This window comes from Methylobacillus arboreus, assembly GCF_020532725.1.
Taxonomy (GTDB): Bacteria; Pseudomonadota; Gammaproteobacteria; order Burkholderiales; family Methylophilaceae; genus Methylobacillus; species Methylobacillus arboreus.
This window is the reverse complement of record NZ_JAJAVC010000004.1, coordinates 57,672-171,922: the sequence shown is the minus strand read 5'-3', so window position 1 is coordinate 171,922 and position 114,251 is coordinate 57,672. Positions and strand designations below refer to the sequence as shown.

At 54.5% G+C, this 114,251-nt stretch carries 115 protein-coding genes, 1 other RNA gene, 2 pseudogenes and 4 riboswitches (2 of these 122 cut by a window edge); of the genes and pseudogenes, 49 read left to right on the top strand and 69 right to left on the bottom strand.

The genetic code is table 11. The annotated features are described in order from the left end of the window. Positions 1–693, bottom strand: partial view of a M48 family metalloprotease gene (locus LG198_RS05715; protein WP_230342220.1) — the beginning only. It extends 732 nt beyond the left edge of the window; the window shows 693 of its 1,425 coding nt (coding positions 1–693); its start codon is at positions 691–693; its stop codon lies beyond the left edge, outside the window. Positions 694–770: 77 nt separating this feature from the next. Here LG198_RS05715 and moaC point away from each other — a divergent pair, with 77 nt between their 5' ends. Then, entirely contained in the window at positions 771–1,250 is a 480-nt protein-coding gene (gene moaC / locus LG198_RS05710; RefSeq protein WP_230342219.1) for a cyclic pyranopterin monophosphate synthase MoaC, read from the top strand. On the opposite strand, the gene xerC is transcribed toward moaC, so the two are convergent. The 4 genes from xerC to LG198_RS05690 form a co-directional block, all read right to left on the bottom strand. Next, positions 1,251–2,126, bottom strand: coding sequence for a tyrosine recombinase XerC (gene xerC / locus LG198_RS05705; RefSeq protein WP_230342218.1), 876 nt, complete (start codon positions 2,124–2,126; stop codon positions 1,251–1,253). Between the two features lie 5 nt (positions 2,127–2,131). Next, a complete protein-coding gene (locus tag LG198_RS05700) occupies positions 2,132–2,821 on the bottom strand; it encodes a DUF484 family protein (RefSeq protein WP_230342217.1) in 690 nt (229 codons plus the stop codon). A 29-nt stretch (positions 2,822–2,850) separates the two neighbouring features. Then, positions 2,851–3,681: a diaminopimelate epimerase gene (gene dapF / locus LG198_RS05695; protein WP_230342216.1), complete on the bottom strand. Its 831-nt coding sequence runs from the start codon at positions 3,679–3,681 to the stop codon at positions 2,851–2,853. 65 nt (positions 3,682–3,746) lie between these two features. Further along, positions 3,747–4,595, bottom strand: coding sequence for a lysophospholipid acyltransferase family protein (locus tag LG198_RS05690; protein WP_230342215.1), 849 nt, complete (start codon positions 4,593–4,595; stop codon positions 3,747–3,749). A gap of 71 nt (positions 4,596–4,666) precedes the next feature. On the opposite strand from LG198_RS05690, the gene metK reads away from it, so the two are divergent. The 5 genes from metK to metF all read left to right on the top strand — a co-directional run bounded on the left by metK (position 4,667) and on the right by metF (position 10,050). Next, positions 4,667–5,830 (top strand): methionine adenosyltransferase, encoded by a 1,164-nt coding sequence (gene metK / locus LG198_RS05685; RefSeq protein ID WP_230342214.1) that lies wholly within the window; start codon positions 4,667–4,669, stop codon positions 5,828–5,830. 37 nt (positions 5,831–5,867) lie between these two features. Further along, a complete protein-coding gene (locus tag LG198_RS05680; RefSeq protein ID WP_230342213.1) occupies positions 5,868–7,073 on the top strand; it encodes an HD-GYP domain-containing protein in 1,206 nt (401 codons plus the stop codon). Positions 7,074–7,137: 64 nt separating this feature from the next. Then, a riboswitch (S-adenosyl-L-homocysteine riboswitch) is annotated at positions 7,138–7,221 on the top strand. A 118-nt stretch (positions 7,222–7,339) separates the two neighbouring features. Continuing rightward, positions 7,340–8,749 (top strand): adenosylhomocysteinase, encoded by a 1,410-nt coding sequence (ahcY, locus tag LG198_RS05675; RefSeq protein WP_230342212.1) that lies wholly within the window; start codon positions 7,340–7,342, stop codon positions 8,747–8,749. 86 nt (positions 8,750–8,835) lie between these two features. Then, positions 8,836–9,183 (top strand): phage holin family protein, encoded by a 348-nt coding sequence (locus LG198_RS05670; RefSeq protein WP_230342211.1) that lies wholly within the window; start codon positions 8,836–8,838, stop codon positions 9,181–9,183. 24 nt (positions 9,184–9,207) lie between these two features. Next, entirely contained in the window at positions 9,208–10,050 is an 843-nt protein-coding gene (gene metF, locus LG198_RS05665; protein ID WP_230342210.1) for a methylenetetrahydrofolate reductase [NAD(P)H], read from the top strand. Between the two features lie 52 nt (positions 10,051–10,102). Here the strand turns inward: metF and LG198_RS05660 are convergent, their stop codons facing one another. The 3 genes from LG198_RS05660 to LG198_RS05650 all read right to left on the bottom strand — a co-directional run bounded on the left by LG198_RS05660 (position 10,103) and on the right by LG198_RS05650 (position 12,812). Beyond that, positions 10,103–10,558, bottom strand: a complete 456-nt coding sequence (locus LG198_RS05660; RefSeq protein ID WP_230342209.1) for a DUF494 family protein — start codon at positions 10,556–10,558, stop codon at positions 10,103–10,105. Positions 10,559–10,656: 98 nt separating this feature from the next. Next, positions 10,657–11,754, bottom strand: a complete 1,098-nt coding sequence (gene dprA, locus LG198_RS05655; RefSeq protein WP_407659152.1) for a DNA-processing protein DprA — start codon at positions 11,752–11,754, stop codon at positions 10,657–10,659. Continuing rightward, positions 11,751–12,812, bottom strand: a complete 1,062-nt coding sequence (locus tag LG198_RS05650) for a LysM peptidoglycan-binding domain-containing protein (RefSeq protein ID WP_230342208.1) — start codon at positions 12,810–12,812, stop codon at positions 11,751–11,753. The genes dprA and LG198_RS05650 overlap by 4 nt, the downstream gene beginning before the upstream one ends. A 91-nt stretch (positions 12,813–12,903) precedes the next feature. Here LG198_RS05650 and def point away from each other — a divergent pair, with 91 nt between their 5' ends. The 7 genes from def (at position 12,904) to LG198_RS05615 (ending at position 20,548) form a co-directional block, all read left to right on the top strand. After that, complete coding sequence (gene def, locus LG198_RS05645; RefSeq protein WP_230342207.1) at positions 12,904–13,407, top strand: peptide deformylase; 504 nt, start codon at positions 12,904–12,906, stop codon at positions 13,405–13,407. A gap of 10 nt (positions 13,408–13,417) precedes the next feature. Then, positions 13,418–14,344 (top strand): methionyl-tRNA formyltransferase, encoded by a 927-nt coding sequence (fmt, locus tag LG198_RS05640; protein ID WP_230342206.1) that lies wholly within the window; start codon positions 13,418–13,420, stop codon positions 14,342–14,344. A gap of 138 nt (positions 14,345–14,482) precedes the next feature. Further along, entirely contained in the window at positions 14,483–15,322 is an 840-nt protein-coding gene (gene htpX / locus LG198_RS05635; RefSeq protein ID WP_230342205.1) for a zinc metalloprotease HtpX, read from the top strand. 3 nt (positions 15,323–15,325) lie between these two features. Next, the gene (gene rsmB / locus LG198_RS05630; RefSeq protein WP_230342204.1) at positions 15,326–16,603 is read left to right on the top strand and encodes a 16S rRNA (cytosine(967)-C(5))-methyltransferase RsmB; all 1,278 of its coding nucleotides are present in this window, start codon (positions 15,326–15,328) and stop codon (positions 16,601–16,603) included. Between the two features lie 13 nt (positions 16,604–16,616). Beyond that, positions 16,617–17,147 (top strand): DUF4390 domain-containing protein, encoded by a 531-nt coding sequence (locus tag LG198_RS05625; RefSeq protein ID WP_230342203.1) that lies wholly within the window; start codon positions 16,617–16,619, stop codon positions 17,145–17,147. Positions 17,148–17,153: 6 nt separating this feature from the next. Continuing rightward, positions 17,154–19,280, top strand: coding sequence for a sensor histidine kinase (locus tag LG198_RS05620; protein ID WP_230342202.1), 2,127 nt, complete (start codon positions 17,154–17,156; stop codon positions 19,278–19,280). After that, on the top strand, positions 19,277–20,548 hold the full coding sequence (locus LG198_RS05615; protein ID WP_230342201.1) for a sigma-54-dependent transcriptional regulator: 1,272 nt from the start codon (positions 19,277–19,279) through the stop codon (positions 20,546–20,548). Before LG198_RS05620 ends, LG198_RS05615 begins: the two co-directional genes overlap by 4 nt. Positions 20,549–20,563: 15 nt before the next feature. Here LG198_RS05615 and LG198_RS05610 read toward each other — a convergent pair whose 3' ends face one another. The 12 genes from LG198_RS05610 to LG198_RS05555 all read right to left on the bottom strand — a co-directional run bounded on the left by LG198_RS05610 (position 20,564) and on the right by LG198_RS05555 (position 31,983). Beyond that, positions 20,564–21,250, bottom strand: coding sequence for a YoaK family protein (locus tag LG198_RS05610; protein ID WP_230342200.1), 687 nt, complete (start codon positions 21,248–21,250; stop codon positions 20,564–20,566). A 138-nt stretch (positions 21,251–21,388) separates the two neighbouring features. Beyond that, positions 21,389–22,078, bottom strand: coding sequence for an aquaporin Z (gene aqpZ, locus LG198_RS05605; protein WP_230342199.1), 690 nt, complete (start codon positions 22,076–22,078; stop codon positions 21,389–21,391). Positions 22,079–22,212: 134 nt separating this feature from the next. Beyond that, complete coding sequence (locus LG198_RS05600) at positions 22,213–22,485, bottom strand: MliC family protein (RefSeq protein WP_268866808.1); 273 nt, start codon at positions 22,483–22,485, stop codon at positions 22,213–22,215. A 47-nt stretch (positions 22,486–22,532) separates the two neighbouring features. Continuing rightward, positions 22,533–23,969 carry an anti-phage deoxyguanosine triphosphatase gene (locus tag LG198_RS05595; protein ID WP_230342197.1) on the bottom strand — a complete coding sequence of 479 codons (1,437 nt, stop codon included), beginning with the start codon at positions 23,967–23,969 and terminating at the stop codon, positions 22,533–22,535. After that, on the bottom strand, positions 23,930–25,549 hold the full coding sequence (locus LG198_RS05590) for an AAA family ATPase (RefSeq protein ID WP_230342196.1): 1,620 nt from the start codon (positions 25,547–25,549) through the stop codon (positions 23,930–23,932). Before LG198_RS05590 ends, LG198_RS05595 begins: the two co-directional genes overlap by 40 nt. Positions 25,550–25,627: 78 nt before the next feature. Beyond that, complete coding sequence (locus tag LG198_RS05585) at positions 25,628–26,317, bottom strand: MgtC/SapB family protein (RefSeq protein ID WP_230342195.1); 690 nt, start codon at positions 26,315–26,317, stop codon at positions 25,628–25,630. A 111-nt stretch (positions 26,318–26,428) separates the two neighbouring features. Next, entirely contained in the window at positions 26,429–26,839 is a 411-nt protein-coding gene (locus tag LG198_RS05580; protein WP_230342194.1) for a hypothetical protein, read from the bottom strand. A 120-nt stretch (positions 26,840–26,959) separates the two neighbouring features. Then, the gene (locus LG198_RS05575; protein WP_230342193.1) at positions 26,960–27,541 is read right to left on the bottom strand and encodes a nitroreductase family protein; all 582 of its coding nucleotides are present in this window, start codon (positions 27,539–27,541) and stop codon (positions 26,960–26,962) included. Positions 27,542–27,570: 29 nt separating this feature from the next. Continuing rightward, a complete protein-coding gene (xth, locus tag LG198_RS05570) occupies positions 27,571–28,335 on the bottom strand; it encodes an exodeoxyribonuclease III (protein WP_230342192.1) in 765 nt (254 codons plus the stop codon). Positions 28,336–28,360: 25 nt separating this feature from the next. Continuing rightward, positions 28,361–30,307 carry an esterase/lipase family protein gene (locus LG198_RS05565; RefSeq protein ID WP_230342191.1) on the bottom strand — a complete coding sequence of 649 codons (1,947 nt, stop codon included), beginning with the start codon at positions 30,305–30,307 and terminating at the stop codon, positions 28,361–28,363. Next, entirely contained in the window at positions 30,307–31,311 is a 1,005-nt protein-coding gene (locus LG198_RS05560; RefSeq protein ID WP_230342190.1) for an Lnb N-terminal periplasmic domain-containing protein, read from the bottom strand. The genes LG198_RS05565 and LG198_RS05560 overlap by 1 nt, the downstream gene beginning before the upstream one ends. A gap of 9 nt (positions 31,312–31,320) precedes the next feature. Beyond that, positions 31,321–31,983, bottom strand: coding sequence for a CerR family C-terminal domain-containing protein (locus tag LG198_RS05555; RefSeq protein WP_230342189.1), 663 nt, complete (start codon positions 31,981–31,983; stop codon positions 31,321–31,323). 192 nt (positions 31,984–32,175) lie between these two features. Here LG198_RS05555 and LG198_RS05550 point away from each other — a divergent pair, with 192 nt between their 5' ends. Genes LG198_RS05550 through LG198_RS05535 form a run of 4 tightly spaced genes read left to right on the top strand, consistent with a single transcriptional unit; the run spans position 32,176 to position 38,677 of the window. Further along, complete coding sequence (locus LG198_RS05550) at positions 32,176–33,648, top strand: efflux transporter outer membrane subunit (RefSeq protein WP_230342188.1); 1,473 nt, start codon at positions 32,176–32,178, stop codon at positions 33,646–33,648. Between the two features lie 14 nt (positions 33,649–33,662). Beyond that, positions 33,663–34,733, top strand: a complete 1,071-nt coding sequence (locus LG198_RS05545; protein WP_230342187.1) for an HlyD family secretion protein — start codon at positions 33,663–33,665, stop codon at positions 34,731–34,733. Beyond that, positions 34,730–37,504, top strand: coding sequence for a ribosome-associated ATPase/putative transporter RbbA (gene rbbA, locus LG198_RS05540; protein ID WP_230342186.1), 2,775 nt, complete (start codon positions 34,730–34,732; stop codon positions 37,502–37,504). Before LG198_RS05545 ends, rbbA begins: the two co-directional genes overlap by 4 nt. A gap of 48 nt (positions 37,505–37,552) precedes the next feature. After that, positions 37,553–38,677, top strand: coding sequence for an ABC transporter permease (locus LG198_RS05535; RefSeq protein ID WP_230342185.1), 1,125 nt, complete (start codon positions 37,553–37,555; stop codon positions 38,675–38,677). 115 nt (positions 38,678–38,792) lie between these two features. On the opposite strand, the gene rlmF is transcribed toward LG198_RS05535, so the two are convergent. From rlmF to LG198_RS05515, 4 genes are read right to left on the bottom strand one after another with little or no spacing between them, the layout of a single operon-like run. Then, entirely contained in the window at positions 38,793–39,785 is a 993-nt protein-coding gene (gene rlmF / locus LG198_RS05530) for a 23S rRNA (adenine(1618)-N(6))-methyltransferase RlmF (RefSeq protein ID WP_230342184.1), read from the bottom strand. Between the two features lie 19 nt (positions 39,786–39,804). After that, positions 39,805–40,095: a putative quinol monooxygenase gene (locus LG198_RS05525; protein ID WP_230342183.1), complete on the bottom strand. Its 291-nt coding sequence runs from the start codon at positions 40,093–40,095 to the stop codon at positions 39,805–39,807. A gap of 14 nt (positions 40,096–40,109) precedes the next feature. Next, the gene (locus LG198_RS05520) at positions 40,110–40,706 is read right to left on the bottom strand and encodes a class I SAM-dependent methyltransferase (protein ID WP_230342182.1); all 597 of its coding nucleotides are present in this window, start codon (positions 40,704–40,706) and stop codon (positions 40,110–40,112) included. A gap of 23 nt (positions 40,707–40,729) precedes the next feature. Then, positions 40,730–41,695, bottom strand: coding sequence for an alpha/beta hydrolase (locus tag LG198_RS05515; RefSeq protein ID WP_230342181.1), 966 nt, complete (start codon positions 41,693–41,695; stop codon positions 40,730–40,732). A gap of 162 nt (positions 41,696–41,857) precedes the next feature. On the opposite strand from LG198_RS05515, the gene LG198_RS05510 reads away from it, so the two are divergent. Then, complete coding sequence (locus LG198_RS05510) at positions 41,858–42,349, top strand: aminoacyl-tRNA deacylase (protein WP_230342180.1); 492 nt, start codon at positions 41,858–41,860, stop codon at positions 42,347–42,349. 30 nt (positions 42,350–42,379) lie between these two features. On the opposite strand, the gene LG198_RS05505 is transcribed toward LG198_RS05510, so the two are convergent. From LG198_RS05505 to LG198_RS05485, 5 genes and pseudogenes are all read right to left on the bottom strand, one after another. After that, the gene (locus LG198_RS05505) at positions 42,380–42,916 is read right to left on the bottom strand and encodes a YaeQ family protein (protein ID WP_230342179.1); all 537 of its coding nucleotides are present in this window, start codon (positions 42,914–42,916) and stop codon (positions 42,380–42,382) included. Between the two features lie 154 nt (positions 42,917–43,070). Then, the gene (locus LG198_RS05500) at positions 43,071–43,334 is read right to left on the bottom strand and encodes a putative hemolysin (RefSeq protein WP_230342178.1); all 264 of its coding nucleotides are present in this window, start codon (positions 43,332–43,334) and stop codon (positions 43,071–43,073) included. Positions 43,335–43,406: 72 nt separating this feature from the next. Next, a pseudogene (gene ddlA, locus LG198_RS05495) lies at positions 43,407–44,497 on the bottom strand (D-alanine--D-alanine ligase). Next, a complete protein-coding gene (locus LG198_RS05490; RefSeq protein ID WP_230342177.1) occupies positions 44,494–44,970 on the bottom strand; it encodes a hypothetical protein in 477 nt (158 codons plus the stop codon). Before LG198_RS05490 ends, ddlA begins: the two are co-directional and overlap by 4 nt. A gap of 127 nt (positions 44,971–45,097) precedes the next feature. Then, positions 45,098–45,559, bottom strand: coding sequence for a GNAT family N-acetyltransferase (locus LG198_RS05485; RefSeq protein WP_230342176.1), 462 nt, complete (start codon positions 45,557–45,559; stop codon positions 45,098–45,100). A 59-nt stretch (positions 45,560–45,618) separates the two neighbouring features. On the opposite strand from LG198_RS05485, the pseudogene LG198_RS05480 reads away from it, so the two are divergent. Continuing rightward, positions 45,619–46,326: pseudogene (locus LG198_RS05480) on the top strand (IS1595 family transposase). Here the strand turns inward: LG198_RS05480 and LG198_RS05475 are convergent. From LG198_RS05475 to LG198_RS05390, 18 genes are all read right to left on the bottom strand, one after another. Continuing rightward, on the bottom strand, positions 46,312–46,590 hold the full coding sequence (locus LG198_RS05475; protein ID WP_328484960.1) for an HAD family hydrolase: 279 nt from the start codon (positions 46,588–46,590) through the stop codon (positions 46,312–46,314). The pseudogene LG198_RS05480 and the gene LG198_RS05475 sit on opposite strands and share 15 nt — an antisense overlap. Before the next feature lie 4 nt (positions 46,591–46,594). Further along, complete coding sequence (locus LG198_RS05470) at positions 46,595–46,990, bottom strand: HAD family hydrolase (protein ID WP_230342175.1); 396 nt, start codon at positions 46,988–46,990, stop codon at positions 46,595–46,597. Between the two features lie 16 nt (positions 46,991–47,006). Further along, positions 47,007–47,885, bottom strand: a complete 879-nt coding sequence (locus LG198_RS05465) for a transporter substrate-binding domain-containing protein (RefSeq protein WP_230342174.1) — start codon at positions 47,883–47,885, stop codon at positions 47,007–47,009. Positions 47,886–48,175: 290 nt separating this feature from the next. Beyond that, positions 48,176–48,883, bottom strand: coding sequence for an SDR family NAD(P)-dependent oxidoreductase (locus LG198_RS05460; RefSeq protein WP_230342173.1), 708 nt, complete (start codon positions 48,881–48,883; stop codon positions 48,176–48,178). Between the two features lie 161 nt (positions 48,884–49,044). Further along, positions 49,045–51,084: a M3 family metallopeptidase gene (locus LG198_RS05455; RefSeq protein WP_230342172.1), complete on the bottom strand. Its 2,040-nt coding sequence runs from the start codon at positions 51,082–51,084 to the stop codon at positions 49,045–49,047. A 9-nt stretch (positions 51,085–51,093) separates the two neighbouring features. Further along, positions 51,094–51,435: a DUF4870 domain-containing protein gene (locus LG198_RS05450; RefSeq protein ID WP_230342171.1), complete on the bottom strand. Its 342-nt coding sequence runs from the start codon at positions 51,433–51,435 to the stop codon at positions 51,094–51,096. A 45-nt stretch (positions 51,436–51,480) separates the two neighbouring features. Then, complete coding sequence (gene ptsP / locus LG198_RS05445) at positions 51,481–53,220, bottom strand: phosphoenolpyruvate--protein phosphotransferase (RefSeq protein ID WP_230342170.1); 1,740 nt, start codon at positions 53,218–53,220, stop codon at positions 51,481–51,483. Positions 53,221–53,263: 43 nt separating this feature from the next. Continuing rightward, positions 53,264–53,533 (bottom strand): HPr family phosphocarrier protein, encoded by a 270-nt coding sequence (locus tag LG198_RS05440; protein ID WP_230342169.1) that lies wholly within the window; start codon positions 53,531–53,533, stop codon positions 53,264–53,266. After that, on the bottom strand, positions 53,526–53,936 hold the full coding sequence (locus LG198_RS05435; protein WP_230342168.1) for a PTS sugar transporter subunit IIA: 411 nt from the start codon (positions 53,934–53,936) through the stop codon (positions 53,526–53,528). Before LG198_RS05435 ends, LG198_RS05440 begins: the two co-directional genes overlap by 8 nt. A gap of 39 nt (positions 53,937–53,975) precedes the next feature. After that, positions 53,976–54,818 (bottom strand): RNase adapter RapZ, encoded by an 843-nt coding sequence (gene rapZ, locus LG198_RS05430; protein WP_230342167.1) that lies wholly within the window; start codon positions 54,816–54,818, stop codon positions 53,976–53,978. Position 54,819: 1 nt separating this feature from the next. After that, positions 54,820–55,779: an HPr(Ser) kinase/phosphatase gene (gene hprK, locus LG198_RS05425; protein ID WP_230342166.1), complete on the bottom strand. Its 960-nt coding sequence runs from the start codon at positions 55,777–55,779 to the stop codon at positions 54,820–54,822. A gap of 104 nt (positions 55,780–55,883) precedes the next feature. Then, positions 55,884–56,210 (bottom strand): ribosome hibernation-promoting factor, HPF/YfiA family, encoded by a 327-nt coding sequence (hpf, locus tag LG198_RS05420; protein WP_230342165.1) that lies wholly within the window; start codon positions 56,208–56,210, stop codon positions 55,884–55,886. A gap of 30 nt (positions 56,211–56,240) precedes the next feature. Continuing rightward, entirely contained in the window at positions 56,241–57,704 is a 1,464-nt protein-coding gene (locus LG198_RS05415; RefSeq protein WP_230342164.1) for an RNA polymerase factor sigma-54, read from the bottom strand. 23 nt (positions 57,705–57,727) lie between these two features. Then, the gene (gene lptB, locus LG198_RS05410; RefSeq protein ID WP_230342163.1) at positions 57,728–58,450 is read right to left on the bottom strand and encodes an LPS export ABC transporter ATP-binding protein; all 723 of its coding nucleotides are present in this window, start codon (positions 58,448–58,450) and stop codon (positions 57,728–57,730) included. Between the two features lie 70 nt (positions 58,451–58,520). After that, positions 58,521–59,060, bottom strand: a complete 540-nt coding sequence (lptA, locus tag LG198_RS05405; protein WP_230342162.1) for a lipopolysaccharide transport periplasmic protein LptA — start codon at positions 59,058–59,060, stop codon at positions 58,521–58,523. Between the two features lie 25 nt (positions 59,061–59,085). After that, positions 59,086–59,790, bottom strand: coding sequence for an LPS export ABC transporter periplasmic protein LptC (gene lptC, locus LG198_RS05400; RefSeq protein WP_230342161.1), 705 nt, complete (start codon positions 59,788–59,790; stop codon positions 59,086–59,088). Positions 59,791–59,799: 9 nt separating this feature from the next. Next, positions 59,800–60,324: a KdsC family phosphatase gene (locus LG198_RS05395; RefSeq protein ID WP_230342160.1), complete on the bottom strand. Its 525-nt coding sequence runs from the start codon at positions 60,322–60,324 to the stop codon at positions 59,800–59,802. 3 nt (positions 60,325–60,327) lie between these two features. Next, on the bottom strand, positions 60,328–61,326 hold the full coding sequence (locus tag LG198_RS05390; RefSeq protein WP_230342159.1) for a KpsF/GutQ family sugar-phosphate isomerase: 999 nt from the start codon (positions 61,324–61,326) through the stop codon (positions 60,328–60,330). Between the two features lie 128 nt (positions 61,327–61,454). Between LG198_RS05390 and LG198_RS05385 the strand changes: the two genes are divergently transcribed. The 5 genes from LG198_RS05385 (at position 61,455) to ppk1 (ending at position 67,715) form a co-directional block, all read left to right on the top strand. Further along, entirely contained in the window at positions 61,455–62,540 is a 1,086-nt protein-coding gene (locus LG198_RS05385) for an NAD(P)/FAD-dependent oxidoreductase (protein WP_230342158.1), read from the top strand. 188 nt (positions 62,541–62,728) lie between these two features. After that, positions 62,729–63,037 carry a hypothetical protein gene (locus LG198_RS05380; RefSeq protein ID WP_230342157.1) on the top strand — a complete coding sequence of 103 codons (309 nt, stop codon included), beginning with the start codon at positions 62,729–62,731 and terminating at the stop codon, positions 63,035–63,037. A gap of 124 nt (positions 63,038–63,161) precedes the next feature. Beyond that, the gene (locus LG198_RS05375; protein WP_230342156.1) at positions 63,162–65,216 is read left to right on the top strand and encodes a TonB-dependent receptor; all 2,055 of its coding nucleotides are present in this window, start codon (positions 63,162–63,164) and stop codon (positions 65,214–65,216) included. Positions 65,217–65,309: 93 nt separating this feature from the next. Next, positions 65,310–65,582 (top strand): oxidative damage protection protein, encoded by a 273-nt coding sequence (locus tag LG198_RS05370; protein ID WP_230342155.1) that lies wholly within the window; start codon positions 65,310–65,312, stop codon positions 65,580–65,582. A gap of 51 nt (positions 65,583–65,633) precedes the next feature. Continuing rightward, positions 65,634–67,715, top strand: coding sequence for a polyphosphate kinase 1 (ppk1, locus tag LG198_RS05365; RefSeq protein WP_230342154.1), 2,082 nt, complete (start codon positions 65,634–65,636; stop codon positions 67,713–67,715). Positions 67,716–67,774: 59 nt separating this feature from the next. Here the strand turns inward: ppk1 and ppx are convergent, their stop codons facing one another. From ppx to rpiA, 3 genes are all read right to left on the bottom strand, one after another. Next, positions 67,775–69,274, bottom strand: coding sequence for an exopolyphosphatase (gene ppx, locus LG198_RS05360; protein WP_230342153.1), 1,500 nt, complete (start codon positions 69,272–69,274; stop codon positions 67,775–67,777). A gap of 48 nt (positions 69,275–69,322) precedes the next feature. Continuing rightward, entirely contained in the window at positions 69,323–70,030 is a 708-nt protein-coding gene (gene phoU / locus LG198_RS05355; RefSeq protein ID WP_230342152.1) for a phosphate signaling complex protein PhoU, read from the bottom strand. 119 nt (positions 70,031–70,149) lie between these two features. Then, complete coding sequence (gene rpiA, locus LG198_RS05350) at positions 70,150–70,809, bottom strand: ribose-5-phosphate isomerase RpiA (RefSeq protein WP_230342151.1); 660 nt, start codon at positions 70,807–70,809, stop codon at positions 70,150–70,152. A 172-nt stretch (positions 70,810–70,981) separates the two neighbouring features. On the opposite strand from rpiA, the gene ilvA reads away from it, so the two are divergent. Then, complete coding sequence (gene ilvA / locus LG198_RS05345; protein ID WP_230342150.1) at positions 70,982–72,493, top strand: threonine ammonia-lyase, biosynthetic; 1,512 nt, start codon at positions 70,982–70,984, stop codon at positions 72,491–72,493. 59 nt (positions 72,494–72,552) lie between these two features. Here the strand turns inward: ilvA and LG198_RS05340 are convergent, their stop codons facing one another. Beyond that, the gene (locus tag LG198_RS05340) at positions 72,553–72,996 is read right to left on the bottom strand and encodes a transcriptional repressor (protein ID WP_230342149.1); all 444 of its coding nucleotides are present in this window, start codon (positions 72,994–72,996) and stop codon (positions 72,553–72,555) included. 73 nt (positions 72,997–73,069) lie between these two features. Further along, positions 73,070–73,528, bottom strand: coding sequence for an EVE domain-containing protein (locus LG198_RS05335; RefSeq protein WP_230342148.1), 459 nt, complete (start codon positions 73,526–73,528; stop codon positions 73,070–73,072). A gap of 68 nt (positions 73,529–73,596) precedes the next feature. Here LG198_RS05335 and LG198_RS05330 point away from each other — a divergent pair, with 68 nt between their 5' ends. Then, positions 73,597–73,956: a DUF2237 family protein gene (locus LG198_RS05330; protein WP_230342147.1), complete on the top strand. Its 360-nt coding sequence runs from the start codon at positions 73,597–73,599 to the stop codon at positions 73,954–73,956. Positions 73,957–74,029: 73 nt separating this feature from the next. Here LG198_RS05330 and ssrS read toward each other — a convergent pair. The 3 genes from ssrS to LG198_RS05320 form a co-directional block, all read right to left on the bottom strand. Continuing rightward, positions 74,030–74,210: non-coding RNA, 6S RNA (ssrS, locus tag LG198_RS14445), on the bottom strand. A 53-nt stretch (positions 74,211–74,263) separates the two neighbouring features. Then, a complete protein-coding gene (locus LG198_RS05325) occupies positions 74,264–74,569 on the bottom strand; it encodes a cell division protein ZapA (protein WP_230342146.1) in 306 nt (101 codons plus the stop codon). Continuing rightward, positions 74,566–74,766: a hypothetical protein gene (locus LG198_RS05320; RefSeq protein ID WP_230342145.1), complete on the bottom strand. Its 201-nt coding sequence runs from the start codon at positions 74,764–74,766 to the stop codon at positions 74,566–74,568. Before LG198_RS05320 ends, LG198_RS05325 begins: the two co-directional genes overlap by 4 nt. 117 nt (positions 74,767–74,883) lie before the next feature. Next, positions 74,884–75,113: riboswitch (cobalamin riboswitch) on the top strand. Positions 75,114–75,240: 127 nt separating this feature from the next. Here LG198_RS05320 and LG198_RS05315 point away from each other — a divergent pair. From LG198_RS05315 to LG198_RS05285, 7 genes are all read left to right on the top strand, one after another. After that, positions 75,241–77,088: a TonB-dependent receptor domain-containing protein gene (locus LG198_RS05315; RefSeq protein ID WP_230342144.1), complete on the top strand. Its 1,848-nt coding sequence runs from the start codon at positions 75,241–75,243 to the stop codon at positions 77,086–77,088. A gap of 98 nt (positions 77,089–77,186) precedes the next feature. After that, positions 77,187–77,756 carry a hypothetical protein gene (locus LG198_RS05310; RefSeq protein ID WP_230342143.1) on the top strand — a complete coding sequence of 190 codons (570 nt, stop codon included), beginning with the start codon at positions 77,187–77,189 and terminating at the stop codon, positions 77,754–77,756. Then, positions 77,753–78,367, top strand: coding sequence for a cob(I)yrinic acid a,c-diamide adenosyltransferase (gene cobO / locus LG198_RS05305; protein ID WP_230342142.1), 615 nt, complete (start codon positions 77,753–77,755; stop codon positions 78,365–78,367). The genes LG198_RS05310 and cobO overlap by 4 nt, the downstream gene beginning before the upstream one ends. Further along, positions 78,321–79,646: a cobyrinate a,c-diamide synthase gene (locus tag LG198_RS05300; protein ID WP_230342141.1), complete on the top strand. Its 1,326-nt coding sequence runs from the start codon at positions 78,321–78,323 to the stop codon at positions 79,644–79,646. The genes cobO and LG198_RS05300 overlap by 47 nt, the downstream gene beginning before the upstream one ends. Beyond that, positions 79,643–83,959, top strand: coding sequence for a cobaltochelatase subunit CobN (locus LG198_RS05295; protein ID WP_230342140.1), 4,317 nt, complete (start codon positions 79,643–79,645; stop codon positions 83,957–83,959). The genes LG198_RS05300 and LG198_RS05295 overlap by 4 nt, the downstream gene beginning before the upstream one ends. Positions 83,960–83,985: 26 nt before the next feature. After that, positions 83,986–84,423, top strand: coding sequence for a MotA/TolQ/ExbB proton channel family protein (locus tag LG198_RS05290; RefSeq protein ID WP_230342139.1), 438 nt, complete (start codon positions 83,986–83,988; stop codon positions 84,421–84,423). Continuing rightward, positions 84,420–84,722: a DUF2149 domain-containing protein gene (locus LG198_RS05285; protein WP_230342138.1), complete on the top strand. Its 303-nt coding sequence runs from the start codon at positions 84,420–84,422 to the stop codon at positions 84,720–84,722. Before LG198_RS05290 ends, LG198_RS05285 begins: the two co-directional genes overlap by 4 nt. Here LG198_RS05285 and LG198_RS05280 read toward each other — a convergent pair. The 3 genes from LG198_RS05280 to LG198_RS05270 all read right to left on the bottom strand — a co-directional run bounded on the left by LG198_RS05280 (position 84,719) and on the right by LG198_RS05270 (position 88,499). Next, positions 84,719–86,779, bottom strand: coding sequence for a TonB-dependent receptor (locus LG198_RS05280; RefSeq protein WP_230342137.1), 2,061 nt, complete (start codon positions 86,777–86,779; stop codon positions 84,719–84,721). The two genes, LG198_RS05285 and LG198_RS05280, sit on opposite strands and share 4 nt — an antisense overlap. A gap of 69 nt (positions 86,780–86,848) precedes the next feature. Continuing rightward, positions 86,849–87,646, bottom strand: coding sequence for a DUF4465 domain-containing protein (locus tag LG198_RS05275; RefSeq protein ID WP_230342136.1), 798 nt, complete (start codon positions 87,644–87,646; stop codon positions 86,849–86,851). A gap of 22 nt (positions 87,647–87,668) precedes the next feature. Further along, the gene (locus LG198_RS05270) at positions 87,669–88,499 is read right to left on the bottom strand and encodes a PEP-CTERM sorting domain-containing protein (RefSeq protein ID WP_230342135.1); all 831 of its coding nucleotides are present in this window, start codon (positions 88,497–88,499) and stop codon (positions 87,669–87,671) included. 135 nt (positions 88,500–88,634) lie between these two features. Next, positions 88,635–88,856, bottom strand: a riboswitch (cobalamin riboswitch). Positions 88,857–89,043: 187 nt separating this feature from the next. Between LG198_RS05270 and LG198_RS05265 the strand changes: the two genes are divergently transcribed. From LG198_RS05265 to cobU, 4 genes are read left to right on the top strand one after another with little or no spacing between them, the layout of a single operon-like run. Beyond that, a complete protein-coding gene (locus LG198_RS05265; protein WP_230342134.1) occupies positions 89,044–89,616 on the top strand; it encodes a hypothetical protein in 573 nt (190 codons plus the stop codon). Between the two features lie 10 nt (positions 89,617–89,626). Beyond that, complete coding sequence (gene bluB / locus LG198_RS05260; protein ID WP_230342133.1) at positions 89,627–90,280, top strand: 5,6-dimethylbenzimidazole synthase; 654 nt, start codon at positions 89,627–89,629, stop codon at positions 90,278–90,280. Beyond that, on the top strand, positions 90,277–91,092 hold the full coding sequence (locus LG198_RS05255) for a cobalamin-binding protein (protein ID WP_230342132.1): 816 nt from the start codon (positions 90,277–90,279) through the stop codon (positions 91,090–91,092). The genes bluB and LG198_RS05255 overlap by 4 nt, the downstream gene beginning before the upstream one ends. Before the next feature lies 1 nt (position 91,093). After that, positions 91,094–91,630: a bifunctional adenosylcobinamide kinase/adenosylcobinamide-phosphate guanylyltransferase gene (cobU, locus tag LG198_RS05250; RefSeq protein WP_230342131.1), complete on the top strand. Its 537-nt coding sequence runs from the start codon at positions 91,094–91,096 to the stop codon at positions 91,628–91,630. On the opposite strand, the gene LG198_RS05245 is transcribed toward cobU, so the two are convergent. Further along, positions 91,627–91,911 carry a hypothetical protein gene (locus tag LG198_RS05245; protein ID WP_230342130.1) on the bottom strand — a complete coding sequence of 95 codons (285 nt, stop codon included), beginning with the start codon at positions 91,909–91,911 and terminating at the stop codon, positions 91,627–91,629. The two genes, cobU and LG198_RS05245, sit on opposite strands and share 4 nt — an antisense overlap. Further along, entirely contained in the window at positions 91,908–92,534 is a 627-nt protein-coding gene (locus tag LG198_RS05240; protein ID WP_230342129.1) for a DUF4202 domain-containing protein, read from the bottom strand. Before LG198_RS05240 ends, LG198_RS05245 begins: the two co-directional genes overlap by 4 nt. A 114-nt stretch (positions 92,535–92,648) precedes the next feature. Here LG198_RS05240 and LG198_RS05235 point away from each other — a divergent pair, with 114 nt between their 5' ends. Further along, positions 92,649–92,873 (top strand): RNA-binding S4 domain-containing protein, encoded by a 225-nt coding sequence (locus tag LG198_RS05235; RefSeq protein WP_230342128.1) that lies wholly within the window; start codon positions 92,649–92,651, stop codon positions 92,871–92,873. Between the two features lie 59 nt (positions 92,874–92,932). Here LG198_RS05235 and LG198_RS05230 read toward each other — a convergent pair whose 3' ends face one another. The 5 genes from LG198_RS05230 to LG198_RS05210 all read right to left on the bottom strand — a co-directional run bounded on the left by LG198_RS05230 (position 92,933) and on the right by LG198_RS05210 (position 98,118). Further along, positions 92,933–93,553 (bottom strand): redoxin domain-containing protein, encoded by a 621-nt coding sequence (locus LG198_RS05230; protein WP_230342127.1) that lies wholly within the window; start codon positions 93,551–93,553, stop codon positions 92,933–92,935. A 41-nt stretch (positions 93,554–93,594) separates the two neighbouring features. Further along, a complete protein-coding gene (locus tag LG198_RS05225) occupies positions 93,595–95,763 on the bottom strand; it encodes a protein-disulfide reductase DsbD family protein (RefSeq protein ID WP_230342126.1) in 2,169 nt (722 codons plus the stop codon). A 14-nt stretch (positions 95,764–95,777) separates the two neighbouring features. Then, positions 95,778–96,323, bottom strand: coding sequence for a GlcG/HbpS family heme-binding protein (locus tag LG198_RS05220; protein WP_230342125.1), 546 nt, complete (start codon positions 96,321–96,323; stop codon positions 95,778–95,780). Further along, positions 96,320–97,210, bottom strand: coding sequence for a dienelactone hydrolase family protein (locus tag LG198_RS05215; RefSeq protein ID WP_230342124.1), 891 nt, complete (start codon positions 97,208–97,210; stop codon positions 96,320–96,322). Before LG198_RS05215 ends, LG198_RS05220 begins: the two co-directional genes overlap by 4 nt. Positions 97,211–97,677: 467 nt before the next feature. Further along, entirely contained in the window at positions 97,678–98,118 is a 441-nt protein-coding gene (locus tag LG198_RS05210; RefSeq protein ID WP_230342123.1) for a rhodanese-like domain-containing protein, read from the bottom strand. 426 nt (positions 98,119–98,544) lie between these two features. On the opposite strand from LG198_RS05210, the gene LG198_RS05205 reads away from it, so the two are divergent. The 10 genes from LG198_RS05205 (at position 98,545) to LG198_RS05160 (ending at position 111,690) form a co-directional block, all read left to right on the top strand. Beyond that, positions 98,545–101,208 carry a TonB-dependent receptor gene (locus LG198_RS05205; RefSeq protein ID WP_230342122.1) on the top strand — a complete coding sequence of 888 codons (2,664 nt, stop codon included), beginning with the start codon at positions 98,545–98,547 and terminating at the stop codon, positions 101,206–101,208. Positions 101,209–101,465: 257 nt separating this feature from the next. Then, positions 101,466–101,996, top strand: coding sequence for a DUF6152 family protein (locus LG198_RS05200; protein ID WP_230342121.1), 531 nt, complete (start codon positions 101,466–101,468; stop codon positions 101,994–101,996). Positions 101,997–102,038: 42 nt separating this feature from the next. Then, positions 102,039–102,827 (top strand): hypothetical protein, encoded by a 789-nt coding sequence (locus tag LG198_RS05195; protein WP_230342120.1) that lies wholly within the window; start codon positions 102,039–102,041, stop codon positions 102,825–102,827. Between the two features lie 29 nt (positions 102,828–102,856). Then, positions 102,857–103,819 (top strand): hypothetical protein, encoded by a 963-nt coding sequence (locus tag LG198_RS05190; protein ID WP_230342119.1) that lies wholly within the window; start codon positions 102,857–102,859, stop codon positions 103,817–103,819. Between the two features lie 104 nt (positions 103,820–103,923). After that, entirely contained in the window at positions 103,924–104,418 is a 495-nt protein-coding gene (locus LG198_RS05185) for a DUF6644 family protein (protein ID WP_230342118.1), read from the top strand. A gap of 23 nt (positions 104,419–104,441) precedes the next feature. Next, positions 104,442–104,915, top strand: a complete 474-nt coding sequence (locus LG198_RS05180; RefSeq protein ID WP_230342117.1) for a DUF6644 family protein — start codon at positions 104,442–104,444, stop codon at positions 104,913–104,915. 2 nt (positions 104,916–104,917) lie between these two features. Continuing rightward, complete coding sequence (locus LG198_RS05175; RefSeq protein WP_230342116.1) at positions 104,918–105,499, top strand: hypothetical protein; 582 nt, start codon at positions 104,918–104,920, stop codon at positions 105,497–105,499. Positions 105,500–105,534: 35 nt separating this feature from the next. Further along, positions 105,535–105,746: riboswitch (cobalamin riboswitch) on the top strand. Between the two features lie 221 nt (positions 105,747–105,967). After that, positions 105,968–108,061, top strand: coding sequence for a TonB-dependent receptor (locus LG198_RS05170; RefSeq protein ID WP_230342115.1), 2,094 nt, complete (start codon positions 105,968–105,970; stop codon positions 108,059–108,061). Between the two features lie 78 nt (positions 108,062–108,139). Beyond that, positions 108,140–110,239, top strand: a complete 2,100-nt coding sequence (locus tag LG198_RS05165) for a TonB-dependent receptor (RefSeq protein ID WP_230342114.1) — start codon at positions 108,140–108,142, stop codon at positions 110,237–110,239. 29 nt (positions 110,240–110,268) lie between these two features. Next, positions 110,269–111,690 carry a PepSY domain-containing protein gene (locus LG198_RS05160; protein WP_230342113.1) on the top strand — a complete coding sequence of 474 codons (1,422 nt, stop codon included), beginning with the start codon at positions 110,269–110,271 and terminating at the stop codon, positions 111,688–111,690. Here LG198_RS05160 and LG198_RS05155 read toward each other — a convergent pair. Next, entirely contained in the window at positions 111,677–112,303 is a 627-nt protein-coding gene (locus LG198_RS05155; protein WP_230342112.1) for a hypothetical protein, read from the bottom strand. The genes LG198_RS05160 and LG198_RS05155 overlap by 14 nt on opposite strands. Positions 112,304–112,482: 179 nt before the next feature. Between LG198_RS05155 and LG198_RS05150 the strand changes: the two genes are divergently transcribed. After that, positions 112,483–112,881: a pyridoxamine 5'-phosphate oxidase family protein gene (locus LG198_RS05150; protein WP_230342111.1), complete on the top strand. Its 399-nt coding sequence runs from the start codon at positions 112,483–112,485 to the stop codon at positions 112,879–112,881. Between the two features lie 17 nt (positions 112,882–112,898). Here the strand turns inward: LG198_RS05150 and LG198_RS05145 are convergent, their stop codons facing one another. The 3 genes in view from LG198_RS05145 to LG198_RS05135 are tightly spaced (each overlapping or abutting the next) and all read right to left on the bottom strand, a layout consistent with a single transcriptional unit that may run on beyond the window. Beyond that, a complete protein-coding gene (locus tag LG198_RS05145) occupies positions 112,899–113,345 on the bottom strand; it encodes a hypothetical protein (protein ID WP_230342110.1) in 447 nt (148 codons plus the stop codon). Beyond that, entirely contained in the window at positions 113,335–114,132 is a 798-nt protein-coding gene (gene map, locus LG198_RS05140; protein WP_230342286.1) for a type I methionyl aminopeptidase, read from the bottom strand. Before map ends, LG198_RS05145 begins: the two co-directional genes overlap by 11 nt. After that, positions 114,132–114,251, bottom strand: the 3' portion of a protein-coding gene (locus tag LG198_RS05135; protein WP_230342109.1) for a ParD-like family protein. It continues 138 nt past the right edge of the window; the window shows 120 of its 258 coding nt (coding positions 139–258); its start codon lies off the right edge, out of view; the stop codon is at positions 114,132–114,134. Before LG198_RS05135 ends, map begins: the two co-directional genes overlap by 1 nt.

The following is a 114,251-nucleotide window of genomic DNA, read 5'->3' as shown; positions in this document are numbered from 1 at the left end:
AGCAGGCGCACTGCCCTCCGAGAAGCGCGAACCCTTTTGCAGCGTTTCAAAGAAGGAAGGCATGGCGCGCGTGTCGAATCCGGCATTCTCCAGTATCTGCAAGCCTACGCGGTCAGCTTCACGCTCGTGTTCGCGGGTATAGTCGATCTGCTTCTGTATCGAATTGGCAGTGGCAGCGGTGAGCGCACCGCCTGTCAGTTGCGGGTTGCTGCGCGCCGCCAGCAAAGCCAGCGCCATGGTTGCCATGCTGATGACGGAATCGTTCTTCTGCCTTGCCAGCATGCGCGCAAGGTGGCGCTGCACCACGTGGCCGATTTCATGGCCAAGCACCCCGGCAACCTCGGATTCATTCTTGGCTGCAAGCAACAGGCCGGTATGCACCCCGATCACGCCACCCGGCATGGCAAATGCATTGATGCTGTTATCCTTGACCACAAAGAAATTGAAGCGCTGGTATTTGTCCGGGCTGTTGGCGGCCAGCCGGTGCCCCAGATCATCGATATAATCATTGATTTCAGGGTCTTCAAGCACCTGGCTGCTGGCATAGACGTCGCGCATGATCTCGTCGGCAATGCGCTGTTCATCCAGCGGCGACATGACGGTGGCGGAATAGTCGCCAAGCTCAGGCAGGCCATCTGCGAGCGCAAACGGTGCAAAGCTGATCAGGAATACGATTGGATAAAGCGCTTTCATCGTTGCTATGATAGCAACCTCAAGCATCAAGTTCACCAGGGTCTGTGATGTATCCTGGCAATCACTCAGGAATCCGCATGAGCAAGCTCACCCATTTCGATGCCAGCGGCCAGGCCCACATGGTCGATGTTGGCGGGAAATCTGAAACCAGACGTGTGGCAGTCGCCAGCGGCAGCATCCGCATGCAGCCAGAAACCCTGTCCACCATAGCAACAGGCAACGCCAAGAAAGGCGATGTGCTGGGCATTGCCCGTATTGCCGCCATACAAGGCTCCAAGCGCACTTCCGACCTCATTCCGCTTTGCCACCCCATCCCGCTCACTAAAGTCGGCGTCGAATTCAGCATCGACCACTCCCAGAATACCGTGCATTGCCAGGTGACCGCGGAAACCGTGGGCCGCACCGGGATGGAGATGGAAGCCCTCACTGCCGCCAGCGTGGCATTATTAACGATTTACGACATGTGCAAGGCCATGGATCGCGGCATGGTCATCAGTGAAATCCGCTTGCTGGAAAAGCTCGGCGGCAAGTCAGGACATTGGCAGGCAGGGGAATAACTATTTCTTGCGCGCGCGTGGATGCGCAGCATCATACACCTTCGCCAAATGCTGGAAATCCAGGTGCGTGTACACCTGGGTAGTGCTGATATTGGCATGGCCCAGCATCTCCTGCACCGCACGCAGGTCGCCGCTAGATTGCAGCACATGGCTGGCAAAACTGTGGCGCAGCATGTGCGGATGCACGTTGCTGCTGATTCCCTGCTTGAGCGCCCATTGCTTGATGCGATACTGGATGGAACGGCCGCTGATCCGGGTGCCCGCCCGGTTAAGGAAAACCACTTGCTGATCCCCAGAGGATGCTGGCTGGCGCACTGCCAGCCAGTTCTGCATGGCCTTGATGGCATGGCTGCCCATGGGCACGATACGGGTCTTGTTCCCTTTGCCGGTCACCGTTACCGTACCCTCAGGCAGGTTCAGGTCAGCAAGGTTGAGCCCGGTCACCTCGGACAGGCGCAAGCCTGAGGAATAAAACAATTCAAGTATCGCCTTATCCCGTATTGAGAGTGTGTCCTCGCCTTCCATTTCCACCAACTGCACCGCCTGGTCTACAGCCAGCGCCTTGGGCAGGGACTTGGGAGATTTGGGCGCGCGCATATCGTGGCAAGGATTGCTGGTCGCCCCATGGCGCTTGACCAGGAAGTCGAAAAAACCGCGCCAGCCTGAAAGGTGACGCGCAATCGTCTTGCCGCTCAGGCCGCGGCCATGCAGCGCGGCAATAAAACGCCGGATATGGGCAGGCTGCAACTCAGCCAGCGCAAGCTCCGCCTTCAGGCTGAGCAGCAATTCCAGGTCCCGCCGGTAGTTTTGTACGGTAAGCCGGCTCAAGCCGCGCTCGAATTGCAGATGCTCAAGGTACAGCTGCAAGTGATCCATGCTGGCTAAACGGTGATATGACGCAGCAAGGCAGCGCTCACCAGCTCGCCGATGCGCTTGAGGTAGAGCGTGCCCATGTCGGGGTAGAAACGCTTTTCATCATCACTAGCCAGCGCGAGTAAACCAAATACCTGTTCGCCCTTCAATGCAATGATGGCAAAAGAGGCAGGCCGCGCCTCTGCGCCAAACCAGCCCTGCAATGGCATGCCTGGCCGATTGCCACAATAGGGGGCGCCCAGGCCGCCAGCCCAGCGCTGTAGCTCCTGGTCCACATCAGAAAAGGCAGGCAACTCGCGGTTCCCGGCATTACGCGGCTGCGCCCACAGGCGCAGGCCCACATGCGGCACCTGGAAATCTTCGCGCAAGCCATGCTCCAACAGGGTCAAGAGTACTCCCAGGTCCTCGGTAGCCAGCAAACCCAGGCTGAGCCGGTGCACTTTTTCGCTGATCGCGTCGTTTTCTTCTCCATACTTGATCAACTGCGCCAACTTGGCATCCTGCACGCGGATGCGGTCGCGCTGCGCCAGCTGCTGGCGTTCCGCCAAGGAAATCGTGCCCTGTCCGTGCGGGCTGGGCAGGTACAGCTCGGTCAGCAGCGTCGTATGATGTTCGAAAAACTGCGGGTGCGCCCGCAGGTAACTTGTCACCTGGTATTCATTCGCCTGCGCTTCGTTATTCTGGTCTTGTGGTTCCATGCTGATTCCTTGCAATAGCCATTTGGCTGTTAAATATCAATGCTGCCTTCAAATACCGTTTCTGCAGGGCCGGTCATCAAAACCGGTTGCTGCCCGCCATCCCAGGCAATCGTCAGTTCGCCGCCACGTGTCGTGACCCTGACGGGGGATTGCAGCAAGCCGCGCCTGATGCCGCTTACTACAGCAGCACACGCGCCAGTGCCACAGGCCAGGGTTTCACCACTGCCACGCTCGAATACGCGCAAGCGGATATGGTGTGCGTCCACCACCTGCATGAAACCGGCATTGACCCGCTGGGGGAAACGCGCATGATGTTCGACCAAAGGCCCAAGGCTCGCCACGGGTGCTGTTTCCACATCGCTCACCACAGTCACCGCATGCGGGTTGCCCATGGAAACAGTGGAAATTTCCAGCATCTGGTTTTCCAATGACAGGGGGTAAGTGACACTCTCCCCATCAGCGACAAAAGGAATCTCGGCAGGCTGAAAACGCGGCTCGCCCATATTGACCGTGACCAGCCCGTTGTCCTCAAGTTTGGGCAGAATGATGCCGCGCGCCGTTTCCACGCGAATTTCCTGCTTGCCGGTCAACGCCTTGTCGTGAACAAAACGGACAAAGCAACGCGCGCCATTGCCACATTGTTCCACTTCGCCGCCATCGGCATTGAAGATACGGTAGCGAAAATCGGCACCTGCCACAGTGGGCCGCTCCACCAGCAGCAATTGGTCGAACCCGACGCCGAAGTGACGGTCTGCCAGGCGACGGATGGCGGCCGCATCAAGATTGACTGGCGTGCTATAGCCGTCAACCACAACAAAATCGTTGCCTATGCCCTGCATCTTGGTAAAAGTGAGTTTCATATATTTTCTTGAACTGGGGCCATCGACCTATTCTAGGCGATCGCTATTAATCTATGAAGTATTGATCAAGGATTGTTTGCCTTGCCGTGCGGCTTGGGCTGTTTGAACCTGCGGTAGCTCCAGAGATACTGCTCCGGGCATAGCCTGACCAATTGCTCAATTCCCTGATTAATATTGGCTGGCGTCGGCTCCAGCTCCAACGGTCGGATATGAATCACATAGCCACGGCCCCATGCCAAACGCTCGCCAAACGCCAGCAATACCCTTGCGCCGGAAGTGTCTGCCAGTTTGCCCACCAGTGTCATGGTATAAGCCGGTGAGCCGAAAAAATCCGCCCAAGCGCCCTCGCCAAACTCGGGCACCTGGTCCGGCAGAATGCCAATCGCCTCCCCCTGCTTCAAGGCCTTGAGCAAACTGCGCACCCCACTCAAGTTGGTAGGCGCCTGCTTGATCTGGCTGCGATTGCGGCCTTCGTCAATCAAGGGCGCAAGCCATTGCTGGCGGGCCGGACGATACAACACCGTAATCGGGTGCCGGGCAGCGTAATACAAGGCCGTGATTTCGTAGCACCCCAGGTGCGGTGTCAGGAAAATGATGCCTTGCCCTTGCGCCTGAGCCGCTTCCACATGTTCCCAGCCATGGCACTCTTTCACCCAAGGCAGCACGCGCGCTTGCGGGCGGAACCAGATGGCGAATGTCTCGATCAGCCCCTTGCCTGTTTCTATGACGCTTTGGCGCACCAACGCGCGATAATCGGCAGGCGTCTGTGCAAGACCGACAATATTGAGGTTTTTACGGGTGCGCCGTAGTATTTTCTGGGAAAAAAAATAAAATCCCCAGCCAGCCAGCACGCCAATGCCATTGATCAATGGCAAAGGCAGCACTGCCAGGATGCGTAATAATGCTTTAAGCATGTACTTCTTTTTGAAACATCATGATTTTGCTATTCTAACAACCTTTTGCATAATTGATTTGGCAGGAGCTCATGAGCGAATACCTATTTACATCCGAATCCGTATCCGAAGGCCATCCCGACAAGGTCGCCGACCAGGTCTCGGACAGCATTCTGGATGCCATCCTCGAACAAGATCCTACTGCGCGCGTGGCAGCGGAAACTTTGACCAATACAGGCTTGGTCGTGCTGGCAGGCGAAATCACGACTACTGCCAATGTCGATTACATCAAGGTTGCGCGCGACACCATCAAGCGCATCGGCTACGACAATGCCGACTACGGCATAGACCACAAAAGTTGCGCTGTGCTGGTTGCCTATGACAAGCAATCGCCGGATATCGCACAAGGCGTTGACAATGCCAATGACGATCCGCTGGATCAGGGCGCAGGCGACCAGGGCCTGATGTTTGGCTATGCCTGCGATGAGACCGCGCAGTTGATGCCTTTGCCAATCTGGCTGTCGCACCGCCTGGTGGAGCGTCAATCCCAGTTGCGCAAGGATAGCCGCCTCCCTTGGCTGCGTCCGGATGCAAAAAGCCAGGTCACTGTCCAGTATGTAGATGGCAAGCCGTACAAGATTGATACCGTACTGATTTCTACCCAGCACTCGCCTGACATCACGCTGGAACAAGTGCGCGAGGGGGTGATTGAGGAAATCATCAAGCCGTCGCTGCCGCAGGAACTGATCAAGGGCGACATCAAGTTCTTGGTCAACCCGACTGGCCGTTTTGTCATCGGCGGCCCGCAAGGCGATTGCGGCCTCACCGGGCGCAAGATCATTGTCGACACCTACGGCGGCGCGGCGCCACATGGCGGCGGCGCATTCTCCGGCAAGGACCCTTCCAAAGTGGACCGTTCCGCTGCCTATGCCGGCCGTTATGTTGCCAAGAACATCGTGGCAGCAGGCCTCGCCTCCCGCTGCCTGGTACAGGTTTCCTACGCCATCGGCGTAGCAAAACCAACCAGCGTCATGGTGGAAACCTATGGCACAGGCAAGGTACCCAACGAAGTCCTGACGCAATTGGTGCTAGACCACTTTGACCTGCGCCCCAAGGGCATCGTGAAAATGCTGGACTTGCTGCGCCCGATCTACTCCAAGACTGCGGCCTACGGCCACTTTGGCCGTGACGAACCGGAATTTACCTGGGAAGCTGCCGACAAGGCGGCAGAGCTACGCGCAGCCGCAGGCATTTAACTGCAAACCCCTGCCAATGTGAAAGCTGGTATCAGAAATGCTGAAGAAAATATCTGTCAGCCAGCTTCGCATTGGCATGTTCCTGCACAAACTGGATGTATCCTGGATTCATCATCCATTCTGGCGCAACGCCTTTCTTATTTCCGACCAGTCTGAAATAGACAACCTCATCCATAGCGGTGTGAGCGAAGTCATCATCGACACCAGCAAAGGGGTTGATGTCGCACCGGCAGCAAAAGTAAAGACAACCCACACGCCATCCACCACACCGTCACGCGCACCGTGCAAGGTAGACATCGCTGAAGAACTGGAACAGGCCGCGCGCATCTGTGCCAATGCCAACCGCGAAGTAAAGCATATGTTCCAGGAGGCACGACTGAGTCGTGCCGTGGATAGCAACCAAGCCATGTCACTGGTCAATGAAATTTCCTCCTCCGTCAGCCGCAACCCTGGCGCGCTCATCAGCCTGGCCCGGCTCAAAAGCTACGACGACTATACCTACATGCACTCAGTCGCGGTATGCGGGCTCATGATCGCGTTGGCAATACAAATGGACATGGATGAAGAAGAAATACGCCTCTGTGGTCTTGCCGGCCTGCTCCATGATATCGGCAAGATGGAAATCCCGATGGACATCATCAACAAGCCGGGCAAATTGACAGACGCAGAGTTTGCAATAGTCAGGGATCACCCGGAAGCAGGGCATACCCTGCTATCCGCTTCTGCCAATATTCATCCCATCGTGCTCGATGTGTGCCTGCATCACCACGAAAAGATTAATGGCACTGGCTATCCATACCAGCTGGCCGGCGACAAAATCAGCACTTATGCACGCATGGGGACAATTTGTGATGTCTATGACGCCGTTACTTCGGACCGGATCTATCGCAAAGGCTGGCATCCGGCTGATGCCTTGCGCAGGATGGCAGAATGGACAGACGACCACATTGACACCCAGATTTTCCAGGCATTTGTAAAAAGCCTCGGCATCTACCCGATTGGCTCTCTGGTACGCCTTGAGTCTGGGCGCATAGGTGTCGTTGTGGACAACAATCCGGCGTTCCTGCTCAAACCAAAGGTCAAGGTATTTTTTTCCACCAAGTCCGGCACCCACATAATGCCGGAAATCATCAACCTTGCCCAACCAGGCAGCAAGGAACATATCGTGGCAATCGAGAACCCGGAAGACTGGAACTTCCCCAGCCTCAACCAACTCTGGACAGGTGGCGCACTCCCTTCCTGATCGCTGCCGCACCAGCAGACACCAGGTAGTGACATACCCACGGCAACAACACTATAATACCGCCTCTACCGAGGAACGTTGCAAGGACGGAAACCATCCCTAGGCTCGGTTGACGCAGCACACGCTGCGTAAACGGCGTTCACCAGATTGACACGTACCGGTCATGAAGATGGTGAAACGTCGCGAACTCAAGTCTCGCCCTCTTCCCACTGGTCGCACATTCCACGCGGACATTCAAGCGCCCGCGTCGTTTAACGTTTTAAAGGATGAATACTGTGGCTGACACCCAAGACTATATCGTTGCCGACATCAACCTGGCTGAATGGGGCCGCAAGGAAATCGCAATTGCCGAAACCGAAATGCCGGGCCTCATGGCAATCCGTGAAGAATTCGCGACCACCAAGCCCCTGCGCGGTGCGCGCATTACCGGCTCCCTGCACATGACCATCCAGACTGCCGTGCTGATTGAAACCCTGCGCGACTTGGGTGCGGAAGTACGCTGGGCCTCCTGCAACATCTATTCGACCCAGGACCATGCCGCCGCCGCAATCGCAGCACAGGAGATTCCTGTATTTGCAGTCAAGGGCGAAACCCTGGATGAATACTGGGAATACACCCATCGCATCTTCGAGTGGCCGGATGGCGGCTACAGCAACATGATCCTCGACGATGGCGGCGATGCCACACTGCTGCTGCACCTGGGTAGCCGCGCGGAAGCCGATGCCACCATCCTCAACCACCCGGCCAGCGAGGAAGAAACCAGCCTGTTCAAGGCTATCAAGGCCAAGCTCGAGCAAGACGACAAGTGGTATTCCACACGCCTGTCCAAGATCCTGGGTGTGACCGAAGAAACCACGACCGGCGTGCACCGTCTCTACCAGATGCACAAGGAAGGCAGGCTGGCATTCCCTGCCATCAACGTCAACGACTCCGTCACCAAGTCCAAGTTCGACAACCTTTACGGCTGCCGTGAATCCTTGGTAGACGGCATCAAGCGCGCAACTGACGTGATGGTGGCCGGCAAGATCGCCGTTGTCGCCGGTTATGGCGATGTGGGCAAGGGTTCGGCACAGGCGTTGCGTGCGCTATCTGCCCAGGTATGGGTCACCGAAATCGACCCGATCTGCGCATTGCAAGCAGCAATGGAAGGCTACCGCGTCGTCACCATGGATTATGCTGCCGAGCATGGCGATATCTTTGTGACCGCTACCGGCAACTACCATGTCATCAACCATGAGCATATGCTCAAGATGAAGAATCAGGCCATCGTCTGCAATATCGGCCACTTTGACAATGAAATCGATGTCGCCTCGATCGAGAAATACCAGTGGGAAGAAATCAAGCCGCAGGTCGACCATGTGATCTTCCCAGACGGAAAACGCATCATCCTGCTGGCCAAGGGCAGGCTGGTCAACCTCGGCTGCGGCACCGGCCACCCCAGCTATGTCATGAGCTCCTCGTTTGCCAACCAGACGATTGCCCAGATCGAGTTGTTTGCCAATACTGCCAAGTATCCTGTCGGGGTTTATACTCTACCCAAGCATCTGGACGAAAAAGTGGCCCTGTTGCAACTGAAAAAACTCAACGCGCAACTAACCACGCTGACCGATGAGCAGGCAGCTTACATCGGCGTGGACAAGTACGGCCCGTTTAAGCCAGAGCACTATCGCTACTAAGCATGATGCCCGGCTCACCGCCGGGCATTTATGTAGATAACCTAACCAGCCCGGCAAGACCGGGCATATTCAAGGAGAATAGCAAGATGAAGCTCTTGATTGTGTGGTTGCTCAATGCCCTGGCCCTGCTTGCAGTGGCTTATGTCGTTCCTTCCATCCATGTATCCGGGTTGGGAAGCGCCCTGCTTGCCGCGGCAGTGATCGGCCTGGTCAACATGCTGATCCGCCCAGTGCTGGTCATCCTGACATTGCCAGTCACCGTGCTGACTTTAGGTCTGTTTCTATTGGTCATCAATGGCCTGCTGTTCTTCTTCGTTGGCCATATCCTGCATGGTTTTGAAGTGCAAAGCCTGCTTGCCGGCATTCTAGGCGCCATTCTCTACAGCCTGATTTCCTGGGCACTGATTGCCCTGATATTGGGCACCAAAGATTAACACCGCATTTGCAATGGGTTTTAAATGAACGCTGCTCCTGTTATCAGTTTTGAATTTTTCCCGCCCAAGACGGTAGAAGGCATGGCAAAGCTGCGTAGCGCACGCGACCAGCTTGCCGGGTTTTCGCCAAAATTCTTTTCAGTTACCTTTGGTGCAGGCGGTTCCACCCGCGACCGCACGCTTGAAACCGTGCTTGATATCCAGCAGGCAGGTTATGAAGGTGCACCCCATCTTTCTTGCATCTCATCGGACAAAGCAGAAATTCGCACACTGCTGGCACAGTACAAGCAACAAGGCATTAGGCGCCTGGTGGCACTGCGCGGCGATATACCTTCCGGCGAGGTCAGCAGCGGTGATTTCCGTTATGCCAGCGAGCTGGTAGCCTTCATCCGCGAAGAGACAGGGGACTTGTTCCAGATTGAAGTGGCGGCCTATCCGGAGTTTCATCCGGAATCATCGTCGCCAGGCGCTGACCTCAAGCATTTCAAGCAGAAAGTAGACGCGGGCGCCAATGCCGCCATCACGCAATATTTCTATAATGCTGACGCCTATTTCCACTTTTTGGATCAATGCGAAAAACTGGGCATTACCATTCCCATCGTGCCCGGCATCATGCCGATCTACAACTTCACCCAGCTCGCGCGTTTTTCCAGTGTGTGCGGGGCGGAAATCCCCCGCTGGTTGAGATTGAGGCTGCAGGACTATGGCGACGACCTTGCCTCCCTGCGCGCGTTCGGCGCGGAAGTGGTGGAAGACTTATGTGAGCAATTGCTCGCTGGCGGCGCCCCCGGCCTGCATTTCTACACATTGAACCAGGCTGGCACTATCAGTTCCATTCTGGAGCAATTGGGCGCGGGACAGGAATAATCCTGTTCCCGGCAAGCCGGACGACCCGCCGGGGCAAACATTCGTCTCGCGCTTAGTGCAAGGTCGAACGGTTGTCGTTGAACATTGCGTCCTCGACAAAGAGATAGTCACTCGCCTTGTCCTGGTTCCACAAGGCCATCAGCACAATCCAGCGTATTTCTTCAAGGCCGATTTCAGTCTGTGGCAAGGCCATCGCCCGGTCTATCACCAGCTCACGCTGAGCTGAGTTCAACACCTTGGCCTGCTCAAGGAATATCATGAAACTCAGGCTGTCACTGGTGATCTTTTTGGTTTCGGCTTCGTTGTAAACACGGAGCCCCAGACTGCTGCCTATCTGGGGCTCATCACCTCCAGACATGGCTTCCAGAGCACTGTACCAATCGAAAGCGCCCTTAATATCTTCTTGGTCGAAACCAGCTGCGAATAATTCTTTAGAAAGTGTATCGTGGTCGGGATGGATATCTGACTCAAAGTAGTTTTCAAACATATACACCAGGACTTCGAACATACATTCCCCAATCAAAATGACCCGGGCGATCCTGTAATATATCCACTCACTTGGCAGTTAAGAATCGCCATTGTGTTGTGTTGATATTGTTCACAGAATTAGGCGATGCGCTGGAAACGCCCTCCCGGTAGAGAGGTTATCTTACCTTCCAACTCCAGCACCAACAGCATGGCGGAAAGGCGTTCGGTCGTCAAGCCGCTTCTTGCTGCCAGCGTATCCAGGCTTACCGGGTCATAACCCAGGGCCTCAATAAGCGGATTTTGCTCACTTACGGCCCCCTCGTCCACTGGCACTTCAACAGCAGGAACTGGCATTAGAGGAATTTTCATCTCGTCCAGAATATCCTGCATGCTTTCCACCAGCTTGGCGCCTTGCTTGATGAGTTGATGGCATCCCTTCGCCAGCGGGGAGTGGATGGAACCGGGAATCGCAAACACCTCCCTCCCCTGTTCCGCAGCCAGGCGCGCGGTAATCAGAGAGCCGCTCTGCAAGTTGGCCTCTATTACCAGGCAGCCTTGGCTCAGGCCACTGATAATGCGATTCCTGCGCGGGAAATTCTGCGCACGCGAAGGCGTACCCAGCGCAAACTCGGACACAATCAGGCCATGCTCGGCAATCTGGTGGGCCAGCGCACGATGCCGTGCGGGGTAGACTATATCCAGGCCAGTGCCAACCACGGCAATCGTGCGCCCGCCCGCCTGCAAGGCGCCACGATGCGCTGCCCCATCTATGCCCAATGCCATTCCGCTGACAATGCATAAGCCATGCAGGCTCAAGGCCGCGGAAAATTCCTCGGCGTTTTTCTCGCCCTGCGGGCTGGCATTGCGGCTGCCGACAACCGCAATCGATGGCATATTCAACAAATCCGGATTGCCCTTGGCATACAGCAAGGGTGGTGGATTAGGAATATCCAGCAGGGATTGGGGATAACTTGCATCAGCAAGGGTGACTAGATGATTGCCCACTTGTTGCAACCAGGCTGAAGCTGAAGCTTGCAACTCCAGGTCAGGCCCCGCCGCAATCGCGCTTGCCACGGCGTCTGGGACAATATCGCGCAGGCGTTGCCTGCTGGCGCTGTAAACCTGCTCAGGGGAACCAAATGCAGCCAGCAATTGGCACAGGCCCTGCCCGCCCAGGCCGGGAACCAGGCTCAGGCTAACCCACAGCCCGGCCTCATCATGGCTGGTGCCGCCTATGGCGTCTCCACCACATCCAGCACATTGACTGGTTCGGTGGCCTGCACGATCAAGGCATAGGAGATTTTGTCAAAAGTGCGGAAGACCATCGCCAGCCCAATGCGCTCATTAGGCAGCTTGATATTTTCCGGCTCTGCCGACTTGTCCTTGTTTTTCTTGTCATACTTCGGGTTCTTGATTACCCGGCCATTGCGATTGATGGCCAGCACGTGGCCTTGCTCCAATCCGTCATTCTCGCCACGGCTGATGGCAATAATCGTGTTACGCCCTGCCTCAGCCACACCGCCATAAATGGACAGGATGCGCCCCTTGGTTGCGGTTTCCGGCGCCCTAGGGATAAAGTTGGTTTGCAGGTTTTCTGGTGCGGCCACCAGCTTGTCGTTGGCAAAGATTTCCTCCTTGGCGCTCACGATCTCTCCGCTGGCAGGCTCGCCATACTTGGTGATCCGGGCATCCCCCAGGTAAATCGCTTCCGTACCAAGCACAGCCTTGTTTTCGGGGTCAATATAAGTCTTGCCGGCACGGTAGATGTTCCACAATGTCCCTTCGCCCTCGGCGATCTTGTCAACATAGACACGGGAGCCTGGGCTCAATACCACGCGGTTTTCCGGCCCGGCTACAATGCTGGGGGCATCCTTCAATCCATCGTTTTCGATGATGAGCGGCTGGCTCAGGAACGGCGCAATGACACTGGGTGAAATGGCGGGAATCGCCTCGGCCTCAAGTTTTTCTGTACGGATGCCAGGGGAGAGCGCAACCTCGGGATTGGCGACCGTCTCACGTAGCAGGCGCAGTTCCGGCGAACCGCTGCTGGTATCCAGCACCACGACATCTCCAGGATAGATCAGATGCGGGTTCTTGATCTGTTCGCGGTTCATCTTCCATACCTGCGGCCACTGCCAGGGATCCTTGAGGAAGCGTCCGGAGATCCCCCACAGCGTGTCTCCCTTGACGACGACATAACGGTCAGGATGATTGGCTTGCAGCTTTACCTCATCCGCCAAGGCAGGCAAAATGGGGCAACAAAGCATGAGCAGCGTTATAATGTGTTTATACATAATATGTAATTACGGCAGGAGCAGAGATTCATTTAATATTCTGTAACTTGCACTGGATTCTGCATTCACTCTATTAAACAAGCAAGCTTTTATGGCAATTTTAGACATACTAATCTACCCCGATCCGCGCCTGCACAAAGTGGCCGCACCTGTCAAAGAAGTCAATGACGAAATCAGGCAACTGGTGCGCGACATGGCAGAAACCATGTACGATGCCCCGGGCATTGGCCTCGCTGCCACCCAGGTCGACGTGCACAAGCAGATCATCGTCATGGACCTTTCCGAGGACAAGAACGAACTGAGGGTGTTCATCAACCCGAAGATCCTCAGCAAGTGCGGCACCCAGCAATACGAGGAAGGCTGCCTCTCGGTGCCTGGCGTCTACGACACCGTCACACGTGCCGCAACCGTCACAGTAGAAGCGCTCGACGAGCACGGCACGCCCTTCACGCTTGAGGCTGAAGGCTTGCTCGCGGTCTGCATCCAGCATGAAATAGACCACCTGCTGGGCAAGGTATTTGTCGAATATCTTTCCAGCCTCAAGCAGAACCGCATCAAGAATAAATTCAAGAAGCGCCAACGCGAGCGCGCCTGATCGATCCCACATGAAAATCATCTATGCCGGAACCCCGGAGTTTGCGGTGCCAGCACTGGCCGCACTGATCCAATCATCGCATGAAGTCAGCCTGGTGCTGACGCAACCAGACCGGCCGGCCGGGCGCGGCATGAAGCTCAAGCCCAGCCCGGTGAAAAGCCTGGCACTGGAACACGGCATCCCGGTACTGCAACCGGAAACCCTCAAGGACCAAGCCGTGCAGGCAAGGATTGCAGCGGAAAACGCGGATGCCCTCGTCGTCGCGGCCTATGGCCTCATCATTCCCACTGCTGTGCTCGATATGCCGCGTCATGGCTGCTTCAACATTCATGCCTCGCTTTTGCCTCGCTGGCGTGGTGCAGCGCCAATACAGCGCGCCCTGTTAACAGGCGACAAGGAAACCGGCGTCACCATCATGGAAGTAGTGCCTGCGCTGGATGCGGGCGCCATGATATTGCGCGGCGTCTTGCCTATTAGCGAACGGGATACGGCGCAGAGCCTGCATGACGGCCTGGCGAAAATCGGGGCAGACCTGATGCTGCAAGCCATGAATCAACTGCAGCGCGAAGGCAGGCTGGAGGCAGAACCGCAAGACGAGGCCCTGGTCACCTATGCAGAAAAACTGCAAAAATCAGAAGCCGCCATCGACTGGCACGAAAGCGCAGAGGAACTATCGCGCCAGGTACGTGCTTTCAATCCGTTCCCTGTTGCGCAAAGTGCGCTCAAGGGTGAAACCTGCCGTATCTGGATGGCGCATGCCCTGCCCGGCACAGCCAGCGCTGGAACCATTGTAGCTGTGGGCGACGGCATCACCGTCGGGTGCGGCAGCGGCCTCCTTAACATCGAAGAGCTGCAAATGCCGGGCGGCAAACGCCTGAAAGCCAGGGATTTCCTGGCCGGACATCCCCTGGCACTCGGCGATAAATTTGGCGAATAGATATACGCTGGAACAACTTTATCCCATCCTTGCAACAAGCCGTGCCAGCGCTTGAATTTTTCCCTTTGACCACTATCTAAGTGGAGAATCGCGGCGGTTCTGCCGCATGTAATGAATTTCAGATTGGAGTGATGGACAATGGTAGGTAACTGGCTGAAGACTTCTATCCTCATGGCGGGGATAGTCGTGCTGTTTGGCTCGGTAGGCGCTGCACTGGGCGGCGCAGGCGGCATGATGATTGCCCTGCTGCTGGCAGGAGCAATGAATATTTATGCCTACTGGTTCTCCGACAAGGCCGTGCTCAAGATGTACAACGCGCGCGAAGTCGATGCAAGCACGGCGCCCGAGTTCTACAACATGGTGCGGGAACTGGCGCAAAATGCCAATCTGCCCATGCCCAAGGTCTACATCATCGACGAGAATCAGCCAAACGCCTTTGCCACTGGCCGAAATCCCGAGAATGCCGCAGTAGCCGCGACCACCGGCATCATGCGTATCCTTACCCAGCGTGAATTGCATGGGGTGATGGCGCACGAACTTGCCCACGTCAAACACCGCGACACCCTGATCTCGACCATTTCCGCCACCATTGCCGGAGCAATCTCCTCGATTGCGCAGTTCGGCATGCTGTTCGCCCATGGCCGTGACCGTGGCGTTCATCCCGCTGTCGCCCTGCTGATCATGATTTTGGCACCGATAGCCGCCATGCTGATCCAGATGGCCATCTCGCGTGCGCGTGAATTCGAGGCAGACCGTGCGGGTGCCCAAATCTGTAACGACCCGACCGCGCTCGCCGCCGCGCTGCAAAAGATACACAATTATGCGCGCAAGATTCCGCTGGAAACGACCGAACAGCATCCCGAAACCGCGCAGATGATGATCATCAACCCACTCTCCACGGACGGTATCAAGGGCCTGTTCAGCACGCACCCCCAAACTGAAGAACGCATCGCGCGCCTCATGGCGATGGCAGTCTAGCCCGTGCAGGTTTCTCAGCAGCTTGCCGCACAAGCGGTTGGGCAAGTGCTTGTTGGCCGCAACCTGTCCGTGGTGCTGGAAGAGTTATTCCAGCAGCATCGCGACATTACACCGCAACAACGTGCCGCAAGTCAGGATCTGGCTTACGGCACCTTGCGTTTCTACGCCCGGCTTGAAGCTTTCCTCAAGCAATTGCTGCAAAAGCCGTTGAGTGATGCCTTTATTCATCATTTACTGCTGGTAAGCCTTTACCAACTCAGTTACGACAAGGCAGGCTCGCATACCGTCGTCAACCAGGCCGTGCTTGCCGCTGCAAAAACCAGGAAGACCTGGGCCAAAGGCCTGGTCAATGCCGTCCTGCGCAACTTCCTGCGCCAGAAGGATGTATTGGAACAGCGGCTCGCCAGCAATGAAGCAGCACAATATTCATATCCGCAATGGTGGATCAACAAACTCAAGCAGCAATACCCAGAACACTGGCAATCCATACTAGACGCCGGCAACCAGCACCCGCCGATGACATTGCGCGTGAACCGCCGCCATGGCAGTTCGGAGGACTACCTGCACGCCCTGCAAGCAGAAGACCTCAATGCCCATGCGCTGGATGTGCAAGCGATTATGCTGGAACGTCCCGTCCCCGTGAGCCGCCTGCCTGGCTTTGAACAGGGACACGCCTCGGTGCAGGACTGGGGAGCACAATTTGCTGCGTTGGCGCTGGATGTGGCTGACGGTATGCGCGTGCTGGACGCCTGCTGCGCCCCGGGCGGCAAGACCGGGCATGTGCTGGAGCTTGCCGATGTACAGATGACCGCCATGGATAATGACGCCAGCCGCCTGCAGCGCGTCCAGCAGAACCTTGACCGTCTTGGCCTGCAGGCCGCACTAGTACAAGGCGATGCCAGCGCGCCGGATGCCTGGTGGGATGGCATATCGTATGACCGCATCCTCGCGGACGTGCCCTGTACCGCGTCCGGTATCGTGCGCCGTCATGTGGATATCAAGTGGCTGCGGCGCGAACAGGATGTCATGACATTTGCCAAACAGCAGCAGGTGATATTGCAGGGCTTGTGGCGACTGTTGGCAAAGGGTGGTAAATTGCTTTACGTGACATGCTCGGTATTCCATGAAGAAAACCGGCAGCAGATAGAGCAGTTCCTGCATGTCCAATCCGATGCGCGCCTGCTGCCTTTGAAGCATACCGCACTACAATCAAACCAAGGACAACTACTCCCCGGTACAGAACATGACGGCTTCTTTTACGCTTTGCTGCAAAAAGTTTAGGCTGTTCCTATTATTGTTAGCTTTTTTTAGCTGGCAAGCCATTGCCAGCCAGAGCAGCCTGGAAATCAATTCTGCAGAGCTTGTTGCAACCGAGGAAGGCGCTTACCTGCTTGATGCCGATTTTGGGATAACCCTCAGCCCGGCTCTGGAAGAAGCCATCAACAAGGGCATGCCGCTGAATTTCCTCGTGGAGTTCCAGCTGGTATTACCGCGTCGCTACTGGTTTGATGATGAGATCACCAGCCTCACCAGCAAAGTATCCCTGAGCTACCATGCCTTGTCCCGGCAGTACCTGGTCAACCGTGACGGCCATCAGCTCTCCTTCACCAGCATCCAGGAAGCCAAGGACGAGTTGTCACACCTGAGAAACTGGCAGGTACTGGATGACAGCTTGCTGAAGAAAGGTGAAAACTATCAGGCCGGACTGCGCATGCGCCTCGATCAATCCAAACTGCCCAAGGCATTGCAGGTGGACACCTTGAGTTCGGAGGATTGGAACATGGTATCCGAGCGCTTCCGCTGGACACCGGCACTCAATCAGTAGACCAATATGAAGTATATCGTCTTTATCAGCGCGGCCTTGGGGGCGGTTCTGCTTTACCTGCTTTCCCATGCCAGCACCCGGACCGCATCGGCAGGCAATTACTACAACCTGCTGCTGATACTCAACTTGTCCCTTGCCGTCTCGCTCATCGTGCTGATTGGCATCCAGCTCTGGCGCCTGTACCGCCAGATGCGCAACAGCATCATGGGCAGCCGCCTGACGTTGCGCCTGCTCGGCAGTTTCGCCCTCATGGCGATTATCCCGGGCGTGGTCGTGTATGCGGTATCAGTGAATTTTCTTACGCGCTCCATCGAGTCTTGGTTCAACGTCAAGGTTGAGGCCGCGCTCGAGGGCGGCCTGCGGCTCGGTCAGAGTGCGCTCGACATCATGCTCTCCGACCTGGAGGACAAGGCTGAGACCATGGCCCTGTCGCTGGCATTCCAGCCCAGCAACCTGCATTTGAGCGTATTGAATGACCTGCGCGAGAAAAGCAGTGTCCGCGATGCGGTGCTGTTGACCGTACAGGGGCGCATCCTGGCGTTTTCCAGCAGTGACCCATCCAGCTTTCTGCCAGATCTGCCGAGCGTCCCGCAGCTCCGGCAGGGCCGTCAGCACATTTATGGCGTCATTGAACCCATTCTCGGCAAAGGCCTTTACCTGCGTGTGCTGGCGCCCGTCACCATGAATGACATGGCAGGCGAAACGCGTGTCCTGCAATTGCTGCAACCTGTGCCCAAATCCCTGTCGGAAACCGCGGAAGCCGTGCAGGACGTCTATGAGGATTACCAGGAGCTTTCCTTCAGCCGCGAATCGCTCAAGGAAGTGTTTGCCCTGACCCTGACCCTGGTATTGATGCTTGCAATGCTTTCCTCCATCGCATTCGCGTTTTTGTTGAGCCGCAGGCTCTCTGCCCCGCTCGGCATTCTCGCCGAAGGCACGCGTGCCATTGCCCGCGGCGATTACAGCACCGTATTGCCCGCCCACGGCAAGGACGAGCTCGGCATTCTGGTGCAGTCATTCAACAGCATGACACGGCAGCTCAATGACGCCACGCAGGCGGCCGACCGCAACCGCGCGCGGGTGGAAGCGGCGCGTGGCTATCTTGAAACCATACTCGCCCACTTGTCTTCCGGCGTGCTGGTGCTGGGCGAACACGGGCAATTACGCACCTTCAACTATGCAGCATCCCACATTCTTGGCGTGCGGTTGGGCGATGACACAATCAACCAGCCATTAGACATGCTCGCCCACCAGCAGGAAACACTGGCCAGCTTCGTCAACCGCATACAGGTATACTTCAAGGCTGACTCCGCCACGGAATGGCAGGAGCAAATGGAGATCAGCACCAGCCAGGGCAAACAGGTATTGCTGGTACGCGGCACCCGCCTTCCAGATGGCCCTGACGGCGGTTTTGTCGTCGTGTTCGACGACATTACGCAGATGGCGCAAGCCCAGCGTGATGCTGCCTGGGCCGAGGTAGCCCGCAGGCTGGCACATGAAATCAAGAACCCGCTGACGCCCATCCAGCTATCCGCCGAGCGGCTGGAACACAAGCTGGCTGCCAAGCTGGATGCCAGCGATGCCGAGATGCTGAGCCGGGCGACAGCCACCATCGTCAGCCAGGTTAATGCCATGAAAACTATGGTCAACGAATTCAGCGAATATGCGCGCCTGCCTGCATTAAGCCTTGATACGGTAGACCTCAGGCAATTGATCCAGGATGTGCTTGCATTGTATGAGGCCGGGAATGCCCACATTACCGTGGATATCCCGGCAGAGCTGCCCAAGGTGCATGGCGATGCCACCATGCTGCGCCAGGTGCTGCATAACCTGCTGCAAAACGCGCAGGATGCGCTGGAAGGCCATCCGCAGCCGGAGATCGTGATTAGCTGCAAGCTGATAGATGACCGGGTCAAACTTTGCGTCAAGGACAATGGCACAGGCTTCCCGCTGGAAATCCTCTCTCACGCATTTGAACCCTATATGACCACCAAGCGGCACGGCACGGGCCTGGGGCTCGCCATCGTCAAGAAAATCATTGAAGAACACAAAGGCAGTATCAAGGTGGAAAACCTGGAACATGACGGTGCCATTGTCACCGTCACCATACCATTAGTGGAGCGCAAGCAATGACAGCAAGGCAAGTGCTAGTCGTGGATGACGAAATTGGCATTCGCGAATTGTTAAGGGATATTTTGCAGGATGAAGGCTACCAGGTGCGCCTGGCCGAAAATGCGGCAGAAGCACGTACCTGGCGCCAGCAGACGCGTCCGGACCTGGTGCTTCTGGATATCTGGATGCCGGACTGCGACGGTATCAGCCTGCTCAAGGAATGGGGCAATGGCGGACTACTGACCATGCCCGTGGTCATGATGTCCGGGCACGGCACCATTGATACCGCCGTCGAGGCTACCCGCATCGGCGCGTTCGATTTTCTGGAAAAGCCCATCGCCCTGCAAAAACTACTCAAGACTGTCAATGCCGCACTCAAGCATGGCGAACAGTTGCCCCGCTCTGACATGAACCTGGTCAACCTGGGCAAGAGCGCTGTAATTACGGAACTGCGCCAACGCCTGGAACAGGTAGCCAGCCTTAAATCCGCCCTGCTCCTGATTGGCGCCAAGGGCAGCGGCCTGGAACTCTGTGCCCGCTTCCTGCATCAGCCGGGCTCCACCTGGCTGGAGCTTGGGGAAACCGAACGCCTGGCCTCCGCCCCGCTGGAGTTGCTGGAACAAGCCAGCGACGGCCTGCTCTTCATCCCCGAAGTGGCAGACCTGAACAAGACCGAGCAGAAAGGCCTGCTGCTCATGCTCGCCAAGGCCGAGAAGTATGATGTTCGCGTAGTGTGCGGTACCGCCCGAGCCTTGCCGCAACTGGTCGCGGAAGGTCTGTTTGACAGCAACCTGCTGCAGGCCCTGTCGGTCACTACGGTCAGTGTGCCTGCGCTGGAAGATCATCGCGAAGACATCCCCGACCTTGCGCGCTCCATGGTCACTCTGATGGTAGAAACCGGCGAGGCAGCCTATCGCGAATTTGACATAGCAGCGCTCAATGCCCTACGCAACGCCGACTGGCCCGGCAACCTCGCCCAGCTGGACAGTGTCATCCGTAACTTGGTGCAGACCTCGCTGGGCGAGAAAATTACGCTTGCTGACGTCAACCGTGTGACTGGGCAGTTTGCGCAGATGCATCAGGAAAATGCCGGCAGCGTAGCCGCAATCTCCCTGGCAATTGATCTGGAAAGGCCACTAAGGGAAGCGCGAGACGATTTCGAGCGCCTCTACTTTGAGCATCACATCGTCAAGGCCGGAGGCAACATGAGCAAGGTCGCGGAAAACGTGCAGCTGGAGCGCACCCACCTTTACCGCAAACTCAAGCAACTCGGGGTCAAACCCAAGTAAGAGCCTGTTCAAAGTCTATCGGCGTAGCGTTCTCGCATCGTAAAGGCAGATGCCGAAGGCGAGCACTAACATCAGCGTAGGCACGACAAGGGCGAGGTTATGCAGGCTCAATGTGCAAAAGCCGCCCAACACAGCCCCGGCAAGAAAGCACAGGCAGATCAGGCCAAATACGCGCGCCTCATGCCATGCAGCCGTGTCCAGTCCATTCGTTACGCCCTTGAACAAGCCTTCTATGCTGCGCCGCAAGTTGCCAGTCGTCATCACCGAGTTATAGGGCGAACTGCCAACATGGGTAAAACTGGAATTCTGCATGGCAGCCACCAGTGCAATGCCTGGCACCAGCCAAGCATCGGGGAATCCCCGCGGAAGCTGGCTGCCTATACCCAGCATCACAATCTCTAGCCCCAAACAAACCAATGCCGGACTGGCAAGCTTCTGCCTGACCCTGGACAAGCGCAAGCAGTTGGCGAGAAACACCCCCACCACAAAAGCCAGCAAGGGAGGCACATGGCGCAACGCCTGGGACCAGTCCTGTGCCGCTGCCGCAACGCCCATGAGGACGATATTGCCGGTCATGGCATTGGCAAACACATGGCCATGCCCGACATAGGTAAATGCATCAAGGAAACCGCCAGAAAGCGTGAGCAAGGCGGCAACCCGCAAGGAGTTGTCAGCCGGAAAAGAAGTGGAAACAGATGACATTCCACAAGGAGAACATAAAACTTGCATCGCCTGCAATGGCTGCGTAGCAGCCATGCAAGCAACAGCAACACTACGATTTCGTCTTCAAGCGTGGAACAAGCGATCCAACGAGGTGATACGTTTGAAGACGAAATCCTATCAAGCCTTATTGCCCGCTACAGCACGATAGAGCAATGCACCGATAATGCCACCAACGATGGGGGCAACCCAGAACAGCCATAGCTGGTCCACAGCCCATCCGCCGGCATACACTGCCACGCCGGTGCTGCGCGCAGGATTGACGGACGTATTGGTCACCGGGATGCTGATCAGGTGAATCAAGGTAAGCGTGAGGCCAATCGCAATCGGCGCCAGGATTGCCGGTGCCCGCTGGTCGGTCGAGCCCATGATGATGAAAAGGAAGAAAGCCGTCAGCACCACTTCAGCGACCAAGGCAGCCGTCAGGGCATAACCACCTGGCGAATGCTCGCCATAACCATTCGAGGCAAAGCCCGCCGTAACGTCAAATCCGGCCTGGCCGCTGGCGATGAGGTAGAGCACGCCGCCCGCGGCAATCGCTCCCAACACCTGAGACAGGATATAAGGCAGCAACTGCCCGCCAGAAAAACGCCCGCCCGCCCATAGGCCAATCGAAACCGCAGGATTGAGATGGCAGCCGGAAATATGCCCGATTGCAAAAGCCATGGTCAGTACCGTCAGGCCAAATGCCAGCGAAACGCCATGCAAACCTATCCCCACTTCAGGAAACGCAGCTGCCAGCACGGCACTGCCGCAGCCCCCCAATACCAGCCAGAATGTACCCAGGAACTCAGCACTATATTTATTCATATTGATCCTCCTTTGATGAACTATCATGGCTACACCCTTTGGGTGCAGCCCAGCGCAAGTATAGGAGGTTTATTGCCGGGGAAGCGGCATGAGAATGTCAACAATTGTCAACGTATTGAATTACTTAGCTGATGTTACGGGGCGGTATGGCATTGATCGAGGGCATCGCCGGCATTGCCATGATCATCGGTAAACAAGGTGGCCTCACTCCCTTTGCTCCACCACTCCAGTGACTGGTTGCGATACCTCGCCCCACTAGCGGAAATGACCTGTTCCAGCACATGGGTATCTCCCTGGTATTGCAGCACGGCCTTATCGTTCTCATAGCTGACCCGTGCCACGGCACCGCTCCCACATCGGTAATGCCATACTTCTGGTTGAATGCCGGAATCGCAGGCATTCAACATTAGGCAAGAGCATAGCAGCAAGCAAGTACGTGTCATTTGAACACTCCTCACAATCGATCGAACACCGAGCCTATATCCGGGCTGAACAAGCGATGATACAAACGGGTGGCATAGACATCGGTCATGCTGGCGATATAGTCGCAGATCACGCGCCTGGGCTCTGCATTGTCACGGAACAAGGCGAGATTGGCTGCGGGCAAAAGCCGCTCCGGGTTTTCCAATAGCGTGGAAAACAGCCGCATGATCATCTGTTGCCCCTTGAATTCCAGTGCCTGGATCTGTGGCCGGCGGATGACTTCATCGAAGACGAACTTCTTGAGGATATTGAGTAGGGCGCGGGCCTCAGGCTGCATTTCCGCCTGCAGCCGCAACAACGGGGAAACGAAGCCCTCCTGCTCGCTGATCGTGATGTTGCCGATAAAATAGCCAACCAGCTTGCTGATCGCATGCTTGCGGTCGCGGTCGCTGCCGGAGAACAGCTTGCTGTTGTAGAAATCAGCCTGAGCATGTAAAGGGCAGCCGGGCAAGGCTTGCGCTTGCGCCATCACCAGCGCCTTCCATTGCCTTTCGGTGACCAGTTCCAGCGCCAGCGCATCTTCCAGATCGTGCACGCCATAGGCAATGTCGTCCGCGAGCTCCATGATCGAAGTATCGAAGCCCTTATACAACGACTTGGCATGCTTGCCCGCGACTGGCCTAGTTTCGCGGAACCGCACGAGGTCGGCCTCGGGCAGCGGCGCGAGTATCCAGTCCAGGATATCTGCCTCGTCATCGTGGATGCACTTGGGCGGCCTGGCGTATTCAATGTTGGAAGAAGCTCCCTGCGCCGTCGCGCCGTAATTCGCCGCTTCGCTATGCAGCACCGGGTATTTCAACAAGCCCAGCATGGTACGGCGCGTCAGATCCAAGCCATGCTCAGGGGAGTACTCCCCCAGCCTGCCGATAATGCGCAGGGTCTGTCCATTGCCCTCGAATCCGCCATGCGCATGCATGAAGGCATTCAAAGCCACCTCACCACCATGGCCGAACGGCGGATGTCCCAGGTCATGGCCCAGGCAAATGGCCTCAATCAGGCTGAGTGAAGGAATCCAGGTGCTGTATTCCGCGTTGTCTTGGTATTGCTGGCGCAATTGCTCGCAGATGCCGGAACCGATCTGCGCAACCTCTAGCGAATGGGTGAGCCTCGTGCGGTAGAAATCGCTGTCGCCTATGCTGAAAATCTGCGTCTTGGATTGCAGCCGGCGGAATGAAGCCGAATGAATGATACGCGCTCGGTCACGCTGGTATTCTCCGTCCACCGCATCTGAATTGAAAGGCTGGCCGCTATAGCCTGCGGCGTAACGCCGCCGGTCTATCCAGGCGATCATGGTCTTGTCTGGTTGATTCTGCATAGCCGAGATATTGCCATGAAAGTAGCCCGGTATGACCTCCGGCATGGAGTTTTTCAGTTGCTGGCGGCCGTGACTGCGCGGAACATGGCGCATTGCCAGAATATCTCCATGCTGAGCGGCATACCGCGCTTTTTTGCCACCCTCAGCGCCAGGCGCAGCAGCATCTTGATATCGCGCGGCGCAATGCCGGGGAAACTGCGCACCAGTTCCGCGATCAACGCATCGTCCAGCCCCGCCTGGTACTGGGCAGCCATGACACGCCAGATGGCAACGCTGGCTTCCGGCCCGGGAATGGGATAGTCGATGATCGCGGCACAGCGCGAAATGATGGCATCGTCTATGTCATCCGGCCGGTTGGTGGTCATGAACAATAGGCCGTCGAAATATTCCAGCGTGCGCAGGAACTCGGCCACGATGGCATTCTGTTCGATATTGGCCGCGCGCTGCATGACGAAGATATCCGCCTCGTCCAGCAACAATACGCAATTCCAGCGCTTGGCCTGCATGAATATCTTTTGCAGGTTCTTGTTGATCTGTTCCGGCACCGTGCCAAGGTTGCCGGAGTGGATGGCGTACAAGGGGCGCTCGGTCAGCTCGGCATAGACTTCCGCAGTCAACGTCTTGCCGACACCCGCCCGGCCCTTGCAAAGGATGACGTTACCTGCGCTCTTTCCTTCGATGAGATCGTCCACCAGCACGTCGATATCCGTAGTCAGCACATCAAGCAACTCACGGTGCGTTTCCGGCAAGACCAGCTTGTGCCGCAGGCTCTGATCATAGCGATAAGGCGTCAGGCCATCGCTATGCACCCAGAGAAACTCGTGGGTCTTGAGGTCGAAGACGCGGGTGAGAGGATGCTCGGGGATGGCAGCATTGCCATGCGGTTCTCCTGCTTCGGCAGTGATTTCGGATTCGGCATGATGCGTAAAGGCGGCATAATCTGCAGGTTCAAGGTCGTGAATCACCTTGCGCCCGTCGAGCGGCAGACCGCGGCGGCGGTAATTGTTTTCTTCGTAACAGTAGGTGGCACCATGCAGGCGGAATTGCTGGCTGAAGGCATGCTGGACGACTTCACGGTGCCGGGCCAGGGAGGCCATATGCGCCGCTTTCAATGCGGGCGTTTCGTGGTACAGGCCTCGCGCGGCAAGCACATCACCGATACGGTGCCCCAGGACATCCTGGGGCAGGAAGGCATGCGCCAGCACCTGTGGGCCGTACTTGGCCTTGTAGCTGTCCTCGTTGGAGTAGCCATAGGCCTGCGTATGCAGCATGGCGGAGGGGCTAGACCTGCCCGGAATGCCTGGTGTAGCGCTGATGCGGGTAACCAGCTCCGGATAAAAGCGCCCATCATCCCCGGTGGCATATATCCAACCGTCAATCAAGGCCTGGCGGAAGAATGCAAGCAACTGGGCGGGGAAGGCATCGAAATCCTCAACCAGCTCCGCTGCCGGCCCGTCCCTTACTACCAACAGGGATCCGGCAATCAGCGCGGTAGCGGTTTCACCGAGCGTATGCGCTGCCTTGACCAGGTTCTGCAAAGCAGGCTGGTCCAGCATGGCAGTGTTGATATGGTAATGGCGTACCTCATCGGCATTGGCAGCCTGGGCGCGGTATTCGCGCAAGCCTTCACTCGTCGTGGCATGCAACAGCTGGGTGCTTATGGTCAATGGCATCGCTCAGGTCTTGTACCGAAGATATACAGGGCAAACAGCATATTGCCATGAAATGGCAGGCAACCACAGGGTTCAGGCCTAATCCCGTGTTGGCGCGATACGGAAAGTGCGCACGATCTCCATGTGCTGCAACGCCTGCGCCAGAGTAGAAATATCATTCTGGTCGGAGGTGCGCAGAATCATGCTGTATTCCAGCAATTTGCCGTCATGCGAGATGGCATAGCTCATATTGGCGATGGTGAAGCCCTTGTCCGTAATGAACTGCCTCAACTCGCTTTCCGGCATCGGGTTGTAACGGTCGAACGATATCTGGTAATGCGCATAATAATGCGACGGCAAGCGTACCTCTATCCAGCGGAACAGAGACAGCGTTCCCAGCGTCATCAGGGTTGCCAGCACTGCGGGGAAGTAAAAGCCGATGCCGAACATGATGCCGATAGCCGCCGTGATCCAGATAGAAGCAGCGGTGGTAAGCCCACGCACGGTAAAACCTTCCTTGAAGATCACGCCTGCGCCAAGAAAACCTATCCCCGTCATGATCCCTTGCGCCATACGGGATGGGTCTGCCTTGATAGTGTCCTCGGGCACGCCTGGCAACAATTGCCATTGGTAAAGCGTCAACAGCATCAACAGGCTGGAAGACAGGCAAACCAGCGTATGCGTACGGAACCCGGCAGGCCGGCCATGAAAACTGCGCTCAAGGCCAATGATGCCCCCTGCAGTAATGGCACTCACAAGATGGATAGTAATGAGCAAGTAATCATGCATGCGCAATCTTTCGGGGAAAAGTTGGAAGCAATAAAATCATTCATGCTGCTGTAACCTGCACGAACACAGGCAAGATACCCTCTCGCCAATCAAATTGCACTTGCAGATAAACTAGACTGCCACCTGGTCCAGACACCAGTGACCACGCGCATAAACATCCATCAGCATCTGGCCGGCATGGGTGTAGTGAATTTCAGTGCCGGAAGGAACGGCGAGCATTTCCAGCGCAGCATGCAAAGTGGTGCGCGTGGTTTCAATATCGGCTGTCGTAATGTCAATACGCTGGTGCAGGAGGTGCTGGGAACCGTCCTGTTCTGCATCGCTCAATGACTGGCCCCAACCGATCACATTGCCGGCTTTTGCCTCTTGCAGCAACCGCGCCAGTTCATTCTCGCGCTGGTGAAACGGGTCGGGCCTGGCATGCAGCTTAACCGGTATCTTGACGTAAACAAACAAAACCTGGGGCTTGCGATCAAACAGCGTGCCCTGGTTTGCTTCATCAGTGATATAGCTTGTGCTCATGTTGCCAGCCTCGTTGCCGTATGGTGCATTAACGCCTGGCGGGCTATGAGCGTTGACATCACACTGTCACACGCCTTTGTTTAGCACCAGACCTAACAAGACTGGACCAATGCTTGTCCCTCAAGTCTCAGGCTGCCATACCTGCGCATAAGTCTGCCATGCTGGCCGCGAAGCGGTAGCTTTTGGCGCATTAGCAGGAACGCCGAGATTCAACAAACCAATGATCTTGTCCTGTTGCTCAAATGCCATGATCTTGTGTAACAAGACATCCAAGGGATCAGGCGTGCTACTCCAGAAACCGCTATAGCCAAGCAGGTGCGCAGCATTGAGCATATTCATGACGGCGGCCCCTGCCGCCAGCAACTGTTCGAACTCCGGGGCCTTGGGATGGTGGGTAATCCGTGCTGCCAGCACGATCACCACCGGTGCTGTGGTGAGCTTGAGGGCGTATTTTCCATGCAGCGCGCGCACTCGCTCAGTCTGGGCATCGGGATGCTGCAATACCTGCTGCAACAAGGCATGGCGGTTGTCGCCCCGCACCACCTTGAAATGCCAGGGCCGCAAACCCGCATGGTCCGGGGCCACTGCCGCCGCCTGGAGAATGGTTTCCAGCTCCCCTGCTGTTGGCGCGGGCTCAGTCAGTGGCCAGGCAGAACGCCGGGCCAGGGTGTTTTCTAAATCTTGGGGATGTTTTGGATGCATACTATCTTTCAAAATACATCAAGCGCGCGTCAATTCAGCTCAAGTACCACCGGCGTGTGGTCTGAAGGCCGCTCCAGCTTTCTTGGCCCTTTGTCTATCCAGCATCGCTGGCAATGCTGTTTCAGGGCATCGCTTACCAGAATATGGTCTATGCGCAGGCCAAGGTTGCGGCGGAAGCCGGCCATGCGGTAATCCCACCAGCTGAAGCTGCCTTCCTCCTGCTCGAACAGGCGGAAGCTGTCATGTAATCCGAGGGCGGACAATACGCGGAATGCCTCACGCTCAGGCTCGCTCACCAGCACCTGGCCCACCCATGCTGCCGGGTCGTGCACATCGCGGTCTTCCGGTGCAATGTTGTAATCGCCCAGTAACGCCAGTTGGGGGTGTTGTGCCAGTTCAGTGCGCAGATAAACCGTCAGTGCTTCCAGCCAACCGAGTTTGTATTGATATTTGTCTGAATCCAGGCTCTGGCCATTCGGAATGTAGGCACACACTATCCTGATACCGTTGATAGTAGCGGCAATCAGCCTTTTTTGCTCATCATTGAGTCCGGGAATGCCCAACTGCGGGCTTTCTATGGCGTACGGGCTGAGGATCGCCACCCCGTTATAAGTTTTCTGCCCGCTATGGATGGCGTTGTAGCCGGCTTCTTTCAGCGCTTCATAAGGGAATTTGCTGTCCTCCTGCTTGGTTTCCTGCAAGCAGAGCGCGTCGGGTTTCTCCGCCGCAATCCAGTCCAGCACATGCGGCAGGCGGACGTTGAGCGAATTGACGTTCCAGGTGGCGAGTTTCATAAAGGCAAGCAATCGGGGAATCTGATTAATCCACGAGTTTATCATTGCTGATAAAGGCGTTGTATTCCGGCAAAGAGGTTTCAATGTCCAGGCGCAAGATACGGCGGATCTCAAGGATGGCCTGCGGTGTCTCCTGCACGCTATGCCACGAGGGAATGACAAGCTCCGATTGTGCGCCTGCCAGATGCGCGCTGACATAGGGAACAACGCCGTCATCGGAATGCACCAGGTCAAGCTTGGGCGTATAGTTGCCTATGATCGAATGGTACGGAGTGACAGCCGACACCGGCATGTTGGATGCCAGCCGGACAAACGTGTCGCGGTCGCTCAAGTTATTGATGCTATTAGGGATACGCACAGACTTGCCTGTATTGTAACCAGCCTCATTTGCTGGGTTGACGACCAGCACATCGTTAAAACGCTTCGCCAGATTGACCGGCAGGGAAATCAGGTTGGAAACCCAGCGGGCGATATTGTTTTCCGCAAAGGGCGTGCCATGGTGCGGAGCGGCAACAAAGATGGCGCGTCTGATCTGCGGCACCGGCTCAAACCTGAGGTAAGGTCCCAGCTTTTCCTGCGCCCGCGCCAGCTTTTCACCTTCCAGCGGATGTTCTTCAAGAAAAGATTGCCACAGATCTTCACCTGAAGATGAAATCATCAGGCGTGACAGCACACCTCCCATGGAGTGACCAATGACAACAATATGATTGGATGCGACGGAAGAGCCTGCGGGATCCAATGTCTTCAATGCCGTCCCCAGCGCATTACGTATATGGTAGTTGTTATACGCCAGCGGCGCATTGGTCGGGTAGTAGACCTGCCATATCTGGTAATGCTGGCGTAGCGCCTCATCGCCCAGGACTTCGTTGGCGACATTAATCCAGGCTTCGGGGCTGCTCGCCAGGCCGTGTAGCATGAGGATAATGCGGCGATCGGGGTCAAACGGCTGCATCAGGTAGATATGGGGGTCATTGATACCCGCCGCCCGGCCGAACAGGGTATTGATCGCCTGTGCGGCAAAGCCGGATCGCGCCAGCCACAATCCGTAGCCAGACGTGAAGTTAGCAGCCAGCGGTACCTTGGTGTTGCCCACCTGTATGCTGGATTGTCGGTAAGGGTCATAACCCACGATCTCGACACTGGAAGTATCGAGAATTTCATCAATGGCGTCTCCCTTGAACAGGAGCACGGTAGAAATGGCAGGATAGGAAGTCTCGCTGAATGGCGCACTGCCTTCCCTGCCAATCGTCATGGGCTTGGTCACGGCCACCAGTTCAGCGCCCAGACCATCCCGCCTGTACATATTGCGCAGGCCCGTAAAGGTCAAGGAAGAAGCGGGAATCACATCTTCCGGCACTGCTTGGTCCTCAGCGAACCTGACATTCTCCAGCCGTGTCCGTAGCTGCCATGTTCCTATCGATTGCAGCGGCTGAATATCATTGTTGCCATGCTTGTGCATCCTGAACAGCAGAGTGACAACCTGCTGAGTAGCGAAATTGTAATAGTCGCGCACCTGGGTCTGCCTGTCCTCGAAAGCCCGTTCACGAGGCTGGCGGCTGGTGTAGAACAGATAGGCGTAAGCATAGCGTGCGCTTTGCAGATAGGCATCCAGCACGGCAATATCATTGCCTGATGCACTGCCGACTTTCTCATTATCGAGTGCCGTCTTCAGCCATAGTTCGGATAGTGTGGACAGGCGCCGCTCATCGCGCAGGCCTTGCGAACTGGCAATTGCCAGCTTGCACTCGGCATCCCTTGCCAGGCAACTGGTCGCATCCAGCCCGACCACGCGCAGATTCTCATCAGAGGCATAGCTCAACTGGCCGGTGGTCAGCACATCACCCCGGCGCTGGTTGAGGTAATCCTTGACTTGCAGCGAGGAAACCTTGACACCAGCACATCCCGACAATACAAAAGTGGCCAACAGCAGGACGCACGCTGGCAGAAAGGGATGACAAGGACGTTGCGCCATTACGATAAGCCTGAACTAGGTGGGTTTCGGCGGATGGCACTTGAGAAATCAGGGTCCCGGTCTGCGGCTTTTGCCTTGTCGGTAATCCGCCCGTGCTGGCGCAAAGCCTCCAGGGGCAATGCGGTATCGAGGCCGCCAATGCTGTAGAGGTATTCGGGCAAATAGCCCGACAATAGCAGGCGGTAGTCCATCGGCAGGCCGGGAATGATCTGCCGCACCATGTGGTAGACGATGGTAGTGCAGTTGGCGGTAACCGTATGGTAAAAGCGTGGCTTCTGCGCCAGCCGGTTGGCTTCAGTCGCATAGGCCAGGAACAGTTCGCGCATGGCCTCTTGCGGCATGTGGACGCGGTAGCGGTAAACATCTTCGCCGCGGATGTTGGTGCGCACGCGGATAATGTCGCGTTCATCGGCGGCGATGATGCTGGTCTCAAACTCTTTGAAGAAGCCGCCAACCTCAGAAAAGCTTTCATGGCGCTCCTTGCGGATTTCTACCGAGAACACCAGATAGCGGCCATCGCCGAAACCGAAAGATACCAAGGTATGGGCAATGGCGGGCCCAGTCCAGTAGGAAAGCAGCATGTCCACGCTCTGGAGCTGGTCTAGGTCGTAGCGGCGTTGCTCCCAGCGCGGAGTATAGTCGGTTTCGCTGCGCCAATCGAAATTCCGCACGTGACTGAATGTGACTACGCTTCCATTCTGAATTGCAGTCGTGGTCTCGGCAACATCGTCGGCCCATTCCCGCTCATTGGATGGCGCCAGGCTTTGCCACCAGCCCAGCAAGCAGGCCAGCGCAGCAATATAAACCAAACTCCCGCGCTTTGTGCCATAACGGCGCACTGTAAGGCTGGCTCCGGCAATGCCTAGCCACCCCGCAATCGCCAGGAATTTTAGCGGCTGGGTGGACGGGAACTGGTAATAGAGCGCAAAAGTGCCCCAAACCACGCTGAGTAGAAACACCAGGCCAAGTAGGAAACTGATGGCTAAACGAAAAAATCTGCCCATGAGCACCAGTTACCGGGCAACAGTATGAGCTTCCAGCCCGGCCAGGATGAAACACTTGATATGCCGGTGCAATGTAGCCGCCTCGCACGATGCAGGAGCGACGCAGTTCGCCAGCGCCTTGGCGTCTGCCATGTACGGAAACGAACACAAGGAAAACATGCTCAGGAGGCATTGGTCCACAATTACGGAATCAGCGGGCGACCCCACTATCTCGCTCAATATCTGCTTGATAATGGTGACCTTTGGAGAGGCATCCTGGTTAAGATAATCCACAAATTCGACCGAGGGAGAAGTCAGCTCCCTGAAAAATAAGCGAATTTGCCAATCCTGAGAGGCCTGTGCCGCCAGGACCGTATCCAGTATTTCCTCCAGCTTTTCCTTGGCCGGGCGCGGGCTTGCCGCAATTGCTTCCAGCATTTCCAGGCGCAGGATACGTTGTGTCACCTCCGTCAATATTTCACGATACAGCCCGGCCTTGCTGCCAAAGTAGTAATTCACCGACCCCACCGTCGCGTTGGCGCGCTCGCAGATTTCCTTGCTCGTAGTGTCGCTATAGCCACACTCGGCAAAAATCTCCCCCGCGCATTGTAGCAGCAGTTTGCGCGTGATCAATCCATCGGAACGGATTTCGCGGCTGGCAACCTGGTGAATCTGTTGAGAAGAAGCGTTCATGCGGGCCTGTTTTGAGTGTTGATGGTTAGGGTGAGCTAACGCCTGGTATGCAGGCTCGGCAAGAAAGAGTTTCAATTGTAATTGAAACTGGAGTAGAGTAATAGCTATGAGTTTGAAATTTGCTTGTATCAGGGCATGCAAAAAGTTCTTCATCACAGTCTGAAGCGTCTAGGCTAGCGAGTTACGACAACAATGAAAAAAACCATCCCCTTGCCTCAAGCACGGAGCAAGTATCAGCACTGGCAGGCAGCTATCGCGGCCTTATACCTGTCGCTGGCAGGCTGTCAGTCCATGGCGCCCGATTATGAGAGGCCGGCCGCGCCGGTGGCGGAACATTTTCCTCAGGCAGAAACCACCCTAGGCACCGATGCCGCCAGCCTTGCCTGGCAAGATTATTTTGCCGATACAACCTTGCAAGGCCTGATCGGCGACGCCCTGGCAAACAACCGCGACCTGCGCAGCGCCATCCAGCGCGTTGAAGGCGCCCGGGCGCTGTATGGCGTGCAACGGGCAGACCTGTTCCCCGGCCTCAACGCCCAAGGCAGCTTCGCTCGCTCGCGCACGCCTGAAGACCTAAGCCTGATCGGTCGTCCCATGGTCTTGAGCGAATACCGCGCCGGATTCGGCATCAGCAACTGGGAGCTGGATTTCTGGGGACGCATCCGCAGCCTGAGGGATTCCGCCCTGGAAACCTTCCTGGCTGCAGAATCATCACAGCGCGCTTCCGCCATCTCGCTGGTAGCGCAAGTGGCGAATAGCTACCTCAACCTGCGCGAGCTGGACCAGCGCATCCAGATTGCAGAAAAAACCATAGAAAGCCGCAAGGAGTCAGTCCGGATTTTCCAGCGCAGGTTCGATGTCGGCTCCACCTCCAAGCTCGACCTGAAGCAGGTGCAGGCACTGCTGGCACAGGCGCAGACATTGCTCTACCAATTGCAGCAATCCCGCGCCACCGAGCTCAACGCGCTCACGGTGCTGGTGGGCAAGCCTGTCGAGCTTGCGCCGGCCGGCCATGCCTTCTCCGAGACGAAGATGCTGCACCAGCTCAAGCCGGGACTGCCTTCCGAAGTGCTGACGCAACGGCCGGACATCATCGCGGCGGAACATATCCTGAAATCGGCCAATGCCAATATAGGCGCGGCGCGCGCGGCATTCTTCCCGCGCGTCACGCTGACCACTTCGCTAGGCACTGCCAGCCGCGAACTTAATGGATTGTTCGATGCAGGCAGCCATGCCTGGAGCTTTGCCCCCAGCATTTCACTGCCGATTTTCGATGGCTGGCGCAACCGCTCCAACCTGGAATTCGCCGAAGTCAGGCGCGACCTTGCCGTCACCAGCTACGAGCAAACCATCCAGACCGCCTTCCGCGAGGTGGCGGATGCCTTGGCTGCCCAGCATGGCATCCGGCAGCAGCTGGTCAGCCAGCAGGAGATGCGGGATGCCCAGGCGGAACGCGCCCGTCTCGCCAAGCTGAGGTACGACCATGGCGCCACTTCGTATTTCGAAGTGCTGGACGCGGAACGCAGCCTGCTGGATGTCGAACAGCAGCTGGTGCAAATGCAACGCGCCCTTTTCTCCAGCCAGGTCAGCCTGTATGCCGCGCTGGGCGGCGGGTCGCAATCCATTGCTACCACTGCACCCATTGTCCGGCAGCCCTCCAATTGAACGGATCACGTCATATGAACCCTAAAATCAAGAAATTCACCCCGCTTGTGATCATTGCCGCACTGGCTGCCGCTGGTTTTTATACCTGGCAGGCCATGAATGGCAACAGCAATACCGAAGGTTTCGCCAGCGGCAACGGACGGATAGAAGCCATAGAAATCGATGTCGCCACCAAGCTGGCAGGCCGCGTCGACGAGATACTGGTCAACGAGGGCGATTTCGTTGAGAAAGGACAACCGCTTGCCAGGATGCAGGTACAGGTGCTGGACGCACAACGCGACGAAGCGCGCGCGCAACACCAGCAGGCGCTCAACAGCGTGATTGTTGCCCAGACACAGGTGGTGCTGCGGGAGAGTGACAAGCGCGCCACGCAAGCGCTGGTGACGCAGCGCGAGAGCGAACTTGATGCCGCCCAGCGCCGCCTGGCGCGTTCCGAGACGCTCTCGGCAGAAGGCGCATCCTCCATCCAGGAGCTGGATGACGACCGCGCAAGAGTGCGCAGCGCGCAGGCCGCCGTCGAGGCCGCCAAGGCGCAAGTCGCCGCATCGCAGGCCGCCATCGATGCGGCCAAGGCGCAGGTGATAGGCGCCGGCTCGACCGTGGCGGCGGCGGAAGCCACCATCGCCCGCATCGAGGCCGACATCAACGACAGCCAGCTCACCTCGCCACGTGATGGCCGCGTGCAGTATCGCGTGGCGCAGCCGGGCGAAGTGCTCGCCGGCGGCGGCAAGCTGCTCAACCTGGTGGACCTGTCGGATGTCTACATGACCTTCTTCCTGCCTGAAGCCGCGGCAGGCAAGCTGGCGATGGGCGCGGAGGCGCGCATCATTCTCGATGCCGCGCCGCAATATGTCATCCCCGCCACGATTTCCTTTGTTGCCAGCACCGCGCAATTCACGCCCAAAACCGTGGAAACCGAGAGCGAGCGGCAGAAGCTGATGTTCCGCGTCAAGGCGCAGATAGACCGCGAGCTGTTGCAGAAGCACCTGAAACTGGTCAAGACCGGCCTGCCCGGCGTGGCCTGGGTCAGGGTGGACAACCAGGCGGAATGGCCTGTTGAACTGGCGGTGAAAGTACCGGAGTGAGCGACACCCGGCAGCAGCCAGCGCCTGTCGTCCAATTGCAGGACGTCAGCCTGCATTACGGCAAGGTCAGGGCGCTGGATGGCATCAGCCTGGATATCCCGGCAGGATGCATGGTGGGCATGATAGGACCGGACGGCGTCGGCAAGTCCAGCCTGCTGTCGCTGGTGGCGGGCGCCAGGGCGGTGCAGGCAGGTAAGGTGGAAGCGCTGGGCGGGGATATGTCCAGCAAACAGCACCGCGACGATGTCTGCCCGCGCATCGCCTATATGCCGCAAGGCCTGGGCAAGAACCTCTACCCGACATTGTCAGTGGAAGAAAACCTGCAGTTCTTCGGCCGCCTGTTCGGCCATGATGCGCAGGAACGCAGGCGGCGCATTGACGACCTCACGCGCAGCACCGGCCTGCACAAGTTTCTCGACCGTCCCGCAGGCAAGCTCTCCGGCGGCATGAAGCAGAAGCTGGGTCTGTGTTGCGCGCTGATTCACGACCCCGACCTGCTGATCCTCGACGAACCCACCACCGGCGTCGACCCGCTTGCCCGCGCCCAGTTCTGGGACCTGATCGACCGCATCCGCCAGGAAAGAAGCAGCATGAGCGTCATCGTCGCCACGGCCTATATGGACGAGGCGCAGCGCTTTGACTGGCTGGTGGCCATGGACGACGGTCAGGTCTTGGCGACGGGCACGCCGCAGGAACTGCTTGAGCGTACAGGCTCCACCTCCCTCGAAACCGCGTTCATCGCACTGCTGCCCGAGGAAAAGAAACAGGGCCACCAGGAAGTCACGATTCCGCCATTGCCCGAAGGCGACGGCAGCGACGCGGATATCGCCATCGAAGCCAAGGACCTCACCATGCGCTTCGGCGATTTCGTCGCCGTCGACCACGTCAGCTTCCGCATCCGCCGCGGGGAGATTTTCGGCTTTCTCGGCTCCAACGGCTGCGGCAAATCCACCACCATGAAGATGCTGACCGGCCTGCTCCCTGCCAGCGAAGGGCAGGCCTGGCTGTTCGGGCGTGAGATCGACTCCAAGGATATCGACACCCGGCGCCGGGTCGGCTACATGTCGCAGGCGTTTTCGCTCTACACCGAACTGACCGTGCGGCAGAACCTGGTGCTGCATGCCCGCCTGTTCCACGTGCCGGCAGCCGACATCCCCGCCCGCGTGGATGAAATGGTGCAGCGTTTTGACCTGGAAGAATCGCTCGACAGCCTGCCAGACAGCTTGCCGCTCGGCATCCGCCAGCGCCTGTCGCTGGCCGTCGCCATGGTGCACAAGCCCGAGCTGCTGATCCTCGACGAGCCGACCTCCGGCGTCGATCCGGTCGCCCGCGACAATTTCTGGCGCCTGTTGATCGAGCTGTCCCGCCGCGACCGGGTCACCATCTTCATCTCCACCCACTTCATGAACGAGGCCGAGCGCTGTGACCGCATGTCCTTGATGCATGCGGGCAAGGTGCTGGTCAGCGACACGCCTGCGAACATCGTCGCGCGGCGTAACGCCGATACGCTGGAGCAAGCCTTCATCGACTACCTGGTGGAAGCAGGCGGCGGCGGTACAGGTGTCAGCACCAGCACCGGCCCCGCCCAGCAAACCAATCATGCGACACCGGATATTCCGCAAAGCAGCCACCAGCCCCCGCACCGATTTTTCAGCTTCAACCGCATGTTCAGCTACCTCTGGCGCGAAATGCTGGAGCTGCAGCGCGACCCGGTACGCGGCGGCCTCGCCTTGGCAGGTTCAATATTGCTCATGTTCGTCATGGGGTTTGGCATCAGCATGGATGTCGAGGACCTGACCTATGCGGTGCTGGACCGCGACCAGACCACGCTGAGCCAGAACTACGCACTCAACCTTTCCGGATCGCGCTACTTCATCGAGCAACCGCCTATCCAGGATTACCAGGAGCTGGACAAGCGCATGCGCAGCGGCGAGCTTTCCCTCGCCATTGAGATACCGTCAGGGTTCGCCCGCGACGTACAGCGCGGCAGTAAGGCCGAAATCGGCGCCTGGGTAAATGGCGCCATGCCGCAGCGCGCCGAGACGGTGCAGGGCTATGTGCAAGGCATGCACCAGCAATGGCTGCAGCAGCAGGCGCAGGAACGCCTGGGCGTGACAGTCGCAAGCGCAGCCACCATCGAGACGCGCTACCGTTACAACCCCGACGTGCTCAGCCTGCCCGCCATGGTGCCCGCTGTGATTCCTCTGCTGCTGCTCATGCTGCCCGCCATGCTTTCCGCGCTATCCGTGGTGCGCGAGAAGGAGCTGGGCTCCATCATCAATCTCTATGTGACCCCTGTGACCCGCACCGAATTCCTGCTCGGCAAGCAATTGCCCTATGTCGCGCTCGCCATGTTGAATTTCCTGCTGATGGTATTGCTGGCCGTGACCGTGTTCGACGTGCCGGTCAAGGGCAGCTTCGCCACGCTAGCGCTGGCGGCCTTTCTCTATTGCATCGTGGCGACCGGCATTGGCCTGCTCGCCTCCACTTTTACCCGCAGCCAGATTGCAGCGCTGTTTTTCACGATGATTGCCTCCATTGTCCCGGCAGTGCAATTTGCCGGGATGCTCAACCCGGTCTCCTCACTGGAAGGTGCTGGCCGCATTGTCGGCGAGATTTACCCAACGACCTATATGCTGATCATCACCCGTGGCGTATTCAGCAAGGCCCTGGATTTCTCAGACCTCTATGCCTCATTCTGGCCGCTCCTGGTCGCTATTCCGGTCATCCTGGTGATGACCATACTCCTGCTGAAGAAACAGGATAAATGACATGAGACGCCACCTGATGCCTTGCCAGCATATTGAGAAAATTGCTCCATGCGCCATCTAGCCAACATCTACCGGCTGGGCGTCAAGGAACTCTGGAGCCTGATCCGCGACCCGATCATGCTGATCCTGATCGGGTACACCTTCACGCTCATGATCTACAGCTCGGCCACCGCAGTGCCAGAAACCCTGCACAATGCCCCTATCGCCATCGTCGACGAGGATGCCTCGCCCTTGTCCGCGCGCATCATTTCCGCTTTCTACCCGCCGCACTTTTCCACGCCGCCGCTGATCACGCAAAGCCAGATCGACCCGGGCATGGATGCCGGCGAGTACACGTTTGCCCTGCATATCCCGCCCGATTTCCAGCGCGACGTGCTGGCGGGAAAATCGCCCGCGTTGCAGCTTAACGTGGACGCCACCCGCATGTCGCAGGCCTTTTCCGGCAACCGCTACATCCAGGAAATCGTGCTCACCGAGGTGAATGAATTCGTGCAGCGCTATCGCAGCGCAACCGAGCTCCCGGTGGAATTGTCACTGCGCATGCGCTTCAACCCCAGCCTGATCCAGGCATGGTTTGGCGCCATGAACGAAATCATCAACAACATCACCATGCTCTCCATCATCCTCACCGGCGCGGCGCTGATCCGCGAGCGCGAACATGGCACCATCGAGCACCTGTTGGTCATGCCGGTCACGCCGACCGAAATCATGCTGGCAAAGGTCTGGTCCATGGCGCTGGTGGTACTGGTGGCCTCGACCTGCTCACTGGTGTTCGTCGTCGAAGGCTTGCTGAAAGTGCCCATCCAGGGCTCGATCGGCCTGTTCCTGCTGGGCACCACCTTGCACCTGTTCGCCACCACCTCGATGGGCATCTTCATGGCGACGCTGGCGCGCAATATGCCGCAGTTCGGCATGCTGATGATCCTGACCCTGCTGCCACTGCAAATGCTTTCCGGCGGCCTCACGCCGCGCGAAAGCATGCCGGAATTCGTGCAGAACATCATGCTGCTGGCGCCGACCACCCACTTCGTGGAACTGGGCCAGGCGATATTGTTCCGCGGCGCCGGGCTGGATGTAGTCTGGGGTTCCTTCCTGGCGTTGCTGCTGATCGGGACCGTGCTGTTCATCGTCTCGCTGACCCGATTCCGCAATACGATCAGCCGCATGGCTTAGAACGGCTAACAAAAACTCTCCTGGCATTGTTGCTCTGCCTTGTCGTATTAATGCCGCCTAACCAAGAGCGCTTCACTGATACTTTGTTAGATGTCCTGGTAGATGATGTTGAGACCTACTGCCAGCGCTGGCGGCTCCATACGCGCTGGCTGGCTTTATCGTGGAAAGTCCAGGCAACGAAACGGCTTTTCTTCTGACCTTGCGCCATCGCTATCGTCTTCACCGTGTACGCATCCACCGCTCTCAAGCTGCGGTATACCGCTGGCAAGGTAACAGCCTTGGACACCAGCGTGGTAAACCAAAGGCATTCCGCGCCAACCGTTGCACTTTCCTTGACCATGCGGCCGATAAACACCTCTTCACCGCCTTCGCAATACAGCTCGGCAGCCTGTCCGCCAAAATTGAGCTTATTGCCTGCCCTGGCTGGTTTCATGCCTTTGCCCGAGGGCTTGCCGCGGCTGCGCTCCAGGTTCTGCCACTTACGCTGCGTCCCCGCCATGGCCGCAGCCTGGGATGCATGGAACGGCGGGTTGCACATGGTCAGGTCAAAACGCTCATATTCTTGCATCATCCCCGAGAAAATCACCCCTGCATTGCGCTGCAAGCGCAATTCGACCGCCTCGGCAAGGCCGGGATTGGCTGCCACAATCCCTTGCGCATTTTCCAGCGCCTCGGCATTGATGTCGGTGCCGACGAAGTGCCAGCCATATTCGCGCTGCCCGATGATGGGATATACCAGGTTGGCGCCTGTGCCGATATCCAGCACCCTGACGTTGCCGCCATATGGAATTTTCCCGTCATTGCCTGCGGCCAGCAGGTCTGCCAGGCAATGCACATAATCCGCCCGACCGGGAATCGGCGGACAGAGGAATTGCGGCGGGATGTCCCATTCCGCGATGCCGTAATACTGCTTGAGCAAGGCCTGGTTCAGGGTCTTGACGGCCTGCGGATCGGCAAAGTCGATGCTGGCATCCTGGTAATGATTGAGCCTAACAAACGCCGCCAGGGCAGGATGGACCTTGACCAGCAATGCAAAATCGTAGCGCTGCCGGTGCCGGTTGCGCGGATGCAGGCCGGATTTCTCATCCGGGGAGGAACGCTGGGTCATGGGGTAATTAATGGGCGCACTATTTTGAGAACGCATCCATCAGCAGGAATATCCCTTCCCGCCGCTGGTACTGATTGATGGCCGGCACCAGCCGCCGGAAATGCTCGGTCTGGCAATGGATGTCCAACGCCGCCCGGTCAGGCCACTCTTCGATAAAGATGAAATGTCCGGGGTCTTTCTGGTCGATGAACAGGTCGTACGCAATGCATAACGGTTCCTGCCGGGTCTTCTCGACCAGCTCCGCGTAAAGCGGCACTACAAGGTCAATATATTCCGGCTTGATAAAATCCTCGGCGATCACCTTCAACATGGCAACTTGTTCTTTCAGATATTGTTTGGCTTGGCTGCTATCGCCTGCACCACCGAGGCCAGCCCGGTGTGGTAAGCGCCTTCCACTACCTCGCGCTCTACTTCTTGCAGCCGATGAAAATTGAATCCATGCAATGCGCGGCTCAGTATGGCTTTCGTCATCATGGCGTCCGTGTCCTTGCCGCCGCCGGTGCCATATTCCAACTGCTCCGGCGTGTAAGCCTCCAGCAGGAACATCCCGCAGGGCTTCAGCCCCTTGATGATCTTGGGAAAGACAACGGCCTTCAATGCCGACGGCATGGGACAGAAAATCGAGACGATGCCGTCCCATTGCTGCTCGCCGAAATCAAAACTGGCGAGGTCGGCATGGATGCTCTCAATCGTGACGCCATTCTCCCTGGCGAGCTTCCCGGCCTTTTCCAGCCCGACGGCAGAACCGTCCACCGCGGTCACGGCATATCCCTGCCTGGCAAGGAATACCGCATTGCGCCCCTCCCCTTCGGCAATGCTCAGCACCCTGCCCTGGGGAATGGCGCGGAAATGGTCCACGAGGAAAGTATTCGCGGTCTTGCCGTAGACATAAGTCTCGGTATCGTATCGTTCGTCCCACATGATTGTGTGCTCCAGCGTTTTTGCTAATCCAGCTTGCCGTCCTGCTGGATGAACCGCGCCAACACCGCAATCAACTCCGGCATGACAGGCAGCTCGGGCTGGGTATAGGTATTCCAGTTCTGCGCGCGGTCCGGTACTGACTTCTTGAAAATATGGTTCATGCCGTCGATTGAGATGACAGTCGCCCTTTGATTAGCAGCGCCCAATAACCATGCATCCTCTTCATCCACCTGAATATCCGCTGTGCCCTGCACCACCAATATTGGTATCTTTAATTTGGCAATTTCTTTAGCTGGGTCATATTTGAACCACGAAATCAGGTACGGCTGCACGCTGGGCCGGAACAATGCCTGCAGGGCCGGGTTCACCGGGCCTACTGTCTTGCCCTGCTTCAGCCTCTCGATCACTGGCAATGCCATGGCCTGTATCTCCGCAGGTTGGGAAGCCAATTGCATCTGCAGCAATTGGTCGGCGGGCCTACCCGGCCCGGCAATGGAAATAAAGTTCGCAACCTTGGCCTGCCGCGAGGCCAGCATGCCGAGCAGCGCCCCCTCGCTGTGGCCGATCACGGTGATCTTGCCGAAGCGCTTATCCTGCGCAAGCCATTTCACCCAGTCCCGCACGTCGGCGGCATATTGCTCGAAACGCAAACCCTCTTCCTTGGGGACGGCACTCATACTCCGGCCCACGCCACGCTTGTCGTAGCGCAAGCTCGCAATCCCGTGCTGTGCCAACGCGCTGGACAGCAGCAGCAAGGCATTGTGATGCAGGCCGGGCTGGTTACCGTTCCTGTCTGTCGGGCCAGACCCTGCCACCATGACGACCACCGGCATGCCTCGTTTAGCCTCAGGTACCAGCAATGTGCCCTCGAGAACGCCGTTGGCGGTTTGCAACTGCACGACGGATTCCTCCAACGCCGCATACGCACGACCCTGCATGGATAGCATCAGGCAAATAGCGATGAAAAAAGAACCTACATAAACACGCATGACAGGACTATTCTGGGATCGGATGACGGGTATACATGTGCCAACAATGCAGCAACAAATTCCATCATACCTCATTCGCCATGCCTCACTAGACCGCCTGGAACCAACAACCCGCAAAAATAGGGTAAATTCCTACCATCAAATTCAAGATCAAGGATCATCATGACTTCACTCGTCTCGCCAGTCACCGACCTCCTGAACGCCCAGGCCGTCCCTTTCACCGTCATTGAAATCCCGTTGAGTGAAGACAAGAAACCAGTGCGCAACTTGGAAGAACTATTGGAAAACGAGGGGCTGGACCCTAAATCGGTGGTGCGCAGCGTGCTGTTCCGCACCGGCTCGGACCAGTTCATCCTGCTCGCCGTGGCAGGCGGCGGCCGTGCCGACTGGGCCATCCTGCGCAACCACCTCAACGAGCGCAAACTGCGCATGGCGGAATATGACGAAGTGCCCGAGGCGACTGGTTATGTCGTCGGCGCCGTGCCGCCGATCGCCCTGCCAGAAGAACTCAAGGTTTTGGTAGACAACAGCGTGAAGGATTATGAAACCGTGGTGATCGGCAGCGGCGTGCTGGGTTATGCCCTGGCGTTAAAAGGGGCAGATTTGCTGAAAGTGCTTGGCGATGCGGAACAAGGCAGCTTTGCCAAGGCATAAAGGATATTAAGAACGCGATAGTGGAATTGCCTATTTCCACTTCTCGCACGACACCTCAACACTGCGCTCACCATCGCTCAGCCACACCTGGCCATCCTGGATGGTGCACTGCAGGTGCATGGTGCGCTGCGCCAGATCAGCCAGTGCTTTCGTGTTTTCTTGAGGCAGGTTGATGATGCTCAGATTCTTTAGCCGGGCAAAGCCATCCGCATTCTGTGCAAACCACATCTCTGCAGTGCGGCCGCCATAGGTATACACAACCACCTCATTCGCCCGCCCACAAGCCTTGCGGATCAGTTTTTCATCCGGCAGGCCCACATCAATCCACTGCTCGATCTTGCCAGTCAAATCCTTGCGCCAGATGTCCGCTTCCTCATCGTCTGTCATGCCCTGGCCAAAGACCAAAAGTTCATGAGCATGCAATGCAAACGCCAGCACGCGCACCATCATGCGCTCATCCGTTTCGGAGGGATGACGGGCGAGTGTCAAAGCATGGTCTTGATAATAGTGTCGCTCCATATCGGCAATCTGCAGATTGGCTTTGAACACGGTGGATTTGAGGGCCATGGAATTCCTGAGAGAAATAAATGAAGAGACGCAGCTTAACGCAAGCTTGGTCAATATTATAAGAGGCAGGGCTACAGCAGAATCGGCATGACAAAATAGTTGTGAAAAGTTTGCCTGCTACTGCAATGTTATTTAACTAAACCCTAGAAGCGCATCACTCTTTTGGTGGAGGATTGTCACGACGGAACAGCTCCCACTCATCAATGACCGTCCCGTCAGGCAAGTGACAAATACCATACTCTGCGCCAGACGCATCTTTCTTGATTTCGATCTTTCCACCCTGATTGATGCAGTGAGAAGATGCGGGATTGGCAATTTGAACCGTGGCGGATCTTTTCTCGGTCTTGGAAGTACAGCCCAGCGTCAGTAAACATGAAACCAAGAGCGCAAGAAAACCAGCAATACCTTTTGAAGACATACCCACCATCCTTCCTTCCCGTTTGGCTGACCATTAGCTCATTCTATCGCCACTGAAAGATTCAACAGCAACTCACAGGTAACTTGTTTTCAGCTTTTTTTCTTTTTCAAACCGTTCCATCGCCAACTGAATCAGCCTGTCGATCAATTCAGTATATGTAATGCCCGAAGCTTCCCAAAGCTTTGGATACATGCTGATTTTGGTAAAACCGGGAATTGTATTGATTTCATTGACGAGAATTTCACCATTCTCTTTCAGAAACATATCCACTCTGCCCAGCCCTTCAGCCGCAAGCAACTTAAAGGTTCGTATCGCAATTTCTCTAGCCCGATCGGCAACGTTTTCTGGCAAGATGGTCGGAATCTCAAGTATTGCGCCTTTTTCATCGAGATACTTTGCATCATAGGAATAGAACTCGTGACTAGGCTTGATTTCGCCAATGACAGAAGCAATAGGATTACTATTGCCCAGAACGGAACATTCGATTTCTTTTCCGGAAATAAATTCCTCTGCAATGATCTTCAGGTCAAACGAAAAAGCCAGGTCTACTGCTGCGTGATAACTGGTTTCATCATGGACTTTGCTGACTCCGACAGAGGAGCCCATATTGGCCGGTTTCACAAAGAATGGAGAACCAAGCAAACTGGAAACCTCCGAGAAACCAGGAATCGAGTCACTGTCTCTTAGTGTCAGAAATTTTCCAATCGGAATTCCAGCGTCACGCAGCAATCTCTTCATGACATCCTTATCCATGCCCACCGCTGACCCCAGAACGCTTGACCCCACAAATGGGATATTGGCCAGTTTCAGGAAACCCTGGACAGTACCGTCCTCCCCCATTGGACCATGGAGAATGGGAAAAGCGACATCAATCGATCCATTGTTCTGCCTGTTTTCAATACTTGAAATTTCTCCGTTGCTTTCAGGCGCAAAGGTGATGCGATTTTGCGAGTTATTGAGGCTGATTTGTTCAGGACTATCTGCATCAATCAAATAATCGTGACTTGAATTCAGCAGCCATTTTCCCGTCTTGTCGATTCCAATCAGGACTGGCTCATATTTTCACGGTCAATTGCATCAAACACGTTTCTGGCCGATTGCAAGGACACCTCATGCTCGGCCGATTTTCCGCCAAAAATGATGGCTACTCTGATTTTCTTCATTTTGCTACTACACGACCTTTTTCAAGAATGGGCGGCGCATTATCCGTTAAAGCATCGCTGACAACATTGATGTTTGAGATCGTATAGTTCAATACCGGTTGCAGCGACAAGCTGGCACTAGAAAAAATCGCAACCTGCAGCTCTGGAGCAAGACTCTGTTCAACAAGGTGATAGCGCTTGTCACCAATATTAATCAGGGGATTATCTTCGATGATTTTTGCCACCCTGGTCAGGGAATCTATTTCACGCTTGGAAAGAAACAGGATATCCACAGCAAATAACTGTGGAACCGGCTGAACCAGCCCGGTTGGCGATAAATTTGGAGGAATGGGATTACGCGCTTGCGGCAGGCGAGCAATCCTCCAAGGCCATATCACTATCTGGGTGCGTAAGCTCCTTGGGTGGCCCACCCCAACCGAAAACGCTGTCTCGCTTTTAATGCGGCTTTGGATAGCTGCAATGGCGTCATCCATGGGCTTATCTCTGTGGGTTAAGATTTGAGCATTTTAGCACTCTGCTTTTATACCATGCTGCAGTGCATACAAATTGAGCCGCTGCTTAGCAAAGATTTATTGCTTTCGCCAACAATGTCTACTAGTGCTATTCAGCTATATTGAATTGACTACGGTACTTTACAAAACCCCGCTTTGAAGAACCGATAAAACCAACATGTTCAAAGAACATATGTGCCTGTATTCTATCGGAGGAGCTAAGCAACATAATTTTTGAGCAATCCGCTCGATAACAGAAATCTTCGATTTCTTTCATCAAAGCACTTCCTATACCAGAATTTCTGAATGAGGATTCAATTACAATATTTTCAATCACTGCGAAGGGCTGTGCCTGAAACATGACATCTGCACATAATGATACAAGTGCAGTTCCAATGACGATGCCTTCATACTCGCAAACAAGTAATGCTGTATTGGGGTCTTGATTAACTTGTGTAATTCGATCAGATAGGACAGAAACGGCATGATTATTTACCAGTTGCCGGTACAGTACCTCAACAGCGTGTGCATCGGCTGCTATGGCTTGTCGAATAATTAGATTCAATGTCATCACTTTAATTTAGGGTCTTAGGAAGCAAAGCATCCATTGAGGTGTGATAACTTCCTAATATGGTTAGTAAAAACAGGTATTACTGCCGTTCTAAAATCGGCGAGGCCAAATTCAGGCAGCTCGTACGGTGTTTTGCCCTGGATCTCACGGCGACCAATACCGCTGAATTGACCAGTATTTCGGTCCGATCAGTTAACAGCATTTATTTGAAGATTCGTAGACGCATGGCAGCATCCTGTGAATCGGAGTCGCCGTTGCAAGGGGCTGTAGAAGTCGACGAATCCTACTTCGGTACCCAGCGTGTTCGAGGTAAACGCGGTCACGGAGCCTACGGCAAGACAATTGTGTTTGGATTGCTGAAGCGTCACGGCAAAGTCTACACTGAGATCGTACCGGACTGTTCCAAAGCCACGCTGCAAGGCATTATCCGCGGGCATGTGGAGCCCAGCACGGTGATCCACTCCGATGGCTGGCGGGGCTACGATGGCCTAGTCGACATTGGATTTGATAAGCACCTCCGGGTACACCATGGCGAGAATGAGTTTGCGAATGGAGAGCGGCATATCAATGGCATTGAATCGTTCTGAAGCTATGCAAAGCGACGGCTAGCCAAGTTTAACGGCGTACCAAAACACACCTTCTATCTGCATCTGAAAGAAACTGAATTTAGATTTAATCATCGCCGTGATCATCTTTACCTTGAGATACTTAAACTGGTAAGAAATATCCGCTTTAGCTTCCTAAGACCCAATTTAATCTCGGACTAGCTCAATAGATAGATTAAGAGAGGCCAACACATCCAGAAATGCTGTTTGCGAGGTTTGATGATTAATCAATAAAGTTGCCATATTTAAAGCTCGTGCGGGTTGAACATCTCTAATCGGATCGTCACCGATCATCAGGCAATTTTCTGCCTTTACTTTAATTATGTTCAAAGCAGCCAAGAATATTTCAGGCGCAGGTTTCCAATGCCCACAATCCATTGGAGTAATAGCGGCAATAAAATGTGGAGCTAGGCCAGTGCTTTGTATTTTTCTATGTTGCTGAGAACGCTCCCCATTTGGTGATAATGATCTTGGGAAAATGGGCTGTTTTTTGTAGAAACTCAGTACAGTGTGGAGCTAATTTCCATGAGGCTTCATATGTATCAAGATAAGGCTTGAAGGCCTGGTCTGCATCCGCGTCATTGAACTGTTTATTCAGAAATTCCCGTACGCGTGCCCGGCGTTGATCGTCAAATGATATTTCACCGCGCTCATATTTCTGCCAATGCCTTGCGGAAATATTGCGCCACCGGACAAGAGAAGATTCCAGCGACTCTCCAGCCAATAAAGCACAATGAGCTTGAAAAAAAGCATTAAGCGCTGCCCGTAATGCACTGCGATCATCGAGCAGCGTATCGTCAAGGTCTACAAGCAGGGCTTCTATCATTGAGGCTAATTTTAGATCAGTTAAATAGTGACAATGAATGCAAAATGCCCTGCTCTTTCATAAGGAATCCAAGTGTTTGAGCAGGGGCAACAGATAATCCCCGTGCACCATTTTTGGTTATCGTTTTTGCGACTAGTCCGTTAGCTTTGATTTCCTCTACAAACCGTTGCAAAAACTTTGCGCCAGCATCACGGTCTTTGGGTGTGCCGATTGCTTGATAGACGGTACTGATGCTGCCATCCAGCACACGGGAGCCAGGCAACTTATCGGTATATTCGATTAACACTGGCTTGAGAGCTGCCAGGACCTCAAGCTTTTCGCTCGCAAACAGGTTGTATGCGCCTTCCACGCCTGGCACACCGGGAGCGCCAGGCACACGATGCAATTTGGCATGTTTGAGGCTACGAGTTAGTACCAGGTCGTACGCGCTTTTCGCCGAGATGGCAATACGGACTCCTTCTTTATCGACATCCGCGATGGTTTTGATGGATGAACCAGCAGGGACTAGATAAGTTGCGACAATTTCAGCATAAGGAGGACTGAATGCAATGCCTTCTGCGCGCTCTGGCTCTATGCCAAGAAATGCAACATCCCATGCGCCGGTTTTGATGCCTTCGGCTAACTCACCTGCCGAGTCGAATGTCACAATCTCCACTGGAAGGCCAACTTGGCCTTCCAGCTCGCGCGCGAGATCAAAAACTATGCCCCTTGGTGTGCCTGTTGCCAAATCTTTTCCTGTCAACAATATATTTCCGGTGTTAATACCGATTCGCAGTTTGCCTGTAGGGGCAAGATCGGCTCGCTCACTGGCCGTGATCTGTACGGCAGATGCGGAAGAAATAAAGAGGGTAGCAGTCAGGATAGAACTTGCAAGCGCGCTGATCCTTCTGGGCATATGGTATTCCTGGAGTTCGTATATGGAAGTGCTATCGGCGCTGCAAGAGATATGCCATGTCCATGCATCCGCTTGCCTATTGGCTTTGTATGAAAATAACACGAATAAAGCCAATTTATATGCTGAATTTACAGCACATGTATTGCTTTATGTTGTTGGGAAATTAGCATCTAAGTTGATAACGAAAAGTATTGGCGCTTATCAGGCTGAGAGCAGGCACCCAATAAGCAAAACTTCAAAAACTATTTCAATAACCAATAGGCATTACACCATATATAGTTACTTGATAATTACCATTGAAATACGCCAACTTCTGGTTCCACATATTCAATAGATACTTCACCTTGAGTGGCGTCAATCCAGCGTTGAATTCTTAACGCAGCCTGTCGCGCTGACATGGTTGCATCTGAAGCCGCAGCACCCCCATGAAATCTACCAGGATGGATGACCGAGACACCGATACCTTGCGGTATCAGTTCTTCTGCCATGCATGCGCTCAACATATTTTGAGCTGCCTTGGCGATCCGATAGGAATAAGAGAAACCTTGATTGGAAAATTCACCTCGCGCGGATTTTTCAATAGAGCCTAGCCGTGAGGAGATATTCACAATTCTCCCCGCACCAGATTTTAAGAGCGCAGGTAATGCTGCCCTGCATACGCGTAGCGTACCTAATGTGTGAACAGAAAATAGCTCTGCAACCTCATCAGCACATGTATCAAGCAGACCGTAGGAGCGGCCAGGCACACCGGCGTTGTTGATCAGCAGATCAAGTGCCATATCATTACCCAGCTTGGCTGTAATTATCGATTCAATTTCCTGATAACAAATATCGCCAACAATCGGATGGCAATATTTTGCAAATGCCGTTGCAAGAATTGTATCCGCATCATGCTGGTTACGCACAAGTGGTAAAGTGATCCAGCCAGCAGTTTGATACAAATACAGCAACTCGCGTCCAAGTCCACGAGATGCGCCTGTAATTAATACTGACTTCACATGATCCCCATCGGTCGACTTTTATAGTACTGATCTATTCTATTGTTTCAAGGCTTTCAGCTGTTGATCTGAATAAGACTACTGTTGCATTCAATGCAGTTTCCTCTTCTTTAGCATACATACGGCACAATAACCAACGTGCATTGCACCGCATACACACCTTAAGCCGTCATCCCATTATGCCTTAGCAAAGCATCAATACTCGGCTCCCTTCCCCGGAATGCAATAAACGATTCCAGCGCAGGACGTGAGCCGCCTTGCGCAAGGATTTCGTTCCAGAAACGTTTGCCTGCTTCCGCCGATAGCACGCCATTTTCCTCGAACATGCTGTAGGCGTCTGCAGAGAGGACTTCAGCCCATTTATAGCTGTAATAGCCTGCGGCATAACCGCCCGCGAAGATGTGCGAGAAGTTGTTGGGGAAGCGGTTCCACTTGGGCGGGCGCACCACGGCGACTTCGTCGCGTATGGCTTCGATGAGCTTGAGCGCGGTCTTGGTGTCGTATTCGCTGAAGTTGGCGTGCAGGCGCATATCGAACAGGGAGAACTCGATCTGACGCACGGTCTGCATGCCGGCCTGGAAGTTCTTGGCGGCGACCATCTTGTCGAACAGTTCCTTGGGCAAATGTTCGCCGGTATCGACGTGTTTGGTCATGTGGCGCAGCACGTCCCATTCCCAGCAGAAGTTTTCCATGAACTGGCTGGGCAGTTCCACGGCATCCCATTCCACACCCTTGATGCCGGAAACGCCGTAGTCTTCCACCTGGGTCAGCATGTGGTGCAGGCCATGACCGAATTCGTGGAACATGGTGATGACTTCGTCATGCGTGAACAGGGCTGGCTTGCCACCTACGGGCGCGGAGAAATTGCAGGTCAGGTAGGCCACTGGGGTTTCGATACCGTGGGATTTCTTGCGGCGGGTAATGGCTTCGTCCATCCAGGCGCCGCCGCGCTTGTTGTTGCGGGCGTAGAGGTCGAGGTAGAACTGGCCCACCGGCTTGCCTGCATTGTCGGTGATTTCATAGAAGCTGACATTCTTGTGCCAGACCGGGGCCTCGGTTTTCCTGACCTGCAGGCCGAAAATGGTTTCGGTCACTTTGAACAGGCCTTGCAGCACTTGCTGCTCGGGGAAGTATTGCTTCACTTCCTGGTCGGAGAAAGCATATTTGTCTTCGCGCAATTTCTCAGAGGCATAGGCAATATCCCAGGCGAACAGCTCGGCGAGGCCGAGTTTTTCTGCTGCATATTGCTTGAGTTCCTGCATGTCGCGCTCGGCAAACGGCTTGGCGCGTTTGGCTAGGTTGTTAAGGAATTCTTCGACTTGGGCCGGGGTTTCCGCCATCTTGGTGGCGAGCGAGGTTTCGGCATAGTTGCTGTAGCCCAGCAACACGGCGGCTTCATGGCGCAACCTGAGGATATTGCTGATGATCTCGGTATTGTCCCACTCCGGCTTGCCGAACTCGGAGGCGCGGGTAGCGTAGGCACGGTAAAGCGTTTCGCGCAGTTCGCGGTTGTCCGCGTATTGCAGCACCGGCATGTAGGAAGGGAAATGCAGGGTGAATTTCCAGCCGGTTTTTTCATCGGCCTTGGCAGCTTCGGCTGCGGCTTGCAAGGCATCTTCCGGCACGCCTTGCAGTTGCGCCTGGTCTTCTATGAACAACGCGTAATCGTTGGTGGTGTCGAGCAGGTTTTCCTCGAACTTGGCGGCCAGGGTGGAAAGTTCTTCCTGGATGGCCTTGAAGCGGGCTTTCTTGTCTTCAGGCAGTTCGGCGCCGCCCAGGCGGAAATCGCGCAGTTCGTTATCCAGTATCTTGCGCTGCGCAGTGTTGAGCTTGTCGTACTCCGCACTGGTACGCAAGGCGCGGAACTTGGCGTACAGGCGTTCATCCTGCGAAAGATCGGCGTAGAAGGCTGTCAGCTTGGGTAGGTTTTCGTTATAGGCTTCACGCAGTTCCGGGCTGTTGACGACGGCATTGAGGTGGCCGACTTGCGACCAGGCGCGTGATATCTGCTCCTCGAAGTCTTCGAGCGGACGGGCGAAGCTTTCCCAGGTAGGAGCCGATGTATCTGCGACCAGGGCTTCAACCAGCGCCTTGCCTTTCTCCAGCAGATAGTCCACCGCGGGCGTGACATGCTCGGCCTTGACTTGGTCGAATTGGGGCAAGCCGGAGAAATCCAGCAAAGGGTTATTGGCAATGCTCACGTGAAATCCTTAATTAATCAAACGCAATGTAAACGGGTAACGGTATTCCTCGCCCTTGCTCGCGGTGATGGCGGCAAGCACGCACAGGACCAGGTTGGCGAGCCAGAGGAAGCCGGCCAGCAAGAACCCGATGAGGATATAAACCAATATGGAGCTGATGACGTAGCCTATCAAGAGCGTGATCTGAAAATTCAGCGCTTCTCTCGCATGCCGGCCGATGAATGGACTTTCGTCCTTCTTCCACAACCAGACAAACAGTGCTGGCAGCAGGGTGAATACCGTGCCACCCAGATGAGTGAGCACGGCAATGTTTTTTTCATTATCACTGGCTACAGGAATGAGGTTGCCCATGATGAATCCCCTATGTGATAGGCCGCCAGATTGGCAGCCATTGTATTACTGATTGAGCTTTGCCAATAAAGGTTCGATCTTGTCGATATCGTAAGCATTCATGATCTTGCGCGCCACTGGCGCAGCTTGCTCTAGCTCAGTCTGCAACACCTGGCGCTTGATCGTGAGGATATGCGCCGGATGCATGGAGAACTGGCGCAGCCCGAAGCTCAGCAGCAAACGTGTGAAGTCGACGTCGCCCGCCATCTCGCCGCACACCGAGACCGGCTTGCCAAGTTTATTGCCTGCCTTGATCGTCATTTCGATTAGTTTGAGCACTGCCGGGTGCGATGGCTTGTAAAGATATGAGACAGCATCATCAGTACGATCAATCGCCAATGCATACTGGATCAGGTCATTGGTGCCGATGGAGAGGAAATCCAACTCACGCGCAAACGCCTCGGCATTGATTGCGGCGGCGGGAATCTCGATCATGCCGCCCAGCTTGATTTCTTCATCGAACGGAATGTTTTCCGCACGCAGGCTCTCCTTGGCGCGTTCAAGCAGGGTAACGGTCTGCCTCAATTCAGAAAGCGAGGAAAGCATGGGGATGAGAATCTTGATTTTACCGTAATGCGATGCACGCAGGATGGCCCGCAACTGGGTATGGAAAATCTGCGGCTCGGACAGGCACAGGCGGATAGCCCGCAGCCCCAGCGCAGGGTTGGTGCAGCTCCTGGCTGCATCCGGGTTCATTTGCTTGTCGGCCCCCAGATCCAGCGTGCGGATGGTGACAGGCAAACCTTTCATCATTTCCGCCACGGTGCGATACGCCGTAAACTGCTCTTCCTCAGCGGGCATTTCACGCCGGTTCATGAACAGGAACTCGGTACGGTAAAGCCCGATACCTGTGGCGCCGACGGATTTGGCCTTGGTCACGTCGGAAGGCACTTCGATATTGGCATGCAACTCCACCTCCACGCCATCCAGCGTCACCGCCCTGGTTTGCTTCAGGCGCTTGAGTTTCTGTTGCTCCAGCTCCCACTGTTCCTGGCGCAGCCGGTATTCCGCCAGCGTGTCCTTGTCCGGGTTGACGATGACAATGCCGTAATTGCCGTCGACGATAATCAATTCGCCATCGCGGATCAGATCGCGCGCACGATGCAATGCGACGATGGAAGGAATGCTCAAGCTGCGTGCCAGAATCGCGGTATGCGAAGTGGCGCCGCCTACGTCAGTGATAAAGGCGGCAAACTGGTGATGCTTGAACTGGATGGCATCGGCAGGCGAAACGTCATATGCCACCAGGATCATGGCGCTTTCGTCCGGCTGCACTGCTTCGCTCGGGTGGCCAAGCAGGACCTTGATGATACGCTCCACCACCTGCACCACGTCCTGCTTGCGCTCGCGCAGGTATTCATCCTCGATCAGCTCGAACTGCGCCACCAGCTCGTGCATCTGCTGCTTCAATGCCCACTCGGCATTGCACAGCTCTTGCTCGATAATAGCCTTGGGCTCTTCCGACAAGTGCTTGTCGGCAAGAATCATGAGATGGGTGTTGATGAAAGCCGTGAGTTCTGCCGGCGCATTGACAGGCAATTGCTCCCGGATTACTTCCAGATCCTGGCGCACGCGCGCCAGTGCGTTTTCAAAGCGCAGTATTTCTGCCACCAGCGCTTTCTTGGGAATGTGGTAATGCACCACCTCAACCAGAGCATTGGTGACAAGATGCGCATTGCCGATGGCAATGCCGCCGGAGACGCCAACGCCGTGCATGGAGAAGCTGACTTTGCTGCTCTGGGCCATGGGGGCTATTCCTGTGGGGGGATGGGAAGCGGCATGATGCGCTTTATTCCGGCTCGCCAAAGCGGCCATTGATCAGCTTGACCAGCGCATCCATGGCCGCCTGTTCATCGCTGCCATTGGCTTCCAGCGTAATCTTGCTGCCTTTGCTGGCCGCCAGCATCATCACCCCCATGATGCTCTTGGCATTTACGCGCCTGCCATTACGCTCAATCCAGATTTCGCAGGCATGCTGGCTCGCAGTCTGGGTAAGCTTGGTGGATGCTCGCGCATGCAAGCCCAATTTATTGATGATTTCTATTTCTTGTTTAATCATGATGCTGACATGTGTCCTTGGAAAAATGTACTACCCCGTCGCGTCCCCCGCTGATGGCCTTCTCGACCAAGGTCATGATGCCGTTGCCTTCCCGGTAGGTCAGCGCCCGCACCAGCATGGGCAAGTTGACCCCTGCCACCCCTTCCACATGCCCTGGAATCAACAGGCGAGTGACCAGGTTACAGGGAGTGGCGCCATACACATCAGAAAGTATCAGCACGCCCTGCCCTTCGTCCAGCTCGCGTATCATCTGCTGCGCCTGCGGCAGCAATGCTGCCGGGTCGTCATGCGTGCCCACGCCAAGTTGACGCAGCAATGGCGGACGTGAACCCATAACATGACTGCCACAGTGGATCAAACTTTCGCCCAGCGTACCATGGGCAATAATGAGTATGCCTATCATGCTTTTGTATCCTGTCTGCGCTAGCAGGGCAATACCATGCTAGCTTTTCTCAAGTGTACGGTGCCGCACCAGCACTTTGTGCTGCTGGTGACGAAAATGCGCTGCCAGGCGCTCTGCAAGGTATACAGAGCGATGCTGGCCGCCCGTGCAACCGATCGCAACGGTAAGGTAGCTGCGATTATCCGCAATAAAGCGGGGCAACCAGCGCTCAATAAAGCCACGGATATCGTCATACATGAGATGCACGCTCTCCTGGCTATCCAGATAATTGCAGACCACGGCATCCTGCCCGGTGAAGGGGCGTAGCTCCTTGTCGTAATAAGGATTAGGCAGGCAGCGCACGTCGAACACATAATCCGCATCAAGCGGAATTCCGTGCTTGAAGCCGAATGAGGAAAACAACAAAGTCAGTTCGCCGTTTTTATGGGTCACGAATTCCCTGACCCAGTTGCGCAATGCATTGGCGCTGAGGTTGCTGGTATCGATACGCAGACCCAGGTCCACCAGCTGTTCCAGCAGGTGGCGCTCGTAGCTGATGCTCTCCGCAAGTGTGCTGGTGTCATTGCTCAATGGGTGGCGCCGGCGTGTCTCACTGTAGCGTTTCACCAAGGTCTCGACATTGGCTTCCAGAAACAATACCTGTACATCCATGCCCGCACTCTTGAGCTTGCGTATGTTGCCAGGCAACACGTCCAGCGAAGCGCTGCGGGTATCAATGCTGATGGCCACGCGCTCATGCTGCGCCTGGCTGAGGTGTTCGGAGATTTGCGGCAACAAGGTAGCCGGCAGGTTATCGATGCAGTAATAACCGCTGTCTTCCAGCATCTTGAGCACGATGCTCTTGCCCGAACCTGAAAGACCAGTGACGATAACGAGCTGCATATCAATCCGCCTGTTGTTTGAGCTTTCTTGCCGTGCGCGCCATCTCACGATGCTGGCGCTGCATGAACTGCTTGGTACCGTTGATGCCGCGCAACAACAACATGTGATTACGCACGGCTACCTCGACCAACACGGCAATGTTGCGCCCGGCCGCCACTGGAATCACCACTTTGGGCACTTTCACATCCAGAATCTGTTCATGCTGGGATTTGATCTTGAGCCGGTCGAGCGGCACCATGGTATCCGCCATTTCCAGCTGCACGATAAGATCGAGCGGCTTGGTCGGTTTGACGGCATTATCTCCGAACAAGGCGCGAATATTGAGCACACCCAGCCCACGCACCTCGAGGAAATCCTGCAACAGGGGCGGGCAGCGGCCTTCCAGCCGGTCGGGCGCAATCCGGTAGAAATCGACAATATCGTCTGCCACCAACCGATGGCCGCGCGAGATCAATTCCAGTGCCAGTTCGCTTTTACCGATGGCCGGATTGCCCTTGATCATGAGGCCAAAGCCCTGCACCTCCAGAAACACGCCATGCAGGCTTTCCGACACGGCTACCGCCTGCGCGAGGTAATGGCTCAGCACGTCCATGAGGCCCGGGCTACGCAAGGGAGAGGTAAACAGCGGGGTAATGTATTCGTCCGAGGCAACGACCAACTCTGCCGGCGCGTCCTCGCCGTTGGCCACAATGATGGCAGCAAGATCGGCCGAGAACAGGTTCTTGATGGCTTGCTGCAACTCGCGCGCCCTCAGGCTGCGCAAATAATCCATTTCCGCACAACCCAGCACCTGTACACGGTTGGGATGCACAAAGTTCAGGTGACCGACCAATGCCAACGATGGCTTGGTCACAGTTTCGCTGGTGAGCGGGTTATCGCCGCCTGCTAACCCGGCTACCCATTTCAGCTTGAGCTTGCGGCGCGTATCCTTGTAAAGCTGGGTAACACTGATTTCAGCCATGTGTGCGATACCTTGGGAATGAAAAAACAGGAGAAAATGCTGCATGAGTGCCAAATCCATGCATGAAAGATGAATTCAGCACTCTTTTGCAGCATTTCTCAGATTTACTCAACCACCTGGTGCTTGAGGCCTCCTGCTGCCTGATTGTGGTTGCTGACCTTTTCCTTATGCTTCAACACCTGGCGATCAAGCTTGTCAGCCAAGGTGTCAATCGCGCTATACATGCTCTCCGCGCCACTTTCCGCATGCAGATCATTGCCCGGCACATGCAGGGTGGCTTCCGCCTTTTGCACCAGTTTTTCTACGCTCAGCGTTACTTTAAGGTCAATTACATGGTCAAAGTGGTTGCTAAGTCGTGCCAGCTTGGACTGCACATATTCGCGCAGTGCTGGAGTAACCTCTAAATGATGTCCGGTCAGGTGCAAATTCATAACGCTCTCCTTACTTGAAAAACGCGCAAATCAAAGCGACTTGCGCTGGTTGGCCGCGGGTATCTGTAGAGACTCACGGTATTTCGCTATGGTTCTTCTTGCAACAACTATGCCTTGCTTGCCGAGGATGTCGGTAATCTGGTTATCCGACAGCGGCTTCTTGGGGTTTTCCTCGCTCACCATCTGCTTGATCAATGCGCGGATTGCGGTCGCCGAGCAAGCACCGCCAGACTCAGTGGCAACATGGCTGCCGAAGAAATACTTCAATTCGTAAACGCCGCGCGGAGTGAGCATGTACTTTCTTGTTGTAACGCGGGAAACCGTGGATTCATGCAAGCCCAATTCGTCGGCAATCTCGCGCAGCACCAAAGGCCGCATGGCGACTTCACCATGTTCGAAGAAATTGCGCTGGCGGTCCACAATCGCTTGCGACACCCTAAGGATGGTGGAAAAACGCTGCTGGATGTTCTTGATCATCCATTTGGCTTCCTGCATCTGGCTCATAAGGTACTGACTGGAGCTATCGCGGTTACGTTTCAAAATGCCGGCATAAAGCTGGTTGATGCGCAATTTGGGCACCACTTCATCATTGAGGCTGGCCACCCAGATACCCTTGGTCTTTTTGACCACAATCTCATGCTGGATGTAATGATCGGATGTGATATGGGTAAACTCGCCACCCGGACGCGGGTTGAGCTGGGTCACGAGCTGCTGCACCACCTTCAGCACATCGTCATCGCAATGCAGCAGTTTGCGCAAGCGCGTGTAATCGCGGGTCGCCAGCAGCGGCAAGTGATGCTCAGCCACCTTGACGGCAAGATCAACATGCGGCGTGTCCTTAGGCAGGGCGCGCAACTGCAATGCCAGGCACTCGGCCAGGTTGCGGGCACCTATGCCTGGCGGGTCGAGGTTCTGGATATGCTTGAGCGCGGTTTCCAGTTCCAGCGGGTCAATTTCGAGCTCATCAGGCAGCAACTCTGCAAGTTCTTCCAGTGATTGCTCAAGGTAGCCATCGTCATTGATGGCATCCACCAGCACCATTGCCAGGGTTTGGTCACGCTCAGACAATGGCAACAGCTTGATCTGGCCTAACAAGTGCTCACGCAGGGTGAGGTTGACCGCTTCCTGAAAGCTGAAATCGTTATCGTCATCATTGTTGGCCCCGCCCTCTTCCCAGCGGTTACTGCCCTGAAAAGACTCAAAGTAGTCATCACCACCACCAAACTCATCGATACGTGGCAATTCCTCACTGGCAGGCGCCGGTGCCTCACTGGCGGGGCTGGCAATATCGGGAGCAGGCGTGTAAATTTCCGGCGCCTCAGCCGCCACGCCATCCGGGCCGTCTAGACGCTCCAGCAAGGGGTTGGCCTGTAGCAACGTCTCCAGTTCCTGGTTGAGTTCTTGCGAAGACAATTGCAACAGCTTGATTGACTGCTGCAATTGCGGTGTCAATGCAAGGTTTTGGGAAAATTTTAGCTGTAGACTTTGTTTCATGTTCTATTCCGCCTCATTCGCTCCTACAGGCGGAAATCCTTGCCCAGGTATACTTCTCTTACACTATCGTTATGAATGATTTCACTGGGTTTCCCCGCAGCAAATACACGGCCCTCATTCACGATATAGGCACGATCGCATATGCCCAGGGTTTCACGCACATTGTGATCAGTAATCAACACGCCGATATTACGTTCTGTCAGAAATCGTACAATTTTCTGGATATCCAGCACCGCAATCGGATCAATCCCGGCAAATGGCTCATCCAGCAGGATAAAGCTGGGGTTGGTTGCCAGACATCGTGCAATTTCCACGCGGCGACGCTCACCACCGGAAAGACTCACCGCCATGCTGTTGCGGATATGAGTAATATGGAGTTCCTGCAGTAAGGATTCAAGCTGCTCCTTCTGCTGCTCTGCTGTCATGTCTTGTAGTTCCAGGATTGCCTGGATATTTTCTGCCACCGTCATCTTACGGAAAATAGAAGGCTCTTGCGGCAAATACGCCAGCCCCATGCGGGCACGCTGATGGATAGGCATACGGCTCAGATCCTTGCCATCCAGCAGGATGCGGCCGCCATCCAGCGCAACCAGCCCTACCATCATGTAGAAACTGGTTGTCTTGCCTGCGCCGTTTGGCCCTAGCAACCCAACCACTTCGCCACTGTTAAGCTGCAGGGAAATATCCTGCACCACGGTGCGTGATTTGTATTTCTTGCGCAGGCTTTCTACGATTAATTCACTCATTTATGCAATATCTATGGGGCAATTTTCTTGGGACAGCACTCAGGCCGGGATCTATCAAACGGTTTCAACCTCATGGAGTTTCCGCTTCGGGTTTCTTCTTGGGCTGGATCACGGCACGTACGCGGCCACTTGGTGTTGCAGGTGTCGCTGCTTGCGAGCCACCACTGATGACCTCCGCATATTCCGCATTGGCGTCGTACATGATGTAGTCGCCATGTACGATATCCTCGCCGCGTTTGACCCATGCTTTTGTGAACAGCTGCACCTTGTCCATACGTCCATCATACTCTATACGCTGGGCACTGCCCTCCATGTATTCATTCTTGCCATCCCGCTTCTGCTTGAAAGTGGTGGGATTGCCGTAGGAAGTGCTGTGCTGGAAACCCTCCTTGTCCTCACGCACAATCAGCCTATCGCCGCGGATCATCAGCGTACCCTGGGTCAGAATCACGTTGCCGGTATAGGTACTGGTCTTCTTGGCATCATTGACCTGCACGGAGTCGGCTTCCAGTTCAATCGGCTTCTCGCGATCTGCCTTTTCTGCATAAGCAGTTGCAGACAGCATGCCGATCAACATGGCGAGCAATAAGGAACAACGCAGGGTGCGCATAGGGTCTCCGCTGAAGAATGTCGTTTTACTTGGTTTTAGCTGGCAGCTTAGCATTTTTGCTATTCCCCGATTTGGTTTGTTTGCCAGTGTTTTTAGTGGCAGCCTTGGCCGCTGGTTTTGTTGCACGGTTTGCCGGCCTGGGCTTGCTGGCAGCAGCCGGGCGCTCATAATGGCTACGTACGCGCTTATTGAGCTGAATGGTCTGGTTTTTCTTGTCATATACCATGCCTACTGCACGCACTATGCTCTTGGGCCCCTGCGTAATGACCACGGGCTGGTCAGTCGAGGCAATCTCGTTGTCAGGCTCTACCCGCAGGTATTCCGTCGTCAGGGTCATTTCCTGCCGGTCGCCGAATGCCGGCCGCACGACACGCACACTATCGCGAAACTCCACCACCTCGCCATTGCTCGACACGTGCCCACGCTTCCCTTCTATCGTCGTGGTCGGCCTGTCTACGCCAAACTGGGTGAAATGCGGGTTTTCCAGCTCAGTCGTGTCATCGTCGGGGTAATGCCGCATTTCCGAAGCCTTGAGAATATGGCTGATAGTGCCCGTCGCATCGGTCTTGGTCGTAACAAAGTTATTGAGGATGTAATCCGGGTCGTGACGCGTACTGCCATCCACCCGCGGCTCCGGTGGTTGCACCGTGCGGTCTATCCACAGCGTGATCAAGGCCAGCAGCCCGAGCACCGCGAGTGGAAACAGAATGGTGTTTGTCCGTCCCTTCATCTCTCGCATTTACTTCAGGTAAGGTGCCATTTGTGCATCCAACGTGCCTTGCACCTTCATGAGCAATTCACAGACTTCACGCACCGCCCCAAATCCGGCCTGGCGTTCGGTAGTGTAATGCGCATATTCCTTGACCAGCGGCATGGCATGCGGCACGGTAATCGCCAGCCCGGCACGGCGCATAGGCGGGATGTCAATGACATCGTCCCCCATGAACAGGCACTCTTCCGCTGACACGCCCTGTTTTTCGAGCAAATCATTAAAGGCTTCAAGCTTGTCATCTATCCCTTGATAGATGATCTGCACGCCGGTATTCTCGGCGCGCTTGACGACAACATTGGATTTTCTGCCTGTGATATAGGCCATACGTACTCCCGTGTTCTTGAGCATCTTCATGCCCAGGCCATCCTGCGAATGAAACACCTTGTATTCCAGGCCATCATCGCCCAGCATCAGCCCGCCATTGGTCAGTACACCGTCCACGTCAAACACTGCAACCTTGATGCGCTTTGCGCGTTCTTCTAAAGAAATCACCTTCTAAACCACCTTTGCCATGAGTAAGTCATGCATATTGAGTGCACCGACCAAATTACCCTGCTGATCCACCACCAACAGGCTGCTGATTGAATATTGTTCCATCAAGGCTACTGCATCGACCGCCAGCTGCTCCGGCGCAATCGTCCGTGGATGCGCATGCATGACGTCTTGCATGGAAGTCGCATGGATATCAATCCCAGCTTCAAAGGCACGCCGCAAATCGCCATCCGTGAATATGCCCACCGGCGCGCTGGAGGTGTCCAACACGGCCGTCATGCCCAGCCCCTTGCGCGACATTTCCAGCAGGCCATCCTTGAGGCTATGACCAGCTTGTATCCTGGGAATATCATCCCCGCTACGCATGATGTCCTGCACATGCAACAACAGGCGCCGCCCGATAGACCCGCCGGGATGGACCAGTGCAAAATCCTCGCGCGAAAAACCGCGCTGGTCCAGCAAGGTCACGGCTAATGCATCGCCCAGCGCCAGAGCGGCCGTCGTGCTGGCTGTCGGTGCGAGCCCAAGCGGACAGGCTTCCTGCGAAACGTGTGCATCCAGAAAAATGGTGGCAGCCTTGGACAAGGTGGAGTGGCGATTGCCTGAAATGCTGATGATAGGCGCCCCTATGCGTTTCAATGGCGGCAGGATGGCAAGCAATTCATCCGCCTCGCCGGAGTTGGACAGGGCAATCACCACATCATCCTGGGTAATCATGCCAATATCCCCATGGCTTGCCTCGGCAGGGTGGATGAAAAAAGCCGGGGTGCCCGTGCTTGCCAGCGTGGCGGCAATCTTGTTGCCTATATGGCCTGATTTGCCGATGCCGGTCACGACAACTCGGCCACGGCACTGTAAAATAAGCTCGACTGCGTTGACGAAGTTTTCATCCAGGCGCTCGGCCAATGCCTGTACTTCCTGTGCCTCTATCGCCAAAACCTCGCGCGCAAGCTGCAATGGTGCTTTTGCGCTACTGCTTGTCTTTAACTTGGAAATTCCCATATCTGCTAAGTATAAAAGGGAACTCTCCCTGAATAAAGGATATGCCATCAAAGTAGGCATAATTTTTGCGTGATTAATTTATTCGAGCCTCATTTCACCAGTAATTCTCTTTCCCGGAATCTTCAATCATGAGCCAGCACGTATTGATTGCTGGAGGCGGCATCGTCGGCTGCCTCACCGCCATGGAACTGGTATCCCGCGGTTGCCAGGTCACTATCGTCGAACGTAACCAGATTGCAAGCCAGACCTCGGGAGAGTCTTCCTGGGCAGGTGCCGGCATCATGTTCCCGCTGTTGCCGTGGATGTACTCGGATCACGTCAACACGCTGACCAGCAACGGTGCAGGTCGATATAAAGAAATCTGTGAGCGCCTGTTCAAGGAAACCGGCATTGACCCGCAAATGCTCAACTCCGGCTTTCTGCTACTGCCAAGTTTTGACCGCGCCGCAGCGCTGGCCTGGTGTACGCGTTATCAAGTCACTACGGAAGAGGCGCAGGCCTCAGACTTTGGCGTGCAATCAACCAGCGGTGAAGATGCATTGTGGCTGCCGCAGGTAAACCAGGTGCGTCCGCCATGCCTCATGCATGCCTTGCGCACATGGCTGGAAAAACACAAGGTACGCCTGCTGGAACGCACAGAGCTCATGCCACTGCCCGCAGAGATCACCAAGCTCACTTCCTGGCGCACTACCAAAGGTGAACTGCTGGAAGCAGATTGCTTTATCGTGACTTCGGGCGCGTGGAGTTTCGAGTTGCTGAAAGAAGTCGCCAGCAAGCTGCAAGTCAAGCCCATGCGCGGACAGATCGTGCTCTACAAGCCCGAACGCAACCCCGGCGCCGTCATTTACCGCGAAGGTTTCTACCTGGTGCCGCGCCGCGACGGTTACCTGCTAGCCGGCAGCACGCTAGAAGACGTCGGTTTTGACCACTCCACCACCGATGCCGTACGCGAGGAAATCTGCGCCAAGGCAGAAGCCCTCATGCCAGAACTCAAGGGCCTGCCCATCATCAAGCACTGGAGCGGCCTACGCCCCGGCACCCCGGAAAACCTACCAGTTATCGGCCCGCATCCTGGCGTCGAGAACCTGTTCCTCAACACTGGGCATTTCCGTTATGGATTGACAATGGGCCCCGCCAGCGCCAGCCTGATTGCTGCATTGGTCTGTAACGAACAGCCATGGACAGATCCTGCCCCTTTCTCGCTGCCACAATAAAATCTGCTTTTCTCGCCATCAGCAAAAGAATTCCGGAACATCGTCCACCAGGACTTTGTTGCTGCCAGCTTCAAGGCTTGAGCCTTCAGCAGCAGTAAATTTAGATGCTCAACACAAAGAAAAACGGTTAGGCTATTTTTGGTCCTGGCCGTTTCTTTTTTTCACAATAGCCTGCTAGAATCGCAACCATGTTGCGCAAGATATTGCTTGGTTATGTGTTATCGCTTTTGCTGCTATTCAGCCAGCAAAGCCTCACTGCGCACGAGATTTCACACCTCAACGACCAACCTTCCCATACCCAAGATCAATCACCTCATACCAACCTTTGTGAGCAGTGCCTGAATTTTGGAAGCCTAGGCAGTTTTATCCCTGCGTCGCAGCATGCCCTACCTACGGTGACTAGCCATGGCAGCCTTGTCTTGTTCACCACCACGCAACATAACACCCGCTTTCTCGCAGCCTATACCTCCCGCGGCCCGCCGCCAGTGCTCATCTAGCACAATCAACAGCCCGTACTTTGCCAGACAAAGACGTGCCAGCCGCCGTATTCCCTGGAATGCGGCCCCTATGGCCATGCTTACGCCATGGTCAGTTTGATACAGTTAAATGCGAGATTGTAAGATGCAGAACCCCCATACGGCCCCCGTGCCAAAAAGAATCCTGATTGCCATCGCCATGGCATTCGGCAGCCCCTTGGCGACTCAAGCTGTTCAAGCCGAAGAACAAATCGAGCTCCCCACCATTGCGGTCACAGCCAACCCACTGGGCGTGGCATCGGATGAATTGGTAGTACCGGTCTCCACCTTGAGCGGCCGTGAACTTTCATTGCAGCGCGAAAGTACGCTGGGTGAAACATTGAAATCCATCCCCGGCATTTCTTCCACTTACTTTGGCCCCAATGCCTCGCGCCCGGTCATCCACGGCCTGGATGGCGAACGCGTACGCATGATGCAGAACGGCGTTGGCATACTGGACGCCTCCAGCCTAAGTTTTGACCATGCCGTAGCACTGGACCCGCTGGTCATCGAGCAGATTGACGTGGTGCGCGGCCCGGCTGCCCTGCTTTATGGCGGCAGCGCTGTCGGCGGGGTGGTAAACGCCATCGACCACCGTATCCCCAAGGAAGCCATAGACGGCGTGACTGGCCGCAGTGAAATACGTTTCGGCGGGGCGGAAAACCAGAAGAACGGCGCCATCGTGCTGGATGCAGGCAATGGCGTGCTCACAGTGCATGCCGACGCCTACAAGCGCAAGACCGATGACCTGGACATCCCGGGCTATGCCGTTTCGCGCCGCAAGAACGAAGCTGATGGCGAGGCGCGTGAAAACAAGGGCCGGCTGGTCAATAGCGGCTCGGATGCAGATGGCGGCGCAATCGGTGCCTCGATCGCGTTGGAAAATGGTTATGTCGGCATGTCCTACTCCACCTTCAACAACAAGTATGGCACGGTGGCGGATCCCGATGTGTTGATTGACATGAAGAGTGACCGCTGGGACTTTGCCTCTGAGTTGCGCGACCTTGGCAGCATCATCAACAAGGTCAAAGTGCGTATGGCCCATACCGATTATGAGCACCGTGAGCTTGAGGATGGTGAAGTCGGTACCACATTCAAGAACCGCGGCCTGGAAGGCTCGATTGAAGCCTCGCACGGCAATATCGGCCCGCTATCCGGCGTGATCGGCCTGCAGTTCCACAACTCTCGTTTCGAGGCACTCGGCGAAGAAGCCTTTGTCCCGCCCAATCGTACCAATACCCGCGCGCTTTATGTCTATGAAGAACTACCGCTGGATGCGCTCAAGCTCACGTTCGGCGGCCGCGTGGAACATGCCAAGATAGAATCCAGTGGCGGTGGCGACTTCGGCCCCAGCCAGTCGCGCTCATTCACGCCTTATAGCCTGGCAACCGGCGCGCTGTTCAACCTCAATGAGCAATGGTCACTCGCCGCCAACCTCTCCCACAACGAGCGTGCGCCGAGTTATTTTGAGCTGTATGCCGATGGCGAGCATGTGGCCACCGGCCAATACGAAGTCGGCTCAACCGATCTCCAGAAGGAGCGCTCAAATGGCATAGATGCCCAATTGCGCTGGAAACAGAACCATGACTCCTTCAGCATAGGCGCCTACTATACCCGCTTCAGCAACTTTATCGGCCTGTTCAACAGCGGCATTCTGGTAAATGAAGAAGGAGAAGCCGGTGAGGTCGACTCCGATATTCCTGAAGCCAGGTTTACTGGTGCCAAGGCCGTGTTCAAGGGTTTGGAGGCCGAAGGCAAGTTCCGCGTCTATGACAAGGTCGGCGCACTCGACCTTAAATTACGCGGCGATTATGTACGCGCCACCAATCGTGACACTGGCGATTCCCTGCCGCGCATTTCCCCCTTGAAGCTCGGTTTCGGTTTGGATTACCGCTTCAACCGCTTCGGCTCCCGGCTGGACGTGTTGCGCGCGTTCAAACAGAACCGCACGGATGACAACGAGCTTGCCACCGACGGCTACACCCTGGTCAACGCCACCCTCACCTACAAGCTGCCGACACCGTCCTATTTCCAACTGGAAGCGTTTGCTAAGGCATACAACCTGCTGGACCAGACCATACGTGACCACACCTCGCTACTCAAGGATATCGCGCCCATGGGCGGCCGCTCCCTGCTGGTCGGCCTGCGCGGAGAGTTTTAGAGCCTATCACTGTAAGCTGCCGCCGGACGCTATCGCACGCGACGGCGGCTTGCGCTATGATATTGCTCTTCAAGCAACCTACTGGGCTAGACCATGGCACGTACCGTTTTTTGCATCAAACTAGGCCGCAACGCTGAGGGGCTGGACTTTCCACCTTACCCTGGCGAACTCGGCAAGCGTATTTTCGAGAATGTATCCAAGGAGGCCTGGGCGGGCTGGCTCAAGCAGCAGACCATGCTGGTGAACGAAAACCGCCTGAGCCTGGCAGATCCGCAAGCACGCAAATATTTAAGCCAACAGACCGAGGCTTACTTCTTTGGTGAGGGTGCAGACACCGCCTCCGGCTATGTCCCGCCTAATAGTTGAACCATTTTTCATTAAACTGTCATATTGCGGGCATAGAGTAAGGTTTTAATCTTGTCGCCCGTAAAATTGAATCCCGAATACTTTATCAATCGCGAATTAGGCATTCTCGCCTTCAATCGCCGCGTATTGGCCCAGGCTGAGGACGAACGTGTTCCCCTGCTTGAGCGCCTCAAGTTTCTCTGCATCTTCAGCAGCAATATGGATGAGTTCTTCGAAGTGCGCGTCGCGGGCCTCAAGAACCAGATCAAGTACAACTCCCCGCATGTAGGCGCCGACGGCATGCTGCCCAAGCAGGCGCTTGCCAAGGTCAGTGGCCTTGCCCATGAATTAGTGGAACACCAATACAAAATCCTCAACGAAGTAGTGCTGCCACAACTTGCAGCGCAGGAAATCCGTTTTATCCGCCGGGGTGACTGGAATGATGTCCAACGCGAATGGATTGCCGCCTATTTCTTCCGTGAGTTGATGCCGATACTCACGCCTATCGGCTTGGATCCCGCACACCCGTTCCCGCGCGTACTCAACAAGAGCCTGAACTTTGCCGTGGAACTGGAAGGCAAGGATGCCTTCGGCCGCAATTCCGGCGTTGCGATTGTGCAGGCGCCACGCGCCTTGCCGCGTGTTATCCGCCTGCCGCGCGAAATCGCCGGCTGCGACCACGGCTTTGTCTTCCTCTCCTCCATCCTGCACGCCCATGTCAATGAGTTGTTCTCGGGCATGGCGGTCAAAGGTTGCTACCAGTTCCGTGTCACGCGCGACAGCGACCTGATCCTGGACGACGAGGAGACCAAGGACCTGCGCTTGGTTCTGCAAGGCGAACTCACCCACCGCCAGTATGGGGATGCCGTACGCCTGGAAGTGGCCGACAGCTGTCCGGCAGAAATGTCCGCATTCCTGCTCGGCCAGTTCGGCCTGAACCAGGAAGACTTGTACCAGGTCAACGGCCTGGTCAACCTGGTGCGCCTGATGCAGATTCCCGACAGCGTGGACCGTCCCGACCTGAAATTCCCGCACTACACGCCCAGCGTGGCCAAAGAGCTGGCCAAGGACACCGACATCTTCAAGGCAATACGCAAGCAGGACATCCTGTTGCATCATCCGTTCCAGTCGTTCAATCCGGTGATCGAGTTCATCAAGCAGGCAGCGGAAGACCCTCAGGTGCTTGCCATCAAGCAGACTTTCTACCGCACCAGCGCAGATTCCACCTTGATGAAATCGCTGATCGAGGCCGCCCAGCGCGGCAAGGAAGTCACGGTCGTGGTTGAGCTATTGGCGCGCTTTGACGAAGAAGCCAATATCAACTGGGCCGCTAAGCTGGAAAACGCGGGCGCCCATGTCGTCTATGGCGTAGTCGGGCACAAAACCCACGCCAAGATGGCCATGGTCGTGCGCCGCGATGAAGACAAACTGCGCCGCTACGTGCATATCGCCACCGGCAACTACCACCAGCGCACTGCACGGCTTTACACCGACTTCGGCCTGCTGACCTGTCAGGAAGAAATCAGCGAAGACGTCAATGATGTATTTGCCCAACTCACCGGCCTCGGACGGGCCAGCAAGCTGCGCCACCTCTGGCAATCCCCTTTTACGCTGCACCAGCGCACAATCAAGGCCATCCAGCACGAAGCCGAGATTGCCAAATCCGGCAAGAAAGCCCGCATCATCGCCAAGATGAATGCCCTGCTGGATCCGGATGTGATCCGTGCCCTGTATGACGCTTCCAGCGCTGGAGTGCAGATAGACCTGATCGTGCGCGGCGTATGTGCGTTGCGTCCGGGCATTCCCGGCGTATCGGAAAACATCAAGGTGCGCTCCATCGTCGGGCGCTTCCTTGAGCATACCCGCATTTTCTATTTCTATGACAATGGCGCTGAACATACCTACCTTTCCAGCGCAGACTGGATGTACCGCAATTTCTTCCGCCGCATTGAAATATGCTTTCCGTTGCTGGATGCCAAGGTGAAGAAACGCGTGTTCAAGGAAGGGCTGGAGCCTTACCTCAAGGACAACACCAATGCCTGGGAAATGCTGCCGGATGGCAGTTATGAACTCAAACCCAGCCGCCGTACCAGCTTTTCTTCCCAGCAATTCCTGATGAGCGAATACGGACAGGAAATATTGCCAGAGGCTTGACTGACAAACAAAAAGGCCAACAGGTGTCGGCCTTTTTGTTTTGCCTCAATGATGATGCTTCAGGAAACCAGTTCCAAGCCAAGACCAATCTCTTTCCAGTAAGCCACCTCATTCAATAGTTCAGCCTCGGTAAGCGGATTCTCCTTGAGCCAGTCTGGTGCGATTTTCAGTTGGTATCCAGACTTCGTGATGGTCAATTCGGGATCCGGGTAGTGATCTGGTTGACGATTGCGATGGAACAATACTGCGAGTCGCAGAATCAGAATCAGCAGCAAGCGGTCATGGTTGTCGACAATGCCCGGCTCGAGTTTGCTGAGCGAGCGGCGATGCGCCTTGACCAGCAAGCCCAAGGTTTCCTGTTCCATATTGGAGAAACCAGGCATGTCGGCATTTTCAATAATATAGGCAGAATGCTTGTGGTAGGCAGCATGCGCGATGGAAACGCCGATTTCATGCAGCCGTGCAGCCCAGGTCAGGTATTGCGCTGCAGTTTCCTCATCACACTGCTTCAGCTTGTCTGCACACTGCGCAAGCAAGCGTAGTGCAAGTTCCTGGACGCGTTCAGCCTGATCAGGTTCCACATGATAGCGGCGCATAAAGCTTGAAACTGTCACCTCCCGGATGTCCTGATCATGCAGGCGCCCGAGCAGCTCGTACAACACGCCTTCGCGCAATGCGCTATTGGCGGCTGTCATGCGCTCGATCTTGAGCGCATCGAATGCGGCCATCATGATGGACAGGCCGCCTGGCAATACCGCTGCGCGGTCACCGCTCACGCCAGGCAGGTCGATTTTCTTGACTTCCCTGGCCTTGAGCAGTTGCTGGTGGATGAATTCTAGGCCATCGCGCGTGATTTCGCCGTCGCTCAAACCGCTCAGGCGGATAATTTCACCCAGTGCCTTGGCTGTGCCGGATGAGCCAACTGCCTCATCCCAGCCTTCGGCAATGAAATGCTTACGTATGCTCTGGATTTCCGCCGCAGCGGCAATACGTGCGCGCGCGAATGCGCTTTCCGTGAGTTTGCCATCAGGAAAATAGCGCAGGCTGTAGCTCACACAGCCCATGTACAGGCTTTCCATTTTAATAGGTTCGACATCCTGGCCAATAATGAACTCGGTAGAACCGCCACCGATATCAATGACCAGACGTTTATGACTGGCAGGAGGCAAACTGTGGCCGACCCCGACAAAAATCATGCGCGCCTCTTCCCGGCCGGCAATGACTTCAATAGGAAATCCCAGGGCCTCTTGTGCTTCCTGCATCAGGTTGGGGGCATTGCGCGCGACACGGAAGGTATTGGTAGCAACTGCGCGCACCGCTTGAGGCGGCAACCCACGCAGGCGTTCGCCAAAACGCTTGAGACAGTCAATCGCACGTTGCTGGGCATCAGCGCTCAGGTTGTTTTTCGCATCCAGCCCCGCACCCAGGCGAACGACCTCACGCAGGGAATCATGAAAAATGAGGTGGCCGTCTGCAACCCGGGCGAGTTGCAGGCGGAAACTGTTGGAACCCAGATCAACTGCTGCGATCTCGGGAAAATCCGATTTTCTTGTAGGCAAATTCAACCTTCTTGTAAAACGGTAAGCCGTTTGCCGTTATGGAACGGCTCAGGGCTCTTGGGCTTCGCGCTCCATCTCCTGTACCGTGGTATGGCGCACGTCCTTGCCTTTTACCATGTAGATCACATATTCGGCAATGTTCTTGGCATGGTCGCCGATGCGCTCGATTGCCTTGGCAACAAACAACACTTCCAGCGACATGGAAATGGTACGCGGATCTTCCAGCATGAAGGTGATCAGCTGGCGCATGGCCGCACGAAACTGCTCATCCACCTGTTCATCCTGGCGCGCCACATCCACGGTCTTGGTCACGTCCAGGCGGGCAAAGGCATCCAGCGCGGTACGCAGCATTTCGCGCACATGGCCAACCATGGTCTTGATCTCGTTGAAACGCGGCGTATAGAGGCGCCCGGACTCGGATACCTTTTGCGCTACGCGGGCGATCTTGGTTGCTTCATCGCCGATACGCTCCAGGTCGGTAATGGTCTTGACCACCATCATGATCATGCGCAAGTCGCCTGCTGCTGGCTGACGACGGGCAATGATATGGCTACAATCCTCGTCCACCTGGACTTCCAGTGCATTGACCCTGTGATCGTTGGCAATTACCTTGTCCGCAAGCGTAAGGTTGACATTCACCAGGGCATCCAGCGCGTTGACGATTTGCTGTTCAACCAAACCGCCCATTTCCAGCACCTTGGCACGGACTGATTCCAGCTCGGCATCATATTGCTTGTATGTATGTTCAAATTGCATAACGCGATCCCTTCCGTGAATAACCTGGCCAGGCTGCGCTACTGCCGGCCAGAGATTGAGTCAACGTTGTAGTCTAATTGCCGATTATGACAATTTAATGTTGAACTGGTGCGCGTTACTTACTTGGCAGTCAAAGTCCTGACGCCATCCGCAGTCGCCAACAACAATACATTGGCTGGACGAACTGCAAACAAACCGTTGGTCACAACGCCAACGATCTCGTTGATCTTGGATTCCAGCTCAACAGGATTGAGTATAGTGAGGCCATGCACATCAAGAATGACATTGCCGTTGTCAGTGGTGAAATCACGCAGCTGGGGCTGGCCGCCGAGCTTGACCAGTTCGCGTGCCACATGACCGCGCGCCATCGGGATCACCTCAACCGGCAGCGGGAACTTGCCAAGCACGGGTACCAGCTTGCTCTGGTCGCAGATACAGATAAAATCCTTGGCACAGGCTGCCACGATCTTTTCGCGGGTCAGCGCACCGCCACCGCCCTTGAGCATGTGCATATGCTCGGTGATTTCATCCGCACCATCCACATAAATTTCCATGCCGTCCACAGCGTTGAGATCGAATACCTCAATGCCATGGCCACGCAGCCGCTGGGCAGTCGCCTCAGAGCTGGCGACGGCACCGTCGATACGGCTCTTGACCTTGGCCAGCTCGTCAATAAAGAAGTTGGCGGTGGAACCCGTGCCCACACCAATAATGCCGCCCTTGACATACTCTACGGCCGCCTTGGCAACCTGTTGTTTCAATTCGTCTTGTGTAGCCATTTATCCAAACCTTTTATTTGCTTGTTACCATATCAGGCACTTGCATGCGCTTTATAAACAAGCGCAACGTTTTGCAGGCCCTGCGTTTTCTTTATAATTCAGGTTCTTTTGAACCAAACCCCTCAATCATACACTGCCGCACTGCACAGTGCAGCCCTGGACAACGTCCCCAATGAAAATCGATTATCTGCAGAAAATCAAATCCGCGCGTGTTTACGACGTGGCCAGCAAAACCCCGCTGGACCTGCTACCCAATATTTCCCGTCGTATCCACAACCAAGTGTTGCTCAAGCGAGAGGATATGCAGCCGGTATTTTCATTCAAGCTGCGTGGCGCCTACAACAAGATGGCACAACTGTCGACAGACGCATTAGCACGTGGCGTGATCACCGCATCTGCAGGCAATCATGCGCAAGGTGTTGCGCTGGCAGCCAAGAATGCCGGTTGCCGCGCCGTAATCGTCATGCCGGTCACTACGCCCAAGATCAAGATAGACGCGGTGCGCAATCGTGGCGGGGAAGTCGTGCTCGCAGGGGAATCCTACACCGATGCCTACAACCACGCCTTGCAGTTGATGGACGAACAACAACTCACCTTTGTGCACCCCTTTGACGATCCGGATGTGATCGCGGGGCAAGGCACCGTGGCAGTGGAAATCCTGCAGGATCATCCTGACCCGATTGAGGCCATCTTTTGCCCGGTAGGCGGCGGCGGCCTGATCGCGGGCGTGGCGGCCTATATCAAGGCAGTGCGTCCGGAAATCAAGGTGATCGGCGTGGAAGTCAATGATGCCAACGCCATGACGCTCTCCTTGCAGCAAGGAAAACGCGTAACGCTAGACCAGGTGGGCCTGTTTGCCGATGGCAAGGCAGTGAAGCTGGTCGGCGAGGAAACTTTCCGCGTTTGCCAGCAATATGTGGATGAAATGATCCTGGTCGACAATGACGCCATCTGCGCTGCGATCAAGGACGTCTTTGAAGACACACGTGCGATTTTGGAGCCTACTGGTGCGCTGGCGCTGGCAGGTCTCAAGGCTTATGCTCAGCAGCATGGCTTGCAAGCCAAAAATCTGGTGGCCGTGGCTTCTGGTGCCAACATGAGCTTTGACCGCCTGCGCTTTGTGGCCGAGCGTGCCGAGATCGGCGAAAAGCGCGAAGCCGTCCTGGCCGTCACCATCCCGGAAACTCCCGGCTCATTTAAGCAATTCTGTCGCCTGATCGGCAACCGCAATATCACGGAATTCAATTACCGCTATGCAGACGCGCACAAGGCCCATATCTATGTCGGTGTCGCCATCCATGACCCGAGCGAATCGGGCAAGCTGGTTGAGCAACTGCAGCAGCACGGCCTGCCTGCGCTGGACCTGAGTGAGAACGAGGTCGCCAAGCTGCATTTGCGCCATCTCGTTGGTGGCCATGCGCCCCAGGCGGAACATGAACAGGTATACCGTTTCGAATTCCCGGAGAAACCCGGCGCGTTGATGAACTTCCTGGACAGCATGCGCCATGACTGGAACATCAGCCTGTTCCATTATCGCAACCATGGTGCGGATTTCGGCCGGGTTCTGGTCGGCATGCAAGTGCCGCCCGGCGAAGAGAAGGAGTTCACCCAGTTTCTCGAGAACCTGGGTTATCCCTACTGGAATGAAAGCGATAACCCGGCCTACAAACTATTCCTGGGTTAAAGCTTGCTCACTGTCTTTTAGCCAATACCCATGCCGGCCATCGGCCGGCATGGGCCTGATCAGCCCTTGTCGACAATCGGGGTACCGTAAGCGGTAATATCGTAATCGGTCAACTCATAGCCGAGTTCACGCACAATGACCTTGAGGCGCTCTTCGATACCGAGATCGTAGAACTCCCTTACCTCGCCAGTGCTGGTGCTCACCAGGTGGCCATGGTGTTCTTCGCCGTCATTCAGCTCGTACACGGCCTTGTTGTTCCCCAGCTGGCTCTTTTTCAGGAGTCCAGTCTGTTCAAATTGGGCCAGCACACGGTAAACCGTTGCCAGGCCGAACTCTGAATGCTCGGTAATCAGGATACGGTAAACATCTTCAGCCGCCAGGTGGCGCTGCTCGCTATTACGGAAGATATCCAGCACCTTGAGCCGTGGCAAGGTGATTTTCAACCCGCTGTTCCTCAGATCCTGGTGCGGATCAACCACGCCATCTTCTCTTTTTGTACCCACTATCATCTCCTTAATGAATTGATGCCTGACGCTGCAATAGCATATCACGCATCGTGATACTGCCAAGCACGGACTAGGCCAATAACTTCATGATGAACTCCCAATCCCTGGGATCCACCGGTGTAATCGATAACCGATTGCCGCGTTGCAGGATACGCAAGTTTTGCAACTCCGGCGTTTCACGCAACTCTTTCAGGCTCAACAAACGCGTTTTTCTCACCAGTTTGACATCCACATTAAACCAACGCGGGCTTTCTGGTGTAGCCTTGGGGTCATAGTACTTATGCCCCTCGATAAACTGCAAGCGGTCCGGATAAGCCAGCTTGCTGACTTCGGCAATACCGACAATGCCAGGCTCCGCGCAATTGGAATGATAGAACAACACGCCGTCACCGACCTTCATCTGGTCGCGCATGAAATTGCGCGCCTGATAATTGCGCACGCCATACCAGTCCACAGACTGATTGGGGAAGGATGCCAGATCATCGATGGAAACATCGGATGGCTCGGATTTCATCAACCAGTAACGCATGAAATTCTCAAATCAACACAGATTCCGTATGATAACCCGAGTTCACATTGAAATTCAGAGTCAACAGTATGGCCCGAAACGTTCTCGGCACCACATTACAATCCTGCAGCACCGACCCGTTAACCGGTTTCACCCGAAGCGGCAGTTGCGAAACCGGGCCTGAAGATATTGGCAGCCACACGGTGTGCGCCATGATGACCGAGGAGTTCCTGGCATTTTCAGTCTCGAAAGGCAATGACCTCAGCACGCCACGGCCGGAATACGGATTTCCCGGCCTGATGCCGGGCGACCGCTGGTGCCTGTGCGCCTCGCGCTGGCACGAAGCAGCAGAGGCAGGATTTGCACCGCCCGTCATCCTTGAGGCAACGCATGAACGCGCGCTGGAAGTCGTCAACTTGGGCGACCTCAAATATCACGCGCTGAGATAACAATTGATACGGTTTTGCCTCTAAGCATATAACAAGGCGGTTATACGTTTGAAGGCAAAGCCGTATGAATAGGGAGTTCCCCGCAAATGCCACCCGGACCGGCATCCTGAACCTGTACGGTTCAAGTGGTAACGACCTTAAGCTACGTTAGGTACACCCGCATCGGAGCGCGCACACTGTTACTTAACAGACCGAAACCAAAGCCAAAATTATGGTTCAAGGAATCTATGATCCGGACAACACCGCAGGGAACAAAGGGAAGAAACCACACAGTGCAGCTTCTTGAAAACTCCGGGAACAGACACTGCTAGAAAAGCTGGTTCTGTTCTCCGACGACAGCGTCAATCTGTTCCTGCATGGAAGTGATTCTACGCTTGAAATCGCCAATGTCAAAACCGCCGATATTGGCAGTCAGTAACTCGTGTGCAATATTGAGCGCGGCCATGATGGCAATCTTCTCTGCACCAATCACCTTGCCGGTATCGCGAATTTCGCGCATCTTTTTGTCAAGGTAATCCACCGAGCGCAACAACGCCTCGCGCTCTTCATCGGTACATGCGATGGTCAGATCGCGCCCCATAATGCTGACATCGACTCCGCGCACGCTACTCATATGGTTCCCTCCGGAAGACGCTCGATCAGGGCCTGCAGCTTATGGCTGGCAAGCTCCATATTCTCCTTTAACTGCTTGTTGTCATCCTGGGACCGCACAAGCTCCTGACGGAGCTCAAGATTTTCAGCGCGCAATAATTGACATAGGGATATCAGCTGCGCGAGCTTTTCTTCCAACGTGATCAAATCAGCATTCATGACGCCACTATAATTGCAAAATCAGCACATGGTCAACTGCACTGCGGAATTTATGACATGTTTACAATATCTTATGGTAATAACTTATTTCACCGCATAAAGTGCAAATCCTTTATAATCGGCAGCAAGTTTTAAGGTGCCCTTGGCCTGTTCATGGCGACAAGGGTGAAACTGGGAAACAGGTGAGTCAATCGCATCCTCATGATGCAATCAACAATGCCTGTGCTGCCCCCGCAACGGTAAGCAAGCCACGGATATATCAGATGCCACTGTGATACTACTCATGGGAAGGCGATATGTTCTTTAATCTTGCAAGCCCGGAGACCGGCCTCAAAACAATAAGGAAGTGCTGCGGGGAGGCAGCTTGACCGGAAACCGCCTCGCCTGAGCCGGGAAAACGTCACGCCAGATAGATCGCTCCCCCAATAAAACCATCCTGCGGGACGCAGGTGCTTTGCGGAGTTTGCAATCTAGATGTTTCGTTATTCTCTGGGCAATATTGCCTTGGCTTCAATCTTCTTCTCGACTTACGTCAACGCAGCCGAAATCAAGCTGGAAGATACAGTAGTGACTGCCTCGCGTACTGAGCAGAAGAGCAGTGAAGTTCTCGGCGATGTCTCGATAATCACTGAAGAGCAAATCCAGAAGGCAGGCCAGACCACCTTGCTGGAATTATTGAATCAGCAGCCAGGTATAGAAATCGCCAGCAATGGCGGCGTAGGCAAAAGTTCGGATATTTTCATCCGCGGCGCCAATCCTACCCATACCCTGATATTAGTGGACGGCGTCAGGGTCAGTTCCGCCACCACCGGCACGACAGCAATCCAGCATATCCCATTGAGCCAGATAGAACGCGTGGAAATCCTGCGCGGACCAGCTAGCAGCCTTTACGGTGCCGATGCCATTGGCGGCGTCATCCAGATTTTCACCAAGCAAGGTAAAGGGACTCCCAGGTTCAACGCTTCCGTAGGGCTTGGCACTTATGGCACAGCAATCGGGGAAGCCGGGGTGAGCGGACGCATCGGAAACACCAGCTACAGCCTGCAAGGAGGGATGACCCATGTGCATGGCATCAGCGCCGTGCGCAACAAGAATGCTCCCGGCTATAACAAGGATATCGATGGCTACCGTAACCAGAATATTGCTGCCAAGCTGACTCAGCATTTCGGTGAAAACCACGAAATTGGCTTTGGCATTTTGATAAGCGATGGTCGAAACTTTAATGATGGTACCAGCGCGACCACAGCTCGATACGACCAATATATCGACCAGACCTTGTCCACCTATACCGTCCATAGCAAGAACCGCTTTACCGATTACTGGACCAGCCTGGTCACATTCTCGCGAGGGATTGATGATCTCACGTCATACTCCAAGCAGCCGACGCGAACGACCAGCAACAGCATCAAGACCACGCAGGATCAGTACCTTTGGCAAAACACATTGAATACCTCCTGGGGGACGTTCAATTTGGGAATAGAACGCCGGGAGCAAAAAGCCGAAACCGTGCCTAACGCACTACCCGAAGACCAACGCAATATCCAGTCTTACCTGGTTGGCTGGCAAAAACGATTCGACAAGCATAATGTGCAGGTCAACCTGCGTAATGACGACAATTCGCAATTCGGCAACAAGACCACCGGCAGCGTGGCCTACGCCTACGAGATTACGCCACGCTGGAAAGCGAATGCTGCTTATGGCACAGCCTTTGCCGCCCCTACATTCAACCAGCTCTATTACCCAAATTTCGGCAATCCCAACCTCAAGCCGGAAGAGTCACGCAACAAGGAAATCGGCTTGAAGTACGACAATGGCAACCATCATGTGGCAGCCACTTATTACCTCAACGAAGTGGACAACCTGATCATCAACCCGAGGACAGGTAACAACTTCACGAATGTCGCCCAGAATGTCAACCAGGCAAGACTCTCTGGTTTGACCTTGAGTTACCAAGGCATATTGGCGGGTTTCAATATCCGCGCCAATGGCGATTTCCAGCGCCCGGAAGATGCGGATACAGGCAACTTGCTGCCAAGGCGGGCCAAAGAGCATGGCACATTTGCGGTCAGCAAACGTATCCATGACTGGGAAATGGGCAGCGAGATTGAAAGCAGCTCCCATCGCTATAACGACACATCCAATACTGTGAGGATGGCTGGCTACACGCTGGTCAATCTTTATACCAATTACCGTATTAATGACGATTGGTCGCTGAATGCTAGGATCAACAACCTGTTTGACCGCAAATACGAACTGGCCAAGGATTACGGCACCTTTGGAGCCAACCTGTTTGTCTCCGTGCGTTATGGGCCTGCGTTTTGAATACTTTTCTGGCTGCCAATAAAGCAGAAACCGGCTGGGAATTTCAGTTAAAATTCAGCGTTATTTGATTAACTGACACCAGCCCAAGGAAGACAACCATGCTGACACTCAACAAGAACCACCAAATCATGATCGGCCTCTTACTCGCCGCCCTGCTCATCCTGACGCGCGGCCATCATTTTGCTGCGATCAACCACCTGCCCAGCGCATCCTGGGCCGTATTCTTCCTGGCTGGCGTTTATCTGCGTCCGGTATGGGTATTCCCTGCCTTGCTGGCATTGGCTGCGGGGCTTGATTTTGCTGCTGTGACCTGGGGCGGCGTCGACGGTTTCTGCACCTCGCCTGCCTATGGTTTCCTCTTGCCTGCCTACGGCAGCCTCTGGCTGGGTGGACGCTGGTTTGCCAAGCACTACCAGTTTGCATTCAAGAGCATCGCCACACTGGCTGCTACCGTTATCGCTAGCAGCTTTATCTGCCACCTATTCTCCAGCGGCGGGTTCTACTTCTTCTCCGGCCGTTATACCGACCCTACCCTGGCTGAATTCCTGCCACGTATCGCCAAATACTACCCATCATCGCTGGGAACCCTGGCTTTCTACGTGGCGACTGCCGCCATCATCCATATTGTGGTGAAGGCGCTCTACGCTGACAACAAACGAACCGCATGACCGACCAGGAAAAACCAGACCTCAACCAGCGCCATTCAGACCGGATGGCGCGCAAAAAAACCATCGTTGATGCCAAGATAGAAGCCGCCCGCATCGAGCGTGGCCTGTTCCTGGTCAATACCGGGAACGGCAAGGGCAAATCCACCGCAGCCTTCGGCTTGCTTGCCCGCGCACTTGGCCACGGCATGAAGGCCGTGGTAGTGCAGTTTGTCAAAGGCCGGTCCGACACCGGCGAAGAAGCCTTTTTCCGCAACCAGCCCAATGTCAGCTGGCATGTCATGGGAGAAGGCTTCACCTGGGAAACGCAGAACCGTGATCGCGACATTGCTGCCGCCAGACAAGGCTGGCAAGCGGCCCAGGCAGCCCTCAAGGACGAAAGCGTCGGCGTCGTCATCCTCGATGAACTCAACATCGTCCTCAAATACCACTATCTTGACCTGCAGGAAGTGCTGGCTGACATTGCCGCACGCCCAGCCATGCAGCATGTCGTCGTCACCGGCCGTGCTGCCCAGCCGGAGTTGATTGCCCAGGCGGATACCGTCACCGACATGACCATGGTCAAGCATGCGTTCAAGAACGGCGTGCAGGCCATGTCCGGCATTGAGTGGTAGCGCTGTGACCATCAGCTGTCCTAGCCTGCTGATCTCAGCCCCTGCCTCCAATCAAGGCAAGACCCTGGTTGCCGCAGCACTGGCACATGCCTGGCGCAACCAAGGCTTTAAAGTCCAGACATTCAAGTGCGGCCCGGACTTCCTCGATCCGATGATCCTGCAAACCGCCACTGGACAGCCGGTCTACAACCTCGACCTCGCCATGTGCGGCGCGGACGATATTGCCTCCAGACTGTATCAAGCGGCCAGCCAGACCGATGTCATCCTGGTGGAAGGCGTGATGGGCTTGTATGACGGCAGCCCCAGCAGCGCCGATATCGCCGCGCAATTCCGGTTACCCGTTGCACTCGCCATTGATGCGAGCGGCATGGCACAAACCTTTGGCGCATTGGCAGCAGGGCTCTATAGCCATATGCCTGAATTAAAACCGGCTGGCGTAATCGCCAACCGCACTGGCAGCGCCCATCACGGTCAGTTATTGCGCGACAGCCTGCCAGCCAACATTCCCTGGCTGGGCGCATTGCAAAAACGGGAAGCGCTGACGCTGCCGGAGCGGCATCTTGGGTTATTCCGTGCAGATGAAATCAGCGATCTCGACCAGCGCATTGCACAGGCTGCCGAACTGCTGACAGAATCAGGGCCGTTGCCATTACCGCCTGCAGCGGTGTTCGAACTCCCTCCGGTACAGCCATTTTCCCCACTGCTGGCAGGCCGAAAGATTGCCATTGCCCGTGATGAAGCTTTTTGCTTTATCTACCCCGCCAACCTCAATTGCCTGCAAGCGCTGGGCGCCGAGATCGTATTCTTCTCGCCGCTGCATGACAGCGAGCTGCCACCGGCAACAGATGCCATCTGGCTGCCAGGCGGCTATCCGGAGTTGCATCGGACGCAATTGGGCAGCAACCATGCCATGCGCGCCGCATTGCATTCGGCCTGGCAGCAAGGCATGCCCATGCTCGCCGAATGCGGCGGCATGATGGCCGCAAGCGAAAGCATCAACCAGCAGCCAGCGTTTGGGCTGCTGCCAGGACATTGCAGCATGCAACCCAGATTCCAGGGACTCGGCGTGCAGTTTGCCGAGTTGCCGGAAGGCAAGCTCAACGCCCATACCTTCCACTACTCGCGCTTTGACAGTACCTTGCCCGCTTATGCCCAGGCGACAACGCAGCGCGGCAAGGCTGGCGAGGCTATCTACCGCCATGGCAGCCTCACCGCGAGCTATCTGCATTTTTATTTTCCGTCCAATCCATTGACCGTTGCACGATTGCTCTCACGATGAAACGCTCCATTTACGCCATCCTCGCCGGTCTTATCCTCGCCACCAGCCAGTTGTTGCCTGCACAAGCTGCCACTTTGTTTGGTGTGGTATCGGATCGCACTGCACCTGCCGCTGCCATGGCGGCAGAACGCGCCTTGCAGCAATCCGGCAGGCAGGATCGCATCATCCTGCGCACGCAATCCCAGGTGCTTGCGGCCGACAGCAAAACGCTGAAACGCTGGTTGAGTGAGTCCGACGCCGTATTTGCCGTGGCAGTCTATGCTGAAACCTCGCAACAGCTCCAATCACAACTGCTGCAACTCGGCCCAGGCAAAGCACGTAATTTCATCGCCTTTAACGGCGATAGCGCCTTGTCCTTGCAGAGCCGCTGGCAGGACGAACCGGTCAGCAGCTTCTCCCATGCCAAGAGCCTGACCCAGACCCAGAACAACCTCTCGGAAAAAGTCGCCAGCCTTGCCCAGCAACACAAGGCAGCCAACCAATGGCTGGGTTTGCACAACCTCTGGCAGGCTGGCGGCAGCAGCAACCTCACCGCTTTTATGCGCCATTTGCTGCATCCTTCCGCCACCCTGCCCGCAATACAGCCTGAACCGCTGGTGCGCTTCCGCCAGGGTGGCGAGGAAATAGATACGCCCAGGATTCCAGTCAATAGCAAAGCTGTGCTCGCCGTACTCGACCTCAGCACCAGCGATCCACAACCCGCCGATGCCATCTGTGCCGCTAGCGAGGCTCATGGCCAGCCGTGCGTCGCCATCATGGCGCGATGGGGCGAGACCTCGCGCGACGTCATCGCCAAGCTGAAAACCCTGTTCGCCCCGGCAACGCCCAGCGGGCTGGTTGTATTGCAGGATTTTGTCGTTGGCGCCGCCGAGAGCCGCGAAGCCGTGACCGAGTTACTGACCAAGCTCGATGTACCGGTGTACAAGGCGATACGCCTCACCGACCGCAGCGCCGCCGCCTGGCAGCTTTCGGAAGACGGCTTGCCGATCAACTCGGTGCAATATCGCGTTGCGATGCCGGAAATCCAGGGCAGCTCGCAGCCATTGGTGGTAGCTGCCGCTGGACCCGCCACCATCGACAAACTGACCGGCGTCGAACTGAAGCTGCCGCAGGTATTGCCTGCCGAAGTGCAGTCGCTAGTGAAGCGCAGCCTCAACTGGCAACAGCTTCGCAGCAAGCCGAATGCCGAGAAGAAAGTCGCCCTGATCTACTACAACCATCCTCCCGGCCGCCAGAACATCGGCGCTGATAACCTTGACGTGCCTGCCTCGCTGTTCGAAATGCTGCATGCATTGCAACGCAGCGGTTACAACACGGGCGACCTGCCTGGCTCACCCGAGGCCCTGCTCGACCTGATGCAGGAACGCGGCGTCAACCTGCCGGAAGACCAGGCATCACTTGCCGAAATGAGCCAGCTGGTGAACAAGCTGGACGACACGGCCTACCGCAACTGGTTCGGCACCCTGCCTGCACAGATACGCGGGGAGATGGTCGAAGGCCCATTGGGCAAGCTGCATGCCGACCTGGTAGCAGCACAACGCACCGGGGAAATCGACATCGCGCGCAACCGTCTCGACAAGGCCATGCACGAGCTGCGCCACCTGCTCGAAGGTGCGGACCACCCCGAGCGCAGCAATGCGCTCAAGCAGCTCGACACGCTCAATAATCGCTATCTCCAATGCCTGGAGCAACATACCAACTGCAATACACTCGCATTGCAAAAAACCCGGCTCGCCGGTCTTGGCATTGAAGGCATGCGCGGCTGGGGCGTAGCCCCCGGCAAAGTCATGGTGCATGACCGGCAACTGCTGATCCCAGGCGTGCAGTTCGGCAATATATTCATCGGTCCGCAACCGCCGCGCGGCTGGGAGGTGGATGAGGAGTTGCTGCACGCCAACACCACCATTCCGCCACCGCACCAATACCTGGGCTATTACCATTGGCTGCGCAGCGTGTTCAAGGCTGATGCGCTGGTGCACGTCGGCCGCCACTCCACCTATGAATTTCTGCCGGGCAAGGCTGTCGGACTGGCAGCGAGCGATTACTCACGCCTGATTGCGGGCGATCTGCCAGGTATCTATCCCTACATCGTCGATGGTGTGGGTGAAGGCACGCAGTCCAAGCGCCGCGGCCTGGCCGTGATGGTCGACCACCTCACGCCGCCGCTCACTTCAACGCCGCTTTACGACCGCCTGCTTGAATTGCGCCAGATCGTGGAAAGCTACGAATCGTCCAGCTCCGAGACCATGAAGGTCGAAGCCGCGCGTGAGATGCGCCGCCTGGTTGAAGCCCTGCAATTGCGCGCCGAGCTGGAGGCCAGCATGGCCGATGTGCTGGAAGTACGCGGCATTGGCTTCGAGCAGACTGACGACGACCTGCTTGCACACGAAATCGGCCACTACCTGACAAAATTGCAAGAAAAATTCATGCCGCATGGCCTGCATATCTTCGGCAAGGATTGGCCGGAGAAATCACTTGCCCTGATGCTGGAATCGATGGCACGCGGCCAGGCCGATGGCGTCAGCGAACAAACCCGCAACAAACTGGCAGCCTCGCCGCACCTGGAAATGCAAAGCTTGCTGCATGCGCTTAAAGGTGGCTTCGTGCCTCCCGGCAAGGGCAACGATCCGCTACGCTCGCCCGATGCCTTGCCAACCGGCCGCAACTTCCATGCGCTGGATGGGGATGTGCTGCCGACCCGCCTGGGCTTTCAGATCGGCGCCAGCATGGCAGCCAAGGTGCGCGAGCGTGACAGCGTGCAGGACAGCGAAGGCGTGATCCTCTGGGCCTCGGATGCCGTGCGCGATGAAGGCGTGATGGTGAGCTTCATCCTGAGCCTGATGGGAATCGAGCCGGAATGGAACGCACGCGGCATCGTGCAGAAAATGCAGCTCAAGCCCGGTATTGCCAGGCATGATGTCATCGTCACCACTTCCGGCCTATTCCGCGACCTCTACCCCAACCTCATGCAGTGGATCGATACCGGCGGCCGCCTGGCATTGGCAGCATCTGCCAATACTATCCGTGCGGAATATCCCGCGTTACAACCTGCACTGGATGAAGCGCTTGCCCCGTTGGGCGCCAACCTTGAATCAGGCGATGAGCCCATTGCTGACAATGGGGTGGCATTGCAATGGCTGCGCCGCACCCAGGCACATCAACAGCAGGGGCTGGCCCTGCCACAGGCGGGCCGTGAAGCCGCATGGCGCATTTTTGGCGATGCCCCGGGCGCCTACGGCACAGGCGTCAACCGCCTCACCGAGCGCTCCGGCACCTGGAAGGACCGCAATGAACTCGGCCAGGCCTACCTCACGCGCATGGGCCATGCCTACGGGCTGGACGCCCAGGGCCAGCCTGCCCAAGGCGTTTTCAGGACCGCATTGCACAGCATCGCCAATACCTATCATGGCCGCGCTTCCAACCTCTATGGCCTGATGGACAATAACGATGCGTTCGACTACCTCGGCGGCCTGTCACTCGCCACGGAAACCGTTACTGGCAGGCGCCCCACTGCGCGCATCCTCAACCATACCGATCCGGACAACCTCAGCGACGACCCGCTGGAGACAGCCCTGTTGATGGAACTGCGCGGGCGCTACCTCAACCCGGCCTGGATACGCCCGCTCATGCAGCACGGCTATTCCGGCGCGCGCACCATGGGACAGGAATTCATGGAAAACCTCTGGGGCTGGCAGGTCACCCGGCCCGACATCATCAAGGACTGGGCCTGGGACGAAGTTAAGAAGGTCTACATGGATGACAGCCTCAAGCTGGGGCTGAAACCGTTCCTGGAGCAAAAACACAATGCCCATGTAAAGGCACATATGCTCGCCATCATGCTGGTCGCCGCTGAAAAGGGCTTCTGGCATACCGACGACCATACCCTGCGCCAGCTAGGCAATGATCTGGCAAGGCTGGTCAACAAGAACGGCTTGCCTGGCAGCGGGCACACATCACCCAACCATCCGATGTGGCAGTGGCTGGGCCAGTACCTTGATGGCGACACGGCAGCCGCATTGCAGCAAACACTCGCCAAGGCACGTGGTGACGCAACACCCGGCTATGCCGCCAGCGCTATCCTTGATGAAATTGCCTCTGCGCCTGAAGCTGCGGAACATGCTGCCAAGCCGGCACAACCACCACGCGAAGCCAGGCCCGAGCCTGCCGCCAAGCCTGAGCCAGAAGTCGCATCCCAACCACGCGCATTTGAAGTGGCAGTCAAATCGGTGCGCGACCACTGGGTCTGGTGGCTGGCGCTATTGCCGATCTTTGCGGTTGGCCTCTGGTTCGGCGTGCGCAAACCCAAGTTCTAAATTGCAACACGATATGGAAAACTATCATGTCATTTGATCTCGACACCCTGCATCACGCCATTACCTGGCTGCTCAAACCTGTGATCGCCATCCTGGCGATTTCCGTCATTCTTGCCGTGCTGGAAGCCGGGCTGGCAGTGGGCGAACGCCTATTCGGCCTCAAGGCCATGCGCGCCTCGAATAACATGGATGCCGTGGTCAAGCTCGCACGCCACCGGCTGGAACGCGCCGACCTCTTATCGCGCATCCCGCCCATGCTCGGCCTCATGGCCACCATCATCCCGCTCGGTCCTGGCCTGGCTGCGCTTGGCCAAGGCAACCCTGCGCAATTGGCGCAGGCGGTCACCACTGCGTTTGATGCCACCGTGCTGGGTCTGATTGCCGGCATCACCGGCCTGGTCGTCGGCAAATTGCGCCGCCGCTGGTATGAAGACGTACTTGAAAACCTGGAAGCACAGTCATGAGCAAACTGCGCCTCAAGAGCCGCTTTGACCATGAAGACGAAGACCCACGCGCCAGCCTCGTCAACCTGGTAGACGTGATGCTGGTATTCGCTTGCGGCTTGCTGGCCGCATTGAGTGCAGGCGGGCAGGCCATGCTGGTCCAGCCCAAGGAAATTGAGCAGGGCCGCGAGATAGAAGCACCAGAGACTAACAGCCGCAATGCGGCGGGTAGCGGATATCAATCGGTAGGGCAGGTGTATCGCGACCCGGCCACAGGAAAGTTGATATTGATTGAAGACCCTGCGGCTTCATCAAATTAGAAATGCAACCTCACTCTGACAAAGCCGTTACGCCCTGGCATGGGGTAATAGGTCGCGTTATATCCCATCGTTGCATATGCCTTGTCAAAGATGTTATTGACACCTGCTGTCAAATCCCACTTGCCAAAATCATAGCGCAACGATGTGTCATAAACAGCATAGGCAGGTAGTTTAGGATATACCTCTGTATTATCAATATCATTACCGTCAAACCTGCTGCCCACATAGCGGGCAACAAATGTCCAACTTAGATTAGTCACGGGTGACCAATGAACATTCAAATTAGCTGTTTTACGTGGAACATGAGGTACATCTGCTCCTGAACCTACAAACTTCGGCTGCACGTAGCCTGCATTGAGGCGCAAGCGCAAATTGTCTGTCGCCTGCCAACTTCCTTCAAGCTCCGCGCCCTTACGCAAGGTGGGTTCCTCATAATTGCGGTTTACAGGCCCCAGTACAGAGTCAGGCCCGTAATAAATTTCGTCCTCGTTCTTCATCTTGAACAATGTTCCGGATATGGATAAGGCCTTGACTGGATTAAGCCTCACTCCAATTTCAGCAGTTTTCCCGGTTTGTGGCCTCAGTTCAGGCAAAGCCAGCACCAACTCGTCAATGTTCGGGCTACGGAAATGTCGCGTGACACTGCCAAAAATATCAAGGCTACCAACAGGTTTCCAGTTAAGTCCTATCTCAGAACCGTGATTTCGCCATGTCCCTCCTTGGCTGTTATTGGCGCGATAGGCATAGGGACTGCAGGGACCCCTGACCCAGATTCCCGGAATGGGGATATAAATCCATTGGCAATCCTGGCTATATTGTTCATCAGACATATTGGTTCTAAATGACTCTACCCGGGCACCAGCAGTCAACGTCAGGTTTGCAGGCAGTGCAATGGTGTCTTTGATGAATATGCCACGGCGATCCAGATCCCCCATCTTACGCTCTGCATGCGCCCCTGCTGCCTGGCTGCCAGAGTAGCGGGCGTAATTACCCAATTGCCTGTTTGCCCCCATGCTCAGGCTATGTGTTCCACCCAGCAGTTTGAATGCAATGTCATAACGCAGGCTGTAATCCTTGCGTTCGGACTGGATACTATCCAATTGTTCCTTGATTAGGATTGCTGAATTGGGGCTCATCACATAATCATTCACCCGGTCACGCTTGCTCATCTGGAAGATGAACTTGCCGTAACGCTCTAGATCAAGATTCAGGCCAAATGTATAGGTATCATCATCCGTCCAGCCGCGATCTAACGGCGATGGTGTGCTACGGCGGCCTCGCTCTGTCCTGAATAATTCAGGAGAAACATAGCCAGGAAACCCATGCTCATCCCTGTGGCTGGCAACCCGGACATACATGTCCAGCACCTCATTTGGCATAAACCGCAACTCCACCGAGCCATTGCGTGAGCGTAAATCACTGTTCTTGCGATAACCCTCTGTATCAAGCTGGCTCAGGTTGACAGTAGCCGCGAATGGGCCAGCGGAGCCCCTGAAGTTGGCGCGCAAATCCTCCATGTCATAAGACCCACGAGTGGCTTCAAAAGAAGCCGATGCCTTTTGCCCGGCATAGCCACGCTTGGTGATGATATTGATGACGCCACCCACCGCGCCATCGCCATATTCCACCGAGCCCCCGCCTCTCAGGATTTCAACTCGCTCGATCTGTGAAATGGCAATGGTGGTGAGATCGGCGCCGGAAAGGTCGAACTCATTGAGCTTGACGCCATCCACCAGGATCAGCACATTGCTGACAGCAGTATCGCCCATGCCGCGGATATCAATACTCGCTTTTTTATCGCTGCCATAAAAACTCATGAGGTTAAGCCCGGCCTCGCGACTTAACAGATCAGAAACAGAACTGGCAGTGGAGCGCGCAATGTCCTCTGCCGTGATCACAGAAACGCTATGGGGCAGGTTCTTGAAATCCGGGCCGTCCCTGCTGGCCTGCACATGGGTTTCATCCAGCGTGGTCAGGGCTTCCCTGGCATGCACGTTTGTTAAAAAACAAGCCCATCCCAACAGGAACAAGAATATCCGGTAAATGACGTGTTTCATGATGAGACAATAAAAAGCACCCGCGGCCGGGAAAGCTGACCGCGGGTGTTGCTTGAGAGCAGGTTCAGACTAGCTGCGACGCTTGCGTGCAGCGAAACCCAGCAGGCCAAGGCCAGCCAGCAGCAATGCTGTCTGGGTTGGCTCAGGCACTGGGGCGGCAATCAGGTTATCCAGCGCGAAATAAGCCGGGGTGTTGATGCCAAACTGCGGATGATTGTCGGACGAGGTCACATCAAATGTGATCTTGCTGACAGCACCCAGGCTGGAGAAATCAACAAACGTCCACTCACTCACGATGTAATCCTGGGAGTTATCGCTGAAGCGGTAATCCGCAAGATAGAAGTCCACCGAGCCGGTGTCATTGCCCGCAGCATCAAAACCGTAAGCCGTCAGCTTGAACCAGTCTTCATCATTACCGCTTGCGCCACCAAATGCCTTGGCAAAATCATCGCCATACAAGATGGAAAGCACAGAGTAGGTAGTGTTGGTGATATAAGCACCAGCAACATTCACAGCAGTGTCAAAGGTAACGGTCGGCTGATTGCCAAAGTACGTTGAGACGTAGGCCACGGCATAATTGCTGGAGCCATCCACGCCGCCACCGGTGTATGCGCTGAACTGGTTGAGCCAGCCAGCAGTGGTGGTATCGGTCTGGTTGGAATAGGTGAAACCATCCCAGGAGCCATACAGCTCATCGTAATTGAACTGGAAGTTGGCAATGCCGCTTCTGAACACGGTATCCGCGCCGTTGTAGTTGCTGTTTGGCGCCAGCGCGAGGTCTTCAAACGTGCTGGTAACCGCAGCAGCCTGTGCCTGGCTTGCCAACAGGAGGCCAGCAGCCATTACGCCCATCATTTGCTTGATCATGATTTATCCTTTCAACCGTTAATTAAGCTGCCGACCGGCGGCGTTGACGACGACGTGCCATCACAGGAACCAGCACCAGGCCGGCTGCCAGCATGGCGTATGTGGAAGGCTCTGGTACCGCGGCTACAGCCGCAAAGTTGATCACGCCCACTGCATCCAGGTCGAAACCACCGCTACCCCAGGTTGGGAAAGGATCATAGATCGGGTTAGAACCACCGAATTCAGCAGGGTAGCTATCAAAATAGCTGCCGTCGCCCACAATATCGACGATACGCACATGGCTGACGGCGTTCACATCCAGGCCGTCAATGCCGACCAGGTCATCCAGGTCAAACGGGGTGCCGTAGCCCACCTTGTACTTGCCAGCAAGATTGTGGATGTTGGTAGGATCAACCGCGCCATAACCGCCCACAGGGTTGGGAGTAAACGAGTAGTTGGGAAAGCGGAAGAAATTAAGGCCATCCGAGGAAACCTCAACGTATGCCAGTTCCAGGAAAGTATCGTTGAAGGAATTTTCGAACACGGCGAAGTCATAGCCAGCGCCATTGAAGATAGTGCCACTAAATGTCAGTGTGATCTGGCCGCCATCTCCCAGCGTCACAATATCAAACACGCTGTTGAGGTCAGTGCCGGCAGCACCGCCCAGGGCATTTTCCGGTGTTTTCCAGACTGCATCTACATTGGAGCCTGGCAGGTAGCTCTCATAGCCTGTGGCCCATTGCACAAAGCTTGGATCAGTACCGATGATGGCAGTTGAACCAGGCTGACCCGCGGCAGGCGCAAACGGGCCTGCATAAACCGCGCTGGTGAACAGCAATGCAGCAAACGGCAGCAAAGCAGAGGTATAACGCATGGTGAATCTCCCCAAAATTGAAGTGAAGTCTGTTGCAAGCAACAAACCCGCTACAAATGGGCAGGCGAATAGATGCCGGAGACCTGTCAGGATGCAGGAAAACACTCATAAACATCAAGCCACCCACCGTAGCTAACGTATTACAAGCATCAGGCCGGTCTCCGGGCTTGTGAGGGTATATCCAGTTCACCTTCCCATGCAGAATTGCACAGTGGCATGTTGAACCGGCATGACTCACTTACCGTTGCGGGGGCAGCGTCGGAATCGCATCTAACTATGAGCGTTAATACTCACCGAACTTCCCGTTTAACCTCTGGCAAAGAACTCGCCATCGGCACCTAAAGCGCTTGTATATTAGCATAATTTGGACCATGGCTATTGAGTCGACCAGCAATAGCCTAGCGACTTTGGGCAATATGTTTGCTTTGCTGAGATGGTATATGCCGACTTTCCAGCTTCAATAAATTTATTACGTCAATCACAGTGTTATCATCAGCAATGACATTGTGATTTTTATTGCTTCAGCCTTGATACAACACGCATTATGAAAACCGCTAACCCACTCACCATGCATCAACGCTTGGCAATCGCTGCGGCACTATTCTTTTTCATGCTCCTAACTCGCGGCAGCCATATGCTGACCAGTGTGGCATTACCCGATGCCAGTCTCGCCGTGTTTCTGCTGGGCGGCATATTTCTGCAACGCGCTGGCTGGTTTGCACTGTTTTTTATGACGGCGGCCACCATCGATTTTGGTACGGCGGCCTGGAACCCCTATTACGGCTTTTGCCTCACCGATGGCTATTGGGGCCTGATCCCGACTTATGGCGTGATGTGGCTGGGTGGCCGCTGGCTAGCCAAACAACAGGATACTTTTGCTTTTGCTCCGTATCTGCTTATAACTGCCGGCACCACGCTCCTGGCTTTCATTATTTCAACCCAGACCTATTATCTGTTTTCTGGACGCTTTCCCAACCAGGGCTTGCACGAAACCATCCTGCATGGCTGGAATTACCTGCCGAACTACCTTGGCTACACGATGATGTATTTTGCGATCATCTGGTTAAGCGTTCGGCTGTTCCGTCATATACGCTCCTTACGCCATATCAATGCCTGACATTCCTCGTATGACTAACGAATTCGCATTTTCCGATCCCGAGATTGCAGGGGTTTACCGTGCCATCCACCAGCGCCGCGACATGCGGCACTTCAGGCCCGGTAAGATCAAGACTGAAATCCTGCACAAGCTGCTGGATGCTGCGCACCATGCGCCCAGTGTTGGCCTGATGCAGCCCTGGCGCTTTATCCGTATCACCAGCGATACGGTACGCAAATCCATCTATGACCTAGTGCAGGAAGAGCGCACGCTCACAGCCCATGCACTGGGAGAGCGCGAATCAGAGTTCCTGCGCCTCAAGGTGGAAGGCATCCTGCAATGCGGCGAATTGCTGGTCGCCGGGTTATGCGACCACAGGGAACGCTTCATCTTCGGTCGCCGCACCCTGCCCGAAATGGACCTCGCCTCGGTAGCCTGCGCCATCCAGAACCTGTGGCTCGCAGCCCGCGCGGAGGGGCTGGGCATGGGCTGGGTATCCATCTTTGACCCGGTAAAGCTAGCCAAGCTGCTCAATATGCCAGCAGGTGCCAAACCGATTGCCATTCTTTGCCTAGGATATGTGGATGAGTTTTATAAAAATCCGATGCTGGTCGAAGAAGGCTGGGCCAAGGAACGCCCGCTACCCGAACTGATGATGGAAAACACCTGGATCGACACCGAGTGAAAGGCCCGCAACGCATTGCCTGCTTGACGGCTGAAACCACGGAGGTGCTTTACCTGCTGGGCGAACAGGAGCGAATTGTCGGCATCTCCGGCTTTACCACACGCCCGGCGATAGCAAGAAAAGAAAAACCCAAGATTGCGGCGTTCAGCAGCGCCAAGATTGAGAACATCCTCGCAGTCAAACCAGACCTGGTGCTGGCCTTCTCCAACCTGCAGGCCGACATTGTGGCAGAATTGGTACGCGCGGGAGTCGAGGTACACGCGTTCAACCAGCGCTCCGTACAGGATATTCTGGACATGATCGCCACCCTGGGCGTACTCGTGCATGCCAACGAAAAAGCCGAAGCACTGATTGCCGATTTGCAACAACGCATGCAGCAAGCCGTCGAAACTGCGCATTATCTGCCTGCTATACCCAAGGTCTATTTCGAGGAATGGAATGACCCACTGATCAGCGGCATCCAGTGGGTGAGCGAATTGATCGGGATTGCCGGCGGCATGGACTGTTTTGAGGAGCTTGCCGCGCATAAATCAGCCCAGCAGCGCATCATTGCCGACCCTGAGGAAGTCGTCAGGCGGCAGCCTGACATCATCATCGGATCATGGTGCGGCAAGAAATTCCAGCCGGAACAGGTATTGTCCAGGCCGGGCTGGAATACCATTCCGGCCGTGCAGTCCGGCCAGGTTCACGAAATCAAGTCTGCCGATATCCTGCAACCCGGCCCTTCCGCCATCCAGCATGGGCTGAAGCAATTACAAACCATCTTGCAACGCTGGGGCGTCAACCAGGCGCACCACAAGCATTGGAGCTGAAATGAGCCAATATGACCATCATCTGATCCTCGGCGGCGCACGTTCCGGCAAGAGCGCTTATGCCGAGAAACTCGCCACGCAAAGCGGCCTGGATGTCGTGTATATCGCCACCGCTCAGGTGTATGACAGCGAATTCGGCAACCGTGTCAGCCAGCACCAGCAACGCCGTCCCTCCCACTGGCAGACCGTCGAAGTGCCTCACAAACTGGCCGATGCCCTGCAAGCGCAAGCCGCTCCCGGCCGCTGTCTGCTCATCGATTGCCTGACCTTGTGGCTGGCACAATGCATCTGCCCCGAATGCGCCCCGCCGGACGGCGTGGACTGGCAGGCAGAACGCGCCGCGCTGCTTGATGTGCTGCCGACACTGCCCGGCAAGGTTTTGCTCGTGAGCAACGAAGTCGGCATGGGCATCGTGCCGCTAGGGGAAATCAACCGCCAGTTCCAGGATGAAGCCGGCCGCCTCAACCAGGCCGTAGCGGCACTGTGCGGCAAAGTCAGCTTTATTGCAGCAGGCTTGCCGCTGGCGCTGAAAAGCTAGACTGGCGGGCGCTTCAAGCCAATCACGCGCGCGCCGGTATATTGAGCAAACAAGTCTGTCGCCTGCTGGATAATCTCGTCACGATGCGCTGCCACTGCGTCATTCAACTGGATTTCCTGCAGGCGATACAGCGGCGCCTCATCTGAATTGGCCGAGCCCAGTGCGCGGAAACGCAAGTGCCCAACTAACTCCACTCCTAACAGCACCTGCACCTCGTGCAAGCCCATCCTCAGCGTCACGCTTCCTGCCTGTAAATCGAGCGGGCGCTCGCGGGCGCTCACAGCCAGCCCTCCTCCGCCATTACCTCCTGAATCAAAGATACCAGCGGCTGAGGTAATTTCACTTGAGTCAGTAAGGCCTGATGGCCGACCTTGGACACTTTGCGCAATGTCTTGCGCAGAATGTCCTTCCATTTCGGTACGTCATATTCTGGATGCTGCCCGACAAACTCTTCCAGATAATGCTCGACAAAAACCATCACGATCACATCTTCCAGCGTCTGCATTTCTGCATCTGCAAGCGGCGCATCCTTGCTCACCAACGCTGCCACGCGGCGAATGATCTCCTCGCCGTAACCCGCCTGCTGCATGATCTCGCGCGCTACTTCGGCATGGTATTGCTTCAGCTTACGGCGCCACTGGTGATAGCCCGGCTTGGTCATGGGATAAGCATCGCGCGGCAAGGTCCAGCGCTCAATATGCTGGCAGCGCGCAGCCAACTGCAGTGCCTCGGAAGCATCAGGGCGATAACGCTGCAACATCTCCGTCATGCGCTGGGCATACGCCAACTCCTTGGGTACCCCGGCCCCATTCACCAGGGTCTGGCTGGGATCTTTGGCATTACGCGCATCGAACGCTGCGATTGCCTGTGAAAATTGTGGGCCAAATTGAGAAAATATTTGCATCCATGGCTTTCCATCATTCGTTGCCCGCCATTTTACGCGAAACATGCCGCCCGCACCTTTCCCCTGCCAGACAAAACATGATGTAATCGTGCTTTGCCATCACCGAGCCATATCATGGAGTTCACTCTCAAAAACGACTACGTTGAGCTATGCAACTTGCTCAAACTCACTGGCATCGCTGATTCGGGCGGTCGTGGAAAAATCATGGTGGCAGAAGGCCTGGTAAGTGTTGATGGCCAGCCGGAAAGCCGCAAAACCGCAAAGATTCGCGATGGGCAAGTCGTGGAGTGCATGGGGCAAACAATAAAAGTTGTCGCTGGCGAAGTTTCCCCACTTTAAACCCGCAATAAAAAGGCCGGAAATTTCCGGCCTCGATCAAGCAATCAAGTGGCTAAAGCTTAGCTTGCATACTTGATTGAGCAACCATAAGGCTTGGTAACGGCATGAGATACCTTCTTGCCGCTGGCCAGCTCACCCAAGGCGAGTTTAACGTAGTTGTCAGCCTTGGCAAGGTCTTCCACCTTGGCTGTCGCAATGCTGTCTATGCCACCCTTGTAAACCAGCACACCTTCAGGATTGATGATGAAAAGGTGAGGCGTAGTCTGCGCATCATATTGCTTGCCGACCTTGCCGTCATAATCCAGCAATACCTTGCTTGGTGCAGCGCCACGGTCTGTATTAAGCTTGAGCGCAGTCTGCGCATCGACATGGCCTTGCGTGCCTGGGGCAGAAGAAATCACTTGCAGCCAGACAATGCCTTGAGCAGTGGCTTCCTTCTGCAGGTTAGGAATGTTGCCGCTACCGTAATGCTTCACAACATAAGGGCATTCGTTGTTGGTCCACTCCAATACCACGGTCTTGCCCTTGAGCGAATCCAGGCTCAATGTTTCACCAGTGGCAGTCTTGACTGAGAAAGCGGGGGCAGCCTTGCCAATGTCAGCAGCAGCCTGTGCCGCCATCGGCAGAAAAGCTAAGCTGGCACCACAAATAGCAACATTCAGTAAACGACGTAATAACATGATGAACTCCTCGATTAGTTGGGTTAATGGCTAGTGAATAATCACAACTTCTGTACTGCATTCAATACAATTTCCGGGGTCAGAATCTGTGGCAACACTTGCGGCTTTGCATCCTTGCCAGGTGGATACAGGATGTATAAAGGCACACCACTACGGCCGAACTGCTTGAGCAACTGAGTGATCTGCTTATCCTGATTGGTCCAGTCCCCTTTAAGGTAAGTGATGCCCGACTTGCTGAAAGCGTCCGCCACGCTTTGCTGGCTCAGGGCCACCTGCTCATTGACCAGGCAGGTAATGCACCAGGCGGCTGTCAGGTTAATGAATACCGGCTTTCCTTCATCACGCAGGTCTCCTAGCCGTTGCTCGCTATACGCCTCCCAGTTCTTTTCCACCCCGGCAGCAGAGGCCGTATTGGCGGTACTAACCGAACCAGCAAATAACTGGATACCGCTGTAACTGCCATAAAGCAGTACCAGCAATCCCAATAATGAAACCGTATTGGCGGCATAGCGCTTTTTGTTGCTGCCATGGCGGGTAATTTCATATATCCAGGCCAGCAGGGCAATCAGCACCATACCTGCCAACGCCAGGGCGACTGCATTAGGCCCGGCTTGCTGTGCCAACACCCAAACCAGCCACACAGCGGCGGCATACATAGGGAACGCCAGCACTTGTTTGAAGCGCTCCATCCAGATACCAGGCTTGGGCAGGAAGCGTTGCAAACTGGGCCAATGGCTAAGCAGCAAATAAGGCAAGGCAAGTCCAAAACCCAGGCTGAGAAATACGGCAAGCAATACTACAGCGGGCTGGGTGAGGGCATAGCCCAGCGCACCGCCCATAAAAGGCGCAGTGCAAGGTGTCGCCACTATCGTAGCCAGCACGCCGGTAAAGAAACTGCCGCTATATCCTGACTTGTCTGCTAGAGAAGAACCTACGCCCGCAAAAGAGCTGCCTATCGTCAGCACCCCGGACAAACTAAGGCCGACCGTGAACATCAGGTAAGCTACCAGGACGACAAAAATAGGCGACTGGAACTGGAACCCCCAACCCACCTGTGACCCTGCCGACTTCAAGCCAATCAGCACAAGCCCCAACAAAACGAAACTTGCCAACACACCAGCGGTATAAGCCCAACCATGCAAACGGGTGTGGTGCTGGGATTGCTTGTGCTGCAACAGCGACAAGGCTTTGATTGACAGGACAGGAAACACACACGGCATGAGGTTGAGAATGACGCCCCCCAGGAGCGCAAACAACAGGGCCGAATACAAGCTGATATCCTCACCTGTGGAAGTATCGGCCCCTTCAAGCTGCGCTGGGTCCTCATCAACAATACTCTCGGCAATCCCAGGCTCCAGCTTGACCTCCAGCTGGTATCCCTGCGCCAGGACTCCTGTGCTTATCTGCTTGCTGATAACCAGCACGCCTTTGAGAGACTCTCCTGCAGCCAATGGGTTATCACCCGCGGTCAACTGAAGCAGAAATGCATCAGAATCTATCCGCCTTGGCTGTCTGGATTTGTGCGAGACCCGGCCCCATTCCTCAGGAAAAAACCAGACCTCGGCTGTACTCCCTGGTTCCAGCACCTTGCCTGGTATCTTGAGCAAAGGCCCTTGCTTTTGCTCATAGGCGCTGACTTGCCATGGACTTTCAACTGGCAACTGCTCCCTGGCCTTGGCAATCAACTCACTGCCTTTACCGCCGTCCACTCCAGCGTCGACGACAGGAAGGGACAATGTCAGCTCTACTTCCTGGGGAATACAAACGTCGTCGCAAACCAGCCAATTGACCAGCGCCTTGACAGGGAAGCTCTCCCCGGGTTTAAGCGATTCTGGCACACGGATATTGGTGAGCAGCGTTACCTCATCAGCATAGCCGTAATTGGTAATTGGCCCGACATTGAACTTGTGCGGTATCGGCCACTGGATATCCCCTGCCTCAGCGCCAGCAGGCAATGTCCAGGCAATCGAAGTCGCCATGCCGGAATCGCCAGGATTGATCCAATACGTATGCCAGTGCGGAATAATACGCTGGTTGATGCCGACAGTAATTTCATCACCTGCATGCACAGACTCTACTGACGCCACCAGCCTTGCCTTGACCTGATCAGTCGCAGCTTCTGATGCAGCATATGCATTGGCAGAAACCATCAACAACAGGAACAGGACAGAAGCGAGATAACGGAAACCCATATCAGAGCGCTTCAACATATGCTCTATCAAACTCATAATCTGGATTGAATTCTCTCTAAACCGGCAAGCGCACACTCTTCATCAATCTTTGCACCGCCAACGCCTATAGCCCCCAGCAACTGCCCTCCCGATGTAATTAACACACCACCGGGACGACTGTTGTAGCCGGGATTTTCAGCAATTTTTGCTGCCAGACTTTTGTCTGTTTCCACCTGCACATGTAACTTGCTGGTTGCTGTCCCAAACGCAAGCGCTGTTCTGGCTTTGTCAGTGCTTGAGGTAACACCTCTTGGCGAAGTACCATCCGCAGCCAGCAATACCTTCAACACCCCAACACCATCGACAATGCTGACGCCTATTTTGCTGTCTTTAAGGCCACAGGCTTCAATACTTGCCCTTGTAGCCTCAAGTGCCAACTCTAATGGTATGCCCTTAACATCAGAAGCAATTCCACCAACTGCTTTATCAGCAACAGCTTCTGCTGCCATTAAACCAGAGGCAACCATCATATTGATTACAACCATGGCCGACACCTGCGCCATGGTTTTATGCCATTTCACCTGCATATAACCGATCAAGTGCGCAAATGCTGGTTGAAGAAGCTGATAGTACGCTCCCAGGCCAGCTTTGCTGCCGCTGCATCGTAGCGGGGTGTTGTATCGTTATTAAACGCATGCTGCACGCCAGGATAAATATAAGCCTGGTACTTCACATTGGCAGCCTTCAGTGCAGCTTCATAAGCAGGCCACCCTGAAGTGATACGCTCATCCTGCTCTGCCAATTGCACCAACAAAGGTGCCTTGATCTTGGCAACATCTTCAGCCGGCGGATGAGCGCCATAGAATGGCACTGCTGCATTTAGGTCAGGCAAACGGGTAGCAAGGAAATTGGAAATACCGCCGCCATAGCAAAAACCGACCACACCAAGCTTGCCATTGCCCTCAGGCAGCTTCTTGAGCTCCGTAGCCGCGGCAATAAAGTCCTCACGGACTTTGGTCTGATCCAGAGTTGCAAACAACTCGCGTGCCTTGTCTTCATCCCCTGGATAACCTCCCAAAGGCGCCAATGAATCAGGAGCAAAAGCAATGAAGTTATCCAGTGCGACACGGCGGGCAATATCTTGAATGTGCGGGTTTAGACCCCGGTTTTCATGCACAACCAGCACTACCGGCAGTTTGCCTTCTACTTTGGCCGGCTTGACCAGGTAACCTTTTACCTTGCCACTGCCATTAGGGGAAGGAAACTCTACCCAGCTGGTGGTAATACGTTTATCGTCTGGAGCGATTTGCTGAGCCTGGGCAAATTGAGGAGAAAGCGCAAGCAGTAATGCTTCTGCCGAAAGACCCGCCACAGTGAACTTGGCTACATTTTTAAGAAAACCACGACGATTGATCTCTCCATGTGTGTACTGATCAAAAGCCTTTAATACTTCTGGCGGGAAATCGTTTGCAGTTTTACGTACCATGCATCACTCCTCTTAAAAATGTCACTTTAGTTATATCGCTTGAAAAGGCAATCTTCATGCGTGATCTAACGCATAAATGATGAATGCTGACTGATGAATATTTGAAACCGCGTTGAACTGTTTATAAAGAAACAGCCTGCTAACTAGCAACAATCATCAACCTGTCAACAACAGCAGATAGCGTGCCAGAGAATCCAACAATATTCACTTTAAGGTGATGATGTAGAGATTACCCAGATAACCAGTTGAATTAGAAAATACTATTCCTCTAGGTTTCTAGACTGTAACAAAATAATGAGTATGGCCAAATGTCGTATCAACCACCAATATGTTGGCTAATCAACAGAATGAATGCTGAAGTGTTCAAAAACAAACAGATAAATCTTGGTTTATTACCATCCACAGGCATACTCCCAAAACGCAACTCCCAGGAATATGCCTTTAGATGGCAAAGGGATTTAGAACTATTACTTTTGCGCAGCTGCTGGCTGAGGCACTTCAATACGGGTCAATTTTCCACCCTCTTCCTCATAATTTTGTGCGCCAATAGCACCAGCCACCTTGAAACCTTTATCAATAAGGATATCGCCTGTCTTCAGCGCCCTGCCTGCGTGATTTGAAACAGTCACAATAGTACGATCCTTAGGAATATAGGCCAGATTTTTCTCGAAATCAGCCAACTGTATGCTCAGGTAAACCGGAAAACCACCAATTTTGGTCAACTCATCAGGGCGGCGTACATCAATCACCACCAGATTCTCTGGCTTAGCCAGCAATTGGTCAATTTCAGCCTTACCCAATTTTTTGGTTTTGTATACAGGAGCTGCCGGCTTAACCTCATCTGCAGCATTAACCAGCCCAATATTAAATGCGGCCGCCAGGCACAGCACATTCAGTAACACTTTCATGATTTTCCTTCGGAATATATTGTTAGGTCTGGAGTAGATAGCAGCTAGCATGCCAGCTCAGATAGCGGACTCCAACCAACCTTTCAACATATTCACTAATATATTGATAATCAGTGAAATATCTATTTTCACAATGAACATAAAAGCAATCTCCAAGTAGCAAAATAACTCCTCCCTTGTTTGGAAATCAACAGAACTCACCTTTGGAGATGTCCGAAAAGCATCAGTTCAAAATGCAACAGCTGAGTATTTTTCAACAGTTAGCTCCCTTACTTCCTCCCAAAAATTACATTCTAACCCCAGTAAAAACTAATAAAAATTAACACCTTACTAACAAAAAATTACATTCATTTATTGCTGGCACATAAGTTGCCAATGCGTTAGCTCCAGAAATATTTTTTAATTAATTTAGGGAACTTAATTTAGATGTCGAACAATTCCAAGCTTGGGCAATTGCATAAAAAGCCTATAGCGAAACTGCTATCACGCCTGGGTGCATCTTCCGCACCTGCATTCGTGGTGGCAAGTATCGCCATGGGTGGCCTTAGCCATTATGCAAATGCTGCAGAGAACGACCCAAAATCTGTGGAGTCTCTTCAAGAGGAGAACGCTAAACTGACTAGGGAACTTAACGAACTTAAACAACGGTATAACCTGCCAGTTACTGCATCCAGCAACCAGGCCGAACCTGCAACAGTAACGCCTGTCACGGCAGTTGCGACGCCAGAACAATCTGCCAGAGACAATGCAGCGGCACTGGGCGTTGTGCTAGTAACTTCGCGTAACCGTGAAGAAATTGCGCAGGATGTGCCAATTCCGATTTCTGTTATTGGCGCCCCCAAACTTGATCGTGAACGTATTTTCACTGTTGACGATTTAACACGCGTGGCTCCGGGCCTGACAGCCACTACGCCTAACGCACGCCGCTCAGGTATTTCCATCCGCGGTATCGGAAAATCTACTGGTGACGAATCTCTTGAAGCCGCTGTCGGCGTTATTGTAGATGATGTGTTTCTCAGTTTACCCGGCATGACTTATCAAGACTTCACCGATCTGGATCGTGTTGAAATCTTGCGTGGCCCACAAGGCACATTGAAAGGCAAAAACACGACCCTTGGTGCAATTAATTATGTGACCAAGGAACCTACATTTACCCGTCAAGCTTATCTTGAGACCGAAGTTGGCGCCAATCAGAACGGCAGCGACTTCCCTGGTGCATTGCGTGCACGCGGCTCAATTTCTGATGCATTGGTTGATGATGTAATTGCCTATCGAGCATCATTTTTTGTTGATCGCCAAGAAGGTGATATTGAAAATATCAACGATTCCCGAGAAGGCAGCATCGCTAATCAACGTTTTCATGAACGTAATCGTTTCGGTGGTAAAGTCCAATTCTTGATCACCCCAACAGAGAACTTCAAGGCAAAGATCAGCCTTGACTATTCCGAATCTAAGGAATATAGCAATACAAAGCCTTTCCAATATGATCCGGCAACATTTGCAGATGGCTCATCAAGGGGAACTACTTATAGCACTCGATTAGCACGTGATTACTTTGGTGGTTATCGTCCAATTATTGGATCCAAAGATAAAATTGATATCGGACAAGCTGATCCATTACTCACGAAAAACTATGGCATTTCTGCCAAGCTGGACTGGACTATAGGCTCCCACACCCTTACTTCGATCACAGCCTATCGTGGCTATGATTTCGACGCGGTCAACGACAGTGAACAAACACGTTTTGATATCGCGCAGAGTGGTACACTGGTCGATCACAAGCAATACTCTCAAGAGCTCCGGTTGACTTCCGACATCGGTGAACTCTTGGACTATCAAGTTGGCTTATTCTATTTACATAGTGAAACCTCACAAACCAACCGTTCTGCATATGGCTCAGATGCAGGTGCGTTTTATGCAACTGATACTCAGTATGCTAGTTTAAATGCTGATGCGATTGGCAGATCTTTACTAAGTCAGTCACTAAATGGTCTGCGCATTAATACTAGATTTAAACCAGAAACTGATAGCTATGCTGCCTTTGGCCAGATTAACTGGCACTTGACAGAAAAAGCCACTGTAACTACCGGTTTGCGCAAAACTTACGAATACAAGAACAACAGTGCTGAAAGATGGGTAACCGGTAATGCTGGTGGCTTCACCGGGGGATCTGGCACACAAGCTGCTGATGCCAATGCGATTCGTAATACCATTATTGGAAGAAATGGTAACGCCGTCTATAGCGAGCGAGAAGCTGATGAGCTACGTGATAACTCCATCTCTTGGTTGGTAAGTCCCAGCTATAAAGTCGATGATGACCTGATGTATTATGCATCTGCAGCAGGAGGAGAGAAGTCAGCTGCGATCTCTTTTAACTCAGGCACCGGCAATGTTGTTAATATCGATCCCGAGAAATCGGTAAGTTATGAATTAGGCTTTAAAGGCTTGTTCCTAGATCGTAGACTACAGTTCAATGCCAACATTTATCGCTCAATTGTCAAAGGCTATCAAGCAACTACCAACGTAATTGACCCAACGCAAGCCACTGGTTTCCGTTCCCAACTGGGCAACATTCCAGAAATTACCGCAACCGGTATTGAGCTAGAAGGGGGTTATCTCTTCTCTGACCGCTTGAGCTTCACATTTGGGGCCGCGTACAATCGCGCCAAATATGCCGACTGGGGCAATGCCACTTGTCCCGCAGAAATTATTGCCACCTCTTGCGATAATACTGGCAAGCAAATTGTGGGCGCTCCCAAACTCACAGGCATTATCGGTGCTCACTACATACAACCAATTTGGGGTGGCCTGAAGGCGCAAGCATTCTTCAGCACCGTCATCCGCTCCAAACAAAACGTAGAAAACCTGCTTTCAGAATTTGGAGAACAGTCTGGTTATTCTGTGACTGATGCTGGCTTCGGTATCATTGGTGGCCAGAAGGATAACTGGGAATTCAACGTTGTAGGCAAGAACATTTTTGACAAGGTTTACACCACCAGCGTCAACACCTATGACACAAATTCTCCTGTAGGCTATGATGGTCTTGGTCAACGTCGATACATAGGCGTGGTATTGCGCAACAGGTTCTAACCTCTCGCGCAAGCAAGTCAATTCAAGTGCCGGCAAAAGCCGGCATTTTTTTGCCTAATTTCAGACATAAGCACCTCTAAATTGTTTAATTTAAAACACTTACAACGGCTTTAGTGTTTAAAAAACAACACAAAATGTTATTCCTCAACACTTTGTTTCCTTATCAGTTTTTATATATAAAAATAAAATCATAAGGTTACAAAAGTCTACCCACTGCATCCTCAGGCAGAATTTGATTCGATCAGTTGGCATGATAAATGCCTACTGCTAACCATCCTTTTACCAGCCACTTGGCAGTTCGATGCCAATGGGTTCCAGTAATTCATCGCATCAAGTTTTTATTTGAGGAGCTTTCAGTGCAATTGCTGAATACAAGATTTTTAGGCCCAATCGTTCTAGCCGTCACCTCGGTGATCTTTGCCTCTACTCCGGCAAACGCTCACCATGCATTCTCTGCTGAGTTTGATAGCAATCAACCAATCCAGGTCAAAGGCAAAGTTACCAAGCTTGAGTTGGTCAATCCACATAGTTGGCTTTATCTGGATGTACAAGACGCATCTGGCAATGTCACCAACTGGGGGTTTGAGTTTGGTACTCCGTTCGGCTTGAGGCAAAAAGGGCTAGCCAAATCTACTTTGCCAATTGGAACCGAGGTCACTATCAAGGGTTACCGTGCCAAAAGCGGGAAAGCCTTTGGTTACGCCGTTGTGACTGTACTGGCAGACGGACGCTCGTTTGAGACCGGTGGCGCACAAGATGCACCTACCGCAAGAGAAGTCGCGCAATAACTTCCTGCTGCATCGCTCAAATACTAAGTTAGGAGAAATTTCTTGAGTGTTTTTTCACAGCCGCTAGCCAGGAAGTTCAGGCAACTTATTCCTGCTGCAGTAGTATCCCTGGCATTCATTGCAGGCACCGCCATAGCAAAAGATGATATTCCCCGCTTAAAAGGCAAACCTGACTTTTCAGGGTTCTGGCAAACAACCAGCGCAGCCAACTATGATTTGGAGCCTCATTCCAATCGGGTGGATGCCCCGCCAGGGCCTGGCATTGTCGAGGGCCAATTCATTCCTTACTTGCCTCAGGCACTGGAACAGAAAAAGAAGAACTTTGAAGATCGTGCCAAAGCAGACCCGGCGACGAAAGGCTGGACATTGGGTACTCCCCGCGGGATTTATTATCCAGCACCATTTCAGATTCTTCAGCGACCTCAAGATGTCACGATTCTTTTTCAGTTCGGGCACTCTGTCAGAACAATTCACACCAATGGCACTGACCATCCAGAAGAGTCTTTAGACACATGGCTCGGAGATTCTCGCGGGCATTGGGAAGGTGACACGTTGGTTGTTGATGTAAAAAACTTTAACGACAAAACCTGGCTAGATAGTGCTGGCAATTTCCACAGTGACGCATTTCATGTGGTTGAACGCTGGAAGTTTCTCGACAAAAACACTATCGAATACAAGGCTACCCTTGAAGACCCTCAAGTATTTAGCCGCCCTTTCGATATCAGCGTGATTCTGCACCGCCATCGTGAGAAAAACTTTCAGCTGATTGAAGATTACCGTTTCACTTTGGATTACGACCAATACTATCCGCCCAAACCGGATAACAAGTAAGCCATCGCAATCAGACAACAGGTATATACATGAACCAACTGAAATTTAATTTTAAGCCTGCGGCCATTGTCATGATTGGCGCATTGTCGTTGCTCTCACTTCATGGGTTTGCAGAAGACAAGAAAACAGAACCTGCGCCTCCACCTACTAATAGCGGCATTAATCAGGAATCCACTTTTCCTCAAATCGCCTCTGGAAAATGGACCGGCCCTTTTTTACCTGATGGCCAGCCTGACGTGCAAGGCTTCTGGTCAAACACGATTGCCAATCACAATAACTTCACCGACCCCCAGGGCGGCATTCCTGGATCTGGCAGAGCACCAAAAACCCCAAGAGAACAACGTGCGCCAAGCCGGGTGAGTGACCCGGCCAGCGGCGAAGTGCCATTCCAACCCTGGGCGTTGGAAAAAGTGAAAGAGTTTCAGGCACATTTTCACGACCCTGTCGAACAGCAATGGGTAGAGCCTTTAGCAAGATGCGCCCCTGGCGGAGTGCCAAAGTCATTTTATTGGCATGGTTACGAAATCCGCCAATATCCAGGCTACGTTTTTTTCTACTTTAACTCAGGCACACGGCTTATCCACTTGAATAAGAAAAACCATCTGCCAGACAATATCAAGTTATGGAACGGTGACTCATATGGGCACTGGGAAGGCAACACCCTTGTCGTGGATGTAAAAAACCATAACGGCAAGGCCCTGTTTGGTCGTACAGGTGAATTCATCAGCGAAAATGGCCATATTCAGGAGCGTTTCATTTTTAGTCCTGATCGAAAACGCTTTAATTACGTTGCCGTTTTCACTGACCCTACAGTCTATACGAAGCCTTTCACAGTCACTATTCCGGCCCGCCGCTGGACTGAGAATGACGAGCCAAATGGTTGGCATTTTGAAGTTGGCCAAGCAAAACATAAAGGCAAAAACGTGATCCTGGAAGGTGAAGAACGCATTTGTGCAGAGAATAATGCCGCGTTCGGCATGGGTGCTCAGTAGTCAAGCAAAGATGTAGCGCTACTTCAATCAATGAAGCGCTTTTTAGTCGCCGTGCCAACTTAACAGAGAGCACGGCGTCATTCTACGTGTAATAAAGGCAACAAATGTCAGTCTTAGCATTTGCAGAACTGCTTTATGATTCCGAGATCGGGACTTCCCTGCGGGAATCTTTATTTGCTTTCCCCATCGTTGAAGGCATTCACCTGATTGGCCTGGCGCTCTCGGTTGGCTTACTTTTTTTTATCGATTTGCGCCTGGTTGGCCTGGTGTTCCGCCACGTCCCCATCCCACAAATATTGAAACAATTAAGACCATGGCTTTTGGGTGGTTTTGCCGTCACCATGGCGACAGGGGCGTTATTGTTTGTGGCTGGAGCGACAAAATTAATCGAACTCCCTGTATTTCTATGGAAACTGGCATTTATCGTATTCGCCGGCATCAATGCAGCTTGGTTTGAATTCAAATGGGGGCGTAATGTTCAGCAGTGGGGCTATGCGACAACTTTACCGACTGGCGTACTTGTCGCTGCCTGGGGGTCTCTCATTTTATGGAGTCTCGTCGTCATTACAGGACGCTTGATTCCCTACCTTAGCTATTAATTGATACCCATCAGGACTACATCATGACGAGTCTGGAACTCTTTAACGCCATCCAAAATAGCGGATTCGGCGTGTTTATTGGCAAACAAGATCGGATGTTATGGGCGGTTGCTCAAATCGCCCACATCGCAGGCATTATTTTGGTACTGGCGCCCATCGTGCTGATCAGCCTGCGACTATTTGGATTCGGTTTATATCAACAACCATTACCCAAACTCGCCCACGAAAGCTCAAAATTAATTTGGCTTGGGTTTGGATTACTTGTAGTTTCCGGCCTGCTGATTTTCATTCCTGCAGCACTGCATTATCACAGCAACCCGGTTTTCTGGATCAAACTTTACCTTATCCTTGCTGCATTATTTATCCAGGTCACCCTATATAGATGGATCACCAAACAGGAAAAACCGAATCCATGGCTAGCCAGATCGATTGCGATTGTCACATTGACATTGTGGTTTGGCGTTGCCTTCGCTGGGCGCTTTATAGGATTTGTTTAATCGTGAAACATCGATTCCGTTATTTATTACCAGCTTTGTTTGTTACATTAAGCGCCGCACTGACTGCATGCAATAAAAGCATCGAAGAGGAACCCCCGCTTTTCAATCCTACCGCATCGCTGCAAGAAATCATGATATCTATCATCGATCCCAATGCCGATCATGTATGGAACGCGGTATCTACAGTGATTACCAGCGAAGGCATTGAAGAAAAAAGCCCGCAGACGGATGAAGAATGGGCCGAGGTTCGCCAGCATGCCATCACCCTAGCTGAAGCGACCAACCTGCTCCTGATCACTGGTAGAAAAGTAGCCCACGAAGGCGCAGAAACCTCAACTCATCCTGTTGAATTGGGTGCAGAACACATTGAAGCAACCATAGCAAAAAATCGCAGTGCTTTTATTGCCAGTGCACATTTGTTGCATACCGCAGTTTATGAAGCAATTACTGCGATTGATAATAAAGACCCTGAAGATCTCCTGCGTGCGGGAGAGAATATTCAACGCGCATGCGAAACATGCCATGCACGATTCTGGTATCCAGGAGAAACCATTCCAACTTTCCCTCGACTAGAAGGAGAATAACGTAAATAAAGATTGATTCACTGAGAAATAAAATCTAACATTTTTCAACTTACGGTTTTTTGCTGGTACCTCCAGCAAAAATAATAGGGAATCCGGTGCCGACATCATGATCCTAACCCGGAACTGCCCCCGCAACTGTAATCGGTGAGTCTGTTTGCACCTCTTGCCACTGGACATTGATCTGGGAAGGCCGCAAACAAGACGATGACCCGAAAGTCAGGAGACCTGCCGTAAGACAGTTATGCTGTTCGAATAAGGGCGGGGTGTCCTGTAATCGGCGATTTTTCTGTCGCTTCATTCACGTTATTCATTGCAAGCACTGGTTTGGGCTAACGCCTCCTAGCCAGTACAAATTGCCTTCGGCAATTCATCTTGCATGCGTAATCCCAGCCCCTCTCCGACATCATAGCTGCCATGCTCATGGCGATCTCGTCATGCTGAATTTAATGAATTTGGGAGCAACTGAATATGAAACGCACAAACCATATCCTAGCCGCCGCTGTATTGGCAGCCTTATCCAGCGGGGCGCTGGCAGAGGAAGCCACGCTAGAGGAAATCCAGGTCAAAGCACAGCCCGACAAACCCGGACTCAACTTGAAAAAGACCAACAGCACCAGCAACCGCTTGGGACTGACCGCACAGGAAACGCCTGCCAGCATTGAAACCCTGGATATCCAGACTATTCGACAGCGTGGTGACATATCCGTCCGTGAGGCAGTCACACGTACCACTGGTATTACTGATATTAGTACGCCTGGTAATGGCCAGTCATTTTCTTCTCGTGGTTTCGCTGGTAACAATTCCGTTGCTCAAGCTGAAGATGGTGTCAGGTTAATGACAGGTGCGGGGACACTCACTTATCCATCTGACACTTGGGGATATGAACGTATTGAGGTACTGCGTGGCCCTGCTTCAGTATTATTTGGCGATGGCTCTTCTGGCGGCATTGTCAATAGCATCCGCAAACAAGCGAGCCGTGAAGCCTCTATAGAAGCATTGGTTGGAGCTGGTTCATATGGTGCATACCGTGCTGCACTGGGTGGCACTGGCGCTATAAGTGAAATTGGTGCCTTTCGCATTGATGCATCTGTATTGGGTGGTGATGGCTATATAAGCCGCGGTGACTATGACAGCAAAAAAATCATGACATCGTTATTATTTACCCCCACAGATCATCTGCGAATTGGTTTTACCCTGGATCATGCCAAAGATTCACCCACTGCCAATTTTGGTGCACCTTTACGTAACGGCAAGATTAACCACGCATTGCGCAGTTCAAATTACAACGTAACTAATAATGAAATGGAGTTTGAGGATACCCGTGCCCGGGCAAAAATTGAATGGAATGTGACTGAGCACCTACAATTAAAGAATGAAGCTTACTGGTTCAAATCTGACAGAGAATGGCAGAATGCTGAAAACTACGCACTTAACTCCATTACAAACACAGTAACCCAAAGCACCTTTCTTGCCATTACTCATGGTCAAAAACAAATTGGAAATCGATTTGAGATTATTCATAGTGATGAATTTTGGGAACATCAGAATCGATTTTCTGCCGGCTGGGAGATTTCGAGATCTGAACTCCATCATGCGAGTAATGCTGGAAATACGGCTAGTAACGTTATTCCTTTAGGTGCTGACACAGGTTTATTTCTCAGCACGACGGCAGTATTACCTAATTACAATGGCACCATCAGGCAACAAGCATTTTTTGCCGAAGATGCATTTAATCTAAATGACCGCTGGAAGCTGATTGCTGGTGTTCGTAAAGAATTTATTCATTCGGATCGTGAAGATTTTAGAAATGTCGCAAATGAAGTCCGCGATAAATTCTCTCCTGTCACATGGCGCCTTGGTACAGTGCTTGAAGCAACCGACAATACTAATCTCTATGGGCAAATAAGCAAAGGTACTGATCCAATTACTAATTTACTGGGCTTAAACCTAGCAAATAGCCAATTTGACCTAACCCGCTCACGTCAAGCAGAAGTCGGTATTAAGCAATCTCTGGAGAATATCAAAGGGGAATGGACACTTGCGCTATATCATATTGCCAAGGACAACATCATTACGCAGGATCCAATTACACCCTCCATTTCTGTGCAAGGTGGCAAACAGTCTTCACGCGGTATTGAATACTCCACCACGCTGTATCCTGTTGAGCACTGGCGTCTGGATTTCAATGCCGCATTACTGAATGCTAGGTATGATGAATTGAGAGAAGGTGGCGCCGGCATTTCACGTGCAGGCAATACTCCAACCAATGTACCAGAGAAAGTGGCAAATGCTTGGGTCTATTATCAGGCACCCGAGTGGGAAGCTGGCATCGGTGCACGTTATATAGGCAAGCGTTACGCAAATAATGCTAATGACATTAGCTTGGCTGCTTATACAGTTTATGATGCAAGCGCAGCCTGGCATGTAAACAAGCAGATGACGCTACGCGCCAATATTCGTAACTTGACTGACAAGTTCTATGCAGCGCTCGCCTATGGTAGTACCCAGCAGATCGTCGGCGCCCCCCGCCAACTAGAATTGACTGCGGAATTCCGCTACTAGCCTGACGCATCGTATACCTCACGGGAATAAAGGCTGCCCTTTATTCCCGCTCATCATCAATATAAATAATCCAAAATCATGAAACAAAATCGTCTTGTCACTTTCGCCATTGTTGGTATTTTCTCTAATCCGGCATTTGCCGAAACTCCAGCCTTGCTTGAAGAAATTACGGTGTCCGGTCAATCTGACAAACCCGGCATCAAACTCAACAAGGTCAATACCACCAGCAACCGGCTGGGACTTGCCGCTAAGGAAATCCCGGCCAGTATCGACTCGGTCGATACCGATACGATCCGCCAGCGAGGCGATGTTTCCATCCGGGAAGCGGTCACACGTACCGTGGGGATTTCTGATATCGGCACGCCTGGAGTTGGGCAGTCCTTTTCATCTCGCGGCTTTGCCGGAAACAATTCTGTCGCACAGGCGGAAGATGGTATTCGGCTGATTACCGCAGCCGGGACATTGACCTATCCGTCTGACAGTTGGGGATATGAAAGAATCGAAGTGCTGCGCGGCCCTGCCTCCGCATTGTTCGGCGATGCTTCCAGCGGCGGCATTGTGAACAGCATTCGCAAAAAGGCCAGCAGGGAAGCCTCATTGGAAGCATTAGTCGGAATCGGCACGCGCGGTGCTTATCGTTCTGCGCTTGGCGGCACAGGTGCGCTCGGTGAAATTGGCGCTTTCCGTATTGACGCATCCGTCGCTGGCGGCAACAGCTACATTGACCGCGGCGATTACGACACCAAGAAGATCATGACTTCATGGCAGTTTGAGCCTTCCGATAATGTGCGTTTTGGCTTCACGCTCGATCATGCTGAAGACTCGCCCACCGTGAACTATGGCGTTCCTGCGGTGAATGGCAAACTGCTTTATGGCCTGCGCAGGAACAATTACAACGTCGGGAATAACAAGATGGATTTCGTCGATACCCGGGCGCGGGCAAAAATCGAATGGGACATTACGCCTGAACTATCTCTTACGAATGAAGCCTACTGGTTTCACGCAACACGCGACTGGCGCTATGCTGACGACCTGCGCCTGAACCCTTCGACACTGCGTGTTACCCGTGCGGCATTCCGCAATGTGGACCATGACCTCAAGCAGATCGGCAATATTTTCCAGCTTGCCTCCAGCTCCAGTATTTTTGGCCAGGAAAACCGTTTAGCGATCGGCGTGGATATCTCCCGTGTAGATTTCATGCACAAGATGAATACCAATAACTCACTCACCGATACGGTCGATCTGTATGACCCGGCCGCAGGTAGCTTCATCACCAACCAGGCACTACGCAACAATTATGCTGCGGATCTCGATCAGAGAGCGCTGTTTCTGGAAAACGCCTGGAATGCGACGGACAGGCTGAAACTGCTCGTCAGCTTGCGCAAGGATTACATCGATACCAAGCGCAAGGATTACATTGCCCCCGCCGCAAGCTCATCCCAGAACTTTTCCCCGTTCACCTGGCGGGTTGGCGCAGTCTACGACGTTACACCTGATTTCTCATTGTATGCACAGACCAGTCGCGGTACCGACCCGATCACCAATATGCTGGGGCTGAATCTCGACAATGCGAGGTTCGACCTGACCAGGTCGCGCCAATATGAAATTGGCATCAAGCACCTGCTTTCTCAATCAAAGGGAGAGATCACACTGGCTGCCTACCATATTGCCAAGGATGACATCATTACCAGAAGCCCGACAGACCCGTTGATTTCTGTGCAGGGAGGCAAGCAATCCTCACGCGGCATTGAATTCACCACGACGTTGCTGCCGGTTGAGCACTGGCGTATCGACTTCAATGCCGCCCTGCTGGATGTACGTTTCGATGAACTATTTGAAGGCAACACCGGGATATCAAGGGCAGGTAACACGCCTAGCAACGTGCCGGAAAAACTGGCCAATGCCTGGGTTTACTACCAAGCCCCACAATGGGAAGCGGGGATAGGCGCACGGTATGTCGGCAAACGCTACGCAAGCAATACCAATGACGTTTCGATGGCTGGATATACTGTATTCGATGCCAGTGCGGCATGGAATGTGAATAAACAGATGACGTTGCGTGCCAATATCCGCAACCTGACGGACAAATTCTATGCTTCCATGTCCAATAACAACGATCAACAACTAGTTGTCGGCGCACCGCGCCAACTTGAACTGACTGCGGAATTCCGCTACTAAGATGAAAGCAACCTATGCGGCTCTTCTCCATGCGTAACCTGCACCTCTGGCATCGCTGGCTGGGGATAGGCTTTGGCCTGCTGGTATTGCTATGGTTTATCTCCGGCGTAGTCATGATGTTTGTGGCTTACCCGCAACTATCGCAAGAAGAGCGCATTCCGCAGCTGCAAGCCGTCGACCTTCAGCTGGTGCGCATTACGCCAGATGAAGCGGCAGTAACGCTCCAGGCCAAACCTGAAAAGATTCGCCTCAACATGCAACAAGGGCGGCCGATTTACCACTTCCTGCACGAGGGTAGCTGGCATTCTGTCTGGGCGGACAGCGGCGCACCGCTTATGGTTACCCAGGAGTTGGTTCCGGCACTTGCCAACGCCTTTTTACCCAACGCATCCATCCGCGATATTGAACTGCTGAAGCGCGACCAATGGAGCATATCTTCCGCGCTGCATCCCCATCGGCCCTTGTACCGTGTGGCATTCGATAACGCGGACAATACTGAACTCTATCTTTCCAGCCATACCGGCGAGGTAGTGCTGGATACCCACGGTGCCGAGCGTGCCTGGAACTGGCTGGGCTCGGTTATTCACTGGATTTATTTCACGCCATTGCGTGCCGATTACCCCAAGGCATGGCGCCAGGCCATCATGTGGTTGTCATTCCCTGCCGTCATCATGAGCCTGTTTGGGATCTGGCTGGGGATAGACCGCCTACGCCTGCGCCGCCGCTACAAGGGCGGGCGCATTACCCCCTACAAAGGCTGGGCCAAGTGGCACCATATTTCCGGCATGCTGGCAGGCGTGTTCTGCCTGACCTGGCTGTTGAGCGGCTGGCTTTCAGTCAAACCTTTCGACCTGGTTTCAGGCAGGTCGCTTTCGCCGGAAGAAACCCAGGCATGGCAAGGCAAGCGCACGCCTATCAATGAATTACGGCTGCCAGCCAACTGGCAGCCACAAGAAAAAATCGGGGAAATAGAATGGGTGGATTTTGCCGGGAAAAGCTACCTGCTGGCCCAGGCAGAGCACGGCAACCGGCTGTTTGATGCCGCTACCGGCAACCATATCCCAAGCCTGGACATTGAACAACTGAGCCTCCAGGCCAAGCAATTGCAGCCCGGTACCAACCTGCAATCCGCCACCTTGCTTGAGCAGGGTGATATTTACTACTACGGCAAGCGCCTGGAGCGGGTATCACCCGTGGTACGCATAGACTTCAATGACGCCAGGAAAACCAGTTATTACATAGACCCCGGTAGCAGCCGGATTGTCGCCTCGCAAGATAGCAACAGCCGCACTTACCGTTGGCTGTTTGCTGCCTTGCACCGCCTGGATTTTGCGCCCTTCGACAACCGCGAGCTGCCACGCTGGATATTGGTCATTGTGCTATCCATAGGTGGCACCATCCTCACTGCTGCCGGCATGGTAATGGGCTGGCGCAGGCTTACTCGCGCCTAGCTGCCATATTGTTGCAATTGCCCGCGATCAGCGGCGGATTGCCGGAACCCGGCCTGAGGATGGCACCGCTGCCCACGCCATTGGATGCCACACAAGCCTGAAAGCCTACCCGCGTGCTGCGCGGCGTGGCGGTGTTGACCAACACTTCACGCTGTTCCTCGCTCAAAGCCAATGGGCCTCGCTCGGACAACAACTGGCCATAGGATGGATAAGCGCCATGCGTCTCGCGGAACATTTCCAGCTTAGCCTGTAACTCCTCGGCAATGCGGTCAGTATCAATATTGCCCTGTGCCCGCTCTTCACGCTGTTGCTGCAGCGTAAGTGCTTCAAGCGCTTCTTCCTGCTTGCGCTGTTCCAGCGCGCTCTTGGAAACGTAAAAAATCCCGGAAAGAAACAACAGCAAGAGCACGGTGTAGATCAGGTTAATGATGATGGCAAGGATGGCAAACAAATTGCTGTGCCCATGGGCGCGTGATTTCAGGTAGGCGAAAACCCCCACTACAACGCCCAGAAGCGGAACGCAGAACACGGACAGCAACAGTGCAATAATGCCTAGCTTCTTGCCAGGATCTACTGTTTCCTTTATTTCCAATACTTTATCAGACGATGCCATTGCTGCTACCTAAAATCAGATGAATGCGAGATTAAACCATGCGGGCAGAAAAAAACCACATGTGCCCGTATCCTACGCCCCTGCAAATACTATACATTTCGTATATAAAATATATAATCCCAATACCTTGCTGCTACAAACCAAGCAATTCATTCATCAACATTGAGGAAATACAGGAAATGAAGACACTGAATGAGCCCATCAAGACTATGCTGGCGAAAGAGTTGCCGATCCAGTCCACCGTCAACAAGGACGGGCTACCGAACATAGGCCCCAAACGCTCCCTGCGCATCTACGATGACCAAACCCTGATTTTTAACGAAAACACCGGCGGCCAGACATTACAAAATATTCGCGATGGATCCAAGATAGCGGTGGCCGTGATCGACCGTGCTGCCTTGGATGGATACCGCATCGTCGGCACTCCTGAGATTTTCAGTGAAGGCACGCCGCCCTATGAGAATGCGCTGGCCTTTGCGGAAAAGAACGGCATGAAAACACCCAAGTGCGCAGTGCTGGTGCATATTGACGACATTTTCACCTTGAAATCAGGTCCTGATGCAGGCAAGAAACTCTGATTTATCTCTTCAGCCAATCAATGCGGCAATATATCGCCCTGCCCGGGATTGGCTGAATACCTGCCGCGTAATTGCTGATAACTGACGTATTCTCCCAACACCCGCGTCATATGCCGTGAAGCAAGCTGCGGCAAATCGCCAAGGCTGTCATCCTCACACAACGCGCTGACCTTTTTCAGCGCCGCCAGGTAATGCGTTTCCGCAAGAAGTTCCGCACCTTGCTGCCGGTACAATCCAGCAAGGTTATGATGGCTGATCACAAATGCCGCAATCACGGCATCGCAATACGCAGGGCATGCTTCACCAGCATGCCTGCAACACACCACCATTGCAGATTCTGCTATCTCAAGTGCCTGCCGGTAATATTCCTCAGCCTGGATATCTTGCCTTTCAAACGCGGCATTGGCCCGGTCCATGGTCTGCTCCCAGGCATGCAAAGCTGGAGGGAATGAATCATCCGGCACATGCAATCTCGAGATATTCCCCCAACCCGTCCGGCCAAGCGGTCAACAGTTCAAAACCATCCTCGGTGACCGCCACCATATGCTCCCACTGTGCCGACCAGCTGCCATCCCGGGTGAGCACAGTCCATCCGTCCTGCAATGTCCTGGTCATGGATTTTCCGGTATTCAGCATCGGCTCCACCGTGAAAATCATGCCAGGCTTGAGCCGTAACCCCTTGCCGCGCTGGCCGTAGTTCAGCACTTGCGGTTCGGCATGGTAAACCTGGCCGATGCCATGTCCGCAAAACTCCCTCACCTCGCTGAACCCATGGGCATGCGCCACTTGCTGGATTGCAAATCCCACATCCCCAAGCGTATTGCCCGGCTTCACCTGCAAAATACCAGCACGCATCGCCTCATATGTGGCAGTCACCAGCGCCTTGGCGGCAGGAGCTGGTTCTCCCACAAAATACATGCGGCTGGTATCGCCATACCAGCCATCCTTGATGATTGCGACATCGATATTGAGGATATCCCCATCCTTCAGCACCTGGCCTGGCGAGGGAATGCCATGACACACCACGTCATTGACAGAAGCACAAATGGTCTTGGGAAAGCCGCCATAGCCAATATTTGCCGGGATGGCCTTCAATTCCTGGACAATGAATTCATGGCAGATAAGGTCAAGGTCGTCCGTCGTCACGCCAGCTTTCACATGCGGCGCTATCATGGCAAGCACTTGGGCAGCCAGCCGCCCCGCTTCGCGCGCCCTGGCGATCCCGTCCGCGCCATGCAGCACGACCTGCATCACACAGTCCGCTTCAAACTGATCACGGAAGCCACATCGCCCCCGGCCGATTTCAGGGCATTGCCCACTTCCCCGCCACTCTGCTCGATCTGTAACAACAAGCGGCATATATCCGTATA

Bases quoted from the DNA above. Each gene is read 5' to 3' on its own strand.
- LG198_RS05295 (WP_230342140.1), top strand. From the start codon at position 79,643: ATGAAACGCTCCATTTACGCCATCCTCGCCGGTCTTATCCTCGCCACC.
- LG198_RS05280 (WP_230342137.1), bottom strand. From the start codon at position 86,779: ATGAAACACGTCATTTACCGGATATTCTTGTTCCTGTTGGGATGGGCT.
- ahcY (WP_230342212.1), top strand. From the start codon at position 7,340: ATGAATACTGTGGCTGACACCCAAGACTATATCGTTGCCGACATCAAC.
- LG198_RS05330 (WP_230342147.1), top strand. From the start codon at position 73,597: ATGGCCCGAAACGTTCTCGGCACCACATTACAATCCTGCAGCACCGAC.
- LG198_RS05210 (WP_230342123.1), bottom strand. From the start codon at position 98,118: ATGAAAGTGTTACTGAATGTGCTGTGCCTGGCGGCCGCATTTAATATT.
- LG198_RS05650 (WP_230342208.1), bottom strand. From the start codon at position 12,812: ATGTATAAACACATTATAACGCTGCTCATGCTTTGTTGCCCCATTTTG.
- LG198_RS05535 (WP_230342185.1), top strand. From the start codon at position 37,553: ATGCGCCATCTAGCCAACATCTACCGGCTGGGCGTCAAGGAACTCTGG.
- LG198_RS05380 (WP_230342157.1), top strand. From the start codon at position 62,729: ATGTTGCGCAAGATATTGCTTGGTTATGTGTTATCGCTTTTGCTGCTA.
- LG198_RS05370 (WP_230342155.1), top strand. From the start codon at position 65,310: ATGGCACGTACCGTTTTTTGCATCAAACTAGGCCGCAACGCTGAGGGG.
- lptC (WP_230342161.1), bottom strand. From the start codon at position 59,790: ATGAAGGGACGGACAAACACCATTCTGTTTCCACTCGCGGTGCTCGGG.
- LG198_RS05385 (WP_230342158.1), top strand. From the start codon at position 61,455: ATGAGCCAGCACGTATTGATTGCTGGAGGCGGCATCGTCGGCTGCCTC.
- LG198_RS05585 (WP_230342195.1), bottom strand. From the start codon at position 26,317: ATGCATGATTACTTGCTCATTACTATCCATCTTGTGAGTGCCATTACT.
- lptB (WP_230342163.1), bottom strand. From the start codon at position 58,450: ATGAGTGAATTAATCGTAGAAAGCCTGCGCAAGAAATACAAATCACGC.
- cobO (WP_230342142.1), top strand. From the start codon at position 77,753: ATGACCGACCAGGAAAAACCAGACCTCAACCAGCGCCATTCAGACCGG.
- LG198_RS05465 (WP_230342174.1), bottom strand. From the start codon at position 47,885: ATGCCCAGAAGGATCAGCGCGCTTGCAAGTTCTATCCTGACTGCTACC.
- fmt (WP_230342206.1), top strand. From the start codon at position 13,418: ATGAAAATCATCTATGCCGGAACCCCGGAGTTTGCGGTGCCAGCACTG.
- LG198_RS05690 (WP_230342215.1), bottom strand. From the start codon at position 4,595: ATGCTTAAAGCATTATTACGCATCCTGGCAGTGCTGCCTTTGCCATTG.
- hpf (WP_230342165.1), bottom strand. From the start codon at position 56,210: ATGAATTTGCACCTGACCGGACATCATTTAGAGGTTACTCCAGCACTG.
- LG198_RS05450 (WP_230342171.1), bottom strand. From the start codon at position 51,435: ATGGGCAACCTCATTCCTGTAGCCAGTGATAATGAAAAAAACATTGCC.
- LG198_RS05150 (WP_230342111.1), top strand. From the start codon at position 112,483: ATGAAGACACTGAATGAGCCCATCAAGACTATGCTGGCGAAAGAGTTG.
- LG198_RS05155 (WP_230342112.1), bottom strand. From the start codon at position 112,303: ATGGCATCGTCTGATAAAGTATTGGAAATAAAGGAAACAGTAGATCCT.
- LG198_RS05390 (WP_230342159.1), bottom strand. From the start codon at position 61,326: ATGGGAATTTCCAAGTTAAAGACAAGCAGTAGCGCAAAAGCACCATTG.
- LG198_RS05575 (WP_230342193.1), bottom strand. From the start codon at position 27,541: ATGCATCCAAAACATCCCCAAGATTTAGAAAACACCCTGGCCCGGCGT.
- ptsP (WP_230342170.1), bottom strand. From the start codon at position 53,220: ATGGCCCAGAGCAGCAAAGTCAGCTTCTCCATGCACGGCGTTGGCGTC.
- dapF (WP_230342216.1), bottom strand. From the start codon at position 3,681: ATGAAACTCACTTTTACCAAGATGCAGGGCATAGGCAACGATTTTGTT.
- LG198_RS05470 (WP_230342175.1), bottom strand. From the start codon at position 46,990: ATGATAGAAGCCCTGCTTGTAGACCTTGACGATACGCTGCTCGATGAT.
- rapZ (WP_230342167.1), bottom strand. From the start codon at position 54,818: ATGCAGCTCGTTATCGTCACTGGTCTTTCAGGTTCGGGCAAGAGCATC.
- LG198_RS05565 (WP_230342191.1), bottom strand. From the start codon at position 30,307: ATGGCGCAACGTCCTTGTCATCCCTTTCTGCCAGCGTGCGTCCTGCTG.
- LG198_RS05440 (WP_230342169.1), bottom strand. From the start codon at position 53,533: ATGATTAAACAAGAAATAGAAATCATCAATAAATTGGGCTTGCATGCG.
- hprK (WP_230342166.1), bottom strand. From the start codon at position 55,779: ATGGCTGAAATCAGTGTTACCCAGCTTTACAAGGATACGCGCCGCAAG.
- LG198_RS05310 (WP_230342143.1), top strand. From the start codon at position 77,187: ATGCTGACACTCAACAAGAACCACCAAATCATGATCGGCCTCTTACTC.
- LG198_RS05165 (WP_230342114.1), top strand. From the start codon at position 108,140: ATGAAACAAAATCGTCTTGTCACTTTCGCCATTGTTGGTATTTTCTCT.
- LG198_RS05285 (WP_230342138.1), top strand. From the start codon at position 84,420: ATGAGCAAACTGCGCCTCAAGAGCCGCTTTGACCATGAAGACGAAGAC.
- LG198_RS05490 (WP_230342177.1), bottom strand. From the start codon at position 44,970: ATGGATGACGCCATTGCAGCTATCCAAAGCCGCATTAAAAGCGAGACA.
- cobU (WP_230342131.1), top strand. From the start codon at position 91,094: ATGAGCCAATATGACCATCATCTGATCCTCGGCGGCGCACGTTCCGGC.
- metF (WP_230342210.1), top strand. From the start codon at position 9,208: ATGAACGCTGCTCCTGTTATCAGTTTTGAATTTTTCCCGCCCAAGACG.
- LG198_RS05555 (WP_230342189.1), bottom strand. From the start codon at position 31,983: ATGAACGCTTCTTCTCAACAGATTCACCAGGTTGCCAGCCGCGAAATC.
- LG198_RS05610 (WP_230342200.1), bottom strand. From the start codon at position 21,250: ATGTCATCTGTTTCCACTTCTTTTCCGGCTGACAACTCCTTGCGGGTT.
- LG198_RS05270 (WP_230342135.1), bottom strand. From the start codon at position 88,499: ATGCGTTATACCTCTGCTTTGCTGCCGTTTGCTGCATTGCTGTTCACC.
- LG198_RS05600 (WP_268866808.1), bottom strand. From the start codon at position 22,485: ATGTTGAATGCCTGCGATTCCGGCATTCAACCAGAAGTATGGCATTAC.
- rpiA (WP_230342151.1), bottom strand. From the start codon at position 70,809: ATGGCTACACAAGACGAATTGAAACAACAGGTTGCCAAGGCGGCCGTA.
- LG198_RS05235 (WP_230342128.1), top strand. From the start codon at position 92,649: ATGGAGTTCACTCTCAAAAACGACTACGTTGAGCTATGCAACTTGCTC.
- LG198_RS05545 (WP_230342187.1), top strand. From the start codon at position 33,663: ATGAACCCTAAAATCAAGAAATTCACCCCGCTTGTGATCATTGCCGCA.
- LG198_RS05580 (WP_230342194.1), bottom strand. From the start codon at position 26,839: ATGAGCACAAGCTATATCACTGATGAAGCAAACCAGGGCACGCTGTTT.
- LG198_RS05660 (WP_230342209.1), bottom strand. From the start codon at position 10,558: ATGTTCGAAGTCCTGGTGTATATGTTTGAAAACTACTTTGAGTCAGAT.
- map (WP_230342286.1), bottom strand. From the start codon at position 114,132: ATGCAGGTCGTGCTGCATGGCGCGGACGGGATCGCCAGGGCGCGCGAA.
- moaC (WP_230342219.1), top strand. From the start codon at position 771: ATGAGCAAGCTCACCCATTTCGATGCCAGCGGCCAGGCCCACATGGTC.
- LG198_RS05510 (WP_230342180.1), top strand. From the start codon at position 41,858: ATGACTTCACTCGTCTCGCCAGTCACCGACCTCCTGAACGCCCAGGCC.
- LG198_RS05670 (WP_230342211.1), top strand. From the start codon at position 8,836: ATGAAGCTCTTGATTGTGTGGTTGCTCAATGCCCTGGCCCTGCTTGCA.
- LG198_RS05560 (WP_230342190.1), bottom strand. From the start codon at position 31,311: ATGGGCAGATTTTTTCGTTTAGCCATCAGTTTCCTACTTGGCCTGGTG.
- LG198_RS05500 (WP_230342178.1), bottom strand. From the start codon at position 43,334: ATGTCTTCAAAAGGTATTGCTGGTTTTCTTGCGCTCTTGGTTTCATGT.
- def (WP_230342207.1), top strand. From the start codon at position 12,904: ATGGCAATTTTAGACATACTAATCTACCCCGATCCGCGCCTGCACAAA.
- LG198_RS05275 (WP_230342136.1), bottom strand. From the start codon at position 87,646: ATGATCAAGCAAATGATGGGCGTAATGGCTGCTGGCCTCCTGTTGGCA.
- LG198_RS05415 (WP_230342164.1), bottom strand. From the start codon at position 57,704: ATGAAACAAAGTCTACAGCTAAAATTTTCCCAAAACCTTGCATTGACA.
- LG198_RS05215 (WP_230342124.1), bottom strand. From the start codon at position 97,210: ATGGTACGTAAAACTGCAAACGATTTCCCGCCAGAAGTATTAAAGGCT.
- LG198_RS05335 (WP_230342148.1), bottom strand. From the start codon at position 73,528: ATGCGTTACTGGTTGATGAAATCCGAGCCATCCGATGTTTCCATCGAT.
- LG198_RS05225 (WP_230342126.1), bottom strand. From the start codon at position 95,763: ATGTTGAAGCGCTCTGATATGGGTTTCCGTTATCTCGCTTCTGTCCTG.
- aqpZ (WP_230342199.1), bottom strand. From the start codon at position 22,078: ATGAATAAATATAGTGCTGAGTTCCTGGGTACATTCTGGCTGGTATTG.
- LG198_RS05515 (WP_230342181.1), bottom strand. From the start codon at position 41,695: ATGCGTGTTTATGTAGGTTCTTTTTTCATCGCTATTTGCCTGATGCTA.
- LG198_RS05265 (WP_230342134.1), top strand. From the start codon at position 89,044: ATGAAAACCGCTAACCCACTCACCATGCATCAACGCTTGGCAATCGCT.
- LG198_RS05550 (WP_230342188.1), top strand. From the start codon at position 32,176: ATGAAAAAAACCATCCCCTTGCCTCAAGCACGGAGCAAGTATCAGCAC.
- xerC (WP_230342218.1), bottom strand. From the start codon at position 2,126: ATGGATCACTTGCAGCTGTACCTTGAGCATCTGCAATTCGAGCGCGGC.
- rlmF (WP_230342184.1), bottom strand. From the start codon at position 39,785: ATGACCCAGCGTTCCTCCCCGGATGAGAAATCCGGCCTGCATCCGCGC.
- LG198_RS05315 (WP_230342144.1), top strand. From the start codon at position 75,241: ATGTTTCGTTATTCTCTGGGCAATATTGCCTTGGCTTCAATCTTCTTC.
- LG198_RS05300 (WP_230342141.1), top strand. From the start codon at position 78,321: ATGCGTTCAAGAACGGCGTGCAGGCCATGTCCGGCATTGAGTGGTAGC.
- LG198_RS05185 (WP_230342118.1), top strand. From the start codon at position 103,924: ATGTCAGTCTTAGCATTTGCAGAACTGCTTTATGATTCCGAGATCGGG.
- LG198_RS05190 (WP_230342119.1), top strand. From the start codon at position 102,857: ATGAACCAACTGAAATTTAATTTTAAGCCTGCGGCCATTGTCATGATT.
- LG198_RS05505 (WP_230342179.1), bottom strand. From the start codon at position 42,916: ATGGCCCTCAAATCCACCGTGTTCAAAGCCAATCTGCAGATTGCCGAT.
- bluB (WP_230342133.1), top strand. From the start codon at position 89,627: ATGACTAACGAATTCGCATTTTCCGATCCCGAGATTGCAGGGGTTTAC.
- ilvA (WP_230342150.1), top strand. From the start codon at position 70,982: ATGAAAATCGATTATCTGCAGAAAATCAAATCCGCGCGTGTTTACGAC.
- LG198_RS05595 (WP_230342197.1), bottom strand. From the start codon at position 23,969: ATGCGCCATGTTCCGCGCAGTCACGGCCGCCAGCAACTGAAAAACTCC.
- LG198_RS05230 (WP_230342127.1), bottom strand. From the start codon at position 93,553: ATGTTATTACGTCGTTTACTGAATGTTGCTATTTGTGGTGCCAGCTTA.
- LG198_RS05290 (WP_230342139.1), top strand. From the start codon at position 83,986: ATGTCATTTGATCTCGACACCCTGCATCACGCCATTACCTGGCTGCTC.
- xth (WP_230342192.1), bottom strand. From the start codon at position 28,335: ATGAAACTCGCCACCTGGAACGTCAATTCGCTCAACGTCCGCCTGCCG.
- LG198_RS05170 (WP_230342115.1), top strand. From the start codon at position 105,968: ATGAAACGCACAAACCATATCCTAGCCGCCGCTGTATTGGCAGCCTTA.
- LG198_RS05325 (WP_230342146.1), bottom strand. From the start codon at position 74,569: ATGAGTAGCGTGCGCGGAGTCGATGTCAGCATTATGGGGCGCGATCTG.
- LG198_RS05160 (WP_230342113.1), top strand. From the start codon at position 110,269: ATGCGTAACCTGCACCTCTGGCATCGCTGGCTGGGGATAGGCTTTGGC.
- LG198_RS05520 (WP_230342182.1), bottom strand. From the start codon at position 40,706: ATGTGGGACGAACGATACGATACCGAGACTTATGTCTACGGCAAGACC.
- LG198_RS05180 (WP_230342117.1), top strand. From the start codon at position 104,442: ATGACGAGTCTGGAACTCTTTAACGCCATCCAAAATAGCGGATTCGGC.
- phoU (WP_230342152.1), bottom strand. From the start codon at position 70,030: ATGCAATTTGAACATACATACAAGCAATATGATGCCGAGCTGGAATCA.
- LG198_RS05200 (WP_230342121.1), top strand. From the start codon at position 101,466: ATGCCTACTGCTAACCATCCTTTTACCAGCCACTTGGCAGTTCGATGC.
- htpX (WP_230342205.1), top strand. From the start codon at position 14,483: ATGGTAGGTAACTGGCTGAAGACTTCTATCCTCATGGCGGGGATAGTC.
- lptA (WP_230342162.1), bottom strand. From the start codon at position 59,060: ATGCGCACCCTGCGTTGTTCCTTATTGCTCGCCATGTTGATCGGCATG.
- LG198_RS05680 (WP_230342213.1), top strand. From the start codon at position 5,868: ATGCTGAAGAAAATATCTGTCAGCCAGCTTCGCATTGGCATGTTCCTG.
- LG198_RS05375 (WP_230342156.1), top strand. From the start codon at position 63,162: ATGCAGAACCCCCATACGGCCCCCGTGCCAAAAAGAATCCTGATTGCC.
- LG198_RS05700 (WP_230342217.1), bottom strand. From the start codon at position 2,821: ATGGAACCACAAGACCAGAATAACGAAGCGCAGGCGAATGAATACCAG.
- LG198_RS05240 (WP_230342129.1), bottom strand. From the start codon at position 92,534: ATGCAAATATTTTCTCAATTTGGCCCACAATTTTCACAGGCAATCGCA.
- LG198_RS05485 (WP_230342176.1), bottom strand. From the start codon at position 45,559: ATGACATTGAATCTAATTATTCGACAAGCCATAGCAGCCGATGCACAC.
- metK (WP_230342214.1), top strand. From the start codon at position 4,667: ATGAGCGAATACCTATTTACATCCGAATCCGTATCCGAAGGCCATCCC.
- LG198_RS05590 (WP_230342196.1), bottom strand. From the start codon at position 25,549: ATGCCATTGACCATAAGCACCCAGCTGTTGCATGCCACGACGAGTGAA.
- LG198_RS05615 (WP_230342201.1), top strand. From the start codon at position 19,277: ATGACAGCAAGGCAAGTGCTAGTCGTGGATGACGAAATTGGCATTCGC.
- LG198_RS05525 (WP_230342183.1), bottom strand. From the start codon at position 40,095: ATGTTGAAGGTGATCGCCGAGGATTTTATCAAGCCGGAATATATTGAC.
- LG198_RS05620 (WP_230342202.1), top strand. From the start codon at position 17,154: ATGAAGTATATCGTCTTTATCAGCGCGGCCTTGGGGGCGGTTCTGCTT.
- LG198_RS05435 (WP_230342168.1), bottom strand. From the start codon at position 53,936: ATGATAGGCATACTCATTATTGCCCATGGTACGCTGGGCGAAAGTTTG.
- LG198_RS05320 (WP_230342145.1), bottom strand. From the start codon at position 74,766: ATGAATGCTGATTTGATCACGTTGGAAGAAAAGCTCGCGCAGCTGATA.
- LG198_RS05205 (WP_230342122.1), top strand. From the start codon at position 98,545: ATGTCGAACAATTCCAAGCTTGGGCAATTGCATAAAAAGCCTATAGCG.